Annotated in this window: 111 protein-coding genes and 1 riboswitch (3 of these 112 running past the window's edge); of the genes, 69 read left to right on the top strand and 42 right to left on the bottom strand. The window is 75.0% G+C overall.

What is annotated here, in order from left to right:
- Positions 1–7 carry the 5' end (the start) of a TetR/AcrR family transcriptional regulator gene (locus HOP40_RS32745; protein ID WP_172166891.1) on the bottom strand. Its footprint begins 584 nt before the window's first position, so 7 of the gene's 591 nt are visible here — the first part of the coding sequence; the start codon lies at positions 5–7; its stop codon lies beyond the left edge, outside the window.
- On the bottom strand, positions 1–629 hold the 5' portion of the coding sequence (locus HOP40_RS32740; protein ID WP_172166888.1) for a TetR/AcrR family transcriptional regulator. 10 nt of this gene lie to the left of the window's left edge; only the first 629 of its 639 coding nucleotides appear in the window; its start codon is at positions 627–629; its stop codon lies off the left edge, out of view. The genes HOP40_RS32745 and HOP40_RS32740 overlap by 17 nt, the downstream gene beginning before the upstream one ends.
- A gap of 97 nt (positions 630–726) precedes the next feature.
- On the opposite strand from HOP40_RS32740, the gene HOP40_RS32735 reads away from it, so the two are divergent.
- The 12 genes from HOP40_RS32735 (at position 727) to HOP40_RS32680 (ending at position 13,439) form a co-directional block, all read left to right on the top strand.
- On the top strand, positions 727–1,071 hold the full coding sequence (locus HOP40_RS32735) for a DUF485 domain-containing protein (protein ID WP_172166886.1): 345 nt from the start codon (positions 727–729) through the stop codon (positions 1,069–1,071).
- The gene (locus HOP40_RS32730) at positions 1,068–2,627 is read left to right on the top strand and encodes a solute symporter family protein (protein ID WP_172166884.1); all 1,560 of its coding nucleotides are present in this window, start codon (positions 1,068–1,070) and stop codon (positions 2,625–2,627) included. Before HOP40_RS32735 ends, HOP40_RS32730 begins: the two co-directional genes overlap by 4 nt.
- Before the next feature lie 16 nt (positions 2,628–2,643).
- Positions 2,644–4,191 (top strand): class I adenylate-forming enzyme family protein, encoded by a 1,548-nt coding sequence (locus tag HOP40_RS32725; RefSeq protein ID WP_172166882.1) that lies wholly within the window; start codon positions 2,644–2,646, stop codon positions 4,189–4,191.
- Between the two features lie 28 nt (positions 4,192–4,219).
- Positions 4,220–4,885 (top strand): SRPBCC family protein, encoded by a 666-nt coding sequence (locus tag HOP40_RS32720; protein WP_172166880.1) that lies wholly within the window; start codon positions 4,220–4,222, stop codon positions 4,883–4,885.
- On the top strand, positions 4,882–6,291 hold the full coding sequence (locus tag HOP40_RS32715; protein ID WP_172166878.1) for an aldehyde dehydrogenase family protein: 1,410 nt from the start codon (positions 4,882–4,884) through the stop codon (positions 6,289–6,291). The genes HOP40_RS32720 and HOP40_RS32715 overlap by 4 nt, the downstream gene beginning before the upstream one ends.
- Complete coding sequence (locus HOP40_RS32710) at positions 6,288–7,427, top strand: zinc-binding dehydrogenase (protein WP_240157399.1); 1,140 nt, start codon at positions 6,288–6,290, stop codon at positions 7,425–7,427. Before HOP40_RS32715 ends, HOP40_RS32710 begins: the two co-directional genes overlap by 4 nt.
- Positions 7,424–8,218 carry an MBL fold metallo-hydrolase gene (locus HOP40_RS32705; RefSeq protein WP_172166875.1) on the top strand — a complete coding sequence of 265 codons (795 nt, stop codon included), beginning with the start codon at positions 7,424–7,426 and terminating at the stop codon, positions 8,216–8,218. The genes HOP40_RS32710 and HOP40_RS32705 overlap by 4 nt, the downstream gene beginning before the upstream one ends.
- 11 nt (positions 8,219–8,229) lie before the next feature.
- Positions 8,230–9,009, top strand: a complete 780-nt coding sequence (locus HOP40_RS32700) for an SDR family NAD(P)-dependent oxidoreductase (RefSeq protein ID WP_172166872.1) — start codon at positions 8,230–8,232, stop codon at positions 9,007–9,009.
- Positions 9,010–9,079: 70 nt separating this feature from the next.
- The gene (locus tag HOP40_RS32695; protein WP_172166870.1) at positions 9,080–11,383 is read left to right on the top strand and encodes a xanthine dehydrogenase family protein molybdopterin-binding subunit; all 2,304 of its coding nucleotides are present in this window, start codon (positions 9,080–9,082) and stop codon (positions 11,381–11,383) included.
- Complete coding sequence (locus tag HOP40_RS32690; protein ID WP_172166868.1) at positions 11,380–12,108, top strand: enoyl-CoA hydratase; 729 nt, start codon at positions 11,380–11,382, stop codon at positions 12,106–12,108. Before HOP40_RS32695 ends, HOP40_RS32690 begins: the two co-directional genes overlap by 4 nt.
- A gap of 4 nt (positions 12,109–12,112) precedes the next feature.
- Positions 12,113–12,922, top strand: coding sequence for an FAD binding domain-containing protein (locus HOP40_RS32685; RefSeq protein WP_172166866.1), 810 nt, complete (start codon positions 12,113–12,115; stop codon positions 12,920–12,922).
- Between the two features lie 25 nt (positions 12,923–12,947).
- Complete coding sequence (locus HOP40_RS32680; protein WP_172166864.1) at positions 12,948–13,439, top strand: (2Fe-2S)-binding protein; 492 nt, start codon at positions 12,948–12,950, stop codon at positions 13,437–13,439.
- Positions 13,440–13,452: 13 nt separating this feature from the next.
- Here HOP40_RS32680 and HOP40_RS32675 read toward each other — a convergent pair whose 3' ends face one another.
- From HOP40_RS32675 to HOP40_RS32655, 5 genes are all read right to left on the bottom strand, one after another.
- Positions 13,453–13,767: a hypothetical protein gene (locus HOP40_RS32675; RefSeq protein WP_172166862.1), complete on the bottom strand. Its 315-nt coding sequence runs from the start codon at positions 13,765–13,767 to the stop codon at positions 13,453–13,455.
- A gap of 4 nt (positions 13,768–13,771) precedes the next feature.
- Positions 13,772–15,403, bottom strand: coding sequence for an AMP-binding protein (locus tag HOP40_RS32670; protein ID WP_172166860.1), 1,632 nt, complete (start codon positions 15,401–15,403; stop codon positions 13,772–13,774).
- On the bottom strand, positions 15,400–16,749 hold the full coding sequence (locus HOP40_RS32665) for an enoyl-CoA hydratase/isomerase family protein (protein WP_172166858.1): 1,350 nt from the start codon (positions 16,747–16,749) through the stop codon (positions 15,400–15,402). The genes HOP40_RS32670 and HOP40_RS32665 overlap by 4 nt, the downstream gene beginning before the upstream one ends.
- A 1-nt stretch (position 16,750) precedes the next feature.
- Complete coding sequence (locus HOP40_RS32660) at positions 16,751–20,362, bottom strand: indolepyruvate ferredoxin oxidoreductase family protein (RefSeq protein ID WP_172166856.1); 3,612 nt, start codon at positions 20,360–20,362, stop codon at positions 16,751–16,753.
- Positions 20,363–20,445: 83 nt separating this feature from the next.
- Complete coding sequence (locus tag HOP40_RS32655) at positions 20,446–21,174, bottom strand: Crp/Fnr family transcriptional regulator (protein ID WP_172166853.1); 729 nt, start codon at positions 21,172–21,174, stop codon at positions 20,446–20,448.
- Positions 21,175–21,287: 113 nt separating this feature from the next.
- Here HOP40_RS32655 and HOP40_RS32650 point away from each other — a divergent pair, with 113 nt between their 5' ends.
- Positions 21,288–21,755, top strand: a complete 468-nt coding sequence (locus HOP40_RS32650; RefSeq protein ID WP_172166851.1) for a hypothetical protein — start codon at positions 21,288–21,290, stop codon at positions 21,753–21,755.
- A 13-nt stretch (positions 21,756–21,768) separates the two neighbouring features.
- Here HOP40_RS32650 and HOP40_RS32645 read toward each other — a convergent pair whose 3' ends face one another.
- Positions 21,769–22,755 (bottom strand): aldo/keto reductase, encoded by a 987-nt coding sequence (locus HOP40_RS32645; RefSeq protein WP_172166849.1) that lies wholly within the window; start codon positions 22,753–22,755, stop codon positions 21,769–21,771.
- Between the two features lie 100 nt (positions 22,756–22,855).
- On the opposite strand from HOP40_RS32645, the gene HOP40_RS32640 reads away from it, so the two are divergent.
- The 20 genes from HOP40_RS32640 (at position 22,856) to HOP40_RS32545 (ending at position 41,827) form a co-directional block, all read left to right on the top strand.
- Positions 22,856–23,707, top strand: coding sequence for a helix-turn-helix transcriptional regulator (locus HOP40_RS32640; RefSeq protein WP_172166847.1), 852 nt, complete (start codon positions 22,856–22,858; stop codon positions 23,705–23,707).
- 41 nt (positions 23,708–23,748) lie between these two features.
- On the top strand, positions 23,749–24,444 hold the full coding sequence (locus HOP40_RS32635; RefSeq protein WP_172166844.1) for a GntR family transcriptional regulator: 696 nt from the start codon (positions 23,749–23,751) through the stop codon (positions 24,442–24,444).
- 172 nt (positions 24,445–24,616) lie between these two features.
- Positions 24,617–24,805 carry a ferredoxin gene (locus HOP40_RS32630; RefSeq protein ID WP_172166842.1) on the top strand — a complete coding sequence of 63 codons (189 nt, stop codon included), beginning with the start codon at positions 24,617–24,619 and terminating at the stop codon, positions 24,803–24,805.
- Positions 24,805–25,992: an NAD(P)/FAD-dependent oxidoreductase gene (locus HOP40_RS32625; RefSeq protein WP_172166839.1), complete on the top strand. Its 1,188-nt coding sequence runs from the start codon at positions 24,805–24,807 to the stop codon at positions 25,990–25,992. Before HOP40_RS32630 ends, HOP40_RS32625 begins: the two co-directional genes overlap by 1 nt.
- On the top strand, positions 25,989–27,173 hold the full coding sequence (locus tag HOP40_RS32620) for a cytochrome P450 (protein ID WP_172166837.1): 1,185 nt from the start codon (positions 25,989–25,991) through the stop codon (positions 27,171–27,173). The genes HOP40_RS32625 and HOP40_RS32620 overlap by 4 nt, the downstream gene beginning before the upstream one ends.
- A gap of 31 nt (positions 27,174–27,204) precedes the next feature.
- Positions 27,205–28,053 carry a fumarylacetoacetate hydrolase family protein gene (locus tag HOP40_RS32615; protein WP_172166834.1) on the top strand — a complete coding sequence of 283 codons (849 nt, stop codon included), beginning with the start codon at positions 27,205–27,207 and terminating at the stop codon, positions 28,051–28,053.
- Positions 28,053–28,943, top strand: a complete 891-nt coding sequence (locus tag HOP40_RS32610) for a VOC family protein (RefSeq protein ID WP_172166832.1) — start codon at positions 28,053–28,055, stop codon at positions 28,941–28,943. The genes HOP40_RS32615 and HOP40_RS32610 overlap by 1 nt, the downstream gene beginning before the upstream one ends.
- A gap of 1 nt (position 28,944) precedes the next feature.
- Positions 28,945–29,808 (top strand): SMP-30/gluconolactonase/LRE family protein, encoded by an 864-nt coding sequence (locus HOP40_RS32605; protein WP_172166830.1) that lies wholly within the window; start codon positions 28,945–28,947, stop codon positions 29,806–29,808.
- 5 nt (positions 29,809–29,813) lie between these two features.
- Positions 29,814–31,403, top strand: coding sequence for a bifunctional 3-(3-hydroxy-phenyl)propionate/3-hydroxycinnamic acid hydroxylase (locus tag HOP40_RS32600; protein WP_172166828.1), 1,590 nt, complete (start codon positions 29,814–29,816; stop codon positions 31,401–31,403).
- Positions 31,400–32,389 (top strand): fumarylacetoacetate hydrolase family protein, encoded by a 990-nt coding sequence (locus tag HOP40_RS32595; protein WP_172166826.1) that lies wholly within the window; start codon positions 31,400–31,402, stop codon positions 32,387–32,389. Before HOP40_RS32600 ends, HOP40_RS32595 begins: the two co-directional genes overlap by 4 nt.
- On the top strand, positions 32,386–33,963 hold the full coding sequence (locus tag HOP40_RS32590; RefSeq protein WP_205347003.1) for a class I adenylate-forming enzyme family protein: 1,578 nt from the start codon (positions 32,386–32,388) through the stop codon (positions 33,961–33,963). The genes HOP40_RS32595 and HOP40_RS32590 overlap by 4 nt, the downstream gene beginning before the upstream one ends.
- 226 nt (positions 33,964–34,189) lie before the next feature.
- Positions 34,190–35,758, top strand: coding sequence for an AMP-binding protein (locus HOP40_RS32585; protein ID WP_172166824.1), 1,569 nt, complete (start codon positions 34,190–34,192; stop codon positions 35,756–35,758).
- 53 nt (positions 35,759–35,811) lie between these two features.
- A complete protein-coding gene (locus tag HOP40_RS32580) occupies positions 35,812–36,780 on the top strand; it encodes an NADPH:quinone oxidoreductase family protein (RefSeq protein WP_172166822.1) in 969 nt (322 codons plus the stop codon).
- Between the two features lie 33 nt (positions 36,781–36,813).
- A complete protein-coding gene (locus HOP40_RS32575) occupies positions 36,814–37,842 on the top strand; it encodes an LLM class flavin-dependent oxidoreductase (protein WP_172166819.1) in 1,029 nt (342 codons plus the stop codon).
- Entirely contained in the window at positions 37,839–39,023 is a 1,185-nt protein-coding gene (locus HOP40_RS32570) for a thiolase family protein (RefSeq protein ID WP_172166817.1), read from the top strand. The genes HOP40_RS32575 and HOP40_RS32570 overlap by 4 nt, the downstream gene beginning before the upstream one ends.
- Entirely contained in the window at positions 39,020–39,784 is a 765-nt protein-coding gene (locus HOP40_RS32565; protein WP_172166815.1) for an enoyl-CoA hydratase/isomerase family protein, read from the top strand. Before HOP40_RS32570 ends, HOP40_RS32565 begins: the two co-directional genes overlap by 4 nt.
- 27 nt (positions 39,785–39,811) lie before the next feature.
- On the top strand, positions 39,812–40,177 hold the full coding sequence (locus HOP40_RS32560) for a hypothetical protein (RefSeq protein WP_172166812.1): 366 nt from the start codon (positions 39,812–39,814) through the stop codon (positions 40,175–40,177).
- Between the two features lie 77 nt (positions 40,178–40,254).
- Complete coding sequence (locus tag HOP40_RS32555; RefSeq protein ID WP_172166810.1) at positions 40,255–40,683, top strand: ester cyclase; 429 nt, start codon at positions 40,255–40,257, stop codon at positions 40,681–40,683.
- Positions 40,680–41,366, top strand: coding sequence for a TetR/AcrR family transcriptional regulator (locus HOP40_RS32550; RefSeq protein ID WP_172166808.1), 687 nt, complete (start codon positions 40,680–40,682; stop codon positions 41,364–41,366). The genes HOP40_RS32555 and HOP40_RS32550 overlap by 4 nt, the downstream gene beginning before the upstream one ends.
- Complete coding sequence (locus HOP40_RS32545) at positions 41,363–41,827, top strand: DUF1772 domain-containing protein (RefSeq protein WP_172166806.1); 465 nt, start codon at positions 41,363–41,365, stop codon at positions 41,825–41,827. Before HOP40_RS32550 ends, HOP40_RS32545 begins: the two co-directional genes overlap by 4 nt.
- An 18-nt stretch (positions 41,828–41,845) precedes the next feature.
- Here HOP40_RS32545 and HOP40_RS32540 read toward each other — a convergent pair whose 3' ends face one another.
- Positions 41,846–43,543, bottom strand: a complete 1,698-nt coding sequence (locus tag HOP40_RS32540) for a thiamine pyrophosphate-binding protein (RefSeq protein WP_172166803.1) — start codon at positions 43,541–43,543, stop codon at positions 41,846–41,848.
- Between the two features lie 71 nt (positions 43,544–43,614).
- Positions 43,615–44,376, bottom strand: coding sequence for an IclR family transcriptional regulator (locus HOP40_RS32535; RefSeq protein WP_172166801.1), 762 nt, complete (start codon positions 44,374–44,376; stop codon positions 43,615–43,617).
- Between the two features lie 117 nt (positions 44,377–44,493).
- On the opposite strand from HOP40_RS32535, the gene HOP40_RS32530 reads away from it, so the two are divergent.
- Genes HOP40_RS32530 through HOP40_RS32520 form a run of 3 tightly spaced genes read left to right on the top strand, consistent with a single transcriptional unit; the run spans position 44,494 to position 47,533 of the window.
- On the top strand, positions 44,494–45,483 hold the full coding sequence (locus HOP40_RS32530; protein ID WP_240157398.1) for a PDR/VanB family oxidoreductase: 990 nt from the start codon (positions 44,494–44,496) through the stop codon (positions 45,481–45,483).
- Positions 45,484–45,511: 28 nt separating this feature from the next.
- Complete coding sequence (locus HOP40_RS32525) at positions 45,512–46,714, top strand: cytochrome P450 (RefSeq protein WP_172166796.1); 1,203 nt, start codon at positions 45,512–45,514, stop codon at positions 46,712–46,714.
- Positions 46,715–46,723: 9 nt separating this feature from the next.
- A complete protein-coding gene (locus tag HOP40_RS32520; RefSeq protein ID WP_172166793.1) occupies positions 46,724–47,533 on the top strand; it encodes an IclR family transcriptional regulator in 810 nt (269 codons plus the stop codon).
- Here the strand turns inward: HOP40_RS32520 and HOP40_RS32515 are convergent.
- Positions 47,493–48,377 carry an intradiol ring-cleavage dioxygenase gene (locus tag HOP40_RS32515; RefSeq protein ID WP_205347002.1) on the bottom strand — a complete coding sequence of 295 codons (885 nt, stop codon included), beginning with the start codon at positions 48,375–48,377 and terminating at the stop codon, positions 47,493–47,495. The two genes, HOP40_RS32520 and HOP40_RS32515, sit on opposite strands and share 41 nt — an antisense overlap.
- A gap of 37 nt (positions 48,378–48,414) precedes the next feature.
- Positions 48,415–49,623, bottom strand: coding sequence for an FAD-dependent monooxygenase (locus HOP40_RS32510; protein ID WP_172166789.1), 1,209 nt, complete (start codon positions 49,621–49,623; stop codon positions 48,415–48,417).
- A gap of 131 nt (positions 49,624–49,754) precedes the next feature.
- On the opposite strand from HOP40_RS32510, the gene HOP40_RS32505 reads away from it, so the two are divergent.
- Positions 49,755–51,101 carry an MFS transporter gene (locus HOP40_RS32505; RefSeq protein ID WP_240157397.1) on the top strand — a complete coding sequence of 449 codons (1,347 nt, stop codon included), beginning with the start codon at positions 49,755–49,757 and terminating at the stop codon, positions 51,099–51,101.
- Here the strand turns inward: HOP40_RS32505 and HOP40_RS32500 are convergent.
- On the bottom strand, positions 51,085–52,008 hold the full coding sequence (locus HOP40_RS32500) for a hydroxymethylglutaryl-CoA lyase (RefSeq protein ID WP_172166786.1): 924 nt from the start codon (positions 52,006–52,008) through the stop codon (positions 51,085–51,087). The two genes, HOP40_RS32505 and HOP40_RS32500, sit on opposite strands and share 17 nt — an antisense overlap.
- Before the next feature lie 11 nt (positions 52,009–52,019).
- On the bottom strand, positions 52,020–53,243 hold the full coding sequence (locus HOP40_RS32495) for a CaiB/BaiF CoA transferase family protein (RefSeq protein ID WP_240157396.1): 1,224 nt from the start codon (positions 53,241–53,243) through the stop codon (positions 52,020–52,022).
- 124 nt (positions 53,244–53,367) lie between these two features.
- Here HOP40_RS32495 and HOP40_RS32490 point away from each other — a divergent pair, with 124 nt between their 5' ends.
- Entirely contained in the window at positions 53,368–54,111 is a 744-nt protein-coding gene (locus tag HOP40_RS32490) for an SDR family NAD(P)-dependent oxidoreductase (RefSeq protein WP_172166783.1), read from the top strand.
- 18 nt (positions 54,112–54,129) lie between these two features.
- On the opposite strand, the gene HOP40_RS32485 is transcribed toward HOP40_RS32490, so the two are convergent.
- Both HOP40_RS32485 and HOP40_RS32480 read right to left on the bottom strand, forming a co-directional pair.
- On the bottom strand, positions 54,130–55,308 hold the full coding sequence (locus HOP40_RS32485; protein WP_172166780.1) for a TetR/AcrR family transcriptional regulator: 1,179 nt from the start codon (positions 55,306–55,308) through the stop codon (positions 54,130–54,132).
- 46 nt (positions 55,309–55,354) lie between these two features.
- Positions 55,355–55,627, bottom strand: a complete 273-nt coding sequence (locus HOP40_RS32480; RefSeq protein WP_205347001.1) for a hypothetical protein — start codon at positions 55,625–55,627, stop codon at positions 55,355–55,357.
- A 137-nt stretch (positions 55,628–55,764) separates the two neighbouring features.
- Between HOP40_RS32480 and HOP40_RS32475 the strand changes: the two genes are divergently transcribed.
- The 4 genes from HOP40_RS32475 (at position 55,765) to HOP40_RS32460 (ending at position 60,536) form a co-directional block, all read left to right on the top strand.
- Entirely contained in the window at positions 55,765–57,312 is a 1,548-nt protein-coding gene (locus HOP40_RS32475; RefSeq protein ID WP_172166778.1) for a long-chain-fatty-acid--CoA ligase, read from the top strand.
- 96 nt (positions 57,313–57,408) lie between these two features.
- On the top strand, positions 57,409–57,657 hold the full coding sequence (locus HOP40_RS32470) for a DUF2631 domain-containing protein (protein WP_172166775.1): 249 nt from the start codon (positions 57,409–57,411) through the stop codon (positions 57,655–57,657).
- Positions 57,658–57,711: 54 nt separating this feature from the next.
- Entirely contained in the window at positions 57,712–58,923 is a 1,212-nt protein-coding gene (locus HOP40_RS32465; RefSeq protein WP_172166772.1) for a cytochrome P450, read from the top strand.
- The gene (locus HOP40_RS32460; RefSeq protein WP_205347000.1) at positions 58,920–60,536 is read left to right on the top strand and encodes a phytoene desaturase family protein; all 1,617 of its coding nucleotides are present in this window, start codon (positions 58,920–58,922) and stop codon (positions 60,534–60,536) included. The genes HOP40_RS32465 and HOP40_RS32460 overlap by 4 nt, the downstream gene beginning before the upstream one ends.
- On the opposite strand, the gene HOP40_RS32455 is transcribed toward HOP40_RS32460, so the two are convergent.
- Complete coding sequence (locus HOP40_RS32455) at positions 60,509–60,949, bottom strand: SRPBCC family protein (protein ID WP_172166769.1); 441 nt, start codon at positions 60,947–60,949, stop codon at positions 60,509–60,511. The two genes, HOP40_RS32460 and HOP40_RS32455, sit on opposite strands and share 28 nt — an antisense overlap.
- A gap of 168 nt (positions 60,950–61,117) precedes the next feature.
- Between HOP40_RS32455 and HOP40_RS32450 the strand changes: the two genes are divergently transcribed.
- On the top strand, positions 61,118–61,780 hold the full coding sequence (locus HOP40_RS32450) for a permease (protein WP_172166766.1): 663 nt from the start codon (positions 61,118–61,120) through the stop codon (positions 61,778–61,780).
- 69 nt (positions 61,781–61,849) lie between these two features.
- The gene (locus HOP40_RS32445; RefSeq protein WP_172166763.1) at positions 61,850–62,989 is read left to right on the top strand and encodes a baeRF2 domain-containing protein; all 1,140 of its coding nucleotides are present in this window, start codon (positions 61,850–61,852) and stop codon (positions 62,987–62,989) included.
- Positions 62,990–63,049: 60 nt separating this feature from the next.
- Here HOP40_RS32445 and HOP40_RS32440 read toward each other — a convergent pair whose 3' ends face one another.
- The 10 genes from HOP40_RS32440 to HOP40_RS32395 all read right to left on the bottom strand — a co-directional run bounded on the left by HOP40_RS32440 (position 63,050) and on the right by HOP40_RS32395 (position 74,782).
- Positions 63,050–64,426: an NtaA/DmoA family FMN-dependent monooxygenase gene (locus HOP40_RS32440; RefSeq protein WP_172166760.1), complete on the bottom strand. Its 1,377-nt coding sequence runs from the start codon at positions 64,424–64,426 to the stop codon at positions 63,050–63,052.
- Positions 64,423–65,640, bottom strand: coding sequence for an LLM class flavin-dependent oxidoreductase (locus HOP40_RS32435; protein ID WP_172166748.1), 1,218 nt, complete (start codon positions 65,638–65,640; stop codon positions 64,423–64,425). Before HOP40_RS32435 ends, HOP40_RS32440 begins: the two co-directional genes overlap by 4 nt.
- A gap of 152 nt (positions 65,641–65,792) precedes the next feature.
- Entirely contained in the window at positions 65,793–66,341 is a 549-nt protein-coding gene (locus HOP40_RS32430) for an NAD(P)H-dependent oxidoreductase (RefSeq protein ID WP_172166745.1), read from the bottom strand.
- A 41-nt stretch (positions 66,342–66,382) separates the two neighbouring features.
- Entirely contained in the window at positions 66,383–67,384 is a 1,002-nt protein-coding gene (locus HOP40_RS32425) for an LLM class flavin-dependent oxidoreductase (protein WP_172166743.1), read from the bottom strand.
- On the bottom strand, positions 67,381–68,580 hold the full coding sequence (locus HOP40_RS32420; protein WP_172166741.1) for an LLM class flavin-dependent oxidoreductase: 1,200 nt from the start codon (positions 68,578–68,580) through the stop codon (positions 67,381–67,383). The genes HOP40_RS32425 and HOP40_RS32420 overlap by 4 nt, the downstream gene beginning before the upstream one ends.
- Positions 68,577–69,683 carry an LLM class flavin-dependent oxidoreductase gene (locus HOP40_RS32415; protein WP_172166738.1) on the bottom strand — a complete coding sequence of 369 codons (1,107 nt, stop codon included), beginning with the start codon at positions 69,681–69,683 and terminating at the stop codon, positions 68,577–68,579. The genes HOP40_RS32420 and HOP40_RS32415 overlap by 4 nt, the downstream gene beginning before the upstream one ends.
- Positions 69,680–71,302 carry a dipeptide ABC transporter ATP-binding protein gene (locus HOP40_RS32410; RefSeq protein WP_205346999.1) on the bottom strand — a complete coding sequence of 541 codons (1,623 nt, stop codon included), beginning with the start codon at positions 71,300–71,302 and terminating at the stop codon, positions 69,680–69,682. The genes HOP40_RS32415 and HOP40_RS32410 overlap by 4 nt, the downstream gene beginning before the upstream one ends.
- A complete protein-coding gene (locus tag HOP40_RS32405) occupies positions 71,299–72,198 on the bottom strand; it encodes an ABC transporter permease (protein WP_172166734.1) in 900 nt (299 codons plus the stop codon). Before HOP40_RS32405 ends, HOP40_RS32410 begins: the two co-directional genes overlap by 4 nt.
- Positions 72,195–73,151, bottom strand: coding sequence for an ABC transporter permease (locus HOP40_RS32400; RefSeq protein ID WP_172166732.1), 957 nt, complete (start codon positions 73,149–73,151; stop codon positions 72,195–72,197). Before HOP40_RS32400 ends, HOP40_RS32405 begins: the two co-directional genes overlap by 4 nt.
- Positions 73,151–74,782, bottom strand: a complete 1,632-nt coding sequence (locus HOP40_RS32395) for an ABC transporter substrate-binding protein (RefSeq protein ID WP_172166730.1) — start codon at positions 74,780–74,782, stop codon at positions 73,151–73,153. The genes HOP40_RS32400 and HOP40_RS32395 overlap by 1 nt, the downstream gene beginning before the upstream one ends.
- 446 nt (positions 74,783–75,228) lie before the next feature.
- Positions 75,229–75,314, top strand: a riboswitch (SAM riboswitch).
- A 59-nt stretch (positions 75,315–75,373) separates the two neighbouring features.
- Here HOP40_RS32395 and HOP40_RS32390 point away from each other — a divergent pair.
- Complete coding sequence (locus HOP40_RS32390) at positions 75,374–76,261, top strand: FAD-dependent oxidoreductase (RefSeq protein ID WP_172166728.1); 888 nt, start codon at positions 75,374–75,376, stop codon at positions 76,259–76,261.
- 38 nt (positions 76,262–76,299) lie between these two features.
- Here the strand turns inward: HOP40_RS32390 and HOP40_RS32385 are convergent, their stop codons facing one another.
- The gene (locus HOP40_RS32385; RefSeq protein ID WP_172166726.1) at positions 76,300–77,391 is read right to left on the bottom strand and encodes a VIT1/CCC1 transporter family protein; all 1,092 of its coding nucleotides are present in this window, start codon (positions 77,389–77,391) and stop codon (positions 76,300–76,302) included.
- A 594-nt stretch (positions 77,392–77,985) separates the two neighbouring features.
- On the opposite strand from HOP40_RS32385, the gene HOP40_RS32380 reads away from it, so the two are divergent.
- Positions 77,986–79,365 carry a mycothione reductase gene (locus HOP40_RS32380; protein WP_172166724.1) on the top strand — a complete coding sequence of 460 codons (1,380 nt, stop codon included), beginning with the start codon at positions 77,986–77,988 and terminating at the stop codon, positions 79,363–79,365.
- Between the two features lie 4 nt (positions 79,366–79,369).
- Here HOP40_RS32380 and HOP40_RS32375 read toward each other — a convergent pair whose 3' ends face one another.
- Complete coding sequence (locus tag HOP40_RS32375) at positions 79,370–79,528, bottom strand: hypothetical protein (RefSeq protein WP_172166721.1); 159 nt, start codon at positions 79,526–79,528, stop codon at positions 79,370–79,372.
- Between the two features lie 56 nt (positions 79,529–79,584).
- On the bottom strand, positions 79,585–80,505 hold the full coding sequence (locus tag HOP40_RS32370; RefSeq protein WP_172166719.1) for a LysR family transcriptional regulator: 921 nt from the start codon (positions 80,503–80,505) through the stop codon (positions 79,585–79,587).
- An 86-nt stretch (positions 80,506–80,591) separates the two neighbouring features.
- Between HOP40_RS32370 and HOP40_RS32365 the strand changes: the two genes are divergently transcribed.
- The gene (locus tag HOP40_RS32365; protein ID WP_172166716.1) at positions 80,592–81,752 is read left to right on the top strand and encodes an acyl-CoA dehydrogenase family protein; all 1,161 of its coding nucleotides are present in this window, start codon (positions 80,592–80,594) and stop codon (positions 81,750–81,752) included.
- A 7-nt stretch (positions 81,753–81,759) separates the two neighbouring features.
- On the opposite strand, the gene HOP40_RS32360 is transcribed toward HOP40_RS32365, so the two are convergent.
- Complete coding sequence (locus tag HOP40_RS32360; RefSeq protein WP_172166713.1) at positions 81,760–82,875, bottom strand: Zn-dependent alcohol dehydrogenase; 1,116 nt, start codon at positions 82,873–82,875, stop codon at positions 81,760–81,762.
- Between the two features lie 176 nt (positions 82,876–83,051).
- On the opposite strand from HOP40_RS32360, the gene HOP40_RS32355 reads away from it, so the two are divergent.
- The 4 genes from HOP40_RS32355 (at position 83,052) to HOP40_RS32340 (ending at position 86,886) form a co-directional block, all read left to right on the top strand.
- Complete coding sequence (locus HOP40_RS32355) at positions 83,052–83,831, top strand: GntR family transcriptional regulator (RefSeq protein WP_172166711.1); 780 nt, start codon at positions 83,052–83,054, stop codon at positions 83,829–83,831.
- 78 nt (positions 83,832–83,909) lie between these two features.
- Positions 83,910–85,058 carry a thiolase family protein gene (locus HOP40_RS32350; protein WP_172166709.1) on the top strand — a complete coding sequence of 383 codons (1,149 nt, stop codon included), beginning with the start codon at positions 83,910–83,912 and terminating at the stop codon, positions 85,056–85,058.
- 33 nt (positions 85,059–85,091) lie between these two features.
- Positions 85,092–86,243 carry an acyl-CoA dehydrogenase family protein gene (locus HOP40_RS32345; RefSeq protein ID WP_172166707.1) on the top strand — a complete coding sequence of 384 codons (1,152 nt, stop codon included), beginning with the start codon at positions 85,092–85,094 and terminating at the stop codon, positions 86,241–86,243.
- A 139-nt stretch (positions 86,244–86,382) separates the two neighbouring features.
- Positions 86,383–86,886 carry a TetR family transcriptional regulator gene (locus tag HOP40_RS32340; RefSeq protein ID WP_420821833.1) on the top strand — a complete coding sequence of 168 codons (504 nt, stop codon included), beginning with the start codon at positions 86,383–86,385 and terminating at the stop codon, positions 86,884–86,886.
- Between the two features lie 19 nt (positions 86,887–86,905).
- Here HOP40_RS32340 and HOP40_RS32335 read toward each other — a convergent pair whose 3' ends face one another.
- Complete coding sequence (locus HOP40_RS32335; protein ID WP_172166702.1) at positions 86,906–87,478, bottom strand: TetR/AcrR family transcriptional regulator; 573 nt, start codon at positions 87,476–87,478, stop codon at positions 86,906–86,908.
- A gap of 121 nt (positions 87,479–87,599) precedes the next feature.
- On the opposite strand from HOP40_RS32335, the gene HOP40_RS32330 reads away from it, so the two are divergent.
- Genes HOP40_RS32330 through HOP40_RS32320 form a run of 3 tightly spaced genes read left to right on the top strand, consistent with a single transcriptional unit; the run spans position 87,600 to position 90,579 of the window.
- Positions 87,600–88,793, top strand: a complete 1,194-nt coding sequence (locus tag HOP40_RS32330) for an acyl-CoA dehydrogenase family protein (protein ID WP_172166700.1) — start codon at positions 87,600–87,602, stop codon at positions 88,791–88,793.
- Positions 88,790–89,815 carry a phosphotransferase family protein gene (locus HOP40_RS32325; RefSeq protein WP_172166698.1) on the top strand — a complete coding sequence of 342 codons (1,026 nt, stop codon included), beginning with the start codon at positions 88,790–88,792 and terminating at the stop codon, positions 89,813–89,815. Before HOP40_RS32330 ends, HOP40_RS32325 begins: the two co-directional genes overlap by 4 nt.
- A complete protein-coding gene (locus HOP40_RS32320; RefSeq protein WP_172166696.1) occupies positions 89,812–90,579 on the top strand; it encodes an SDR family NAD(P)-dependent oxidoreductase in 768 nt (255 codons plus the stop codon). Before HOP40_RS32325 ends, HOP40_RS32320 begins: the two co-directional genes overlap by 4 nt.
- A gap of 37 nt (positions 90,580–90,616) precedes the next feature.
- Here HOP40_RS32320 and HOP40_RS32315 read toward each other — a convergent pair whose 3' ends face one another.
- Positions 90,617–91,318: a head GIN domain-containing protein gene (locus tag HOP40_RS32315; protein ID WP_172166694.1), complete on the bottom strand. Its 702-nt coding sequence runs from the start codon at positions 91,316–91,318 to the stop codon at positions 90,617–90,619.
- Between the two features lie 94 nt (positions 91,319–91,412).
- On the opposite strand from HOP40_RS32315, the gene HOP40_RS32310 reads away from it, so the two are divergent.
- Together HOP40_RS32310 and HOP40_RS32305 are read left to right on the top strand one after the other, a co-directional pair.
- On the top strand, positions 91,413–92,006 hold the full coding sequence (locus tag HOP40_RS32310) for a TIGR03086 family metal-binding protein (protein ID WP_172166692.1): 594 nt from the start codon (positions 91,413–91,415) through the stop codon (positions 92,004–92,006).
- The gene (locus HOP40_RS32305) at positions 92,003–92,368 is read left to right on the top strand and encodes a DUF1801 domain-containing protein (RefSeq protein WP_205346998.1); all 366 of its coding nucleotides are present in this window, start codon (positions 92,003–92,005) and stop codon (positions 92,366–92,368) included. The genes HOP40_RS32310 and HOP40_RS32305 overlap by 4 nt, the downstream gene beginning before the upstream one ends.
- Here HOP40_RS32305 and HOP40_RS32300 read toward each other — a convergent pair.
- The gene (locus HOP40_RS32300; protein WP_205346997.1) at positions 92,346–93,245 is read right to left on the bottom strand and encodes a LysR family transcriptional regulator; all 900 of its coding nucleotides are present in this window, start codon (positions 93,243–93,245) and stop codon (positions 92,346–92,348) included. The genes HOP40_RS32305 and HOP40_RS32300 overlap by 23 nt on opposite strands.
- An 83-nt stretch (positions 93,246–93,328) precedes the next feature.
- Here HOP40_RS32300 and HOP40_RS32295 point away from each other — a divergent pair, with 83 nt between their 5' ends.
- The 5 genes from HOP40_RS32295 (at position 93,329) to HOP40_RS32275 (ending at position 97,628) form a co-directional block, all read left to right on the top strand.
- Complete coding sequence (locus HOP40_RS32295) at positions 93,329–94,018, top strand: CoA transferase subunit A (RefSeq protein WP_172166686.1); 690 nt, start codon at positions 93,329–93,331, stop codon at positions 94,016–94,018.
- Positions 94,015–94,662 (top strand): 3-oxoacid CoA-transferase subunit B, encoded by a 648-nt coding sequence (locus HOP40_RS32290; RefSeq protein ID WP_172166683.1) that lies wholly within the window; start codon positions 94,015–94,017, stop codon positions 94,660–94,662. Before HOP40_RS32295 ends, HOP40_RS32290 begins: the two co-directional genes overlap by 4 nt.
- Positions 94,655–95,866: an acetyl-CoA C-acetyltransferase gene (locus HOP40_RS32285; protein ID WP_172166681.1), complete on the top strand. Its 1,212-nt coding sequence runs from the start codon at positions 94,655–94,657 to the stop codon at positions 95,864–95,866. Before HOP40_RS32290 ends, HOP40_RS32285 begins: the two co-directional genes overlap by 8 nt.
- Positions 95,867–96,666: 800 nt before the next feature.
- A complete protein-coding gene (locus HOP40_RS35675) occupies positions 96,667–96,957 on the top strand; it encodes a hypothetical protein (RefSeq protein ID WP_205346996.1) in 291 nt (96 codons plus the stop codon).
- Between the two features lie 344 nt (positions 96,958–97,301).
- Positions 97,302–97,628, top strand: a complete 327-nt coding sequence (locus tag HOP40_RS32275) for a putative quinol monooxygenase (RefSeq protein ID WP_172166679.1) — start codon at positions 97,302–97,304, stop codon at positions 97,626–97,628.
- On the opposite strand, the gene map is transcribed toward HOP40_RS32275, so the two are convergent.
- The 4 genes from map to HOP40_RS32255 form a co-directional block, all read right to left on the bottom strand.
- Entirely contained in the window at positions 97,625–98,395 is a 771-nt protein-coding gene (gene map, locus HOP40_RS32270) for a type I methionyl aminopeptidase (protein WP_172166678.1), read from the bottom strand. The genes HOP40_RS32275 and map overlap by 4 nt on opposite strands.
- A gap of 86 nt (positions 98,396–98,481) precedes the next feature.
- Positions 98,482–99,090: a carboxymuconolactone decarboxylase family protein gene (locus HOP40_RS32265; protein WP_172166677.1), complete on the bottom strand. Its 609-nt coding sequence runs from the start codon at positions 99,088–99,090 to the stop codon at positions 98,482–98,484.
- A 45-nt stretch (positions 99,091–99,135) separates the two neighbouring features.
- Positions 99,136–100,587 carry an aminobutyraldehyde dehydrogenase gene (locus HOP40_RS32260; RefSeq protein WP_172166676.1) on the bottom strand — a complete coding sequence of 484 codons (1,452 nt, stop codon included), beginning with the start codon at positions 100,585–100,587 and terminating at the stop codon, positions 99,136–99,138.
- 48 nt (positions 100,588–100,635) lie between these two features.
- On the bottom strand, positions 100,636–101,211 hold the full coding sequence (locus HOP40_RS32255; RefSeq protein WP_172166675.1) for a CAP domain-containing protein: 576 nt from the start codon (positions 101,209–101,211) through the stop codon (positions 100,636–100,638).
- Positions 101,212–101,367: 156 nt separating this feature from the next.
- Between HOP40_RS32255 and htpG the strand changes: the two genes are divergently transcribed.
- Entirely contained in the window at positions 101,368–103,251 is a 1,884-nt protein-coding gene (gene htpG / locus HOP40_RS32250) for a molecular chaperone HtpG (RefSeq protein WP_172166674.1), read from the top strand.
- Positions 103,252–103,260: 9 nt separating this feature from the next.
- On the opposite strand, the gene HOP40_RS32245 is transcribed toward htpG, so the two are convergent.
- Genes HOP40_RS32245 through HOP40_RS32235 form a run of 3 tightly spaced genes read right to left on the bottom strand, consistent with a single transcriptional unit; the run spans position 103,261 to position 105,466 of the window.
- Entirely contained in the window at positions 103,261–103,524 is a 264-nt protein-coding gene (locus HOP40_RS32245) for a hypothetical protein (RefSeq protein ID WP_172166672.1), read from the bottom strand.
- On the bottom strand, positions 103,521–103,961 hold the full coding sequence (locus HOP40_RS32240) for a universal stress protein (protein WP_172166670.1): 441 nt from the start codon (positions 103,959–103,961) through the stop codon (positions 103,521–103,523). The genes HOP40_RS32245 and HOP40_RS32240 overlap by 4 nt, the downstream gene beginning before the upstream one ends.
- A gap of 5 nt (positions 103,962–103,966) precedes the next feature.
- A complete protein-coding gene (locus tag HOP40_RS32235) occupies positions 103,967–105,466 on the bottom strand; it encodes an APC family permease (protein ID WP_172166668.1) in 1,500 nt (499 codons plus the stop codon).
- 59 nt (positions 105,467–105,525) lie between these two features.
- On the opposite strand from HOP40_RS32235, the gene HOP40_RS32230 reads away from it, so the two are divergent.
- The 4 genes from HOP40_RS32230 (at position 105,526) to HOP40_RS32215 (ending at position 108,951) form a co-directional block, all read left to right on the top strand.
- Positions 105,526–106,734 carry a saccharopine dehydrogenase family protein gene (locus tag HOP40_RS32230; RefSeq protein WP_172166665.1) on the top strand — a complete coding sequence of 403 codons (1,209 nt, stop codon included), beginning with the start codon at positions 105,526–105,528 and terminating at the stop codon, positions 106,732–106,734.
- 151 nt (positions 106,735–106,885) lie between these two features.
- Complete coding sequence (locus tag HOP40_RS32225) at positions 106,886–107,572, top strand: hypothetical protein (RefSeq protein ID WP_172166663.1); 687 nt, start codon at positions 106,886–106,888, stop codon at positions 107,570–107,572.
- 52 nt (positions 107,573–107,624) lie between these two features.
- Complete coding sequence (locus HOP40_RS32220) at positions 107,625–108,278, top strand: DUF4383 domain-containing protein (RefSeq protein WP_172166661.1); 654 nt, start codon at positions 107,625–107,627, stop codon at positions 108,276–108,278.
- A 67-nt stretch (positions 108,279–108,345) separates the two neighbouring features.
- A complete protein-coding gene (locus HOP40_RS32215) occupies positions 108,346–108,951 on the top strand; it encodes a dihydrofolate reductase family protein (RefSeq protein ID WP_172166659.1) in 606 nt (201 codons plus the stop codon).
- 21 nt (positions 108,952–108,972) lie between these two features.
- Here HOP40_RS32215 and HOP40_RS32210 read toward each other — a convergent pair whose 3' ends face one another.
- Positions 108,973–110,826: a primary-amine oxidase gene (locus tag HOP40_RS32210; protein WP_205346995.1), complete on the bottom strand. Its 1,854-nt coding sequence runs from the start codon at positions 110,824–110,826 to the stop codon at positions 108,973–108,975.
- A gap of 82 nt (positions 110,827–110,908) precedes the next feature.
- Here HOP40_RS32210 and HOP40_RS32205 point away from each other — a divergent pair, with 82 nt between their 5' ends.
- The 3 genes in view from HOP40_RS32205 to HOP40_RS32195 are tightly spaced (each overlapping or abutting the next) and all read left to right on the top strand, a layout consistent with a single transcriptional unit that may run on beyond the window.
- Positions 110,909–111,340 carry an SRPBCC domain-containing protein gene (locus HOP40_RS32205; protein ID WP_172166656.1) on the top strand — a complete coding sequence of 144 codons (432 nt, stop codon included), beginning with the start codon at positions 110,909–110,911 and terminating at the stop codon, positions 111,338–111,340.
- A complete protein-coding gene (locus HOP40_RS32200; RefSeq protein ID WP_172166654.1) occupies positions 111,330–111,689 on the top strand; it encodes an ArsR/SmtB family transcription factor in 360 nt (119 codons plus the stop codon). Before HOP40_RS32205 ends, HOP40_RS32200 begins: the two co-directional genes overlap by 11 nt.
- Positions 111,682–111,775, top strand: partial view of a DUF899 domain-containing protein gene (locus tag HOP40_RS32195; protein ID WP_240157395.1) — the 5' end (the start) only. The gene runs 578 nt beyond the window's last position; 94 of the gene's 672 nt are visible here — the first part of the coding sequence; the start codon lies at positions 111,682–111,684; its stop codon lies off the right edge, out of view. Before HOP40_RS32200 ends, HOP40_RS32195 begins: the two co-directional genes overlap by 8 nt.

The following is a 111,775-nucleotide window of genomic DNA, read 5'->3' as shown; positions in this document are numbered from 1 at the left end:
TGGTCATCCGGGGCCCCCTCCACGTGGCCGGCGATCCGCAGCGCGAAGGCGGTGTACTCGTCGGCGACCTGCTCGGCGCTGCGGGCGCCGTCCTCGCGGAACCAGCGCGCGATGCTCACGCACATCTCGAGGATCGCGAAGGACGCGAGGGCGGGGGAGTCGACGCGGAACACGCCGGCCGCGACGCCGTCGGCGATGACGGCCCGCACCGCCCGCTCGTGGTCGCGGCGGCGCTCGCGCATCCGGCCCAGTGCCGGCTCCGGCAGGCTCGCGGTGTCGCGGTTGACGACCAGCGCCTCGCGGCGGTGGGTGGCGTGGCGCAGGGCGTAGACGCGGACCGCCCGGCGCAGGCGCTCCACGGGATCGGTGACGCCGTGCACCGCCTGCTCGAAGTCGGCGAGCACCTCGTCCAGCGTCCGCTCGACGATCCGCTCGAGCAGCTCCTGCTTCGAGCGCATGTGGTTGTAGAGGCTCGGCGTGCGGATCCCCAGGTCGGCGGCGATCTGGCTGAGGGCGGTGCCGTGGTAGCCGCGGGCGGTGAAGACGGTGAGCGCGGCGTCCAGCACGGCGTCGGAGGTGACCGTCGTCCGGACGTCGGGGGCGCCGGTGTCGACGCGCGCCGGGGACATGGGGCCGACTCTACCCTTGCCCTACGAATGAGCGTTAGCTAGTGTCCGCGTACTAACGAGCGTTAACTAGTAGCGCCGACCGCCGGAGGAGCCCTCGATGACGAGACACCAGGACGACCCGACGCCCACCGAGCCGACCGTCGACTGGACGGCGATCCACGGCTCGGCCGAGTTCGGGGAACTGGTGGCCCGCCGGGGACGGTTCGTCCGGACCGCGGCGGTGGCGATCCTGACCTGGTTCGCCGTGTTCCTCCTCGTCGTCGGGGCCGCCCCGCAGCTCGCCGGCACGGTGGTCGCGGCGGGGATGACGGTGGGCTTCCTGCTCGGCCTGAGCCAGTTCGTCCTCGCCTGGTTCCTCACCTGGCGCTACCTGCGCCTGTCGAGCACCGACTTCTCCGGTCTCGAGGACCGGGTCGTCGCGCTCGCGGCGGTGCGGGCGTGAACACGACGCGGCTCCTGGCCTTCGCCCTGATCGTGGGCGTCACGGTGCTCGTCACCGTCTGGGCGTCCCGGCGCACCAGCTCCGCCACCGACTTCTTCGCGGCCGGCCGCGGGATCTCGGGCCCGCAGAACGGCCTGGCCATCGCGGGTGACCTGATGTCGGCCGCCACGTTCCTGGGCTTCACCGGGCTGATGTACCTGTCCGGATTCGACGGGTGGATCATGCCGTCGGTCACGCTGGTGGCGTTCGTGCTGATCCTGCTGCTGTTCGCCGAGCGGATGCGCAACGCCGGCCGGTACACCGTCGCCGACGTCCTGTCCTTCCGGCTGCGCGAGCGGCCGGTGCGGGCCGCGACCGCCGCGTCGACGGTGCTGGTCGCCGTGATCTACCTGGTGGCGCAGCTCGTCGGCGCCGGGGTCCTGATCCGCGCCCTGACCGGGCTGGACTTCGTGCCCGCGGTCGTCCTGACCGGCGTCGCGATGCTCGGCTACGTCGTGTTCGGCGGCATGCTCGCCACGACCTGGGTGCAGATCATCAAGGCCGTCCTCCTGCTGTCCGCGGGCCTCGCCCTGACCGTCGGCGTGCTCGTGCAGACCGGGTTCAGCCTCGAGGTGCTGTTCACGACCGCGGCCGCGAACAGCCCGGCGGGCGACGCCTACCTGGCGCCCGGCGGGTCGGGGCGCTCGTTCCTCGACACCGTCTCGGTGGCGCTCGCGTTCGCGATCGGCACGGCCGCGCTCCCGCACATCCTCATCCGCTTCTTCACCGTGCCCGACGCCCGGCGGGCGCGGTCCTCGGCCGGCTGGGCCACCGCGCTGATCGGCTCGTTCTTCGTGATGACGGCCGTCATCGGCTTCGGCGCCCGCGCCGTGCTGCCCCCGGAGGCGGCCGAGGGGGTCGGCAAGAGCGGGAACCTGGCCGCGCCCCTGCTCGCCGAGCACCTGGGCGGCGGGGCCGGCACCGTCGGCGGTGACCTGTTCACCGCGTTCGTCTCGGCGGTCGCGTTCGCCACGATCCTGGCCGTCGTCGCGGGTCTGGTCCTCTCGGCGTCCGGCGCGGTCGCGCACGACATGTGGACCAACGTGGTCCGCCGCGGCCGCGAGACCGGCGACGAGACCGCCATCGCGCGCTGGGCCGCCGCCGGGATCGGCGGGGTGGCGATCGTCATCACGCTGCTCGCGGGGCCGGACTTCAACGTGGCGTTCCTCGTGGGCCTCGCCCTCTCGGTCGCGGCCGGCGCCAACTTCCCGGCCCTGCTGCTCGCGCTGACCTGGCGCCGCTTCACCACCACCGGGGCCATCGCGGGCATCACCGCGGGCCTGGTCACCTCGATCGCGCTGATCCTGCTCGGGCCGTCGGTCTGGCCCGGCGGCGCCGCCGCGGCGCCCTACCCGATCGAGTACCCGACCCTCGTGGCCATCCCGGTGGGCTTCCTCGCCTGCTGGCTCGGGTCGGTGCTGTCGAGCGAGCGCGGCGCCACGCGCTCCTTCGACGAGCTGCAGGTCCGCTCCCAGACCGGCCTGGGCTCCGAGCAGGCCACGGTCTCCACCCACTGACCGGAGAGGGGTCGCTGTGCTGCACACGGAACTGATCAGGACGGTGCCGGAGACGCTCGACGCGCACGCCCGGCTGCGACCGGACACCCTCGCCTTCGTCGACGACGAGCGGTCGGTCACCTACGCCGAGCTCGCGGTCTCGACGGCCCGGCTCGCCGGCCACCTGCAGGGCCTCGGCGTCGACCGCGGGGACCGCGTCCTGCTCCACCTCGACAACCGGGTGGAGGTGGCCGAGTCCTACCTGGCGATCCCGCGGGCCGGGGCGATCGCGGTGTGCGCCAACCCGGGTGCGGCCACGGCCGAGGTCGCGCACATCCTCGACGACAGCGGCGCCCGCGTCGTGATCACCGACGACGCGCACCTCGACGTGGTGCGGGCGCTCGCCGCCGAGCGCGGCGGCCCGCTCGCCGTGGTCGTCGTCGGCGCCGGTGCGGCCGACGGTGAGGTCCGGTACGCGGACCTGCTCGCCGCACCGGCCGACCAGGGGCCGCGCGACTGCCTGGAGCTCGACGACGTGGCCTGGATGCTCTACACCTCCGGCACCACGGGCCGCCCCAAGGGCGTGCACCTGACCCAGCGCGGCTGCTTCTGGGTGGTGGCGGCGTGCTGGGCCCCGATCGCCGGGCTCGGCCCGGGCGACGTGGTGCTCTCCGCGCTGCCGCTGTTCCACTCCTACGCCCTCGTGCTGTGCGTGCTCGGGGTGGCGGCGGTCGGCGCGAGCGAGCGGATCCTGCCGCGGTTCTCCGTGCAGGAGGTCCAGGAGCGCCTGCACCGCGGCGGACCGGAGGGCGAGGTCACCGTCCTGCCCGGCGTGCCGACGATGTTCCACTACCTGCTCGACCGCGTCGGGCCGGACGGCCTGCGGGCCCCGGCGCTGCGCCTGTGCATCTCGGCGGGCGCGATCCTGCCCGCGGCGGTGAACGAGGCCTTCGAGAAGGCCTTCGCCGTGCCGCTGCTCGACGGCTACGGCATCACCGAGACCTCGACGATGGTCACGATGAACTGGCCGACCGGGTCGCGGGTGATGGGCTCGTGCGGGCTGCCGCTGCCCGGGCTCAGCGTGCGCCTGGTCGACCCGGCGAGCGGACGGGACGTCCTGCCGGGCGAGGAGGGCGAGCTCTGGGTGCAGGGCCCGAACGTCACGCCCGGCTACCACAACCTGGCCGAGGCGACCGCCGCCGTCCTCGTCGACGGCTGGTACCGCACCGGCGACCTCGCCCGCCGCGACGAGAACGGCTACCTCCGCATCAGCGGCCGCACCAAGGAGCTGATCATCCGCGGCGGGGAGAACATCTACCCGGCCGAGGTGGAGGACGCGCTGCTCGCCTCCGACGAGATCCGGGACGCCGCCGTCGTCGGTGCGCCGCACGACCACCTCGGCGAGGTCGCGGTGGCGTTCGTCGTGCCCCGCGGGCCCGGGGCCCTCGACCACGCCGCGGTGCTGGCCCGCGCCCGCGAGCGGCTGTCGTCGTTCAAGGTGCCCGAGAAGCTCATCGAGGTGGACCGGATCCCGCGGACCGGCTCGGGGAAGATCCTCCGCTTCCAGCTGCAGCAGCAGCTGTGACCCCGGTCCGACCAGCAGAGGAGCGCACATGGAGCTGACCCACACGTTCACCGTCTCCCAGCCCGTCGACCGGGCGTGGCAGGTGATCACCGACCTCGAGCGGGTGGCGCCCTGCCTCCCCGGGGCCGCCCTGCTCGGCGTCGACGGCGACGACCACCGCGGTGCCGTGAAGATCAAGGTCGGGCCGGTGACCGCGCAGTACGAGGGCGTCGCCCGGTTCGCCGAGCGCGACGACGCCGCCCACCGCGCGGTGCTGCGCGCCGAGGGCCGCGACGTCCGCGGGCAGGGCAACGCCGCCGCCACCATCGACCTGCGGTTGACCGGGCAGGGCGGTGGCACCCGGGTCACCGTCGACACCGACCTGGAGCTCGCCGGCCGGGTGGCCCAGTTCGGCCGCGGGGTGATCGCCGACGTCAGCGGGAAGCTGATGGGGCAGTTCGCCGCGAGGCTGGAGGAGGAGATGGCCTCCGGTGCGCCGACGGAGCCGGTGCCCGCCGCCGCGCCCGCCACCCGCGGCATCGACGACGTCGAGCCGCTCGACCTCCTGTCCTCCGGGAGCGGCGCCGTGCTGACGCGGGCACTGCCCGTCGCCACCGCGCTGCTGGGTCTGCTGGTCGGCGTGCTGCTCGGCCGCCGCTCCGCAGGGCTCGCCCTCACCCTCGTCCTGCCGACCCCCGAGGAGGGGACCCGATGACCGACGTCCTGCGGGAGACCGCGCTCTACATCGACGGGCGGTGGGTGCCCGGCGGCGGCAGCGACCTCGAGGTGCTGGATCCGGCGACCGAGGAGGTCACCGGCGTCGTCACGCAGGCCTCCACCGACGACGTCGAGGCCGCCGTCGCGGCGGCCCGCGCGGCGTTCCCCGCCTGGGCCGCCACCCCCGTGCCCGAGCGCGCCGCCGTGCTGCGCCGGGTCCGCGACGTCGTCGTGGAGCGCGCCGACGTCTTCGCCGCCACGGTCACCCGCGAGCTCGGCGCGCCGCCGAAGGTGGCCCGTGCCCTGCACGTCGACACCCCCGTCGCCGTCATCGACGCCACGATCGACGCCCTGGAGCGCTTCGCCTTCACCAGCGAGATCGGCAACTCGGTCGTCCGCCGCGAGCCCGTCGGGGTGGTCGCGGCGATCACGCCGTGGAACCTGCCGCTGCACCAGGTGGTCGTGAAGGTGGTGCCCGCGCTGGCCGCCGGGGCGACGGTGGTGCTCAAGCCGGCCGGGCTCACCCCGCTGGCCGCGTTCGAGCTGGCCCGCGCGTTCGACGACGCCGGGCTCCCGCCGGGCGTGTTCAACCTGGTGTCGGGCAGCGGCCGGACCGTCGGTGACCTGCTCACCCGGCACCCGGGCGTCGACCAGGTGTCGTTCACCGGGTCCACGCCCGTCGGGCGGCAGATCGCCGGGGTGGCCGCGGAGACCCTGAAGCGGGTCACCCTGGAGCTGGGCGGCAAGTCGGCGAGCGTGGTGCTGGCCGACGCCGACGACGAGCTGCTGGCCACGGCCGTCAAGATCACCGTGGCCAACTGCTTCCTCAACAGCGGCCAGACCTGCACCGCGCTGTCGCGGCTCGTCGTGCCGGCCGACCGGCTCGAGCGGGTGGAGGAGCTGGCGGCCGCGGCCGCGGCGAAGTACGCGCCCGGCACCCGCCTGGGGCCGCTGGTCTCCGCCGAGCAGCGCAAGGAGGTCGAGTCCTACCTCGACCCGGCGTCCGGCGGCGCGTCCGCGGTCACCGTGTTCGGCGGTGCCGCGCTGCCCGAGCGGGGCTGGTACGTCTCGCCGACGGTGATCTCCCGCGTCGAGCCCGACTCCCGCCTCGCCCAGGAGGAGGTGTTCGGCCCGGTGCTCGCCGTCCTCGCCGCCACCTCCGACGACGAGGCCGTCGCCATCGCCAACAACAGCATCTACGGCCTCGGCGGCGCGGTCTGGGGAGCCGACGGGGAGGCGGCGCTGGCCGTCGCCGCCCGGCTGCAGACCGGGCAGGTCGACGTCAACGGCGCCGCGTTCAACCCCGGCGCCCCGTTCGGCGGGTACAAGCAGTCCGGGACCGGGCGCGAGATCGGCGAGCACGGCATCGCCGACGTCTGCGAGATCAAGGCGGTGCAGCGGTGACGACGACCCAGCCGTCCTCCGTGGACGTCGACGCCTACCCCCACGAGGTGCGCGCCGCCGTCCTGCGGGCCGTCGGCGAGCCGATGACCGTCGAGACGATCCGGCTGAAGGCGGTCGGGCCCGACGACGTCCGGGTCCGGACCGAGCAGACCGGCGTGTGCCACTCCGACCTGTCGCTGGCCCGCGGCGTGCTCGCCCAGCCGCTGCCCGCGGTGCTGGGCCACGAGGCGTGCGGCACGGTCGTCGAGACGGGGGAGCGGGTCACCGACCTCGGGGCCGGGCAGCGGGTGGTCCTGCTGTGGATCACCTCCTGCGGGCGCTGCTTCCACTGCACCCACGACGAGCCGCACCTGTGCGTCACCGGGTCGTCCCGCGCCGGCGAGCCGTACGCGCTCACCCAGGACGGCGAGCCCGTCCACCCCGGACTCACGGTCGGCTCCTTCGCCGAGCAGACCGTGGTGCCGCGCGGCGCCGTCGTCCCGGTGCCCGACGACATCGACACCGTGGACGCCGCCCTGCTGGGCTGCGCGGTGACGACCGGGGTCGGCGCGGTCGTCAGCACCGCGCAGGTCCCCTACGACTCGTCGGTGCTGGTCATCGGCCTCGGCGGGGTGGGGCTGTCGGTCGTCCAGGGCGCCCGGCTCGTCGGGGCGTCGACGATCATCGCGGTGGACCGCACCGTCGAGAAGGCGGAGCTCGCGCTCGCCGCCGGGGCGACGCACTTCCTCCCGGCCGACGACGGCACGAAGAAGGCCGTGCGCGCGCTCACCGACGGACGCGGCGCCGACTCCGCCTTCGACTGCGTCGGGTCCTCGCGCACGATCCGCGACATGTGGTCCATGACCCGCCGCGGCGGGTCGGCCACGGTGGTCGGCATCGGCGGCAAGGACGACGTGGTGTCGTTCAGCGCGCTGGAGCTGTTCCACTTCGCCCGGACGCTGCGCGGCTGCGTGGCCGGCTCGCTCGACGCCGCCGCCGACATGCCGCGCTTCTTCGACTGGGTCCGGGCCGGGGACCTCGACCTGCGACAGCTGGTCACCGGAACCGGCACACTCACCGACGTGGACGCCGCGCTCGACGAGCTCGCCGCGGGCCGCGGCGTCCGCACCGTCCTGCAGCCGGGAGGTGCCCGATGAGGATCGGGTCGATCGAGGTCCTGCCCGTGCTCGACGGCACCGGCCGCGAACCGGCCGCGGAGGTGCTGACCCGCCCGGGTGTGCCCGACGCGTGGTCCTGCCACGCCGAGCACCTCGACGCCGACGGCGTGCTGACCCTCGCCCTCGGCGGCTTCCTCGTCCGCACCGGTGACCGCACGGTGCTCGTCGACGCCGGGGTGGGCACCATCGACAACGGGAAGTACGCGGGCGGGGGCCTGCTCGACTCGCTGCGCGGGCACCGGGTGGGCCCCGAGGACGTCACCGATGTCGTGTTCACCCACCTGCACTTCGACCACGTCGGGTGGGCCACGAAGAAGGGGCGGGTCGTGTTCCCGAACGCGACCTACCGCGTCCACGCCGACGACTGGGCGCACTTCGTGTCCTCGCCCACCGCCGAGCCCGGCGCGGTCCGCAAGCTGTCGCCGCTGGAGCCGCAGCTGGAGGTCTTCGACGGCGAGGTGACCCTCGCCCCGGGCCTGACCGCGCGCCCCGCGCCCGGCCACACCCCCGGCTCCACCGTCTACGTGGTGTCGAGCGGTGACGAGCGCGCGCTGCTGCTCGGCGACGTCGTCCACTCCGTGGTGGAGTTGGGCGAGCGCGACTGGGAGGCGGTCTTCGACGTCGACCCGGTGGCCGCGGGCGCGGTGCGCAACGCGCTCGCCGACGAGGTCGCCGACTCCACCGACCTCGTCGTCGGCGCCCACTTCCCGGGCCTGCGCTTCGGCCGCGTCGTCACCGCCTTCGGCAACCGCACCTTCCGAGCCATCTGAGAGGCAGGAACATGGATCTGCAACTGACGGGCAAGAACGTCCTGGTCACCGGGGCGGGCCAGGGCCTGGGCCGGGCACTGGGCCTCGGTTTCGCCGGCGAGGGCGCGAACGTCGCCTTCCACTACAACTCCTCGGGCGAGGGCGCCGAGAAGGCGGCCGCCGAGGCCTCCGAGCTGGGTGTCCGCGCGATCGCCGTGGGCGGTGACCTGCGCGACGCCGAGGCCGTGGCCCGGATCGTCGGGCGGACGGAGAACGACCTCGGCCCGATCGACGTGCTGGTGAACAACGCCGCCGTCGCGGTCAAGCAGCGCTTCCTCGAGTCGACGCCGCAGGACTGGGCTGCGCAGATCGACGTCACGGTCACCGGAACGCTCCAGGTCACCCACGCCGTGGCGACGCTGATGGCCGGGCGGAAGAGCGGCGCGATCGTCAACATGATGGGCGACTCCGGGCGGGTCGGGGAGTCGGGTCTGCTCGTCACCGCCACCGCCCGCTCGACGACCGTCGGGCTGACCCGCTCGCTGGCCAAGGAGCTCGCCCGGTTCGGCATCCGCGCGAACGCGGTCTCGCTGGCGCTGGTGCGGACCGACAACTTCGACAGCCACGCGGGCACCGGGGCGGCGGGGGACGGGGAAGCCGAGCAGATGAAGAAGATCCTGGCCCAGTACCCCCTGCGCCGGGTGGGGCACCCGGACGACATCACCCCGATGGTGCTGCTGCTGGCGTCGCCGCTGTCGTCGTGGACCACCGGCCAGGTCGTGTCGGTCAACGGCGGGTACGCGATGCCATGAGCGAGCGTGCGAGCGAATCATCGACACGGCGCTTCGCGAAGCGTCGACCGAGCGTCAGCGAGGGCGTGCGATGAGCACCCTCGGCAGCAGTCCCCGGCGCAAGGAGGACCGGCGGCTGGTCACCGGCCACGGTCGCTTCGTGTCCGACCTCGAGCTCCCGCGCATGCGCCACGTCGCCTTCCTGCGCAGCCCCTACGGCCACGCCCGGATCACCGGCGTCGACGCCGGCGCGGCCCGCGCGGCCGGGTACCGGGTGTTCACCGGCGCCGACTTCGCCCACGTGGCGCTGCGCGCGCAGTCGGCGCTGCCGTCCTACGTCGAGACCGACCAGCCGGTGATCGCCCACGAGAAGGTCTGCTTCGCGGGGGAGACGGTCGCCGCGGTGGTGGCGCGCAGCCGCTACCACGCCGAGGACGGGCTCGAGCTCGTCGAGGTCGACTACGACCCGCTCCCGCCCACGGTCTGCGCGTGGGACGAGCCGCGCGAACCCGTGCACCCGGAGGCCCCGGACAACGTCCTGCTCCAGCGCACCTTCGACGCCGGGTCCGTGGAGGACGCCTTCGCGGCCGCCGCCGTCGTCGTCGAGCGGGAGCTCGTCACCAACCGGCACTCGGGCAACCCGATGGAGTGCCGTGCGGGCGTCGCGCTGTGGAACGCCGCGGACGGCAAGCTCACCTTCTGGAACGGCACCCAGGTGCCGCACATCGTCCGCAACATGATCGCCGAGCTGATGGACCTGCCCGAGGGGAACGTCCGCGTGATCGCGCCGGACGTCGGCGGCGGCTTCGGCGTCAAGGCCGTGCTGTACCCCGAGGACGTCGCGCTGTGCCTCATGGCGCGGGCCGTGCCGGGCGTGCCGCTCAAGTGGGTGGAGGACCGCGCCGAGCACCTGCTCGCCGCCACCCACGCCCGCGACCACCGCTACCTGATGAAGGCCGGCTTCGCCGCCGACGGGGAGCTGCTCGCCGTCGAGGCCGATGTGACCTGCAACGTCGGCGCCTACTCGGTGTACCCGTGGACGGCGGGGATCGAGCCGCTGATGGCGGGCGGGCTGCTGTCGGGCCCGTACAAGCTCACGAACTACCGCGCCACGGTGCGCGGGGTCGCGACCAACACCGCGCCGTCCGGGCCGTACCGCGGGGTCGCCCGCCCGTCCAGCGTGTTCGCCATGGAGGCGGTGCTCGACGAGGGCGCCCGCGAGCTCGGCCTGTCGGGCGTGGACATCCGCCGCAGGAACCTGATCCGGCCCGAGGACATCCCGTACCGGATGCCGTCGCGCCTGGTCGACGACTCGGGCCACTACGACGAGTGCCTCACGAAGGCCCTCGACGCCCTGGGCTACGACGGCTTCCGCGCCGAGCAGGAGCGCCGCCGCGGCACCGACGAGCCGCCGATCGGCATCGGGTTCGCCTGCTACAACGAGCTCACCGGACTCGGCCGGGCCGCGAGCGCCGGGCCCCGGATGCCGTTCCGCACCGGGCACGACGCGTGCACCGTGCGGATGAACCCCGACGGGCGGGTCACGGTGTTCTCCGGCGTCACGTCGCAGGGCCAGGGGCTGGAGACGACGATGGCGCAGATCGTCGCCGACGGCGTCGGCGTCTCCTACGACGACGTCGAGGTCCGCATCGGCGACACCGACGAGTCGCTGTGGGGCTTCGGGGCGTTCTCCTCGCGCCAGGCCGTGATCGGCGGTGGTGCCGCCCACCGGACGGCGGAGGCCGTCAAGGAGAAGGTGCTGCTGCTGGCCGCGGGCCTGCTGGAGGCGAACCCGGCCGACCTGCGCGTCGAGGACGGCCAGATCTCGGTCGTCGGGGAGCAGAAGCCGCGGATGTCGGTGCGCGAGGTGGCGCGGGTGGCCTACCTGGAGTCGAACCGGCTGCCCGAGGGCATCGAGCCCGGGCTGGAGGCGACGAGGTTCTACGACCCGATCCGCGGGGCGTTCGCCGCGGGCGCGCAGGTCGCGGCGGTCGAGGTGGACCGGACGACCGGCGAGCTGACGATCCTGCGGTACGTGTGCGTCGAGGACGCCGGGCGCGCGATGCACCCGCAGATCGTCGACGGGCAGATCCTGGGCTCGATCGCCCAGGGCATCGGCGGGGCGCTCTACGAGCACCTGGTCTACGACGACGACGGCAACCTCTCCACGGGCACGCTGCTCGACTACCTGATGCCGACCAGCGCCGAGGTGCCCGACATGGTCATCGGGCACGTCGCGCACCCGGCGGACAACCCGCTCGGCGTCCGCGGTGTGGGGGAGGGCGGCACGCTCGGCCCGAACGCCGTGCTGGCCGGTGCCGTCGCCGACGCCCTCGGCGTGCGGATCGACACCCTCCCGATCACGCCGGCGACCGTCTGGACGGTGCTCCAGTGATCACCACCTCGGCGCACGACCGCACCACCGTCGTCACGCTGGACCGGCCCGGGAGGCGCAACGCGCTGACCACCGCGCTGTGCCACGCCGTCCGCGACGCCGTCGGGAAGGCCGTCGCCGACGGGGCCCGGGCGATCGTCCTCACGGGCGCGGGCACGAGCTTCTGCTCGGGGGCCGACCTCGACGAGGTGTACACCGCCGACTTCCGCGACGCCCTCTACGCGATGCTGCACACCGTCACCGACGCACCGGTCCCGGTCGTGGCGGCGGTGAACGGGCCGGCGATCGGGGCGGGCACCCAGCTCGCGATCGCCGCCGACCTGCGCGTCGCCGCGCCGGGTGCGGTCTTCGGCGTGCCGACGGCGAGGATCGGGCTGGCGGTCGACCCGTGGACGATCCGGCGGCTCGCGCTGCTGGCCGGCAACGGCACGGCGCGGGCGCTCCTGCTCGCGTGCGACCAGCTCGACGCGGCCGCCGCCCGCGCCTGCGAGCTCGTCGAGCGCCTCGGCGAGGTGGAGGACGCGATCGCGTGGGCGCAGGGGATGTCCGCCCTCGCCCCGCTGACCGTCGCCTACTCCAAGCAGGTGCTCAACGAGGTGTTCGAGCCCGTGCTCGACGAGGCGGAGCTGGACGCCGCGTTCGAGGCCTGCTGGTCCAGCGCCGACTTCGCCGAGGGCCGCCTGGCCCGCACCGAGAAGCGCCCGCCCGTGTTCGAGGGGAGATGACCCGATGAAGTGCGCCCCGTTCGACTACGTCCGCGCCGGCAGCGTGGAGGAGGTCGTGAAGGTCCTGGCCGGCTCCGACGGCGACGGCAAGATCCTCGCCGGCGGGCAGAGCCTGGTCCCCGTCCTGGCGCTGCGGATGGCCCGGCCGTCCGTGCTCGTCGACGTCAACCGCATCCCGGGCCTCGGCGCGATCCGCCCGGTGGACGGTGCGGTCGAGGTCGGGGCGCTGGCCCGGCACAGCGCGCTCGTCGCGCAGACGCACCACCCGCTGCTCGCGGAGGCCGCGACGTGGATCGGCCACACCGCGATCCGCTCCCGCGGCACGGCGGGCGGCAGCATCGCCCACGCCGACCCGTCGGCCGAGCTCCCCGTCGTCGCGGTCGGCACCGGGGCGACCGTCAGCGTCGCCGGGCCGGAGGGCGTCCGCACCACCACGGCCGAGGAGCTGTTCGTCAGCGCCCTGGTCACCTCGCTCGGCGAGGACGAGATGATCACGAGCATCCGGTTCCCGCAGCCCGAGCGCTGGGGATTCGCCGAGTTCGCGCGGCGCCACGGCGACTTCGCGCTGGTCATGGCGCTGGTCGCGGAGGTCGACGGCGCCGTCCGCGTCACGATCGGGGGCGTCGGCGCCGTGCCGGCCCGGGCCGCGGAGGCCGAGCAGGTGCTCGCCGCGGGCGGTACCGCACGGGAGGCGGCCGCCGCGGCCGCCGCCGGGATCGAGCCCACCGCCGACCTGCACGGCTCCGTGCCGTTCCGCCGCGCGATGGCCGCGGAGATGGTCCGGCGCGCGTGCGCCCGGGCCGGCATCGACTAGCCCGACACCTTTCAGGGGAGACACCATGGACGTCACCTTCAGCGTCAACGGCGAGCGCGTCAGCCTCGACGTCGAGCCCCGCCGCACCCTCGCCGACGCCCTGCGCGAGGACTGCGGCCTCACCGGCACCCACCTCGGGTGCGAGCACGGCGTCTGCGGCGCCTGCACCGTCCTCGTCGACGGGCAGCCCGCGCGCGCCTGCCTCATGTTCGGCGTGCAGGCCGACGGCTGCTCCGTCACCACCGTCGAGGGGCTCGAGGGCGAGGACGGCGAGCTGCACCCCCTGCAGGAGGCGTTCGTCGAGCACCACGGCCTGCAGTGCGGCTTCTGCACGCCGGGGATGCTCATGAGCGCCCTGCACCTGCTCGACACCGACCCCGGCGCCGGCCGGGAGACCATCCGCGAGGAGATGTCGGGCAACATCTGCCGCTGCACCGGCTACCAGGGCATCGTCGACGCCGTGGAGGCCGCGGGCGCGGCGCTGCGCGGGGACGCGGACGGGCCGTCGTCGTCGTAGTCGGGCGGCCGGGTCAGCCCGCGCTGAGGTGGTGGCGCACGACCGCGACCACCGACGGCGGGGTGCTCTCGGTGCGGACGGTCGTGTCGCACACCGCCCCCTGGCCGGCGCGGCCGCGGAGCACCGACTCCGCCACGAGGACGGTCCCGGCCCCCCGCGGCGGCGCCACGACGTCGACGACGTGGCGGTGCACGGCGGCCCCGGCCAGCAGCGCCTGGGCCGCCGTCTCGGCGAGCACGAGGAGGTAGCCCGACCTCAGCCCGCCGTCGTCGTCGAGCATCACGCTGGTGACCGTCATCCGGGCCGGTGCCCGGTCCGCCTCGATCACGGCGCTACACCGCCGCCGCCTGGAGGGCGGGAGCGTCGAGCCCCAGCTCGGCGACCGCGATCTCCCGCATGCGGAACTTCTGGACCTTGCCGCTCGCCGTCGTCGGGAACCGGTCCGTGAAGCGCCACAGCGAGGGGATCTTCGAGCGGCTGATCCGCCCGGCGCACCACGCGGCGAGGTCGTCGCCCCCGGCCGGCGACCCGTCCGCGAGCCGGACCCAGGCCATCACCTGCTCGCCGAGGCGCTCGTGCGGCACCCCGACGACGTGCGCGTCGGCCACGGCGGGATGGGTGCGGAGCAGCTCCTCGACCTCGCGCGGGTGGATGTTCTCGCCGCCGCGGATGATGACGTCCTTGAGCCGGCCGACGATGGCCACGCTGCCGTCGTCGTGCATGACGGCGAGGTCGCCGGTGCGCATCCAGCCGGCCGGGTCGATGGCGGCCCGGGTCGCGGCCGGGTCGTCCCAGTAGCCCGCCATGACGCTGTAGCCGCGGGTGCACTGCTCGCCGGGCGTCCCGGTGGGCACGACCCGCCCCGTCACCGGGTCGACGATCTTGACCTCGACGTGCGGGGTCGGCCGTCCGACGGTCGTGTCGCGGCGCTCCGCGGGGTCCCCGGGCAGGGTCTGGAGGGAGATCGGCGAGGTCTCGGTCATGCCGCAGACCGTGGACAGCTCGGGCACGTGCAGCTCGGTCCGGATCCGGGCCAGCAGGTCGGGGGCGCAGGGCGCCCCGCCGATCAGGCCGGTGCGCAGGGTGTCGAGCCGGACGTCGCGGCGCCGCGGGTGCTCGAGCATCGCCAGGTACATCGTGGGCACGCCGTAGACCGCGGTGCACCCCTCCTCGTGGATCGCCTCCAGCGTGCGCCCGGCGTCGAACGCGCCGCCGGGCAGGACGAGCGCGGCGCCGTGGGTGCTGGTGCCCAGCGTGCCCAGCACCATCCCGAAGCAGTGGAACAGCGGGACCGGGGCGCACACGCTGTCGGCGGGGCCGAAGCCGATCGCCGCGGCGACCAGCCGGCCGTTGTTGAGCAGGTTGTGGTGGGTGAGCGTGGCGCCCTTGGGGCGGCCGGTCGTGCCCGAGGTGTACTGGATCGCGACGGGGTCGTCGATGTCGACCTCCTGCTCGGCCGCGTCCACGGCGGCGGGGGAGCCGTCGAGGAGCTCGGCCCACCCGTCCTCGAACGGGATGGCCTCGCGCAGCTCCGGGCAGTCGGCCCGCAGCCGTGCGACGGTCGCGCCGCAGTCGGTGTCGCGGAACCGCGCGGCGTGCAGCAGCAGCGACGTCCCGGAGTGGGCCAGCGCGTAGCCGAGCTCGGCCGCCTCGTAGGTCGGGTTCAGTGCCACGAGGATCGCGCCGGCGCGCGCCGCCGCGAACTGCAGCACGACCCACTCGTACCGGTTCGCGGCCCAGACACCGACGCGGTCGCCGCGCCGGACGCCCCGGGCCAGCAGCGCGCCGGCGACCCGGCCGCTCTGCTCCCACAGCTCGTCGTAGGTCGCGCGGAGGCCCTGCGCGCGGTCGACGAGCGCGGTGTGCCGGCCGAACCGCTCCGTGGTGCGGCGCAGGTTCTGGCCGATGGTCTCGCCGAGCAGCGGCCGGTCGACGCTGCCGCAGGCGTAGGACGGTGCGGTCACTTCACGCCGCCGCGGCGCGCGGGGTCCCAGGCCTGCTCCAGGTTGCGGATGATCGCCGGGGAGTACATGCACCGCGCCTGCAGGATGGAGAGGTTCGCCATGTAGTGGCGGAAGGCCTCGAGGGGCTCGACGCCGACGCGCATCTCCGTGCGGTTGGCGCCGACGCCGACGGGCCCGGTGGCCGTCAGCGCCTCCACGGCGTTCGCGATCGCGGCCTGCACGCCCTCCTCGTCGACGACCAGGTCGTCCACGATCATGCGGCCCTCGGGGGAGTCGACGTAGATGTCGCGGTTGAAGAAGATGCCCTGCCGGGCGACGCGCTCGCCGACGAAGCGGGGCAGGCGCATGTTGCCGCAGCCCGGGAGGAAGCCCTCGCGGCGGGCGGGCAGGTTGACGTAGGCGCCGGACCGGGCGACGACGCGGTCCATCACGAGCAGGTACTGGCAGCCACCGCCGATGGCGAAGGTGTCGACGGCGGCGATCCACGGCTTCTCGTGCCGCTCCTCGACCGCGGACACCGCGCCCGAGCCCAGCGAGTGCCCGCGGTACCACTTGGTGATCAGGCCGAGCTCGCGCTCGATGAAGAACTCGATGAGCGACACCTCGCCGTGGTAGAGCCGGGTGAGGTTGACGCCGGTGTCGAAGACGCGGCGGCCGGCGTACTTGGGGTGCTCGGAGACGGCGCCGCGCAGCAGGCCGACCTCGATGCGGTCGTCGAGCAGGACCAGGTCGGTGGCGGTCTCCATGGCGGCCGTGGACTCGTCGTCCTCGGCGTTGAGGTACTTCTGGTACGTGATCGTCAGGTGCCCGACGTTGGCGCGGCGCTCCAGCAGGCAGCTGCCCAGGTCGACGCGGTCGGTCCGGCGGAACTCCTCCAGCAGGTCCAGCGCCTCGCGGCGGGGCTGCGCCATGGCGTGCAGGAGGTGGTAGCCGGTGCGCGGGTGGTCGAGCACCCGCGAGATCAGGATGCCCTGGTCGTACTCCCACCCGTCCTTGTGCTTCTGCGGGTGGCGCCGCTCCTGCGCGATGCGCTCGCGCGTGGGCACGAGACCGGGGACGAGGTCGGCGGCCGCGTAGGCCAGCTCGGCGACCCGCAGCAGGCGGGCGCCGCCGTCGGTGAGCGCGTCGTAGACGGCCTCGACGTGCCGGTCGAGGAAGCGCGCGCGGACGCCCCGGCCGTCGTCGAGGAGCGCGTCGGCCCGCTCCTGCTGCTCGGCGGTGCGCTCGGGCTTGGGGGGCAGGGCCGCGAGCTGCTCGTCGAGGAGGGCGAAGTGCTCCGACGCCAGTGCCGCGTCCTTCTCGAAGTCGCCGGTGAGCTCGGTCGGGAGTGCCGGTGCGTGCGCCATGTCAGTCGTCCGTCTTCGTGAGGAGGGGCAGGGGCGTCGAGGAGTGGGGCGTCGAGGGCAGGGGCGTCAGGGGGAGGGACAGGGTGGTCGCGAGCCGGCCGCGCAGCACCTCGGCGCGGGCGACGGCCTCGGCGGCGGAGCGCATCTTGATGTCCTCGTAGCCGCGGATGTCATCGGGCAGCCGGGCCAGGTCCAGCACCGCGGCCCGGTTCTGCAGCCGCAGCTCGTCCATCGCGCCCAGGACCAGGTCGGTGTACCAGCCGACGAGCCGGCGTTCCTCGACCCGCACGCCGTCGCGCCCGAACGGGTCGAACCGGGTGCCGCGCAGCCTCCGCATGCGGGTCAGTGCGGTGAAGGCGGGGTCCATCCAGCGTGCGCGGACCGAGATCTTGTTCCGCATCCCCAGCGCCCGCAGCACCGGCGGGTGCAGGTTGTACCGGACGACCGGCGAGCCGGCGAACATCCCGGACGCCCGCTGCTCGCGGCTGGAGCGCAGGTGCAGCCGCGCCACCTCGTACTCGTCCTTGTAGGCCATGAGCTTGAACAGGTTGCGGACCACCTCGCGCGTGATCGACAGGGCGGCCGGGTCGCCGAGGCGGGCCCGCTCCCGGGCGGCGACGTCGAGGACGACGTCGAGGTAGCGGCCCGCGTAGTCGGCGTCCTGGTAGGAGATCAGCTCGCCGACCCGCACGGCCAGCAGCCGGCGGTCCTCCTCGGGCAGGTCCGTGACGCGGGCCATGGCCGTGTCGTAGGCGGCGCGCTGCGCGGCCGGCAGGAGCCCGCGGGCGTGCCGGCGCTCGGCCTCGGCGTCGCGGGGCGGCGGGGAGAGCAGCGCCCGGATCCGGGCGGGGTCGGCCACCGCGAGGCGGCCGTGGCGGAACGCCTGGCGGTTCTGCTCCGCGGCCGTCCCGTTGAGCGTGATGGCCTCCTCGATCGCGGCCGACGAGAGCGGCAGCATCCCGGCCTGGTACGCGGCGCCGAGCGCCACGGTGTTGGTGGCCATGTAGTCGCCGAAGACGGTCTCGGCGACGGCGCGGGCGTCCACGCCCACGGCCTCGGCGCTGAACCGGGCGACGGCGTCGACCATGGGGTCGACGGGCGCGGCGAGGCGGCTGTTCCGGATCATCTCGCCGCTGGGCAGCAGGCCTGTGTTGACGAGCGCGCGCGTCCGGTCGGGGGAGCAGCGGTCGAGGTTCGCCGGGTCGGCCGCGGCCATCGCGTCGACCGCCAGGTAGAGGTCGGCCCGGGCCGCGCCGACCTTGTTGGCGTCGACGCGGGTGCCGCGCGGGCTCAGGACCAGGCTGCTCAGGACCGCGCCCCACTTCTGCGCCGCACCGGTCTGGTCGTAGCTCACCGCCTCGGCGCCGTCGATCAGCGCGGCCCAGGCGAGCACCGAGTTGAGCGTCAGCACCCCGGTGCCGCCGACCCCGGGCACGAACACGTGGAACGGCCGGTCCAGGACCGGACGCCGCGGCTCGGGGATCTCCGCGGCGTCGACCGGGACGTACTCGGGCTTCGCGAGGCCCTCCGGGGCGGTGACGGTGAGGAAGGAGGGGCAGTCGCCCTTGAGGCACGAGTGGTCCTGGTTGCAGGAGGACTGGTGCACCGCGGTCTTGGGCCCGAACTCCGTGTCGTCCTTGTGCAGCGACATGCAGTTGGTGACCTCGCCGCAGTCACCGCAGTCCTCGCACACGCCCTGGTCGACCACGACGAACGTCGACGCCTTCGGCGCGGTGCCGCGCTTGCGCTTGCGGCGCCGCTCGTTGGCGCACTCGCCGTCGTAGAGGAAGACCGTGACGCCGGCGGTCCGCTGCAGGTCGCGCAGGACGGTGTCGATCTCGTCCGCCCCGTGCACCGTGGCGATCCCGGGCAGCTCCGCCCGGCGGTAGACGGCGGGGTCGTCGGCGACGATCGCGATCTTCGTGACGCCCTCCAGCGCGAGCAGGCCCGCCAGCGTCGGCACGTCCGCCTGCCCGATCGGCTCCTGCGCGCCGGTGTTCGCGACCGCGCCGTTGTAGAGGATGCGGTAGGTCATCGTCACGCCCGCGGCGACCGAGAACCGGATGCTCAGGTAGCTGGAGTGGAACAGGCTGCCGTCGCCCTGGTTCTGGACGACGTGCTCCAGGTCGGTGAAGGGGCTCAGCCCGATCCAGGCGACGCCCTCGCCGCCCAGCGGGAACGTCGCGTCGATCCGCCGCTCGGGCTGCTCGATGATGGAGGCGAAGATGTGGCAGCCGGGGGCGCCCCAGGCGACCTGGCCGTCGAGAACCGTGGTCGACACGTTGTGCGGGCAGCCCGAGCAGTAGTTCGGCGACCGCTTGAGCATCGCGGTGTAGTCGCGCCCGCGGACCTGGTCCAGCTCGTCGGTGCGGCGGGTGACGGTGATCCGCTCCGGGATCCGGGCGCGCAGGATCGGGGCCAGACCGGCGGCGACCGCGTCGGCGTCGAGGCTGCCGTACTCCGGGAACCGGACGCGGCCCTCGGCGTCGCGCTTGCCGTGCACCCGCGGGTGGGTCGCGAGGTTGCACACCGCGGACCGCACCGCGTCCTCGAGGATCGGGCGCTTCTCCTCGATGACGACCACCTCGTCGAGGTCGCCGGTCGCCTCGCGGACGAAGTCGGCGTCGAGCGGGTAGAGGGCGCCGATCTTGACGAGCCGGATCCCGGCGCGGCGCAGGTCGTCGTCGTCGACACCCAGGTCGCGCAGCGCCTGGACGGTGTCGGCGTAGCTCTTGCCCGCGGTGAGCAGCCCGATGCGGTCGTCGCGTCCGCGGACCCGCACCTCGTTGAGCCCGTTCGCACGGGCGTAGGCGACGGCCGCGGGGTGCCGCTCGGTGAAGACGTGCCGCTCGGTCTCGACGACCTTGCCGGGGAAGAACGCGTGGTCCTGCCACTTGCGGAACGGCCGGCCGTCGATCTCGAACTCGGGGACGACGATCCGGGGCTCGTCCCGGACCAGGTCGAGGGTCTGGCCCCCGTCGCACAGCTGGGCGACGAGCTTCATCGCCACCCAGCACCCCGAGAACCGCGACAGGGCGACCGCGTGCCGGGTGTAGGTGAGGAACTCCGCCACCGACGACGGGTACAGCACGGGGATCCCGGCGTGGGCGAAGGCGTACTCCTGCTCGAACGGCAGCGACGAGCTCTTCGCCTCGTGGTCCTCCCCGCTGAGCACGACGACGGCGCCGTGGGTGGTCGTGCCGCCGAAGTTGCCGTGCCGCAGCGAGTCGCCGGCCCGGTCCAGCCCGGGGCCCTTGCCGTACCAGAACCCGGTCACCCCGTCGTAGCGGCTGTGCGGGTACCGCTCGAGCAGCTGCGTGCCCATCAGCGCCGCCGCGGCGAGCTCCTCGTTCTGCCCCATCTGGTGGACGACGTCGTGCTCGGCGAGCAGGCCGCGGTTCTGCTGCAGGGCCAGGTCGTAGCCGCCGAGCGGGGACCCGGGGTAGCCGGTGATGAACGTGCCGGTGCGCAGCCCGGCCCGCCGGTCCGCGCGCACCTGGTCGAGCGGTGCCCGCAGCAGCGCCTGGACCCCGGTCAGGAAGACCCGGCCGTCCTCCAGCAGGTAGCGGTCCTCGAGCGCCACCCGCGGTCGCTGCTCCACATCGATCGACATGCGTCGCTCCCGGTCCTCGTCGTGCTGAGGACGTCAGCGTGGCGCGCGCCGGCCGTGGTGTCGGTAACACACGATACGGACGGTCAGGGCCGGTAGCCCCCGGCGACCGCGCGCAGCGCGTCCAGGTCCGGCACGACGATCTCCCGCCCGTGCCGCCGCACCACGCCCTCCTCGAGCAGCCGCGCCAGCTCCCGGCTCATCGTCACCCGCGTGACCCCGATCATCAGGGCCAGCTCGTCGAGCGAGTACTGGACGCGCAGCCGGAGGGTGCCGTCCGGCTGCCGGACGCCGTAGGCCTCGACCAGGTGGTCCAGCACCAGGGCGACGCGACCCCGGGCGGGGAGCCCGTCCGCGGCGATGTGCATCGCGAACAGGCGCGCCTTGCGGGAGATGCGGCGCGTCATCTCCACGAGGATCGCCGGTTGCCCCCGTGCCGCCTCCATCACCGCCTGCCTGCTGATCACCGACATCTCGCTGTCGGTCACGGCCACGCAGGAGGCGTACCGGGGGAGCCCGTCGAAGCACGTCGACTCGCCGAGCCCGGCCCCGGGCTCGGCGTAGGACAGCACCCGCTCGGACCCGTCGGCCCGCGTCAGGTAGATCCGCAGGCGGCCGCGGACGACCTGGTAGATGAAGTCCGACACCGACCCCTGGCGGTAGACGAACTCCCCGGCGCGGTAGCGGCGCACCTCGCCCAGCGCGGCGATCCGGTCGGCGATCGTGGGGTCCTCGGTGAGCAGGAACGGCGAGGTGGTGGACACCTCCGGGGCGTGCACCCCGGCGGCCCTGCCCCGATCCCTCGCCGTGGTCACGGAGCCCCCTCGCTCTGTCCGTCGACCGTCATACTAGCGCTCGTTAGTCGGGGGACAAGGGTGGCCACAGGCTCCCACCGGTGAGTCCGGGGCGTCGCGGACGTCGTAGGGACATGACCACCGCGCACCGCAGCCCGGCCCTCGCCGCCCTCGACGTCCTGGTGGGCGAGTGGGAGGTGCGGCCGACGCCCCCGCCGGAGTGGGGCGTGGCCGACCCGGACTCCCTGTCGGGCCGCGTCACCGTCGAGTGGGCGCTGGGCGGTGCCTACCTGATGATCCACTCGCACGCCCCCGACCCGATCCCGGACAGCACGTGCGTCATCGCCCCCGACGGCGAGGAGTACCTGCAGCACTACTTCGACTCCCGCGGCGTCACCCGGCTCCATCGCATGACGCTGACCGGGGGCGTCTGGACCCTGGTGCGCACCGAGGCCGACTTCAGCCCGCTCGACTTCTCCCAGCGGTTCGTCGGCCGGATCAGCGCCGACGCCTCGACCATCGAGGGCCGCTGGGAGAGGTCCGACGACGGCGGGCGGACGTGGGAGCTCGACTTCGCGATCACCTACCGGCGCCGTCCGTGACCGCGACGGAGGGTCAGTTGCCCACGCCGAGCGCGGCCATGAACGCCGACGGGTAGCGGTCGCCGCGGGCGGAGCCGGCGGGGACGGCGTCCTCGATCGCGGCGAGGTCGTCGGGGGTGAGGGTGAGGTCGAGGGCGGGCAGGGCCTCGGCGAGCCGCTCCCGGGTCCGGGCGCCGACGAGCGGCACGATGTCGTCGCCCTGCGCGGCGACCCAGGCGATCACCAGCTGGGCGACCGTGCAGCCCTTCCGCCGCGCGACCTCCCGCAGCGCCTCGGCCAGGGCGAGGTTGTGCCGGAGGTTGTCGCCGGCGAAGCGGGGGCTGTGGGCGCGGAAGTCGCCGGCCCGGCCGGGGACGTAGTTGCCGGAGATCAGGCCGCGGGCCAGGACGCCGTAGGCGGTGAGGCCGATGCCCAGCTCGCGCAGGGTGGGCAGGACGTCGGCCTCGACGGCGCGGGAGATGACGGAGTACTCGATCTGCAGGTCGGCGACGGGGTGCACGGCGTGGGCGCGCCGGACGGTGGCGGCGTCGACCTCGGAGAGCCCGAGGTGCCGGACGTACCCGGCGTCGATCATGTCCTTGATCGCTCCCACGGTGTCCTCGATCGGGACGGCGGGGTCGAGGCGGGCCGGGCGGTAGACGTCGATGTGGTCGACGCCCAGGCGGGTGAGGGAGTAGGCGAGGAAGTTCTTCACCGCGGCGGGGCGGCAGTCCTGCTGCAGCGGCGGGAGGCCCGGGCCGGCGAGGCCGCCGAACTTCACCGACAGCCGGTAGCTCTCCCGGTCGCGGCCGCGGAGGGCCTCGGCCAGCAGCAGTTCGTTGTGGCCCATGGCGTAGAAGTCGCCGGTGTCGATCAGCGTGACGCCGGCGTCCAGTGCGGCGTGGACGGTCGCGATGCTCTCGTGGCGGTCGGCGTGGCCGTAGGCGCCCGACATGCTCATGGCGCCCAGGCCGAGGGCGGAGACGGTGGGGCCGGTGCTGCCGAGGGTGCGTGTCTGCATGGCCCCACAGTGCGGCGGGTCCGCGGTGCCGGGAAGAGAGCGTCGATCGTGGGAGAGCCGCTCCCTGGCTGGGCGGACCGGCGACGGGAAGCATGGGGGCATGCAGCGCGAGCAGCTCGCCGACTTCCTGCGCCGGCGTCGGGAGTCGATCCGGCCCGCCGAGGTCGGCGTCACGGCGGGACCCCGGCGTCGCACCGCCGGCCTGCGCCGGGAGGAGGTCGCCGTGCTCGCCGGGATGTCGACCGACTACGTCGTGCGCCTCGAGCAGGGACGCAGCAGTCGGCCGTCGGTCCAGCTGCTCGGCGCGCTGGCCCGCGCCCTGCGCCTCAGCGACGACGAGCGCGACCACCTCTTCCACCTCGCCGGGCACCACCCGCCGCCCGCCGACGGCGTGGCGCAGCCGGCCCGCGCCGGCCTCGTCCGCGTGCTCGACCTGCTCCACGACGCGTCGGCCATGGTGGTCTCGGAGCTGGGTGAGGTGCTCGCGCAGAACCGGCTGTCGCTGCTGATGGCGGGGGACCTGACAGCGTTCACCGGCGACTGCCGCTACCTGGCGCACCGCTGGTTCACCCACCCCGACGCGCGGGCCGGTCACCCGCGGGAGGAGCGGGAGCGGCACGCCCGGTCCCTCGTGGCCGACCTGCGTGCGGTGGTCGGACGCCGGGCGGGGGACCGCACCGTGCAGGGCGTCGTCGAGCGGCTGGCCGCGGCGAGCCCGGAGTTCCGGACGCTGTGGGCCGAGCACGAGGTGGCGGTCCGTCGCGCCGACCGGAAGACCTTCCGGCACCCGCGGGTCGGTGCGCTGCTGATGGACTGCGAGACGCTCGTGACCCCCGACCTCGGACAGCAGCTGCTCGTCCTCACCCCCGCCGACGACGAGACCCGGGAGCGGCTCGCGCTCCTCGCGGTGCTGGGCACGCAGGAGTTCAGAGCAGAGACCGACGTACTTTAGAAACTTGTGCCCGTCTTGATACCTGGGCTATGGTTTCTCTCGTGGTCAAGCATGGCGGCTCAGCTACCCGGGCGGACGAGCTGTACGTCCGGCTGCGCGCCGACATCTTCATGGGGCGGCTCCGGCCGGGGCAGCGCCTGAAGTTCCCGGAGCTCTGCGAGACCTACGGCACCAGCGTGGGGCCCGTCCGGGAGGCGCTGACCAGGCTCACGGGCGAGCGGCTCGTGGCGATGCAGCCCCACCTCGGCTACGCGGTCACCTCCCTGTCGGCCGACGAGCTGACCGACCTCACGACGGTGCGGGTGGACGTCGAGGGGCTCGCGTTCCGCCGAGCGATGCTCCACGGCGACGACGTCTGGGAGACCGGGGTCGTCGCCGCGCACCACCTCCTGGTGCTGCGCGACCGCGAGATCGCGACGGTCGGGCGCGCGGACGCCTGGTACCTGGCCCACGAGGGCTTCCACGCGGCGCTGCTCGCCGGGTGCGGCAACCGCAGGCTGATCGAGATCGCCACGGGCCTGCGTGCGGAGACCGAGCTGTACCGCCGCTGGGCGGCGCCGCTGCTGGTGGAGAACGACCGCGATCCGGTCGCCGAACACCGGGCCCTCGCCGACGCCGCCGTGAACAGGGACGTCGACGCGGGCGTGGAGCTCCTGCGCGAGCACATCGCCTTCACCACCCAGATGCTGCTCGGCCGGCTCCTGCCCGCCGACGCCTCCGCCATCGACCACGGCTGAACCGGCCGCACCCGACACGTCCGGCCCGCCGCGCGGGCCGACCCCACCGGATCGCACGCCGGGCGTCACCGGCGGGTCCGCGCACGGCTCCTCGGCCCGACGGGCCGCGGTCGAGCGCGCCCGCCGAGCGCCCGCGCCGAGCCGACCCCGAGAGCCATGAGGAGGACCCGCTGTGAAGCTGTCGATCGACAGGGAACGGTGCGAGGGTTACGGGCTGTGCGCCGAGTCGGCGCCCGAGCTGATGCACCTCGACGACGAGGGCGAGCTGGTCCTCGACCACGACGAGGTGCCGCCGTCGGCGGGCCCGGCCGCCGAGTCCGCCGTCCGGGTCTGCCCGGTGGCGGCGCTGAAGGTCGGGTGATGGGGCCGGCGCGGCCGACCGAGCGCATCGTCGTGGTCGGCGCCTCGCTCGCGGGGGTGACCCTCGCCGACGCCGTCCGGCGCCAGGGGTTCACGGGGTCGCTGACGCTGGTCGGGGCGGAGCCGCGGGCCGCCTACAACCGGCCGGCCCTGTCGAAGGGGGTCCTCGACGGGACCGCCACCGACGCCGACATCACGCTGCCGCCGCTGACCTGCGACGTCGACGAGATCGTCGGCACCGCGGCCGCCGGGCTCGACGTGGACCGGCGGGAGGTCGTGCTCGAGGACGGCCGCCGCATCCCCTACGACCGCCTCGCCGTCACGACCGGGGCCCGTGCCCGGCGGCTCGCGGACCTCGGCGCCGCGGACCCGGGCGTCCACGAGACCGTCTTCCGCGACCTCGACGACGCCCGGCACCTGGCGGCCGCCCTGCGGGGCCGCCCGAAGGTGGTGATCGTCGGGGCGGGGATCCTCGGGATGGAGCTCGCGTCGGTCTGCGCGGCGAGCGGCGCCGCGGTGGTCGTGGTGGACCGGCAGCCCCCGCTGCTCGCGCAGCTGGGCCGGTACCTGTCGGACCTGCTCGCGGACGCGGCCTCCGCGCACGGCGTGGAGCTCGTCCACGACCCGGCGGGGGTGCGGCTGCGGGGCACCGGCACGCCCGTCGTCGAGCTCGCGGGCGGCGGGCGCATCGAGGGCGACCTCGTCCTCTCCGCGGTCGGCTGCGCCCCGAACGTCGGATGGCTCGCCCGGACCGGGCTGCTCACCGACGGGGGCCTGCGCGTCGACGCCCGGTGCCGCGCCGCCCCGGGCGTCGTCGCGGCGGGGGACGTGGCGGCGTTCCCGGTCCCGGGCGGCGGCCACCGCCGCACGCCGTCGTGGAACAGCGCGCTCGAGCAGGGCCGCGCCGCCGCCCGCACCCTCGTCGACGGGGACGACGCACCCGCCCTCGTCCCCTCGCCCTACTTCTGGACCGAGCAGTTCGGGCTCACCGTCCGGATCTGCGGCGAGCTGCCCGCCCGCGGGACGCCCGCGCTGCTCCGGGGCGGCCCGCCCTCCGACGGGGCGCTCCTGCGCTGGTCCGACGCCGGTGGCGGCGCGACCGCGGCCGCCGTCAACACCCGCATGCCGATCGCGCGCCTGCGCGCCCTCACCCGACCCGAGCCCGTGCCGTTGGAGGTACAGCGATGACGCTCACCCACGTGCCGCACTCCGCCGTCGACCTGTTCGACGACGAGCTCCTGCAGGACCCGTACCCGACCTACCGCGAGCTGCGCGACCTCGGGCCGGCCGTCCACCTCGACCGGCTCGACGCCTGGGCGCTCCCGCGCTACGACGAGGTCCGCGCGGCGCTCGGCGACTGGCGGACCTACTCGTCCAGCGGGCTCGCGCTCAGCGACCCGGTGAACGAGATGTTCGTCGGGACGATCCTGGCCGCCGACCCGCCCGAGCACGACACGCTGCGCAGCGTCCTCGCCGACCGGCTCGGCCCCCGCGCCGTCCGCGGCCTGCAGGCCGACATCACCGCGCGCGCCGACGCCCTGGTGGAGGAGGTGCTGGACCGGGGCGCGTTCGACGCCGTGACCGACCTCGCGGCGGCGTTCCCCCTGGCCGTGGTGTTCGACCTGATCGGGCTGCCGGACGAGGCCCGGCCGGAGATGCTCCGGTGGGCCGACGCCACCTTCAACGTCTTCGGCCCGATGAACGCCCGCACCGTCGACTCGCTGGCCGTGGTGCAGGAGCTGTTCGGGTGGGTGGCGACGCTGCGGGCGGAGGACCTCACCGAGGGCAGCATGGGCCGGGCGGTGTTCGAGGCGGCCGACCAGGGCCGCATCCGGCACGAGTCGTGCATCCCGCTGATCGTCGCCTACGCCGCCGCGGGGATGGACACCACCATCAACGCGATCGCCAACGCGGTCCACCTGTTCGCCGAGCACCCCGACCAGTGGGACCTCGTCCGCGCGGACCCCGCGCTGCTGCCGGGGGCCTTCAACGAGGTGCTGCGGCACGACGCGCCCGTGCAGGTGTTCGGGCGCCGGACGACCCGCGTCGTCGAGCTGGACGGCACGACCCTGCCGGAGGGCGCGCAGCTGCTGCTCCTCTTCGGCTCCGGCAACCGCGACGAGCGGCACTACCCCGACCCCGACCGCTTCGACGTGACGCGGGCGCCGCTCGACCACCTGGCGTTCGGCTACGGCACGCACGGGTGCGCGGGGCAGGCACTGGCGCGCCTCGAGGGGCACGCCGTGCTGAGCGCGCTGGCCCGGCGCGTGCACCGGTTCCACATCGGGACGCCGCACCGGCACCTCAACAACTCGGTGCGCGGCTTCGACTCCCTCCCGGTCACCGGGGTCGACCGGACCCCGGCATGAGCCGGCACACCCACAGCAACGGAGGACGACCGTGCGACTAGCCACGATCAGGACGGGTTCCGGACCGCGGGCCGCCCGCGTCGACGGGGACGAGCTGGTGCTCCTGACCTTCGCCGACGTCGGCGCGCTGATCGCCTCGGGGGAGGACTGGGCGGAGCGCGCGGCCGCCGGCACGGGACCCCGGGTGCCGCTCGCGGACGCGGACTTCGCGCCGCTCACGCCCGCGCCCGAGAAGGTGTTCTGCGTGGGCCTCAACTACGCGTCCCACGCGGCGGAGGCGGACCTGCCGCTGCCGCAGCACCCGACGCTGTTCGCCAAGTTCGGCCGCAGCCTGATCGGCGCGAACGACGACCTCGCCATCCCGACCGCCTCGGACAAGGTCGACTGGGAGATCGAGCTGGGCGTGGTGATCGGCAGGGCGGCCCGGCACGTGCGCGAGGAGGACGCGCTGGACCACGTGGCCGGCTACACCATCGTCAACGACGTCTCGATGCGCGACTGGCAGCTGCGGACCTCGCAGTTCCTGGCCGGCAAGACCTTCGAGGCGTCCACGCCCGTCGGGCCGTTCCTCGTGACGCCCGACGAGGTCGACCACGCGCGGTCGCTGCGGATGGAGCTCTCGGTCGACGGCCGGGTCAGGCAGTCCTCCGCCACCGACGACCTCGTCTTCTCGGTCCCGCAGATCATCTCCTACATCAGCACGATCATCACCCTCGCGCCGGGCGACCTGATCGCCACCGGCACTCCCGCCGGCGTCGGGCACGTCGCCGACCCGCCCACCTACCTCACCCCGGGGAGCACCATGTCCTGCACCATCGACGGCCTCGGGACGCAGAGCACCCGCTGCGTCGCCGCCCTCGACACCGTCGCGGCCGTCTGATGCGCGCGCCCGTCATCAGCGAGATCGGCCACGTCTCGGTCCGGGTCCGCGATCTCGCGGCCGCCGAGGAGTTCGCCACCGGCATGCTCGGCCTGCACGCGAGCGAGCGCGCCGACGGCCAGACCTGGTTCACCCTCGACGGCGCCCACCACAGCCTCCACTACATCGCGGCGGACGAGGACGCGCTCGACCACCTCGGGCTCGTGACACCGGACGCGGAGTCCCTCGCGGAGGCCCGGGAGCGCGTCGGGTCCGCGGCGGGGCTGCAGGTGCTGGACGACCGGCCGCGGGGCACGGGCATCGAGGACGGCTTCGCCTTCGTCGACGAGTTCGGGTTCGTGTTCGAGGTCTACAGCCGCATGGCGCAGGTGCCGCCGCCCGCGCCGACCGCGGCGGTGCTGCGGCCCGCCCGGCTGGGGCACGTCAACTTCTTCGTGCCCGAGCCGCGCCGGATGGAGCAGGTGCTCGTCGAGCTGTTCGACTTCCGGGTGTCGGACCGCATCGAGGAGGGCGTGTTCCTGCGCTGCAACGTCGACCACCACGGCATCGGCGTGTTCCCCGGCCCGGGGAAGATCCACCACGTCGCCTGGGAGTACCCGACGATCGTCGAGGTCGCGGCGATCGCCGACCTCGTCGACGCGCGCGGCGGGTCGGTGCTCTGGGGTCCGCTGCGCCACGGCATGGGCCGCAACATCGCGACCTACGTGCAGGAGCCCAGCGGGCTCGTGCAGGAGTTCTACTGCGACATGGAGCGGATCTACGACGACGCCGCGCACACCCCCGGCGAGTGGTCCTTCGAGGGCCACAAGTGGGTGAGCCTGTGGGGCCCGCACCTCACCCCGGAGGGCTTCACCGAGCTCGGGCTCCCGCCCGCCGCCTGGAAGTCCTGAGATGGCCACGGGCACGGCGCGCTCGCGGCTGCTCGCCGACGACCTCGTGTGGGCCGAGTCGCCGCTCTGGCGCGACGGCGAGGTGTGGGTGTCGGACACCCAGGGGTCGCGGCTGGTCGTCCTGGGCGCGGACGGGCGCTCCGACCACCCCCTGGACGGCCCGGTGAACGGGACCGGGTTCCTGCCGTCCGGCGAGCTCGTCGGCGCGCGGATGACCGGGGCGCGCCTCGACCGCTTCGACGGCCGGGGCTGGTCGCTGCACGCCGACCTGGCCGACCTCGTCGAGGGCACCCTCGGCGACCTCCTCGTGCTGCCCGACGGCACGGTGCTCGTCGACGAGGTCCGCGGGCGCGACCGGCCCGGGCGGCTCCTGCGGGTCGCGCCGGACGGCCCGGACCCGTCGGTCGCGGTGGCCGCCGAGGACCTCGTGTTCCCCAACGGGATGGTGACCGTGGACGGGGGCGCGACCCTCGTCGTGGCGGAGACCTTCGCCGGGCGGCTCACCGCGTTCGCGATCGGGCCGGCGGGGGAGCTCACGGACCGCCGGACCTGGTTCGACCTGTGCGCCGAGCTGGGGGAGCAGTACCTGCCGGACGGCGTCTGCGCCGGCCGTGACGGCTCGGTGTGGGTGGCGACCACGACCGGCAGCGCCTTCGTCCGGGTGGCCGACGGCGTGCTCGTCGACCGGATCGACGTCGACGGGTTCGCGATCGCCTGCTGCCCCGGCGGCGACGACGAGCTCGTGCTCACCACCGCCACCAGCCTCGACCCGCAGCTGTCGGTGTTCGAGGCCGCGCACCAGCAGCGGACGCGCGCCCGCGTGACCGCCGTGCACCGCCCGACCGACGACCAGGACCAGAGGTGAGGACCATGAGCGACGGCACCGACACGCAGACCGGCACGCGCACCGACACCCACGCGGACACCCGCACCGACACCCGTACCGACACCCGCGTCGACATCGCCGTCATCGGCTGCGGGACCACCGGCCTGGCCCTCGCCCGGCTGCTCGAGCTCGAGGGGCTGACGGTGGCCGTGGTCGACCGGGCGCGGATGCCGATGGCGCGGCCCCGCGCCACCCACCTCGACGACGAGACGATGCGCGCCTTCCAGACCCTGGGGCTGCAGGACCTCGCGGAGTCCTTCTCCCTCGTCGGGACCTACCGCTACTACGACGCCAAGTGGCGCACGATCATGGCGATGGACATGAACCGCGGGCTGACCGAGCAGGGCTGGCAGTCGGACTACATGTTCCACCAGCCGGACTTCGAGGCGGTCCTGCGCGGCCACGCGCAGACCTACGCCGGCGCGACCACCTTCTTCGGCTGGGAGGTCACCGGGATCGAGGACACCGGCGACGAGGTCGTGCTGACCACCCGCGAGCTCGCCACCGACCGGCCGTCGCGGATCACCGCGTCCTTCGTGGTCGGCGCCGACGGGGCGAACTCGTTCGTCCGGGAGCGGATGGGCTGCACGCAGACCGACCACCACGCGACGCACCGGTCGCTGATCGTCGACATCGTCCCGCTGGTGGCGGAGGAGCGGGTGCCGGGGCGGGACTCGTGGATCCAGGGCGCCATCCGCAACCCGCTGACCGTGATCCCGATCGCGGCCCCCCGGGTGCGGTTCGAGCTGATGCTGCGCCCGGACGACGACTCCGCCGAGTTCGAGCGCAGCGAGAAGGCCTACGAGGTGATCGCCCCCTGGTACGCGCCGCACGAGTACCGGGTGCTGCGCTGCGACGTCTACGAGTGGCGCTCGCTGACCGCCGACCGCTGGCGGGCGGGACGGCTCCTGCTCGCCGGGGACTCCGCGCACACGATGCCGCCGCACCTGGGGCAGGGCATGTGCTCGGGCATCCGCGACGCCACGAACCTCGCCTGGAAGCTCGGGCGCGTGGTGCGCGGGGACTCGCCGGCCTCGCTGCTGGACACCTACCAGAGCGAGCGGCGCCCGCACGTCCTGGTCTTCACCACCCTCGCCGCCGAGCTGGCCAACGGGGTCGAGGCGCTGGAGGCCCCCGACGAGGAGCCCGAGGTGTTCCAGGCGCCGGTGCTGCGGCCGGTGCTCGGACCCGGCGTCCGCGACGAGGCGGAGGGGGCCGCCGGCACGCTCAGCGCGCAGCCCCGGACGCCCGCGGGAGAGCTGCTCGACGACGTCGTGGGCTACCGGTTCGCCCTCGTCGCCACGCCGGACGCCCTCGCCGCGACGAGCCCCGCGACGTCACAGCTGCTGGCGGCGCTGGACGTCCGGACGGTCGAGGCCGCGCCGGGCGCGGTCGCCGACTGGCTCACCGGGCTCGGTGCCGCGGCCGCCCTCGTGCGGCCGGACCGCTACCTGTTCGGCGCGGCCGAGGACCCCGCCGACCTCGACGCCCTCGTCGCGCGGCTCGCGGCGGCGCTCGCGCCGGCCCCGGTCGACGCGCCGGCGCCGGTCGGCGTGGCGGGTGCGGGCGGATGAGGCTCGTCACCTACGCGCTGGAGGGGCCGGACGGGACGGTCCTGCGGGCCGGGGTGCTGCGGGGCGGGTCCGTCGTCGACATCGACGGGGCGCTCGCCGCCGCGGGCCTGCCGGCCCGCGGCGGCGGGGAGCCCGGGGGTTCCTCGCAGCTGATCAGGATCATCGCCGGCGGCGAGCAGGCGCTGGACGAGGTGCGGGAGTCCTGCGACGCCGCCGCGTCCGCGGGGCGGGAGGCGCCGGTCGTGCACTCCGCCGACGCGGTCCGGCTCGTCGCGCCGCTGCCGCGCCCCAACAGCCTGCGGGACTACCTCGTCGTCGAGGAGCACGTGCGGGGGTGCGTGGCCGCCGGCGTGCTCGCGGCCGTGCCCGACGAGTGGTACCGCATCCCGGCCCACTACAAGGGCAACGTCGACGAGATCTACGGCCCGGACGACACCGTGCCGTGGCCCGCGTACACCGACCGGCTGGACTACGAGCTGGAGGTCTGCGCCGTCATCGGCGCCCGCGGCCGCCGGATCCGGGCGTCGGAGGCCGACCGGCACGTCGTCGGCTACACGCTCTACAACGACTGGAGCGCCCGCGACATCCAGAGCCGGGAGATGAGCATCGGCATCGGCCCGGGGATCGCCAAGGACTTCGGCAGCTCCATCGGGCCCTGCATCGCCACCCCCGACGAGTTCGACCCGCGGACCTCGCGCCTGCAGGCCCGGGTGGACGGCGAGGTGTGGTCGACGGGCACGCTCGGCACGATGCAGTTCTCCTTCGAGGAGATCGTCGAGTGGACCAGCCAGGAGCAGACGCTGCAGCCCGGCGACCTGCTGGGCAGCGGCACGGTCGGGAAGGGCTGCGGCGTCGAGATCGGCCGCTGGATCGGCCAGGGGAGCGTGGTCGAGCTGGAGGCCGACGGCATCGGGGTGCTGCGCAACCGGGTGGGCCGCAAGGGGGAGGGCCCGACGCGGGTGGTCGACGTGGACCGGACCCGGTGAACGGCGACGTGCTCGTCGGCTGGAGCACGCTGTCGGACCGGTGGGCGTCGGCGGTCGCCGCGGCGGGCGACCGCACCTTCCTCGAGCACGCGCCCACCGGCGGGGAGGTGGCCGCGTGGACCTACCGCGAGTTCGACGCGGTGGTCGACCGGGTCCGCCGGGTCCTGGCGGCGCGCGGGCTGCGGTCCGGCGACCGCGTCCACGTGGTCCTGCCGAACGGGCCTGCCTTCGTGGCGCTCCTGCTGGCCGCGGCCCGCAGCGGGTGGGTCGTCGCGCCGTGCGATCCGCGCAGCACCGCGGGCGAGCTGGCACGGCAGGCCGCGCGGGTGCGCCCGGCGCTCGCCGTGTGCGGACCCGCGCAGGCCGGCGCCTACCGGGAGTCGGGTGCGGCCGGCCCCGTCGTCGTGGTGGATCCCGCCGACCCGGCGCTCGCCGGGGCGGGCGCGCCGGGCGGTCCCGCCGCGCCGTCGACGGTGGAGCCGCTGACCACCCTGTCCCTGATGTTCACCTCGGGCACCACCTCCGAACCGAAGATCGCCGAGGTCACCCAGGCGAACTACGCCTTCGCCGGCGACGTCATGGCGGCCGCGGCGGGGCTGCGGCCCGGGTCGCGCTCCCTCGTCGTCCTCCCGCTGTTCCACGCGAACGCGCAGTACTACTCGATCGCGGCGTCGATCTCCGTCGGCGCGACCGTGGTGCTCGTCGACGGGTTCTCGGCGTCCCGCTTCCTGGAGCAGGCGGAGCGGCTGGGCGCCACGCACGCCTCGCTGTTCGCGGCCCCGGTGCGGATGATCCTCGCGCGGGGCGGGAGCACACCGCTGTCCCGGCCGCTGGAGAACGTGTGGTTCGCGCAGAACCTCACCGACGACGAGTACGAGCGGTTCGCCGCGCTCGTGGGCTGCCGTCCGCGGCAGATCTACGGGATGACCGAGACCGCGCCGGCGGTGCTGGTGAGCAGGCGGCTGAACCGCGTGCCGACCTCGCTCGGCACGACGACCCCCGGCTGCCACGTGCGGCTGCGCGACCCGGGGAGCGGGGGCGCCGTCGCGCCCGGAGCGACCGGCGCGATCCAGGTCGGCGGCCTCCCCGGGCTCTCGCTGTTCGCGGGGTACCGCGATGACCCCGTCGCGACGGCCGCTGCCTTCGCCGAACGGGGCGACGACGGCGTCACCTGGCTGGACACCGGCGACCTCGCGCGGCTCGACGGGGCGGGCGAGGTCGAGTTCGTCGGGCGCGCCGGGGACATGCTCAAGGTCGCCGGGGAGAACGTCTCGGTCCTCGAGGTGGAGGCGGTGCTGGTCGACCACCGCCACGTCGTGGACGCCGCCGTCGTCGGTGCGCCCGACCCGGTGCGCGACGAGGTGCCGATCGCCTTCGTGGTCCCCGCCGCGGGCGCGCCGCCCGCGCTCGTCGCGGATCTCCTGGCCTGGTGCGAGGAGCGGCTGTCGGGGCCACGACGGCCCCGCGAGATCCACCTGGTCGAGCGGCTGCCGCGCACCGCCGTCGGCAAGATCCAGCGGTTCCGCCTGGCCGGGCAGCGGGAGCGGGGGGAGGGCCGGGCGTCGGGACGGTGAGCCCGGGGCGGCGCCCGGCCGGCCGTCCCGGCAATGTTGACTAACCAGTTAATCTGTGTCACGGTGACGGCGCTCCACCAGCAGCCGGGTCGCCGGTGTCCGTCGCTCTCCCGCCGGCCCCGCCCCCGTCCTCACCGCGGAGGTCCGCCATGCGCACCCACTCCCACGTCCGCCGACCGGCCGCACGCCCGGCCGCCCGCTGCGCCGCCCGCCGGGGCGTGCGGCGATGACGGCTCCGGCGGTCGCCGCGGGTCCGACCTACGCGGACCTCATCGTCGAGGCCCTCCAGCGCACCCCGGGGAGCGAGGCGTTCGTCCACGGCGACCGGCGGATGTCCTACGCGGAGGCGGCCGACCTCACCGGCCGGATGGTCCGCGTCCTGGCCGACGCGGGGGTCGGGCGGGGTGGCGCGGTGGCGACCCTGAGCGTCAACGCGCCCGAGGCGTACCTCCTGCAGCTGGCCGCGTACCTGCTCGGGGCGAGCTACAGCGGGCTGCACCCGCTGGGCTCGCCCGAGGACCACGTCCGGCTGTGCGACGAGGCCGGGATCACCGTGCTCCTCGTCCACCCGCGGTTCTCCGAGACCGGCGCGGTGATCGCGCAGCGGGCGACGGGCGTGCGCACGCTGCTGAGCATCGGGCCCTCCGAGCTCGCTCCCGACATCGGCGCCCTGTGCGCGGCGCAGCCGGGCGGACGGCTGCAGCGCGACCCGCGGATCACCCACGAGGACCTGGCGTGGCTGCAGTACACGGGCGGCACGACCGGCCGCCCGAAGGGGGTGATGGTCTCCCAGCGCGCGATGGTGCAGCAGGCCCAGACCGTCATCGCCTCCTTCGGGGTGCACGCGCACGCCCGCTACCTGGCCGCGGCGCCGATCACGCACGCCGCGTCGATGCCGGTGCTCCCGACCCTCCTCCTCGGCGGCACCGTCGTCCTGCACGACTCCTTCGACCCCCGCGCCTTCCTGCGCACGCTGGAGACCGAGCGGATCACCTACACGTTCGGCGTGCCCACGATGATGTACGCGCTGCTCGAGGCCATGCGGACGGAGGCGTTCGACGTCTCCTCGCTGAAGGCGTTCGCCTACGGGGCCGCGCCGATGGCGCCGGCCCGCATCGAGGAGGCGCAGGAGCGCTTCGGTCGCGTCCTGGTGCAGGGCTACGCCCAGACCGAGTGCGCCGGGATCACCACCCTGCGCCCGGACGAGCACGAGCCGGACCTGCTCACCTCCTGCGGCCGCCCCGTGGTCGGGGTCCGCGTGGCGGTCCTCGACGAGGACGGCGCCGAGGTGCCCGACGGCGAGGTCGGCGAGATCTGCGTCCGGTCGCCCCTGGTGATGAGCGGCTACCTGGAGCAGCCCGAGGAGACGGCGCGGGCCCTGCGCGGCGACTGGCTGCACACCGACGACCTCGGCCGCCGTGACGACCGCGGCTTCCTGCACATCGTCGACCGTGCGAAGGACATGATCATCTCCGGCGGCTTCAACGTCTACCCCCGCGAGGTCGAGGACATCCTGACCGCGCACCCGGCGGTGGCCTCCGCGGCCGTGATCGGGGCCCCCGACGACAGGTGGGGCGAGGCCGTCCACGCCTTCGTGGTCGCGCGCGGCGGGGAGGACGCACCGCCGCGGCTGCGCGAGGAGCTGACCGCGGCGGTCCGTGCCCGCAAGGGCGCGCACTACGCGCCCAAGTCGGTCGAGATCGTGTCGGCGCTGCCCACCACGGCGGTCGGGAAGATCGACAAGAAGCTCCTGCGCGCCGGGCTCTGGGCGGGCCGGGACCGGGCGATCGGCTAGCGGTGCCGCGTGACCGGACCGGGTCCGGGGCGGGCGACGACGAGGAGGCGACCGTGCGTGCGGTCCAGGTGGTGAGCTTCGACGGCCCGGCCGCGGTGGTCGTGCGCGAGGTGGCGGCGGCCGAGCCCGGTCCGGGCGAGGTCGTGGTCGAGGTCCGCGCGGCGGGTGTGGCGTACCCGGACCTGCTGCACACCCGCGGCCTCTACCAGGAGAGGTTCGAGCCGCCGTTCACGCTCGGGGGCGAGTGCGCCGGGATCGTGGCGAGCGCACCGGACCGGTCCCGGTTCGCGCCGGGCGACCGGGTGGTGGCGATGGTGCGGCACGGCGCGTTCGCCGGGTGCGTCGCGGTGCCGGAGTTCCTCGTGCAGCCGCTGCCCGACGAGGTGTCCTTCGTCCAGGGTGCCTGCCTGCCGGTCAACTACCTGACCGCGCACCACGCGCTGTGCGGGCGCGGCGCACTGGCCGCGGGCGAGACCGTCCTCGTCCACGGGGCCGCGGGCGGGATCGGGACGGCCACCGTCCAGCTCGCCCGCGCCCTCGGCGCGCGCGTCGTCGCCGTCACCTCCAGCGAGGAGAAGGCGGCACTGGCCCGGCGGGTCGGGGCGCACGACGTCGTCGGCGCCGCCTCCTTCCGCGAGGACGTGCGCGCGCTGACCGGGGGCGAGGGCGTGGACGTCGTCGTCGACCCGGTGGGCGGCGACCGGTTCACCGACTCCCTGCGGTGCCTGCGGTCGCCCGGCGGTCGCGTGCTGGTGGTCGGCTTCGTCGGGGGCTCGATCCCCACGGTGAAGGTCAACCGGCTGCTGCTGACCAACACCGACGTCCGCGGCGTGGGCTGGGGCGGTCCGGCGTTCGGCGTGCCGGGCTTCGTCACCGGGCAGTGGGACGCCCTGCTGCCGCACCTGCGCGCCGGGGCGCTCGATCCGCCGGTCGCCGAGGTGCTCCCCGTGGACCGGGTCGCGGACGCCCTCGCCGCCCTCGACGACCGGCGCGCGCTCGGCAAGCTCGTCCTCCACTTCTGACCCCCTCCGTTCGAGTACTGATTGGGACTGTCGATGCAGCTCGGTGCGTTCGTCGCCTACTGGCCCTGGTTCACCTACGACGAGCAGGTGGCGCTCGCGCGCCAGGCGGACCGGCTCGGCTACGACTCGGTCTGGGTGGCCGAGGGGTACGGCCAGGAGGCCGTCGCCATCCTCGGCGCGCTGTCCGCGGTCACCGAGCGGATCCGGCTGGGCAGCGGGATCCTGCAGATCCCCGCGCGCCAGCCGGCGGCGGCCGCCACGGCGGCCGCGACGCTGGACCGGATCTCCGGCGGGCGCCTGCTGCTGGGTCTCGGGCTGTCCGGGCCGCAGGTGTCGGAGGGCTGGTACGGGGTGCCGTTCACCTCGCCGCTGCGCCGGACGCGGGAGTACATCGAGATCATCCGCGCGGCCTGCAGCGGCGAGCGCCTCTCCTACGCCGGGCAGGAGTGGACGATCCCGACGCAGGACGGCCTCGGGCTGGGCAAGCCCCTGAAGATGCTCGGCGGCGGTCCGGTCCAGGACCGGATCCCGATCTACCTCGGGGTGACCGGGCCGAAGACCGTGGAGCAGTGCGGCGAGATCGCGGACGGCTGGTTCCCGTTCCTGCTCAGCCCCGAGCACGCGGAGATGGTGACCGCACCGCTGTTGCGGGGCCTCGAGCGGGCGGGCAGGGACCGGTCCGCGATGACGATCGCCGCGGCGGTCCCGGTGGCGGTCGACGCCGACGTGCGCGTCGCCCGGGACCTCGTCCGGCCCCTGCTGGCCTTCTACCTCGGCGGCATGGGGTCGAAGGAGCGGAACTTCTACGCCGAGCTGGCCGTCCGCTACGGCCACGGGGCCAGCGCCCGGGAGTGCCAGGACCGCTTCCTCGCCGGTGACCGGCGCGGGGCCGGCGCCGCGCTGACGGACGACCTGATCGACCTCGTCGCGATCGCGGCGACGCCGGCCACGCTGGAGAAGAAGGTGGCCCGCTTCGCCGACGCGGGCGTCGACACCCTCGTCGTGGTCCCGTTCGGCGACCGTCCCGCCGTGCTCGACACCCTGGCGCAGGTGATGGCATGAGGGACGTCGTGGTCGCCGGCGTCGGGATGACCGAGTTCGGCAGGTTCGTCGACCGCACGTTCCCCTCGCTGGTCGGGGAGGCGACCGGGGCGGCGTTCCGGGACGCCGGCGCCGAGGCCGGGGACGTCGAGGTCGTCCTCTACAGCAACAGCGGGGCGGGCCTGGTCCAGGGGCAGGAGTCCGTCCGCGGCCAGCACGCCGTGCGGGGCAGCGGGCTCGAGGGCGTGCCGCTGATCAACGTCGAGAACGCCTGCGCCTCCGGGTCGACGGCGGTGAACCAGGCGTGGCTCGCGGTCGCCTCGGGCCAGGTGGACGTCGCGGTGGCCGTCGGGGCGGAGAAGCTCAACCACACCGACCGGACCCGCGCGTTCGCCGCCATGCTGTCGGCGCTCGACCAGGACCGCCTCGAGGAGATCCGCGCCGAGCTCGGCAGCGCGGGCTCGGGCTCGGTCTTCATGGACATCTACGCCCGGTACGCGCAGTGGTACCGCGACCGCACGGACGCCACGCCGGAGGACTTCGCCCGGATCGCGGTGAAGAACCACGCCCACGGCGCCCTCAACCCGAAGGCGCAGTACGGCGGCGCCCTGACCGTCGACGAGGTCCTGGCCGCCCGCCGGATCAGCGGCGACCTGACCCTGCTGATGTGCGCACCGATGTCCGACGGCGCCGCCGCGGCGGTCCTCACGACGCCGGAGAGGGCGCAGCGGTGGGGCGCGGAGCCGGTCCGCCTGCTGGCCACCGTGATCGGTGCCGGCCGGGCGGGGGTCTACGGGGAGCTCGTGCCGCGCACGGCGGAGCGCGCCTACGCGATGGCGGGTCTCGGCCCCGGGGACGTCGACGTCGTCGAGTGCCACGACGCCGCCTCCCCGGCCGAGCTGATCGTCACCGAGGAGCTCGGCCTGTGCCCGCCGGGCGGTGCGACCGGGCTGCTGCGGGACGGGGCGACGACCCTGGGCGGCCGCATCCCGATCAACCCCAGCGGCGGGCTCGGCAGCAAGGGGCACCCCGTCGGCGCGACCGGGCTCGGGCAGCTCGTGGAGCTGGCCGACCAGCTGAGGGGGCGGTGCGGCGCACGGCAGGTCGACGGGGCCCGGATCGGCCTCGCGGAGAACGCGGGCGGCTACGTCGGCCCCGACGCCGCGGCGGCGACCGTGACGATCCTGGGGACGGCCCGATGAGCGCCGCGGCGACCGTCCGCGTCGAGCACGACGGCGCCGTGGCGCGGATCGTGCTGGACCGGCCGGACCGGCACAACGCCCAGACCCCCGGGATGTGGCGGGAGCTGCGCGAGGCGACCGACGCCCTCGTCGCCGACCCCGCCGTCCGGGTCGCCGTCCTCACCGGGGACGGACCGTCGTTCAGCTCCGGGCTCGACCTGGACGAGCGACGGCCGGGCGGCCTGCTGCACCGGATCGCCACGACCGACCCGGGCGAGGGCCTGGCCGTCACCGAGCAGGCGCAGGCGGACTTCCGGTGGCTCTCGCGCGCCCCCTTCCCGGTCGTGGCGGCGGTGCACGGCGCCGCCCTCGGGGCGGGGCTCCAGCTCGCGCTGTCCTGCGACGTCCGCATCGTGGCCGAGGACGCCGTCCTCGCCGTCGCCGAGCTCGGACTCGGGGCGGTTCCCGACCTCGGCGCCACGACGGACCTGCCGCGGCTGGTCGGGCTCGAACGGGCGCTGGACCTGATCCTCACCGCCCGGCGGTTCAGCGGGACGGAGGCGGTCGAGCTGGGCCTGGCCCTGCGGGCGGTGCCCGCTGCCGACCTGGAGGCCGAGGCGCTCGCCTACGCCGAGCGCCTCGCCGCCGCGCCGCGACTGGCGCTCGCCCGCGCGAAGGAGGCGACGCGCGAGCCCGACCCCGCCCGCAGCCTCCGGCTGGCGGCGACCGCGCAGGTCGAGTGCGTGCGCGCGATGCTCAGCAGCCCGACCACCCGGCCCTGACCTGCACGACGAGTCCCGAGGAGAGACATGATCAACGGAGTGACGGCCGAGCAGGGGGAGCGGGCCACCGGTGTCGTCGCCGCGGTCACCACGGTGGCCGGGGCCGGGCTGCTGCTGGCGCCCGACCGCATCGGCCCGCTGATCGGGGTGTCCGCGACGGGTCCCGCCCGCGCCCTGGGCGTCGTCGACCTCGCGCTGGTGCCCGCCCTGCTCGGCGGACGGCCGCGCTGGGCGTGGCTGGCCGTCCGGGCCGCCACGAACCTGGCGATGGCCGCGTACGTGCTGCGCGGCACCACGCTGCCCGGGCGGGCCCGCGGGTTCGCCGTGGCGATGTGCCTGGCCAGCACGGGGGACACCGTCGCGGTGCTGGCCATGCGCCGGGCCGGGGTGTGACCTGCGCCACCTCTCCTCGCTCTCGTCTGGTTACGGCGTACACACTGGTTACACAGTAACCAACCGAGAGGCGCGCCATGACCAGTCAGAACCTCCCCGCCACCGTCGCCCACGCGTTCGCCGACCTGATGAACGGCCACGACCCGGACGCCGTCGACGGGTTCGTCGCCGAGGACTACGTCAACCACAACGCCTGGACCGACGACGGCCGCGAGGCCAACCGGGCCCTGTGGACCGGCTGGTTCGCGGCGTTCCCCGACACCGAGGTGACCCTCGAGGACGTCCTCGTCGACGGCGACCGGGTCGCGGGCCGCTTCACCTACCGCGCGACCTTCCAGGGCCCGTTCATGGGCCTGCCGCCCACCGGGCGCCCGGTCGTCATGCACTCCATCGACATCTGGCGCGTCGTCGACGGGATGGCCGTCGAGCACTGGGACCAGCTCGACACCGACCGGTTCCTCGCCCAGCTCACCGGCGAGGACGGCGGCCGGGGCCCGGGCGCGTGACCTCCGACGGGCCGGACCGGGCCGCGGCCACGCCGGCGCAGCGGCGCCGGGACCGGGAACGCGCCGCCGCCCGCGACACGATCCTGGCCGCGGCGCACGACGTGGCCCGCCGGGACGGGTGGCAGGCGGTGACCATGCGCAGGCTCGCCGACGAGATCGACTACTCGGCGAACTTCGCCTACCGCTACTTCACCGGCCGCGACGACATCCTCCTCGCCCTCGTCCGCGACGGGTTCCGCCGCCTGCACGACGCCATGGCCGCGGCGGCCGCCGCACCCGGCGACGGGACCGCGCACGGCGACACCGCCGCGGTCCCGGCGATCCGGCGCGCGGCGCACGCCTACCTCGACTTCGCCCTGACCGAGGCCGAGCTCTACCAGCTCATGTACGGCCTCGACGGCGTCCGCGTCCCGGCCGCCGACGCCTGGGACGACGGGCAGGCCGTCGGCGACCTCCTCGGCGCACTGCTCACCGCGGCCGGCGACACCGAGCCCGGGCCGCGGGTGCTGCGGCTGTGGGCGACCGCCCACGGGCTCGTCGCGCTGCGCGCCGTGGGCCGCGTCGTCGCCGACGGCGACGGCCTGCACGCCCTGCTCGACGACGCGCTGACCGACGGCCTCGCCCGCCTCCGGTCCGACGACGCGCCGCCCCCACCCCCCACGCGAGGAACACCACCGCCATGACCACGTTCGCGCTCGTCGCCGCACTCGTCGGCGTCCTCAGCACCGCCGTCATCTACGGCACCGACCTGTTCTGCGCGCTGGTCGTGCGGCCCGCCGCCGCCGGCGCGGCCGACTCCTCGGTGGCCGACCTGCTCGGCCGGATCCACGAGTTCGGCGACCGCCGGCTCCCGGTGCCCGGCGTGCTGTCCATCGTCGCCGCCGCGGCCGCCACCGCCACCGCGGGCACCGGCCCGGCGCGCCTCGCCGGTGCCGCGGCCCTCGTCGCCCTGATCGCCTGGCTCGTGATCTACCTGCGCATCAGCGCGCCGATCAACAAGCGGCTCCGCGCCGCGGCCGCCACCCGCACGGTGCCCGCCGACACCGCCGAGCTCCAGCGGCGCTGGGACGGCGTGATCACGCCCCGCGCCGTCCTCCAGACCGTCGCACTGGCCGGCCTCCTCGCGGTCGTCGTCCTGCTGTGAGGTCGGCCGTCGGCCGGTCTAGTCCTCGTCGCTGAACGAGTGCGCCAGCACCCAGGACGGGAAGCTGCTGATCTTGGCGTCGACGACGAGCGGTGTGGTCCGCGGCCCGTCGAGCCACGACCGGACCGGGCCGAGGTCCTCCTCCGCGCGCACCGTGACCCCGGTGCACCCGAAACCGCGGGCGATCGCGGCGATGTCGGTGTCCGGGAACACCACGGTGTCCAGGGGGAACCCGGGGAAGTGGTGGACCTCGGCGCCGTACGCCGCGTCGTCGTACACGACGACGACGAGCGGGAGGCCGAGGCGGACGGCGGTGTCGAGCTCCGCCAGGCACATCATGAACCCGCCGTCGCCGATCCCGGCCACGGTGAGCCGGTCGGGCGTCGCCACCGCCGCCCCGATCGCCGCGGCCAGGGCCATGCCGATGGACTGGAACGCCAGCGGCAGGCAGTAGCCGCGGTGGTCGGGCACCTCGAGGAACATCGCGGGGTAGCCGTTGAAGTTGCCGCCGTCGGGCACGACGACGCGCTCGGCGGGCAGCATCCGGTCCAGGGCGATGGTCAGGGTGCGCGGGTCGATCCGGCTGCCGTCGGAGGTGTCGTCGAACGGCTCGTCCTGCCACCGCCTGCCCGACGCGAGGCGCTCGGCGACCTCGTCCGTCCGGTACCCCGGACCGACGCGGCCCCGGCTCGTCAGCTCGACGGCCACCGCGGCGGCGGTCGTGGCGCTGTCGCCCTGCACGCCCAGGTCGGCGGGGCGGTGGCGGCCGATGGCGTCGAGGTCGAGGTCGACCTGCGCCACCCGGGCGCCGGGCCCGATCAGCTGCCCGGCCCGCGTCGTCCACGGGTTGAGCGCCGCGCCGAACGCGACCACCACGTCCGCGTCGGCGACGAGCGCGGCCGCGGTCGGGGTGGCGAAGCCGCCCATCACGTCGAGGTCCCACGGGTCGCCGGCGAACAGGCCCCGCGCGACCGCGGAGGTGGTGAGCAGGGCGCCGGCCGCCCCGGCGAGCCCCTCGATCTCCGCGCGGGCGTGCAGCGCGCCGCGGCCGGCGACCAGCACCGGCCGGCGCGCGTCCGCCAGCAGGTCGGCCAGGCGCCGCACGCCCTCCGCGGAGGCGGTCGGCACGAGGCGCTCGGGGACCGCCGGCACGTCCCCGGGCGACCACCCCAGCTCCTGCTGCTGCACGTCGAGGGCGAGGTGCAGCACGACCGTGCGGCGCTCGAGCAGCGCCCGGCAGTACGCCCGCGCGGCGTCGGCCACCGCCGTCGCCGCGCCGTGGACCCGCTCCGAGTGCGCGCCGACCGCGCGCACGGCGGCCTCCTGCTCGATCCAGAAGTTCGACCCGGACTGCGTGGGCGAGGTGTCCCCGGTGACCACCAGCAGCGGGGTGCGGCTCTTGGCCGCCTCGGTGATGCCGGTGAGGGCGTTGGTGAGGCCGCAGCCCTGGTGCAGGCTCGCGACGGTGACCTCGCCGGTGGCCCGCGCGTAGGCGTCCGCCATCACCGCGGCCCCGTGCTCGTGCCGCGCCGCGACGAACTCCGCGCCCGCGGCGACCAGGGCGTTGGTGACGTGGAAGTTGCCGCTGCCCACGACCCCGAAGGCCCGGCGCACACCGAGGTGCGCCAGGGTCCGCCCGACCGCCTCGGCGACCGTCGTGGTGCGGCGGTCGTGGACGGCGGCGGCGTGCGGTGCGGTGGCTGACGGGGTGACCATGGGTCGCATCGTCGGCGGCGGGTCCGGGGCGCGGAACCCGGTCGACCGTTGAGCGGACGACCGCCGCGCTCCTAGCGGGGCGAGCGGGTCGTGGCCAGGGACCGGCCGACCCCGCGGGCGGCGGCGAGGAGCGCGGGCACGTAGGTCGGCGCGCGCCCGTCGTTCGGGACGATCACCGACAGCGCGGCCACCACCGCGTTGAGGGCGTCGCGCACCGGGACGGCGACGCCCGCCGCGTCCTCGTGCACGTGGCCCTCGACCAGGGCGTAGCCCAGGCGCCGGGTGTCGGCGAGCGCCGCGCGCAGCGCCCGCGGGTCGGTGATCGTGGTCGCGGAGTAGCGGGGGAGGGGGCCGTCGAGGATGCGCTCCTGCAGCTCGGGCGGGCCGTGGGCGAGGAGCACGTGCCCCGACGAGGAGATGTGCAGCGGCAGCCGGCCGGCGATCCGGGAGTAGTTGAGCACCGCGTGGCGCGCGGTGAGGCGTTCGACGAACAGCACGTCGTCGCCGTCGAGCACGCCGAGCTGCGCGTGGTGCCCGACGACGGCGTGGACGTCCTCGAGATAGGGCAGGGCGGCCTCGCGCAACGACCGCGTCGGCGAGGCCCGGACGGCGAGCTCCCACAGCCGCACACCGGTGCGGACCTGCCGGTCGGGGCCGCGCTCGAGCAGCCCGTGCGCGGTGAGCTCGGCGATCAGGCGGGAGGCGGTCGCGGTGTGCAGGCCCGCGCTGCGGGCGATCTCCGAGACGGTCAGCGACGGGGTGTCCGGGGTGAACGCGGCGAGGATCCGGATGGCGCGCGCGAGGGACGACTCACCGGTCGCGGTCCGTGGCACGTCGCCATCATGGCCGCCCTGAGCAGCGACGACCAGCGACCTCTCTCATCCATTGAGAAGACGCTTCGCCCTCGGCGCGACCTGCCGGAGCGTTCCCCGGGACGACGAGGAGGTCGGGTGCACACACTCACGAGCACGGACGGGCCGGCGACGGGCGGGGCCGCCGCCGACGCCGCCACGCTGCGCGTCACGGCCAGGACGGTCGTCGCCGACGGGGTGGTCGCGCTGGAACTGGCGTCGCCGTCCGGGCTCCGCCTGCCGGACTGGACGCCCGGTGCCCACATCGACCTGGTCCTGCCCGACGGGACGACCCGCCAGTACTCGCTGTGCGGGGACCGCTGGGACCCGCACGCCTACCGGATCGGGGTGCTGCGCGAGGAGGCCGGCCGGGGCGGGTCCGCGTACGTCCACGACGTGCTGCGGGTCGGCGACCTCGTCGGGGTGGGCGGGCCGCGGAACCGCTTCGCGCTCGTCCCCGCCGACCGGTACCTGTTCGTGGCGGGCGGCATCGGCATCACGCCCCTGCTGCCGATGGTCCGGCAGGCGGACCTGCTCGGCGCGGACTGGCGGCTGCTCTACGGCGGGCGGCGCCGGGCGTCGATGGCGTTCGTCGACGAGCTGTCCCGCTACGGCGACCGGGTCGAGGTCGTTCCCCGGGACGAGGCCGGCCATCCCGACCTGCACCGCTTCCTCGACACCCCGGCGCCCGGGACGGCGGTGTACGCCTGCGGCCCCGCCCCGCTCCTGGACGCGGTGCAGGCCGCCTGCTCCTCCTGGCCCCCGCACGCCCTGCGCACGGAGCGGTTCGTCGCCGCCGAGCCCGCGGCGCCGGTGCGCCGGGCCCCGTTCGACGTCGAGCTCGCGCGGTCCGGCGTCGTCCTGACCGTCCCGCCGCACCGGACCGTGCTCGAGGCGCTCGACGACGTGGGCGTGGAGGTCCTCTCGTCGTGCCGCCAGGGCGTCTGCGGCACGTGCGAGGTCACCGTCCTCGCCGGCGAGCCCGACCACCGCGACGCCCTGCTCGACGACGACGAGCGCCGGGCGGGCGGGTGCATGTTCGTCTGCGTGTCCCGCGCCCGCAGCGACCGGCTCGTCCTCGACCTCTGACCCCGCGCCACCCACCGGAGGCCCACCCGTGATCACCGCACACACCGCACCTCCCGTCGACCCCACCGACCCCTTCGGCCACGACGTGCTCGAGGACCCGCTGCCCCTGCACGCCGCGCTCCGCGACGCCGGGCCGCTCGTCCACCTGACGGAGTACGACGTGTACGCCCTCGCCCGCTACCGGGAGGTGCACGCCGCGCTCGTCGACTGGCAGGCGTTCCAGTCCGGTGCGGGCGTGGGGCTGTCGAACTTCCGCCACGAGGAGCCGTGGCGGCCGGCCAGCCTGCTGCTGGAGAACGACCCGCCGCGCCACGACGCCCCGCGGCGCGTGCTGCGCGCGGTCCTCGGGCCGGGTGCGCTGCGCCGCCTGCGGGACGCCTGGTTCGCCGACGCGCGGGAGCTGGTCGACCGGGTGCTGGCCGACGGCGACGAGTTCGACGCGGTGGCCCGGCTGGCCGAGGCGTTCCCCCTGCGGGTCTTCCCGGACGCCGTCGGGATCCCGCGGGAGGGCCGCGAGCAGCTCCTCCCGCTCGGCGACCACAACTTCAACGCGTTCGGGCCGCCCAACGACCTGGTCCGCAAGGGCGAGCCGCGGCTGCCGGAGCTGTCGGCCTGGGTGGCCTCGCGCTGCCGGCGCGACACCCTGTCCGGCGACGGCATCGGCGCCCGGATCTGGGCCGCCGCGGACCGCGGCGACATCACCGCGGAACAGGCACCGCTGGTCGTCCGCTCCCTGCTCCTGGCCGGCGTGGACACCACCGTGCACGGCCTGTCCGCGACCCTCTACGCCCTCGCGACGCACCCCGACCAGTGGCGGCGGCTGCGCGAGCAACCGCACCTGGCGCGGGCCGCGTTCGACGAGGCGGTGCGCTGGGAGTCGCCGGTGCAGACCTTCTTCCGCACGACGACCACCGACGTCCGGGTCGGCGACCACGTCGTGCCGGACGGGCGGAAGGTCCTGCTGTTCCTCGGCGCGGCCAACCGCGACCCCCGGCGCTGGGAGGACCCCGACTCCTTCGACCTGTCCCGCGACCCCTCCGGCCACGTCGGCTTCGGCATGGGCATCCACCAGTGCGTCGGCCAGCACATCGCCCGCCTGGAGGCGGAGGCCCTGCTCACCGCGCTGGCCGGGCGGGTGCGGAGCATCGAGCTCGCCGCGCCGACCGTCCGGCACCACAACAACACCCTGCGCGCCTGGGGCAGCATCCCCGTCCGCGTCCGGCTCGGGTGAGGGGCGGACGTGCCACCCACCAGTGAGCTGGGCCGCAGCGTCAGCTCGCGGCTCCTCGAGGTGCTCTTCGCCTTCGGGCCGGGGCACACCCGCACCACCCTGGCCGGGCTCGCCCGCCGGACCGGACTGCCCCAGGCGACCGTGCGCCGGCTCGCGCTGGAGCTCGTGGCCGCCGGGGCGCTGGACCGGGGACCCGACGGGGTGCTGACCGTGGGGACCCGGCTGTGGCAGCTGGGCGCCCTCGCGCCGCTGACCGAGCCGCTGCGCACGGTCGCCCTGCCGTTCATGGACGACCTCTACACCGCGCTGCAGCAGCACGTGCAGCTCGCGGTGCTGGAGGGGCACGAGGCGGTGGTCGTCGAGCGGCGGTCCGCCCCGAGCGCCGTCACCCTCGTGTCCCAGGTGGGCGGCGGGCTGCCGCTGCACTGCTCGGCGGTGGGCAAGGTGCTGCTCGCCCACGGCGGCCCGGCGCTGTTCGACGTGCTGGGGGAACGCGGCTTCGAGCGCTTCACCCCGCGGACGATCGTCGACCCGGTCCGGCTGCGCGGCGACCTGTCGGACTGCCGCCGGACCGGGACGGCGGTCGTGCACGGCGAGCTGACGACCGGCGCGGACTCCGTCGCGACCCGGATCATGGACGCCGACGACCGGGTGGTGGCCGCGCTGTCGGGCGTGGTGCGGACCGGATCGGTCCCGCTGGCCGCGGTCGTGCCGTCGCTCGTCGCGAGCGGGCTGGGCATCTCGCGCCGGCTGGGGTGGGTCCCGGCCGGCTCCGGGGTCAGGCCGCGGGCGGCGGTGCGTCGCCGCGCAGCAGTGTGACGTCGAAGCGCACCGCGCGGAACGGGTTCGGGAGTCCGGCCGCCGCGGCCCGCTCCGCGTCGTCGACCAGGGGGAACTCCCGCACCAGGCTCTCCTTCACCCCGAACACCGCATCGGAGTCGAGGTAGGGGCTGTCGTCGACGAACAGGTGCGTGGTCACCGGCCGGTACCCGGGCGCGCTCACGATGACGTGGACGTGGGCCGGGCGGTACGGGTGCCGCCCGGTGGCGGCGAGCAGCTCGCCGACCGGGCCGTCGGCGGGGATCGGGTAGTACCGCGGCACGATCGTGCGGAACCGGAACGCGCCGTCGGAGTCGGCGGTGAACAGGCCGCGCAGGTTGCGCTCGGGCTGGACGCCGGGCTGCTGCACGTCGTAGAAGCCCTCGTCGTCGGCCTGCCACACGTCCACCAGCGCGCCCGCCAGCGGCTCGCCGTCCGGACCGGTGACCCGTCCCGTGACCAGGCAGGGCTCGCCCTTCCCGTCCAGGGCGATGTCGGCCCCCAGCGGGCGCGGCGGGCTCTCGACCATGTGGAACGGCCCGAGGACCGTCGACTCCGTCGACGCGCCGCCGGTGCGGTGGTTGACCGTCTCGACCAGCATCGACACCCCGAGCACGTCGGAGAGCAGCACGAACTCCTGGCGCACGTCGTCGGACATCTGCCCGGTCCGGGTGAGGAAGTCGATCGCCGCGCCCCACTCGTCGTCGGTGAGCCCGACCTCCTTGACGAACGCGTGCAGGTGCCCCACCAGCGCCGACAGGACCTCCCTCAGGCGCGGGTCCGGGGTGCCGGCGAAGCTCGCCGCCACCACCTCCGCCGACCGCTCCTCGCTGAACAGCTCCACACGCGTCTCCTCGTCGTCGGGGTGGGGGTCGTGCTCGTCAGACGGCGGCCGGGTCGGCCTCGGCGTCGTGGGCGTAGATCCAGCCGTTGGCGACGAGCGGGTCGGCCCCGGCCAGCGCCGCGTCCCGCGCCTCCTGCTCGGGCCCGTCGGGCAGGTGGTTCACGTGCGCCCGCGCGTGGCTGACCTCCTGCAGGCGCGTGGTGCGCGCGATGCGCTGCCGCTCGTAGCGCCGCAGCGCCGCGGCCGGGTCGCCCGGGTCGTCGGCGAGGCAGCGGGCCAGGACCGCGGCGTCCTCGATCGACTGGGCGGCGCCCTGGGCGAAGAAGGGGAACATCGGGTGCGCGGCGTCGCCGAGCAGCGTGACCGGGCCGCGCGACCACCGGGTCAGCGGCGCGCGGTCGAGCAGCGCCCACCGGCCGGGCCGGCCGGCGTGGCGGACCAGGTCCTGCAGGCGGGGGTCCCAGCCGGCGAACTCGGCGAGGAACTCCTCGACGTCGGCGGTGGCGCTCCACGACTCGACCGTGTAGTCGCCCGCCGGCGCGAAGGCGACGAGGTTGACGGCCCGCCTGCCGGAGACGGGGTAGTGCACGAGGTGGTGCCCGGGGCCGATCCACAGGGTCTGCGCGGGGCGCCGGGCGAAGTCCGGGGCCCGCTCGGCCGGCACGGTGGCCCGGAAGGCGCAGATCCCCGAGTAGGTCGCGGGGGTCTGCTGCTCCGTGCCGAGCACCGCGGCCCGGACGGCCGAGTGCACCCCGTCCGCGCCGATCACGACGTCGGCCCCGACCACGGAGCCGTCGGCGAACCGGAGCTCCGCGCCGTCGCCCCGCACCGACACCGACGTGCAGCGCCTGCCCAGGCGCAGCGCGCCCGGCGGCACGGCGGCCGCGACCGCCGCGACGAGATCGGCCCGGTGCACCGCGTAGGTGCGCTCGCCGTAGAGCCGCTCGCACGCCTCCGCGAGGTTCTCCGCGGACAGCACCCGGCCGTCGGCCCAGCGGCGGAACTCCCACCCCACGTCCAGCGGGACCGCCCGCCCCCGCAACCGGTCCATCGCGCCGATGCGGCGCAGCAGCCGGACCGCGTTCGGGGCCAGCACGAGGCCGGCGCCCACCTCCGTGATCGCCGGCGCCTGCTCGTGGACCGTGCACGACAGCCCGGCCCGGTCCAGGAAGGCGGCGGTGGCGAGACCGCCGATCCCGCCGCCGACGACGGCGATGCGGGGCGTGCCTGAGGGAGAGGGGGCCATGCCGTCCGATGGTCGTCGTCGGGCCGGGAGTGCGGAAGCCGCCCGTCCGTTCAATGACGATCCGGGTTCCGCTCGCCCGGTGCGGCGCCGACCCTCCCCTCACGTCCCCCTCGAACCCCGTGAGGTCATCGATGTCGCTCGCCTCCAGTGCGTCGGCCCTGCCGCGCCGCAGCCCGACGTTCGTCGTGCTGATCTGCTTCGTCAGCATCGTCTTCGACGGGTACGACCTCGTCGTCTTCGGCACCACGATCCCGTCGATCCTCGCCCACGAGCCGTGGGCGGTCTCGCCGGCGCAGGCGGGCGCGATCGGCAGCTACGCCCTGCTCGGGATGCTCATCGGCACCCTGGCGGTCGGCGCGCTCACCGACATCCTCGGCCGCCGGAGGATCATGCTGGTCTCCATCGCGTGGTTCTCCGTGGCGATGGGGCTCTCGGCGCTGGCCCCGAGCCCGGAGGTGCTGGGGCTGGTCCGGTTCGTCGCCGGGCTGGGCCTGGGCGGCGTGGTGCCGACGGCGATCGCGCTCACGGTGGAGTACTCGCCGAAGGACCGCCGCCAGCTCAACAACGCGCTGATGTACAGCGGCTTCTTCATCGGCGGCATCCTCACCGCCCTGCTCGGGATCCTGCTCCTGCCCCACGTCGACTTCCGCGTGATGTACGCGGTCGGGGCCCTCCCGCTGGTCCTCGTGCTGCCGGTGGCCTGGCGGTACCTGCCCGAGTCGGTGGCGTTCCTGGCGTCGCGAGGGCGGCACGAGGAGGCGCGCGCGCTCGCCGTGCAGTACGGGCTGGAGCTCGACGACATCGTCCCGGCGGGCGACGCCGGCACCGACACCGCCACCGACACCACCGCCGCCGGCACCGCCCCGACCGACCGGCTCGCCGGGATCCGGACGCTGTTCCAGCGCCGGTACCTGGCGGCCACCCTGCTCTTCGCGGGAGCCAGCTTCTGCGGGCTGCTGCTGGTCTACGGCCTGAACACCTGGCTCCCGAACATCATGCGGACGGCCGGGTACGCGCTGGGCAGCTCGCTGCTGTTCCTGCTGGCGCTCAACACCGGCGGGATCGTCGGGACCATCGCGGCGTCCCGGCTCGCGGACCGGATCGGGATCAAGCCGGTCGCCATCGGGGCGTTCCTCGTCGCCGCGCTGAGCGTCCTGCTGCTCAGCGTCGACGTCGGCCTCGCGCTCCTCGTCCTGCTCGTCGCGGTCGCGGGGTTCGGCACCGGGGCGCAGATCCTCGTCAACGGCTTCGTCGCGGTGCACTACCCGGCGACCAGCCGCGCCACGGCGCTCGGGTGGTCGCTGGGGATCGGCCGGATCGGTGCCGTCCTCGGCCCGATCCTCGGCGGCCTGGTCGCCGGGAGCGGCGCGGGCTACCAGTGGAACTTCTACCTCTTCGCGGTCTTCGGGCTGGTCGGTGCGGGGCTGCTGGTCGCCGTCCCCGCCACGCGCAGGGCCGTGGTCACCCCGCGGGCGTGATCGGCCGGGCCGCGCCGCCGGCGCGGTGGAGGTTGCTCGGGAGCCCGTGGCCGACGGCCCGCTCGACGACCGCGGCGGCGGCCAGCACGCGGTCGAGGTCGAGGCCGGTGCGCACGCCGGAGCCCTCGAGCATGTGGACGACCTCCTCGGTGGCGATGTTCCCGCTCGCTCCCGGCGCGAACGGGCAGCCACCCAGGCCGCCGACGGCGGCGTCGATGCTGGTGACGCCCACCTGTACAGCGGCCAGGACGCAGGCGAGCCCGGCACCGCGGCTGTTGTGCAGGTGCACCCCGACGTCGACGCCGGGGCACGCGTCGCGCACGGCGTCGACGAGCTCGACGACCCGGCCCGGCACGGTGGAGCCGATGGTGTCGCCCAGGCACAGCTGGTCCGCGCCGAGGTCGACGGCACGCCTGGCCACGTCGACGGTGCGGGCGACCGGGGTCGGTCCGTCGAAGGGGCAGTCCCAGGCGACGGCGATGATCGCCTCGCACCGGCCGCCGGCGTCGTGGGCGAGGGCGGCGATGTCGCGGGTGGCGGCGACGGCCTCGTCGCTGGTGCGGCGGGCGTTGGCGCGGCTGTGGCCGTCGGAGGCGGAGACGACGTACTCCAGGTGCGGCAGGCCCGCGGCCACGGCGCGCCGGGCCCCGCCGAACCCGGCGACGAGCGCGGAGAACGCCACGCCGGGCCAGCGGCCCAGCTCGGCGACGACCTGCTCGGCGTCGGCGAGCGCGGGGACGGCGGTGGGGGAGACGAACGAGGTGACCTCGACGCGGCGCACCCCGGTGGCGACGACGGCGTCGAGGATCTCCAGCTTGGTCGCGGTCGGCAGCGGGGCCTCGAGCTGCAGGCCGTCGCGCAGCCCGACCTCGCGCAGGTCGACGGCGGGCGGGAGGTGCAGTGGCACGGGTGCTCCTGTCAGGTGACGTTCTCGGCGGCGAGGGCGTCGAGCTGCGCGGCGTCCAGGCCGAGCAGCTCGGTGAGCACCTCGGCGGTGTGGGTGCCGGGTCGGGGCGGGCCGGCCCAGCGCACGGAGCCGGGGGTGCGGGAGAGCTTCGGGACGACGCCGGGCCCGAGGACGTCGCGGCCGATGGCCTCGTCGCGGTGGGGCACGAGCATGTCGCGGGCCCGGAACTGCGGGTCGGTGACGACGTCGGCGACGGTGTTGACCGGCCCGACGACCACGCCGGCCGACTCCAGCAGGGCGGTGAGGGCGTCGGCGTCGTGGCCGGCGGCCCAGTCGGCGACGATCGCGTCGATGTCGTCCTGGTGGCGGCCGCGGGCGGTGTGGGTGGCGAAGCGGGGATCCTCCGCGAGCCCGGGTCGGCCCATGGCGGTGCACAGGCGCCCGAAGACGGTGTCCTGGTTGGCGGCGATGATCAGCCAGCGGTCGTCGGCGCAACGGTAGAGGTTGGACGGGGCGAGGCCGTCGAGGCGGGTGCCGCCGGGTCCGCGCACCAGCCCGGTCGCGGAGTAGTCCGGGATGGTCGACTCCAGCAGGGCCAGGCAGGACTCGGCCAGGGAGACGTCGACGACCTGCCCGCGGCCGTCGGACCCGGGGCGGTCGCGCGACCACAGGGCGGTGAGCACGCCCTGCACGGCGAACATCCCGGCGAGGGAGTCCCCGATCGACAGCGCGGCGCGCGGTGGCGGGCCGCCGGGGAAGCCGTTGAGGTGGCGCATGCCGCTGACGGCCTCCGCGACCGAGGCGTAGCCGGGGCGGCTGCTGTGCGGGCCGGTCTGGCCGTAGCCCGACACGCGGGCGAGGACGAGGCGGGGGTTGCGCTCGGCGAGCACGTCGGGCCCCAGCCCCCACTTCTCCAGGGTGCCCGGCCGGAAGCTCTCGACGACGACGTCGGCGTGCTCGACGAGGTCGAGGAACACCTCGCGGCCGCGGGGCCGGCGCAGGTCGAGGGTGATGCAGCGCTTGCCGCGGGCGTGCACGGTCCAGAAGAAGTGGTGGCCGTCGAGCTCGGCCTGGCCCCAGTCCCGCAGCGGGTCGGGCCGGTCCGGCGCCTCCACCTTCACGACGTCGGCGCCGTGGTCGGCGAGCAGCCGCCCGCAGAACGGGCCGGCGATGAGCGTCCCGAGCTCGAGGACGCGGACGCCGTGCAGGGCCGGGGTGTTCTCGTCGTCGTGCACCCCCCGACCGTAGGAGCCGGTCGGAGGGGCCGATATCCGCTGGAGGCCGTCGAACATCCGCATCGAGCCGCGGCGCGCCGCGTCCGGTTCGACGGGGGTCACCGGCGTCGGCGACGATCGCCGCGTGGACGAACTGAGGGACAGGGTCGTCGTCGTGACCGGCGGCAGCAGGGGCATGGGGCGGGAGATGGTGCTCGCCTTCGCCGAGCGGGGCGCGCGGGTGGTGGTGGCCAGTCGCAAGCTCGACAACTGCGCGGCGGTCGCGGACGAGGTCCGCGGCCGGTTCGGTGTCGAGGCGCTCCCGGTGGCGTTCAACGTCAGCGACTGGGGGGAGTGCGACCGGCTGGTCGAGACGGTCTACGGCGAGTTCGGGCGGGTCGACGTGCTGGTCAACAACGCCGGGCTCTCGCCGTTGTACCCGAGCCTGGAGGAGGTGAGCGAGGCGCTGTTCGACAAGGTCGTGGCGGTCAACCTGCGCGGCCCGTTCCGGCTCACCGCGGCGGTCGGGTCGCGGATGGTGCGGGACGGGGGCGGCTCGATCGTGAACATCGGGTCGATCGAGGCGGTCCGGCCGTCGCCGCAGGCGCTGCCCTACGCGGCGGCGAAGGCGGGGCTGCACGTGTTGAGCGAGGGTTTCGCGCAGGCGTTCGGGCCCACGGTGCGGGTCAACACGGTCCAGGCGGGCCCGTTCCTGACCGACATCGCCGAGCACTGGCCCGAGGGCGTGCGGGAGTCGATGGAGGCGCAGGTGGCGCTGGGCCGGTGCGGAGACCCGCGGGAGATCGTGGGGGCGGTGCTGTACTTCGCGACGTCGGCGTCGTCGTACGCGACGGGGGCGGTGCTGCGGGTGGACGGCGGGTGGCGCTGATCCCGGAGGACGACCGGATCAGGGTCGGTGCGGGTCGACGCCCAGCAGGTGCGCCGCCACCGACCGGATGGCCGCCGGGAAGCCGGGCCGGCGGGCGAGGTGCGGGGTCTGCGCCCCGTCGTTGACGATCATCAGCAGCGCCAGCACCCGCACCCGGGCGGCCACGGCGTCGAGGTCGGGCCGCACGGCGCGCAGGAGCTCGGTCCACTCGGTGACGTAGTCGTGCTGGGCCTGCAGCGCGCGCTGCCGGTCGGCCTCGGGGAGCTGACGGAGGTCACCGAGCACGGTGTCGACCAGGTCGTGGCGCAGCGTCGCCAGCCGCACGAAGCTGTCGAGCAGCCGGCGCAGCGCGTCGGCCTCGTCGTGGGCGGCGGCGAGCGCGATGTCGAGCTCCATCCAGAGCCACTCGTTGCCGCGGTCGAGCGCGGCGAGCAGGAGGTCCTGCTTGCCGGGGAAGTGGTGGTAGACGCTGGGGCCGGCGATGCCGACCGCCTCGCCGATGTCGTCGACGGTGACGGCGGCGAACCCGCGGGCCGAGAACAGCCCGCTCGCCTCGCGCAGCACCCGCTCCCGGCGCGTCCGCGGGACCAGGCCCGCGCCGGTGCCGGGCCCGCCGGTGCCGGCCGCGTCGGCGACGGGCGCGCCGATCACCCGCTCGACGACGTCGGCGAGCACGGCGTCGAACCGGGCGGGCCGCAGCGGGTGGAACGACACGCTGGACAGCGCGGCCAGCGCCGACCAGGACAGCAGGTCGGCCTGCTCGGGGCCCACGTCCGGGCGGTACCGGGCGATCCGCGCGGTCAGCACCCGGGCGACCTCGCGCAGGTCGCCGCGCACCTCGCGGCGCAGGTCGAGCGGCAGCAGCCGCGCCTCCCGCTGCCAGAGCACCCCGGCCTCGCGGTGGTCGAGCGTGACGGCGGCCAGCTCCCGTGCGAGCTCGTCGAGCGACCACGCGTCCGACGCGGCGAGGCACTCGGCCGTGGGCACCAGCGCGGCGCGGGCCGCCGCGACGAACAGGTCGGTCTTGCCGGGGAAGTGCCGGTACAGCGCCGACGGGGCGACGTTGACCGCGGCGGCGATGTCGCTCATCGACACCCCGGCGTACCCGACGCGGTGGAACAGCTCGACGGCCGCCGCGACGATCAGCGCCCGCCGGTTGCGCGGGCGGGTGCCGCGGGCGGGTGCGGGCCGCGACACGCCACCCCGAGGCACGCCCGTCAACCTCTCCACGTCCCTCGGGGGCTCACGCGCCGGACCACGGGGTGTCGGTCGTCATCGCCTGCGCGGCGATCGCGACCGAGCCGTCCGGGCCGACGCGGTAGAGGGCGGCCTGCCCGGATGTCGAGTCGCCGTACACATAGCCGACGTGGGCCTGCTGCACGGCGGAGTACCCGACGCCGGCGTCGGCGAGCGCGGCCCGGACGCCCCGCTCGCCCATCACGTCGGAGGGCTCGCTCCTGCTCGGCGTCGTGAAGGGGATCATCCCCACCCCGACCACCCGGGCGCGCTGGTCCATCTCCGAACACCTCTCCCGAACGGGTCCCGCCGACGGGCCCGGCGGCCCGGTCGACGGTAGAGGCTCGGCGATCCGTTGACTAGTGAAGATTCACATACTAGCTTTCGTCCGCATCACCCCACTGGCGAGGAGATGGCATGCACATCACCCAGGCACTCCACCGAGCGGTGCAGCAGGCCCCGGACCTGCCGGCCACGGTCTTCGGGGAGCGCACGCGCACCTGGGCGGAGTGCGCCGACCGCGTCGCCCGCCTCGCCGCGGCGCTGCGCGCGCTGGGGGTGGCCTCCGGCGACCGGGTCGGGATCCTCGCCCTGAACTCCGACCGCTACCACGAGTACCTGCTCGCCGTGCCGTGGGCCGACGCCGTCCTCAACCCGGCCAACGTGCGGTGGAGCGCCGCGGAGATCGCCTACTCGCTGGCCGACTCCGGCACCCGCGTGCTGCTGGTCGACGACGCCTTCGCCCCGATGCTCCCCGCGCTCCGGGCCGCGCACCCGGAGCTGGCCACCGTGATCCACTGCGGCGACGGCCCGACGCCCGCGGGCGTGCTCGCCTACGAGGACCTCGTGGCCGCGCACGAGCCCGTCGAGGACGCCTTCCGCGGCGGCGCGTCGCTGGCGGGCGTCTTCTACACCGGCGGCACGACCGGCTCGCCCAAGGGCGTCATGCTCAGCCACGACAACATGATCATCTCGGCGCTGGGCACCGCCGCGAACGGCAGCTTCATGACGCCCGGCGGGCGCACGCTGCACGCCGCGCCGATGTTCCACCTCGCCGACCTCGCGGCCTGGACCGCCCGCAGCCTGCTCGGCGGGACCCATGTCATCGTGCCGGCGTTCGACCCGACCGCGGTGGCGGCGGCCGTCGAGACCCACCGCACCGAGGACGCGCTGCTGGTGCCGGTGATGATCCAGGTGCTGGCCGACAGCCCGGTCGTGCAGGCCGCCGACCTGTCGAGCATGCGCCGCGTGCTCTACGGGGCCTCGCCGATCTCCGAGGCCGTGCTCGACCGCGCGGCGAAGGTCATGCCGACCGCGGAGTTCACCCAGGCCTACGGCATGACCGAGCTCTCCCCGGTGGCCACGCTGCTCGACCCGGCCGACCACGCCCACCCGGTCCGGCGCCGGTCGGCGGGCCGGGCGGCGCCGCACGCGCTGGTCCGGATCGTCGACGCCGACGACGTCGAGGTGCCGCGCGGCACGGTCGGCGAGGTCGTCGTCCGCGGTGACCACGTGATGCTCGGCTACTGGAACCGCCCCGAGGAGACGGCCACGGCGCTGCGCGGGGGCTGGATGCACACCGGCGACGGCGCCTACATGGACGAGGACGGCTACGTCTTCGTCGTCGACCGGCTCAAGGACATGATCGTCTCGGGCGGGGAGAACGTGTACTCCGCCGAGGTGGAGAACGCGCTGGCCCGCCACCCCGCCGTGGCGAGCTGCGCCGTGATCGGGGTGCCCGACGACGAGTGGGGCGAGCGGGTGCACGCCGTGGTCGTCCTGCAGCCCGGCGCGGAGACGAGCGCGGAAGAGCTCCGTGAGCACACCAAGACGCTCATCGCCGGCTACAAGTCGCCGCGCAGCGTCGAGTTCGTCGACGCCCTGCCGGTGTCGGGCGCCGGGAAGATCCTCAAGCGCGAGCTGCGGGCCCGGTACTGGGCCGACGCCGACCGGCAGGTGCACTGACCGCCACGAGCGGCGGCGGTTCCGGCGCCGCGGGCCGGGTAGCCGGGTCCGCACGGGAGGGCGTGCAGGCGCCCCGGGAGGTGGACGGAGGCTCCGATGGGGCGTCGGGAGATCGGGACCGGCGGGGTCGACCCGCAGGAGGCGCCGTCGGCGGACTGGGGGTGGCACGGGTCCTTCCCCCGCGGGCTGCGGATCGCCGGGCTGGTCTCGGTGGGCATCCTCGTCGCGCTGATGTGGCCGCGCGACCAGGAGCTCGGGCAGTCGCACCTGATCTGGCTCGGGCTCGTCGCGCTGGTGGTCCTGGTCGGCGTCGCACGGCCGGGCGGGTGGCGGCGCGGGCGCTGACCGCCGCTGCTCGCAGCGGCGTGTGGGCGGGAGCAGGAGGGGTACGCGGCCGGGATGGACCGCGACCGCACGCTCGACCTCGTCCGCACCGGCTACCCGTGGGGGGAGCATGTGCGCGGTGGCGCGTCCGTCGTGCGCACGCGGCTGCTGGGCCGCCCCGCTGTCGTCGTGGCCGGGCCCGAGGGCGTCCGCCGGTTCTACGACCCGCGCCTGCGCCGGCGCGGCGCGTTCCCGCTGCCGATCAAGCTCGTCCTGTTCGGGCCGGGGACGGTGCACGGCCTCGACGACGCCGAGCACCACCTCCGCAAGTCCCTGTTCCTCGGGGTGATCACCCCCGAGACGGTGGCCGCGCTCGGGGCGCGCGCCGAGCAGGTGTGGGAGTCGACGACCCGGGACTGGGCGGGCCGCGAGCGCGTGGTGCTCTTCGACGAGGCCGTGCAGGTCCTCGCCCGCTCGGTGCTGCCGTGGGCCGGCGTGCCGGTGGAGCCCGACGAGCTGCCGCGCCGGGCCCGGCAGCTCGCGACCGTGCTGCAGGGCTTCGCCGCCCCGGGTCCCGACTACGCCCGCGCCGTCGCGGCGCGGCTGCAGGTCGGGCGGTGGGCGAAGGGGCTGGTCCGGCGGACCCGCGCGGGTGAGATCGACCCGCCCGCGGGCACCGCCCTGCGCGCGGCCGCCGAGGCGCGCGACACCCGGGGCAGGCTGCTGCCGCTGCGGGTCGCGGCGACGGCGCTGCTCAACGTGGTGCGCCCGACCGTCGCCGTGGCCTGGTTCGTCGCGTTCGCCGGGGCGGCGCTGCACGAGCACCCGCAGTGGCGCGAGCGCATCGCGGGCGGCGACGAGGCCGCCGTCGAGGCGTTCGCCCACGAGGTGCGGCGGTTCTACCCGTTCGTGCCGGTGCTGGCGGCGCGGGCGCGGCGCACGCAGGACGTGCTGGGGCAGCGGGTGCGCCGCGGCGGCCTGGTCGTCCTCGACGTGCACGGCACCGACCACGACCCGGCGCACTGGACCGACCCGGGGACGTTCGACCCCGGGCGGTTCCTGCAGGGCCCCGTCGACCCGGACACCCTGGTGCCCCAGGGCGGCGGCGACGTCCGGACCGGGCACCGCTGCCCGGGCGAGGGCGTCACGCTGACCATGATCGCCGTGGCGGTGCGGGCACTGGCGCACCACGCGGGGGCCCTGCCCCCGCAGGACCTCGGCTACGACGTCTCGCGGATCCCGACCCACCCCCGCAGCGGCGTCGTCCTCGCCCCCTCAGGGTCGTGAGCGCGCCCGCCCGCACCGCGGACGCGGTGGTCGTCGGCGGCGGCCACCACGGGCTCGTGGCCGCCAATGTCCTCGCCGACGCCGGCTGGGACGTCTGCGTGCTGGAGGCCTCCGACGCCGTCGGGGGAGCGGTCCGCTCCGCCGAGCTGCACCCCGGCTTCACCGCCGACCTGTACAGCGCCTTCCACCCGCTCGCGCACGCGTCGCCGGTGCTGCGGGCGATGGAGCTGGACCGCCACGGGCTGCGCTGGGCGCACGCCCCGGCCGTGCTCGCCCACCTGCTGGGCCCCGACGACGAGCGGGTCGCGGTGCTGCACCGCGACCGCGAGCGCACCGCGGCCGGGCTCGACGAGCACGCCGCCGGGGACGGCGAGGCGTGGCTCGCGCTGTGCCGGCAGTGGGACGTCATCGGGGGACCGGTGCTGCGGAGCCTGTTCGCCGCGTTCCCGCCCGTGCGCGGCCCGGTCGACCTGCTGCGCCGGATCGGCACCGCGGAGGCGCTGCGCCTGGTCCGGTTCCTGCTCCTGCCGACGACGCGGATGGGCGAGGAGCTCTTCCGCGGCGAGGCCGCCCGCCTGCTGCTGGCCGGGAACGCGATGCACGCCGACGTCCCGCCGACCGCGCCCGGCAGCGGCGTGCTCGGCTGGCTGCTGGCGATGCTCGGCCAGCAGTACGGGTTCCCAGCCCCGGTGGGCGGGGCGGGCGCGCTCGCCGCGGCGCTGGCCCGGCGGGCCACCGCGGGCGGCGCCGAGATCCTGACCGGGCAGCGCGTCGCGCGGATCGACGTGGAGGGCGGGCGGGCGACGGCGGTGCACACCGACGCCGGGCTCACCGTGCACGCGCGCCGCGCCGTCGTGGCCGACGTGTCCGCGCCCAGCCTCTACGGCGACCTCCTGCCCGCCGACGCCGTGCCGCCCCGGCTGCGCGCCGACCTGGAGCGCTTCGCGTGGGACACCCCGGTGCTCAAGCTGAACTGGGCGCTGGACCGGCCGATCCCGTGGCGGGCGGGCGCCGCGGCCGGAGCGGGCACCGTGCACCTGGGCGCCGATGCCGCCGGCCTGGTGCGCTGGGACGCGGACCTGGAGACGGGCACCCTGCCGGCCTCGCCGTTCCTGCTGCTCGGGCAGATGACGACGACCGACCCGACGCGGTCCCCGGCCGGTACCGAGAGCGCCTGGGCCTACACCCACCTGCCCCGCGGCGTCCCCGACGCGGCGGCCGCCGACGAGCTCGCCGGCCGCGTCGACGCGGTGCTGGAGGCGCACGCCCCGGGGTTCTCCGCCGCCGTCGTGTCGCGGGTGGTGCAGCGTCCCGGTGACCTGGAGGCCGCCGACGCGAACCTGGTGCACGGCGCGGTCAACGGCGGCACCGCGCAGCTGTTCCAGCAGCTCGTGTTCCGGCCGGTCCCGGGGTTCGCGCGGGCGACGACGCCGGTGCAGGGCCTCTACCTCGGCAGCGCGTCGGCGCACCCCGGCGGCGGGGTGCACGGGATCTGCGGCTGGGTCGCCGCCCGCGCCGCCCTGGCCGACCACGGGGCGCTCGGCCCGGTGCGGCGGCGCGTGCGCGCGGCCGCGACCGGCCTGGTCTACGGGGAGCGCCGCTCGGCGAGGTAGGCGAGCCGGCGCAGCGTCTCCACGTTGCGCGGCGCCATCAGCGCGTGCCGCACGGGCGGCAGCAGCAGCCGTCCCGGGCCCGCGGTGACCTCCTCGCGCATCGTGATCTCGCACCCGCCCTCCGGTGCCGGTTCCAGCAGCAGGTGCACCTCGACCTCGCCCGTCGGCCAGCCGCGACCGCGCAGCCGCAGCTCGCTGCCGGGCCGGCAGTCCAGCACGTGGGTGGTGTCGTCGATCAGGATCGGCCACAGGCCGAGCGAGTGGTGCAGCCGGGCGCCGGGAGCGGGCCAGTCGGGGCTCACCGCCCGCATCCGGGCGGCCCCGACGACCCACAGCGGGTACGTCCAGCCGTCGGCCAGCACCTCCCACACCGCCCCGACCGCCGCCCGCGTCCGCCGCCGCACCTCCACCATGCCTCCCGGGGTGACCGATCCGCGGCGGTCCAACCGCGATCGCGGCACCGGCGACCGGACCCACGTCACGATCCCATCACGGTGGTGTGGCCGGGCCGGCAGCGGTCACCCTCGTCGCGCCCCGCCCGACGGGCGGGGGACGGCCCGCGGCACACGGAGGAGGACGACATGTCCGCAGACCCAGGGAACGGCGCGACCAGGACGGACGTGCACACCGACACCGGCGCCACGCGCATGGGTGGAGAAGGCCGGCACGCCCACGGCGCCCACGACGCGCACGACGGCCACACCGCACCGACGGGCGGGGACGTGCGGCACGACCGCATCCGCTGGGGTGCGGTGTGGACCGGCGTGCTCACGACGGTGTCGCTCTACGTCGTGCTCCAGCTGCTGTTCGTGGCGCTCGGCTGGCTCGACCTCGGCGTCGAGGGGGAGGGCAGCGGCACGACCCGCGCGGTGGTGAGCGGCGTGCTCGGTCTCGTCGCCTTCCTGCTGGGCGGCATGGCGGCCGGGGCCTCGGCCCTGTGGCGCCGCGCCAACGACGGCATGATCAACGGGGTGGTCAGCTGGGCCGCCACGGTGGTCGCGCTGCTCGTGCTGGCGCTCATCGGCGGCGGGGCCCTCGTGGGCTCGCTGGCCGACGTGGCGGTGCAGAACGCCGACACGGCTGCCGCCTCGATCGACCCGGCCGCGGCCGCGCAGGCGGGCCGGGAGAGCGCGGGCTGGGCGGCGCTGGGGCTGGGGCTCTCGGTCGTCGCCGCCGCACTCGGCGGCTCGCTGGGCGCCAAGATGTGGCCCGGGCGCGGCGACCGCGACGCCGACCGCCGCTGACAGCAGGGGCAGGTCCCACCGGTACCCGGTCGTGCGGTTCGGAGCCGCGCGGCCGGGTACCACGGCGTCGTGGACCTGCGATTCCTCCGAGACGTCATCGAACCCACCGACACCGTCGCGACGGTGTACCTGGATGCCTCGCACGACAGCGAGAACGCGGCGACGGAGTCGGCGCTGCGCTGGGACGCCCTGCGCTCCTCGCTCGTCGAGCAGGGCGCGGACGACGCCACGCTGTCCGCCCTGGACGCCGCGGTGCAGGACGCGGACCCGCCGGTGGGGCCGGCGGGCCGGGTCCTCGTGGCGCGCGGCGGCGAGGTCGTGTTCGACCGCTACCTGCGCGAGCCGCCGGCGCAGCCCCGGGCCACCTGGCGCCCGCTGCCCGACCTGCTGCCGGCGCTGCTGGAGCAGCCCGAGCCCGTGCCCGTGGTGGTGGTGCGCGTCGACAAGCAGGGCGGCGAGATCCTGGTGTCGGCCACCGGCGACGGCGAGCCCGAGCAGGTCGCCGAGGTGAGCGGCCGCGACTACCCGCTGCACAAGGTGCGCGGGGGCGGGTGGGCGCACCTGCGCATGCAGCACAAGGTCGAGGAGACCTGGCGGCAGAACGTGCGGGAGACCGCTGCGCGCGTCGACGAGGAGGTGCGGCGGACCGCCGCGCGGGTGCTGGTGATCGCGGGCGAGGAGCAGTCCCGCGCGCAGCTGCGCCGCGAGCTCGCCGAGCGCAGCGCGGAGATCGCGGTCGACCTGGAGTACAGCGGCGGCCGCCAGGGACCCGACGCCGACGAGCTGGAGGCCTCGATCGACCACGAGGTCCTGCGCGTCGTCGCGGCCGACAAGGAGGCCGTCCTCGACCGCTACCAGCAGGCGTCCGGGCGGCCCGACGGGCTCGCGGCCGACGGCATCGAGCCGGTGCTGGCGGCCCTGCGCGCCGAGGCCGTCGACACGCTGCTGCTCGACGGCGGCGTCAGCCGGGACGTCGACGTGTGGATCTCCGAGGTGCCGACGCAGCTGGCCACCGACGAGTCCGTGCTGCGCGACCTGGGCGCCGAGCCGGTCGGGCACGTGCCCGTCGACGCGGCGCTGGTGCGGGCGGCCGCGGGCTCCGGTGCCGCGCTCGTGCTCGTCGGCGGCGGCCGGGCCGGGACGACCGGTGCCTCGATGGGCGACGGGGTCGCCGCCCTGCTGCGCTATCCGCTCCCTCCCGACGCGTGAGCGGGTGACCGGTGGGCGGCCGCCGTCGGCGGCCGCCCACCGGGTCCGGGCGTCTCGCGTTCAGGCCGAGCGCGCGGCGCCGTCGCTGCGGGAGGCGCGGGGCAGCGCGGGCAGGCCGAGGTTGTCGCGCAGCGTCGTGCCCGTGTAGTCGGCGCGCAGCGAGCCGCGCTCCTGCAGCAGCGGCACGACCCGGTCGACGAACTCGTCGAGGCCCCACGGCACCAGGTGCGAGCCGAGGATCAGGCCGTCGGAGCCGTCGCCCTGCACGAAGTCGTCGATCTGCTGCGCCACCTGCGCCGGCGTGCCCACGAACGGGCCGCGCTCGAACTGGTCGAGCACCAGCCCCCGCAGCGTGAGGCCCTTCGCCTCCGCGATCTCCCGCCAGCGGGCGACGGTCGCGACGCGGTCGCCGTGCACGAACGCCCGGCCCTGGATGAACGGCGGTGCGTCCAGGTCCGGCTCGACGTCGGGCAGCGGGCCGTCGGGGTCGTAGCCCGACAGGTCGCGGTTCCAGACCTGCTCGAGCAGGATCTGTGCGGTCTGCCCGGTGACCTGCCCGTCGCGCACCTCCCGGTACCGCTCCTGCGCCTCCGCCTCCGTGTCGCCGAGGACGAAGCTCGCCGACGGGAGGATCTTGACCTCGTCGGGGTGGCGCCCGTGGCGGACGGCACGGGCCTTGACGTCGCGGTAGAACTCCGCGGCCTCGGGCAGCTGCCCGTACGGGGAGAAGATCGCGTCGGAGTTGCGGGCGGCGAAGTCGCGGCCCTCCGGCGACACCCCGGCCTGCAGGACCACCGGCCGCCCCTGCGGGCTGCGCGGCACCGTGAACCGCCCCGTGATGTCGAACTGGCTGCTGCGGACGCGGAAGTCGCCCGCGCCCGCCCGGCCCAGGAAGTCGCCGGCGGCGGCGTCGGCGCGCAGGTCGGCGTCGTCCCAGGAGTCCCAGAGCGCCGTCACCGCGTCGATCATCTGCTCGGCCCGCTCGTAGCGCTGGGAGCGGTCGAGGAACCCGCCGCGGCGGAAGTTGGCGCCGGTGAAGGCGTCGAACGAGGTGACGACGTTCCACGCGGCGCGCCCGCCGGAGAGGTGGTCGAGCGTCGCGAACCGGCGGGCCAGCTCGTAGGGCTCGTTGAAGGTGGCGTTGACCGTGCCCGCCAGGCCGAGGTGCGTGGTGACCGCGGCGAGCGAGGCCAGGACGGACAGCGAGTCGGGGCGCCCCACGATGTCCTGGTCGAACACCTGCCCGGCGCGCTCGCGCAGCGCGAGGCCCTCGGCGAGGAAGAAGAAGTCGAACTTCCCGCGCTCGGCGGTGCGGGCGGTGTGCTCGAAGGTGGAGAAGTCGATCTGGCTGCCGGCGTCGGGGTGCCACCAGGCGGTGTGGTGGTTCACCCCGCCCAGGTAGGCGCCGAGGATGATCTGCTTGCGTCGCTCGCTCATCGGGCTCCTCCGGCCGCGGCGGCGGCGTAGCGGCTGGGGACCTCGGTGGGCAGGCCGAGCAGCCCGCGCAGCGTCGGGGCCTCGTAGGACGTGCGGAACAGGCCGCGGCGTTGCAGCTCGGGCACCAGGTCGTCGACGATGCGGTCGAGGTCGTCGGGCAGGGCGGCCGGGCGCAGCCGGACCCCGGCGTAGCCCAGCTCGTGCCAGGCGGCGACGAGGTCGGCCAGCTCGGCGGCCGGCCCGGTGAAGACGGTGGTGTCGGACGTGAACGGCTCCCCGGTGCGGTCGTCCAGCCGGCGCAGCCGTGCTGCGCCGGTCTCGGTGGGCGAGTCGAGCAGCACCACGACGTCGGCGAGGACGCGCAGGGGTTCGCCCGCGCGCCCCACGTCACCCTCCGCGTCGCGGACGTCGGCGAGCACGTCGGCGGCGCCGCGGGCCGGGGTCGGGGTCACGAACACCAGGTCGGCGCCGCGCGCGGCGAGCTCGTAGGGCTCGCGGCGGTGGGCCAGGGCGCTGACGACGGGCTGCCCCTGCGGCGGGCGCGGCGTGATCGCCGGACCGCGGACGGAGAACGTCGGCGAGGTGACGTCCACGCGGTGGACCTTGTCGCGGTCGATGAACCGGCGGGTGGCGACGTCGCGGATCTCGGCGTCGTCCTCCCAGCTGTCCCAGAGCCTGCGGACGGCCTCGATCACGTCCGCGGCCTCGGCGAACAGCTCGAGCACGCCGGGGGGCAGCCCGTTCGCGAGGTCGGCCGGCCGGAACGGGGCGACCTCGCGGCGGCCGAGCAGCGCGGCGTCCGTCGCGGTCGTCGACACGCGCACCTGCCAGCCCGCGCGCCCCAGCGAGGTGTGGTCGAGGGTCGCGAGCGCGCTCGAGACCGTGAAGGGCTCGGTGTGGGTGGTGGTCACGGTCGGCACGAGGCCGATGCGGCGGGTCAGCGGGGCGACGAAGGAGGCGATCAGCAGCGCGTCGAGGCGCCCGCGTACCTCGTCGGTGCGGCGGTCGGGCACGGCGGCCCGGTGGGACTGGATGCCGATGGCGTCCTCGATCGTGACGAGGTCGAGGAGGCCGCGCTCGGCGGTGCGGACCAGGTCGGCCCAGTAGCGCGGGGTGAACAGCTCGGTCGGGCGGGCGCTCGGCTCGCGCCACGCGGAGGGGTGCCAGCCGGCGCCGTCGAGCGCGACGGCGAGGCGGATCGGGGTGGGGGACATGCTGCGGACCTTCCGGCAGGGAGGGGTCGCCGCCGCACGGGCGGACGGGTCGGGGGTGGGGCCGGAGCGTCAGCGGGGACAGCGGGTGGCGTGGACGCGCATGAGGTCGACGACGCGGCGCGAGGTGAGGAGGGGCGTCATCGGTCCGGTTCTCAGACCAGCGGGGTCAGCGCGCGCAGGGCCGCCGAGCCCCGGACCGCGGTGGTGAGGTCGGCGAGCGCGAGGCCGTGCGCGGCGGTGAGGTCGGCGGCGTCACCGGTGAGCGTGGTGCGGTCGGTGTAGGCGCCGTGGTCGAGGTAGAGGCCGGGCGAGAGGACCTGCACGGCGAAGAAGCCCGCGAGCACGCCGCGCAGGTCGTCGACGGCGAGGAAGTGGTGCGGGCTCGCACCGGTGAGCACGGTGGCCGCGACCTTCCCCTGCAGCGGCGCGGTGGTCTCGCCCCACCTGCCGCGCTCGGTGCGCTCGAGCAGGTCCTTGAGCAGGGCGCTGTAGGTGGCGCGGTAGACCGGGCTGCCGAACACGACGGCGTCGGCGGCGCCGAGCGCGGCGACCACCTCGGTGACGGGCCGGTCGGACAGCTCCAGCAGCGACGTCGCCGCGCCCGCCTTCGCCGCCCCCGCCAGCACCCCGGCGACGGCCGTGGCCGTGCGCCCTCCCGCTTCGGGCCCGCCCACGACCCCGACGACCTGCAACTCGCTCATGCGGCGATCCTCCCCGGGGCCCGTGGCCCCGTCCAGTGCGGTCACGACGCGCTCCCCACAGCGGCGTGACGGTCGGCGGGACGGCCGGGCCCGAACCGGGTGCGCAGCCGCTCGCCGGGACGGCCGGTGCGGAACAGGCCGCGTCCGGCGAGCAGCGGCACGAGTTCGCTTGTGACGGCGCGCAGGTCGCCGGGCAGGGCGAGCGGGACGAACGTGACGCCGTCGGCCGCGCGCAGGTGCAGGACCCGCTCGACGACGTCGGCCAGCGCGCCCGAGGTGCCCACCACCCGCACCGACGACGGCGCGAGCGGCCCCGCGGCGGCGTCGAGGCCGCGCAGGGAGTCCTCGGCGAGGGTGCGGGTCGCGGCCAGGTGCACCTCGACGTCGAGCAGGACGGTCACGTCGTCGGCGCGGCGTCCGGCGTCCTGCACGGCGTCGCGGACGCGCCGGCGGGCGTCGCGGGCGGTGGCCAGGTCCGGCGCGGCGATCCGGACGACGTCGGCGGACCGCGCCGCGACGGCGAGGGCCTCCGGTTCGTCGGCACGCACCACGGTGAGCGGGTCGGAGTCCCCGAGCCGCGCCACGACGTCGACGACCTCGCCCGCCTCGCGCCACAGCAGGTCTGCGGGGGCCGCGGGCTCGCGCCCGGACGGCGCCGCCCCGGTGCCCGACACGACCGGCTCCCAGCCGGCGCGGCCGTCGGAGACGAGGTCGAGCGCCGCGATCGCCGTGGAGAGGTGGACCGGCTCGGCGCGGGTGACGGTCGCCTGCGGCACCAGCCCGATGCCCGGCACCACCGGCGCGATCCGCGCGGCGAGCGCGACGGCGTCGAGCTCCGGCGTGTCCGCGGTGCCCGCGAACGGCCCGGTGAGGACGACCAGGTCCAGGCCGCGCGCGGCGGCGGTGCGCACCAGCCCGACCGACCAGGCCGGGTCGAGCAGGGCTTCCGCGTCGAGCCGGCCGCGGCGGGCGGCACCGGGGTGCCGGCCCGCACCGCCGATCTCCACGCCCAGGTGCAGCCGGGCCTCGGTGAAGGGACTCATCGTGCACCTCCTGCACCCGTGAGTGGATACGAGTGCTCCGGCACTCGTTTCCGCTCACGGGTGGTGTGTTCGGCCCACGCCTGCGCCAGCAGCTCGGTGCTGCGCACGCGGTCGGCGTGGTCGGTGGTGATCGTCGTGACCAGCAGCTCGTCGGCGCCGGTCGCGCGGACCAGCACGGCCAGCGCCTCCGCCGCGGTCCGCGGCGACCCGACGACCTGGGTCGTCACGCGGTCCTCGACGCCCGCGCGCTCGGCGTCGGTCCAGACCCGCTCCCGGGCCTGCGCCGGCGTCACGTACGGGTGCGCCCCGCGCCCGGACCGGATGTCGAGCACCCACTGCGCGTACGGGGCGGCCAGCTCGCGCGCCCGCTCGTCGGTCTCGGCGACGACGACGTCGGCCGACACCATCACGTGCGGCCGATCGAGCCGCTCCGAGGGCCGGAACGCCTCCCGGTAGGCGGCCACCGCGTCGAGCACCGTGTGCGGCACGGTGTGGTAGCTCGCGGCGAAGGGCAGACCCCGGGCCCCGGCGACGCGCGCGCTCTCGCCGGCGCTGGAGCCCAGCACCCACACGTCGAGGTCGGCGCCGAGCGCGGGCAGCACCTGCAGCGGCTGCCCGTCGGGGCGGGTGCTGCGCCCGGCGATGTGGTCGAGGATCGTGCCGACCTGCTCGTCGTAGTCGGGGGACGGGTCGTCGGCGGAGAAGCCGAGCAGCGCCCCCAGCGCGCCGAACAGGGACAGGTCGCCCGCGAACCGCGCGGGCGGGGGGATCAGCAGCCCGTCGACGACCCGCGGCGGCGGGGGCGGCGGTGCGTCGCCCTGTGCGGCGGCCCGGCCCTGCGCGATCAGCGCGAGGACCTTGTGGAGGTCGAACCGGCCGAGGCCGAGGTCGACGCGTCCGGGGTGCACCGCGGCGACCGTGCCGAACTGCTCGGCCACCTGCAGCGGCGGCGTGTTCGGCAGCTGCACCGCACCCGAGCCGACCCGGATCGTCGACGTCGCCGCCGCGAGCAGGGCCACCAGCACCGGTGTCGACGACGACGCGAGGCCCGGGTTCAGGTGGTGCTCGGCCACCCAGTAGCGGTGGTAGCCGGCGCGCTCGGCGACGCGGGCGAGGTCGATCGAGTGGCGCAGGGCGTCCCCCGCGGTGCCGCCGGCGGGCACGGGGGAGAGGTCGAGGATCGACAGGGGCGTCACGACGCGACCGCCACGGGCCGCGCGTCGGCCGGCAGGGTGTCGTCGGCCTCGCGCGGCAGCGGCCCGCCGAGCGGGCGGCTCGGGACGACCGCGCGCAGCGCCGGGGCGACGTCGGACTGGAACTGCTCCAGCGCCTCCCGGTGCCGCCGCGGGGAGAGCCCGTCGCCGTCGGCGTGCAGGTGGGTGACCTCGTGACCGAGCCGGTCGTGGTAGCGCAGCACCTTGTCGACGATCTGCTGCGGGCTCCCGACCAGCGCGGAGCTGCGCTCGACGTAGTCCTCCAGCGTGTGGAACACCGGGTCGACGCCGAGCCGGGCGAACAGGTCGCGGCGGTGGGCGAAGATCGGCTCGTACTCGGCGAGCGCCTGCTGCGAGGTCGGGGCGACGTGGAAGCCGGCGGTGCCCGCACCCACGACGGCGTCGGCCGGGTCGTGGCCGTGGTGCGCCCAGCGCTCGCGGTAGTGGGCGACCAGCTCGGCGTAGGGCTCGATCGGGTTGGTGACGTTCGCCGAGAACAGCGGGTCGCCGTACTGCGCGGCGAGCTCGACGCTCTCACGGCTCGTCGCGCTGCCGTGCCAGACGCGGATCGGCTGCTGCAGCGGGCGGGGCCAGGTCTCGGCGTCGGTCAGGGGCGGGCGGAACCGCCCCTCCCACGTCACCCGGTCCTCCCGCCACAGCCGCCGGAACAGTTCGTAGCCCTCCTTGTTGCGGGCCCACTGGTCCTCCGTCGTCACGGAGAACAGCTCCTTCTGCGCGGCGCCGTTGCCCTTGCCGATGATGAGGTCGAGACGGCCGTCGGCGAGGTGGTCGAGGGTGGCGTAGTCCTCGTAGGCGCGGACCGGGTCGAGCAGCGACAGCGTCGTCACCGCCGTGAACAGCCGGATCGCACTCGTGCGCGCCGCGATGTGGGAGAGCACCACCGGTGGCGACGACGAGAAGAACGGGCGCTCGTGGCGCTCGCCCACGGCGTAGCCGTCGTAGCCCAGCTCCTCGGCGAGCACCGCGTTGTCGACGACGCGCCGGAAGCGGGTGGCCGGGCTCGGCGTGCGACCGGTGACGGGGTCGGGACCGTTCGAGATCAGGGTCATGACGAGGAACTTCACGCGGGCTCCTGGAGTGGGGCGCGCTGTCCGGCGATGGCCGCCAGCAGCTCGCGGGTGTAGTCGTGCGCGGGCGCGTCGAACAGCTGCTCGGTGGGCGCGAGCTCGAGCAGCCGCCCGTCGCGCAGCACGCCGACGCGGTGCGCGACGCGCCGCACGACGGCGAGGTCGTGGGAGATGAAGAGGTAGGCGAGCCCGGCGTCGGCCTGCAGCTCCGCGAGCAGGTCGAGCACCTGCGCCTGCACCGAGACGTCGAGGGCCGAGACCGGCTCGTCGCAGACGACGAGGTCGGGCGAGAGCGCCAGGGCCCGGGCGATGGCGACGCGCTGGCGCTGCCCGCCCGACAGTTCCACCGGGCGTCGCGCGAGCACCGACGCGGGCAGCGCGACCCGCTCCACCAGCTCGGCCGCGCGGGCCCGGCGGGCGGCGGCGTCACCGGTGCGGAAGGCCCGCAGCGGCTCGGCGATGACCTCCTCGACGGTGAACCGGGGGTCCAGCGAGGCGTACGGGTTCTGGTAGACGAGCTGCGCGCGCCGGCGGAGCTCGCGCCAGCGCCGGCCGCGCAGCGCGGTGATGTCGGTGCCGTCGAACCGCACGGTGCCCGATGTCGGGTCGGCCAGGCGCAGCACGAGCCGCGCGGTCGTCGACTTGCCCGAGCCCGACTCGCCCACCAGCGCCAGTGTCTCGCCGCGGGCGATGGAGAAGCTCACGCCGTCGACGGCGCGCAGGGTGGCGCCGCCGGGCAGGGGGAAGTCCTTGACGAGATCGCGGACGTCGACGAGGGGGTCGTGAGTGGCGATCGTCGCTGGGGCCGTGGTTCGCACGCACGGGGGCCGGAGGCCCAGCCCCGGCGCGCTCGCCAGCAGCGTGCGCGTGTACGGGTCCTGCGGGTCGGCCAGCACCTCCCGCGTCGGCCCCTGCTCCACCACCCGCCCGCCGGACATGACCACGAGCCGGTCGGCCCGGTCGGCCGCCACGCCGAGGTCGTGGGTGATGAGCAGGACCGCGGTGCCGGCCGAGCGGGTCAGGTGCTCGAGGTGGTCGAGGATCCGCCGCTGCACGGTGACGTCCAGGGCGCTCGTCGGCTCGTCGGCGATGATCAGCTCGGGCTCGGCGGCGATCGCGATCGCGATCAGCACGCGCTGGCGCATCCCGCCCGACAGCTCGTGCGGGTACTGCCGCGCGCGGACCGCCGGGTCGGGCAGCCCGGCGCGGCCGAGCAGGTCGACGGCGGCCGTGCGGGCGCCCCGCCGGTCGGCCAGGCCGTGCACCCGCAGCGCCTCGGCGACCTGCTCGCCGACCCGGCGCACCGGGTTGAGGGAGATCGCCGGGTCCTGCGGCACGAGGCCGATGCGCCGGCCGCGGATCGCGCGCAGGCGCTTCTCCGGCAGTCCGGTGATGTCCTCCCCGCCCAGCAGGACGCGGCCGCCGGTGATCCGCCCGTTGTCGGGCAGCAGCCCGATCGCGGCGTGCGCGAGCGTCGACTTGCCCGAACCGGACTCCCCGACGACGGCCACGACCTCGCCGGGCGCGACCTCCAGCCCGGCCCCCGTGACGGCCGCCAGCTCGCCGCCCGCGGTGCGGTAGGAGACCCGCAGGTCCTCGATCCTCAGCAGGCTCACGACAGGCTCCACTCGCCGTCCAGGGCCCGGGAGATACGGCCGACCGCGAGCACGGTGGCCGCGATCGTCAGACCGGGCATGGCGCACAGCCACCACGAGTCCAGGTAGTTGCGCCCCTCCGACACCAGCGACCCCCACTCCGGCGCGGGCGGCGGCACGCCGTAGCCGAGGAACGACAGCGACGACACGGCCAGCACCGCGAGCCCGAACTCCAGGACCGACAGCACGAGCACCGGCCGCGCGGCGTTGGGCAGGACGTGGCGCAGCAGCGAGACCCACCAGCGGGTCCCGACCGCGCGGGCGGCCTCGACGTAGGTGGAGCGCCGCACCCGCAGCACCTCCGAGCGCATGATCCGCGCGAACTGCGCCACGCTCGCGATGCCGACCGCCACGGCGATGTTGACGGTGCCGTAGCCCAGCGCCGTGATCAGCGCCAGCGACAGCAGCAGCGGCGGGATCGCCAGCAGCACGTCGACGAAGCGCATCACGGCCTCGTCGACCCACCGTCCGGCGAACCCGGCCAGTAGGCCCAGCAGCCCGCCCAGCACCAGCGCCACCGCGACGGCGACGACCGTGGCCTGCAGCGACAGCGCCGCCCCGTGCACGACCCGGGTGTAGAGGTCGCGCCCCAGGTAGTCGGTGCCGAACACGTGCGCGGCGCTCGGTGGCTGCAGGCGGTCGGCGACGACGCCGAGCAGCGGGTCGCCCGGTGCCAGGACCGACGGCGCGAACGCCGCCACCAGCACCAGCGCGGCGATCACCACGGAGGCGACGAGCCCGGGCCGGCGCAGCGCGAACACCAGCGCGCGGCGGCGCCGGTCCGGAGCGGCGACGGGCGCGGCCTGCGGGCGCTCGTCGACGGTGGCCGGCAGCGCCGACGCCAGCAGGTCGGTCATGACTGCGCTCCCACTGCGATGCGCGGGTCCAGGGCCGGGTAGACGAGGTCGACGAGCAGGTTCACGCCGACGTACACCGCCGCCGCGAACACGACGATCCCCTGCACCAGCGGGATGTCCTGGACGCCGACGGCGCTCACCGTCAGGCGCCCCAGACCGGGCCGGGTGAACACGGTCTCCACGACGACGGTCCCGGCGAGGAGCTGGCCGACGATCAGGCCGACGACGGTCAGCGCGGGGATGGCCGCGTTCTGCAGCGCGTGCCGCAGGTGGATCGCCACCCGCCCGACGCCCTTGGCGCGCGCGGTGACGACGTAGGGGTCGGCGAGCGCTCGGTCCAGGCACGTGGCCAGCACCTGCGCGACCTGCGCCCCGAGCGGGATCGCGAGCGTCACGGCCGGGAGGACGAGCGCCGAGGGCCCGCGGGCGCCGACGGCCGGGAACAGCCCGAGCCCGAACGAGAACACCTGCACCAGCAGCAGCCCCACCCAGAACACCGGCAGCGACACCCCGAGCGAGGGCAGCGCCAGCAGGAGCTGCCGCAGCCAGCGGGCCCGGGTGTACGTCGCGACGAGCGCCGTCGCCGATCCCGCGACGACGGCCAGCAGCAGCGCCGCGGCCGCCAGCGCGAGCGTCGAGGGCAGCGCGTCGGCGATCGCCGCCGTCACGTCCTGCCCGTTCTGGATCGACGTGCCGAGGTCACCGCGCAGTGCGGCCCACAGCCGGATGCCGTACTGCACGAGCAGCGGCTGGTCCAGGCCGTACCGGGCGCGCAGCGCGGCGAGCTCCTCCGGCGGCAGCGGCTCGCCGGTCAGCCCCCCGCCCGCCATGGTCTCGACGGGGTCGCCGGGCAGCAGGAACAGCACGACGAACGAGACGGTGAACGCCGCCCACAGCACGGCGACCGCGAGGCCGACCCGCCGGACCAGGTAGCGGGCGAGGGGCGACCCCACTAGCTCGCCTTCCAGGTGTCGAACAGCGCGATGCGCGAGGAGGCGTCGAACCGGACGCCGTGCACGTCCGGGCCGGTGGCCAGCACGGTCGTCAGCTCGGCGACCGGGACGCTGTAGGCGTTCTCGCTGATGAGCTGCTGCGCGCGGGCCACGAGCTCCCCGCGGGCGGCCGGGTCGGGGGTGGCCGCCTGCTGCGCCAGCACGTCGTCGAGCTCGCTCGGCGGGAGCCGGTAGAAGTTGGTCAGGCGGGTGGAGAACTGGCTGCGCAGGATGTCGGGGTCGGCGCGCGTCAGGTTGCCCCACAGCGCGTCGAACTCGCCGGACTGCGAGACCGCCTGCGAGTCCGCGATCGGCCGCTCGCTCAGCGCGACCTCGATGCCGGCCGCCCGCAGCTGCTGCTGCACGAGCTCCAGGGCGGGCTTGTTCGTGCCGGCGTTGGCGAAGTAGACGACCTCGAGCGCGAGGCGCTGCCCGTCCTTCGCGCGGATGCCGTCCGGTCCCGCGACCCACCCGGCGCCGTCGAGCAGGCTCGCCGCGCGCCCGGCGTCGAACGCCAGCAGGGACTCCTGCGAGGCGTAGTCGGGCGTGGTGCTGGACAGGACGCTGGTGGCCGGCTGCGTCTGCGACGTGAAGACCGCGGCGACGACCTCGGCGCGGTCGATCGCGGCGGCCACGGCGGTGCGCACGGCCGGGTCGGAGACGATCGGTCGCGCGTTGTTGAAGCTGAGCCCGAACACCTGGCCGGGGTTGGGCCGGGCGAGGAGCTGGGCGCCCGCGCCGGTCAGCGGCGACTCGTCCTGCTGGCCGATGCTGCCGATCGCGTCGACCTCACCCGCCGCCAAGCTGCCCGATCGCACCCCGGACTCGGGGACGATCTCGAACTCCAGGCGGTCCAGGTACGCCTCGCCGTCATGGCCCCACAGCGAGGAGCCCCAGGCGTAGCCCGCGCGCTTCGTGAAGGTGATCGACTGGTTCGGCGTGTACGTGTCGAGCACGAACGGGCCCGACCCGACGACGGCGGCGCAGCGCTCGTCGTCGCTCAGCGCCGCGGTCGCGGGGGAGAGGATGCCGAGGCTGTGGGTCGAGGTGCCCTGCAGGAACTGCACGTTCGGGCCCTCGAAGGAGACGGTGAGCTGCAGCGGGCCGTCGACGGTGGTGCCGGTGTAGCCGGTCAGGTAGCCCTTGGGGAGGTTGGCGCGGATGCCGAGCGCCGGGACGCGGTCGAAGTTGGCCTTGACGGCCTCGGCGTCGAGCGGCGTGCCGTCGCTGAAGGTGACGCCGTCGCGCAGGGTGAACGTCCACGCCGAGGCGTCGACGTTGGGCTGCCAGCTCTCGGCGAGCCACGGGACGATCTCGCCGGTCTCGGGGTCCTGGTCGGTGAGGGAGTCGACGACCTGGCGCGCCGAGTAGATCGAGTCGTTGCTGGCCACCTGCTGCGGGTCGACGCAGCCCTGGTCGCTGCCGACGGCGAAGCGGAGCGTGCCGCCGGGGACGGGCGGGCCGGCGTCGGCGGCCGCGGCGGACGGGCCGCCTGCGCCGCCGCCGCACGCGCTGAGCAGCAGCGCGGCGGAGGCCAGGAGGGTGGTGGCGGCGAGCGCGCGGGGGCGCCGCCGGGACGGGCGGGGGTGCATCGGGGGTCCTCGGGGATGACCGCGCGCAGGCGCGGACCACGCACGCCACCTCAGGAGAGTGGCGCCGCGGAAGGGTGTGGAGGGGGCGGCGTCAGCGCTGACAGAGCGCGGCCGCGGTGCGGCACAGGTCGACGTGGTGGCGCCAGGCGTGCCACGTCGTGATCGGTGCGCCTCGTCCGGCCGGAACGGCCCTCCGCTCGTGCACCACGACCTCCATCGGCCCGGCGGTAGCACCCGCACCCGCGTGGGCGGGGGGTTGCTGCGGCGTCGTCGATCCGGGTCTCTCGGCCGCTCTGGATGGTGGCGACCGGTGACGGCCGCGCTCCGACCGTATACAGGCGGAGCCTGAACGTTCAACCCTTCGTGGCGGGTGTGGTCCGGGTCTCCTCCATCCCCCTGCGGCCCGTGCTCTTGACAGCACGGGGTGATCGGTTCCTACAGTGGACCCACCATCCAGAGCGGCCGAGAGACCTGGCTCCGTGACGCCGCAGCAACCCGGATCGTCGGGTGCTCATGCCGGGACCGATGGAGGACTCCGTGCCCGCGACGCCACCCGCCCCTGCCCGCCCCTGTCCGGGCACGCCCACGTGCGTGACCGACGTCGTCGTCGTCGGGGGAGGGGCGCTCGGCGCCGCCACCGCGTGGTGGCTCGCCCGCTCCGGCCGGTCGGTGGTGCTGCTCGAGGAGGGCACCACCCGCCTGCTGCGCCTCGCGGCGCGCGGCACGACCTGGTCGGCCCACCCGAGCTGGACCGGCGACGACGACCGCGCGCTCCTCGCCGACGCCGTCGAGGCGTGGGGGCTGCTGGAGCGCCAGACCGGGGCCGACCTGCTGACCCGCCGGGACGCGGTCGACCACACCGGGGGCTCCTCGCGGTGTCGCCCGGGCGAGGCGCTGCAGGTCCGCGCCGACCACGCCGTCGCCGCGCTGCTGGCCGGCGCCACCGGGCACGGGGCGGTCCTGCGCTACCGCAGCCCCGTCGTCGCGGTCGAGGCGCTCGACGACCGGGTCGAGGTCCGCACCGCCGCCGGCCGGATCCGCGCGCGGCGCGCGATCGTCACGTCCGTGCGGGCGGCGACGGGGCCGGCGGTCGAGCTGCACTTCCGCTCCCGCGTGCCCGTCGGCCCGGCCACCCCGCTGATCGCGCACCACGACCCCGACCTCGGGCCGATGCGCGCGGTCCCCTGCGCGCAGGGCCACATCGCGGTCGGTGCCGGCTCCGGCCCCCGCGGCACGCTCGGCGACCTGCGCGAGCACGTCCGCACCTGGCTCCCCGACCTCGACGTCGACCGTCCCGAGCCGGTCGGCCCGGAGGCGATGTCGACGGGGACGTGCGCGGTGACCGTCGACCGCACCGGGCCCGTGCTGACGGCCGTCTCCACCGCCCTGGGCTCGGTCACCACCATCGCCCGGGGCCGGCAGCTGGCGGAGCAGGCGCTGGTCGGGGAGCGGCCGGTGGCGCGGAGGGCGCGGGCCTGAGCGGGGTTCGGCCTCGTGCGCCGCGCTCCCGGGCGCGCTCAGGACAGGGCGGCGCCGAACACCGCGCCGAGGAGATAGGTGACGGCGGCCGCGCCGGCGCCGATCGCGAGCTGGCGCAGGGCGCGGCGCAGCGGGGGGCCGCCCGAGAGCACGCCGGCGGCCGCGCCCGTGAGCATCAGGGCCAGGCCGACCAGCACCGCGGCGACGACCACGGCCGGCAGCCCCTGCAGCCCGAACAGGAACGGCAGCACCGGGACCGCGGCGCCGCTCGCGAAGAACACGAAGCTCGACGCGGCCGCACGCAGGCCGGTGCCGACCACCTCGTCGGACTCCGACGGCCCCCCGCCCGGCGTCACGAACCCGGCCGGGTCGGCGCTGGCCAGGACGCGCCGCGCCCGCTCGGCCGCCTCGTCGGCGGGGACGCCGCGGGCGCGGTAGACCAGGGCGAGCTCGTTGGCGTCGACGTCGAGGTGGCGCAGGACGGTGTCGGCGTCGCGGACGTCCGGGGCCGAGGCGGCCAGCAGCTCGCGCTGGGAGCGGACCGACACGAACTCGCCCGCGCCCATCGACAGGGCACCCGCCAGCAGCCCGGCGAGGCCGGTGAGCACGACCGCGCTGCTGGACACCCCGCCGCCGATCACGCCCAGGACCAGCGACAGGTTGCTGACCAGGCCGTCGTTCGCACCGAACACCGCCGCCCGGAACGTGCCCGAGACCTGCGCGCGCCCGCGGGCGGCCAGGCCCCGCACGACCTCCTCGTGGACGCGCTCATCGGCGGCCATGGCCGGGGTCGCGTCGGCGTCGGCGGGGTAGGGCGAGCGGGTCTCGGCCCGCTGCACGAGGGCGAGCACGAACACCGACCCGAACCGCCGCGCGAGCGCCGCCAGCAGCCGCAGCTGCTTCGACCCCCGCCCCACGTGCCGGGCGTCGTCCCCGAGCAGCGCGGCCCAGTGGGCGCGGTGGCGCTCCTCGGCGACGGCCAGGGCGAGCAGGATCTCGCGCTCCTCGCCGGTCCGGCGGCCGGCGAGGTCGCGGTAGACCCGCGCCTCCTCCTGCTCGTCGGCCAGCATCCGGTGCCAGCGGCGCCGGTCGGCGTCCGACGGCTCCGCGGCGCCCGGGGTCTGCTCCATGCGCCGATTCTCGTCCGGTCGGTGGGCGGGGTGCTCGGCGGCGGGCCCGGTCGGGGTCGTGGGGTGCGGCTCCGCGTGATCATCGGTTGGGCAGGTCCTCCGTCGCGAACGGTCGCGATACCTGCCGAAACGGTGATCATGGTGTGGGGCGGACGGTGGGCTGCGCCCGCGCACCTCCCCTCGAGCTCCTCATGAACCCGGGCCGCCGGGTGCGGTGACGGCCCGGTCGGCTGCAGAGCGCCGCGGCCGCGTGATCGTCGGGAGTGTGACGCGAGGGTCGTGGGCGGGGCCGTGGTGGTGCGGTCCTGGCGATCACCCGGCCGCCGGTGGCGCATGATCGTCGACTGGGCAGGCTCTGCGTCGCTTTCCGTCGGGGATCCTGCCGAAACGGTGATCGTGAGATGCGTCGGCGGGATCGTGGGGTGGGTAGGGACCGTGGCGGTGCGGTCCCCGTTCACCGCCTCGCACGATCGCCAGGTGGGTGCGTCCGGGGCCGCATGCGGCCGGAAGTGCGCCGAGTCGGTGATCATGAGGATCGGCCGGAGCGGGGGTCGTCGGCGGGCGGGGTCGGCGGGGCGGTCCTACGCTCCTCCGATGCCCCACTACGACCTGGTGGTCATCGGGACCGGTTCCGGCAACAGCGTCATCGACGAGTCGTTCGCCCACCTCGACGTGGCGATCGTCGAGCACGGGGAGTTCGGCGGCACCTGCGTCAACGTGGGGTGCATCCCGACCAAGATGTTCGCCCACACCGCCGACGTGGCGGACGCGGTGCGCCGCGCCGGCCGCTTCGACCTCGACGCCCGGCTCGACGGGGTGAGCTGGGCCGACGTGCAGGCGCGGGTGCTCGGGAAGGTCGACGACCTGGGCTCGAGCGGGCGGCGGTTCCGCGTCGAGGACAGCCCGAACGTCACCGTCCACGCCGGGCACGCCCGCTTCACCGGACCCCGGGAGCTGCGGGTCGAGCGGACCGACGGGTCGGGCCACGACGACCTCACCGCCGACCGGATCGTCGTCGCGGCCGGGGGCCGGCCGATGGTGCCCGAGCCGATCGCGTCCTCGGGCGCGCCCTACGAGACCTCCGACACCGTGCTGCGCCTGCCCGAGGTGCCGCGCCGGCTCGCGGTGCTGGGCGGCAGCTACATCGCCGTGGAGTTCGCGCACGTGTTCGGCGCGCTGGGCGCGGAGGTCACGATCATCGACCAGGCCGAGCGCCTGCTCGGACCGCAGGACGAGACCGTCGCCGAGCGGTTCACCGAGCACGCCCGCACCCGCTACGACGTGCGCACCGGCCGCGAGGTCGCCGAGGCCGCCGCCACCGACGACGGGGGCGTCCGGCTCACCCTGGACGACGGCGCCGTCGTCGAGGCCGACGTGCTGCTCGTCGCCGTCGGCCGGGTGCCCAACACCGACCGGCTCGACGTCGAGAAGGGCGGCATCGACCTGCACGACGACGGCCGCATCGTCGTCGACGCCCAGCAGCGCAGCACCGCCGACGGCGTGTGGGCCCTCGGGGACATCAGCACCGAGATCGCGCTCAAGCACGTGGCCAACCGCGAGGCGCAGACGGTGGCGCACAACCTGCTCCACCCCGACGACCTGCGCGCGACCGACCACATCGCCATCCCGTCGGCGATCTTCACCGACCCGCAGATCGCGAGCGTCGGCGCCACCGGGCAGCAGTGCCGCGACGAGGGCCTCGACCACGTCGTCAGCGTCGTGCCCTACTCCGACACCGCCTACGGCTGGGCGCTGCGCGACGAGCAGGGGTTCTGCAAGGTGATCGCCGAGCGCGGCACCGGGCGCCTGCTGGGCGCGCACATCATGGGCCCGTCGGCGTCGCTGCTGGTGCAGCCGCTCGTGCTGGCCATGGCCCTCGGGATCGACGCGACGACCGTCGCGACCCGCCCGTACTGGATCCACCCGGCGCTGTCGGAGGTCGTCGAGAACGCGCTGCGGGGCCTCGACACCTGACGGATCACGACGGCGACGGCGGCCCGTCCGCGTCGCGCGGCTCGGGGTCGGGGTCGGGGCCCATGTTGTGCGCCACGGCCATGTCGTGCTGCATCCGCTCAGTCCAGGCGGCGTGCTCCTCGTCGCCGTCCGCGGGCCCGTCCGTCCGCTCGCTGCGGTCCATGACCGTCCTCTCGTCGTTGAACGAGGAGGGTTCCCGGCCGGGTCGGCGCGAAACCGTCACGGCCGGGCCGTCGGCCACGCCCCGGCGTCGACGAGCCCCGCGGTGACCTCCACGAGCAGGTCGGCCACCGCCCGCACCGCGTCGGGCACCCGGCCCGCCCGCTGCAGCCCGAGCACCACCGTCCGCTCGACGGGCGGGTCCAGTGGCGCGCCCCCGAGCCGGCCCGCGGCGATGTCGGCGGCGACACCGGCCGCCGGCAGCACCGTCCACCCGTGGCCCGCGACGACGAGCTGCTTCTGCAGGCCCAGCGAGTTGGTCTGCACGGCGACGTCCGGCTCCCGCGGCACCGCCGAGCGGGCGCGGTCGATCAGCACCCGCAGCCCGTGCCCCGCGACGGGCAGCACGAGCGGGTGCGCGAGCACCTCCGCCCAGCCGACGGGGGAGCCGGGATCGAGCCCCGCACCGGGCGGCCCGACCGCCCACAGCTGCTCGCGGAGCAGGTGCGTGACGGCCATCGACGGGGTGTCGCTGAGGTCGTAGAGCAGCGAGAGGTCGACCGTGCCGTCGTCGAGCCACTCCTGCAGGTGCCCGGAGTAGCCGGTGAGCAGGCGCAGCTCGACGCCCGGGAAGCGCCGCGCGACCTGCGCGCTCAGCGGCGGCACGAGCAGGTCGGTGGTGCTCTCCAGCAGGCCGACGCTCACGATCCCCGCGGCCTGCGCCGGGTCGGGCCGCAGCTCCGCGCGGGCGCGGTCGAGCTCGTGCAGGGCGCGGCGGGCGCGCGCGATCAGCACCTCGGCCGCGGCGGTGGGCACCATGCCGCGGTGCGTCCGCTCGAACAGCACGACGCCGAGCTCCTCCTCCAGCGACCGGATCTGGCGCGTCACGGCGGGTTGGACGACGTGCAGCAGCTGCGCCGCCCGCGTGACGCTGCCCACCTCGGCCACCGTGACGAGCGCCGTCAGCTGCCGCAGCTCCACGTCGTCGCCCCTCCATGCCGGACCGGGATCCGGGCATCACCGATCGCTATTTCACAGCGTGCCCCATGCCGCGCGATGATGCACCCATGAGCAGCCTGAACGCCGAGGAGCGGGAGATCGTCGCGGTCGTGCGGGAGTTCGTCGACCGCGAGGTCCGGCCCGTCGTCCGCGACATGGAGCACGCCAACACCTACCCCGAGAAGCTGATCGAGCAGATGAAGGAGCTGGGGATCTACGGGCTGGCGGTGCCCGAGCCCTGGGGTGAGGTGGCGGTGTCGATGCCCTGCTACGCGCTGGTCACCGCGGAGCTCGCGCGCGGGTGGATGAGCCTCGCGGGGGCGATGGGCGGGCACACCGTCGTCGCGAAGCTGCTGGTCGCGTTCGGCACGCCCGAGCAGCAGGAGCGCTACCTGCCGAGGATGGCGACCGGCGAGGTCCGCGCGACGATGGCGCTCACCGAGCCCGGCGGCGGCTCGGACCTGCAGGCCATGACGACCACCGCCCGCCCCGACGGCGACGGCTACCTGGTGAACGGGTCGAAGACCTGGATCAGCAACGCGCGGCGCTCCCAGCTGATCGCGCTGCTGTGCAAGACCGACCCGTCGGCCGAGCCCAAGCACCGCGGGGTGTCGATCCTGCTGGTCGAGCACGGGCCGGGTCTGACGGTGTCGAAGGACCTGCCCAAGCTCGGCTACAAGGGCGTGGAGTCCTGCGAGCTGGTGTTCGACGGCTACCGCGCACCCGCCGACGCGCTGCTGGGCGGCACGGAGGGCCGGGGCTTCGCGCAGATGATGAAGGGCCTGGAGACCGGGCGGATCCAGGTCGCGGCCCGCGCGCTCGGCGTCGCCCAGGCGGCGTTCGACGACGCCCTGCGCTACTCCCAGGAGCGCGAGACGTTCGGCAAGCCGATCTGGCAGCACCAGTCGGTGGGCAACCACCTGGCGAACATGGGCACGAAGATCACCGCCGCGCGCCAGCTGATCCTGCACGCCGCCGAGCGCTTCGACGCCGGCGAGCGCGCCGACATGGAGGCCGGGATGGCCAAGCTGTTCGCCTCGGAGATGGCGATGGAGGTGGCCCTCGACGCGGTGCGCATCCACGGCGGCTACGGCTACTCCACCGAGTACGACGTCGAGCGCTACTTCCGCGACGCCCCGCTGATGATCGTCGGCGAGGGCACCAACGAGATCCAGCGCAACGTCATCGCCGCCCAGCTGGTCAAGCGCGGGGGCCTCGGCGCTCCCTGACCGGTGGTCAGTGCTCGTGCACGATCAGCCCGCGCACGTTGCGGCCGGCGAGCAGGTCGTCGTAGCCCTCGTTGACCTGCTCCAGGCTGTACCGCTTCGTGATCAGCTCGTCGAGCTTGAGGTCGCCGGAGCGGTAGAGCCCGAGCAGGCGCGGGATGTCGGCGGTGGGGTTGCAGTCGCCGAACAGGCTGCCCTTCACCGTCTTCTTCCACAGCGTCGCGACCTGGCCCGGCAGCTGGATCGTCCGGTCGTGGAAGCCGCCGCCCATCGAGGTGAGCACCAGCGTGCCGGCCTTGCCGATCACGGAGAACGCGCGGTCGACGACCTCGGAGTCGGTGCGCCCCACCGTGACGATGGACGTGTCGGCGCCCACGCCCCAGGTGAGCTCCTGCACGAGGCGGTGGGCCTCCTCGGCGTCGGCGGCGGCATGGGTCGCGCCGAGGGTGAGCGCGGTCTCGCGCTTGAACGCCACCGGGTCGACGGCGACGACGTACCGCGCGCCCGCCGACCGCGCCCCCTGCACGGCGTTGATCCCGATGCCGCCGACGCCGTAGACGACGACGGTCTGCCCCGGCCGCACGCCGCCGGCGTTGACCGCGGAGCCCCAGCCGGTCGGGACGCCGCAGCCGACGAGCGCGGCGACGTCGAGCGGCAGGTCGGGCAGGACCTTCACCGCGGAGTACTGGTGGATCACCCCGTACTGGCTGAACGTGCCGAGCATGCACATCGCGCCGTAGCGCCCGGCCGGCCCGGACAGCGGCCAGTGCTCCCCGGGCAGGTGCCCGCGCATGGTGTTGGCGCCCCAGTCGCAGATCGCCTGCTGGCCGGTGGCGCACCAGTGGCACGAGCCGCAGCTGGGGATGAACGAGCAGACGACGTGGTCGCCGGGCGCGACCCGCGTGACGCCGGGGCCCACCTCCTCGACGACGCCCGCACCCTCGTGCCCGAGCACCATCGGCAGCCACCCGGCGATCTCACCCTGCATGACGTGCAGGTCGGAGTGGCACAGCCCGGCGTGGGTGAACCGGACGAGCACCTCGCCCTCGCGCGGGCCGTCGAGGTCGAGCTCCTCGATCTCGAGCGGCCGGCCGGCCTCGTGGACGACGGCGGCGGTGGTCTTCACGGTTCTCCTCGGGAGTGCGGGTTGCGGGGGATCGGACGCGGAGCACGGGGCGCGCGACCGAGCCCGTCGTCGACAGAGCCTCGCTCACTCTATAGATTCTGACAAGAGCGAGCCGACCGAGCTGGGAGAGACGTGCCGAAAAGTCACAGGTTCTACACAGACGGAGGCGGGTCGCGGTGAGCGAGACTCCCGGCGTGCCGCGCCTGGACCCGGGCGAGCGGCTCAGTCCGCAGATCGCCCGGCTGATCCGCGAGCTGATCATGACCGGCGAGGCCACCGGGCACGCCAAGCTGCGCACCGAGCACCTCGCCGCGCGGTTCGGCGTCAGCGCCACCCCGGTGCGCGAGGCGCTGATGTCGCTGCACGGCGAGGGGCTCGTCAGCTTCCAGCCCGGACGCGGGTTCCGCGTCGTGCCGATGACGCGCCAGGACCTGCTCGACCTCTACGACGCCCAGGCCTACTTCGCGGGCGAGCTCACCGTGCGGGCCGCCACCCGGCTGACCGACCAGGACCTCGAGACGCTGCACCGCATGCAGGCCGACCTCATCCGCGCGCTGGAGCAGGGCGACGGGCAGGCGTCGGAGACGATCGAGATCGGGCTGCACCGCGTCATCAACATGGCGTCGGACGCGCCCAAGCTGCGCTGGCTGCTCAAGTCGACCACCCGCTACGCCCCGTTCCGCTCGTGGAGCCGGGTGGCGCACTGGGCCGCCGCGGCGCCCGAGGACCACCTGCTGGTCCTGCGGGCGCTGGAGCGGCGCAGCCCCGCCACCGCGGGCGCGGCGATGACGGCGCACATCCACAACGTCGCCGACCTGCTCGCCGACCACCTGGCCGAGCAGGGCGTGCTCAGCGAGACCGGCACCGAGGCCGACGGCCGGATGCGGCGCCACCTCGCGGGGCTGCCCGGGCGGCCCGGCCCCGACCCGGGCGGGAACGCGTCACACCCCGGTTGACGGCTCCTGGAGCAGGTGTCACAGTCAATCCTGACTGTTACACCCTGCCGCAGTGGTGCGGCGGAACGAGGAGACCTCATGCGGGACGCAGTGATCGTCGAGGCCGTGCGCACGCCGGTGGGCAAGCGCAACGGGGGCCTGTCCGGGGTGCACCCCGCCGACCTGTCCGCGCACGTGCTGCGCAGCCTGGCCGGGCGCACGGGCATCGACCCGTCGGTCGTCGACGACGTCGTCTGGGGCTGCGTGTCCCAGATCGGCGAGCAGACCTTCGACATCGCGCGCACCGCGGTGCTCTCGGCCGGGTGGCCGGAGACCGTCACGGGCGTCACCGTCGACCGGCAGTGCGGGTCGAGCCAGCAGTCGGTGCACTTCGCCGCGGCCGGTCTGGTCGCGGGGCAGTACGACGTCGTCGTCGCCGGTGGCGTCGAGTCGATGAGCCGGGTGCCGATGGGCTCCTCGATCGCCGGCGCCGACCCGTACGGCGCCGACTTCACCGCCCGCTACGGCGACGTGCGCCCCAACCAGGGCGTCGGCGCCGAGATGATCGCCGAGCGCTGGGGCTTCTCCCGCACCCAGCTCGACGAGTACTCCGTGGCCAGCCACGAGAAGGCGGCGGCCGCGCAGGACGAGGGCCGGTTCGACGGCCAGATCGCCCCGGTCACGCTGCCCGACGGCACCGTCGTCAGCCGTGACGAGGGCATCCGCCGCGGCTCGTCGGTGGAGTCGCTCGCCGGGCTCAAGACCGTCTTCAAGCCCGAGGGCGGCGTGATCACCGCCGGCAACGCCTCGCAGATCTCCGACGGCTCCGCCGCGCTGCTGATGATGACCAGCGAGAAGGCCCGCGAGCTGGGGCTCACGCCGATCGTGCGCGTGCACACGGCCGTCCTCGCCGGCGCCGACCCGGTGATCATGCTGACCGCGCCCATCCCGGCCACGCAGAAGGCGCTGGCGAAGTCGGGCCTGCGCCTCGACGAGATCGGCGCGTTCGAGGTCAACGAGGCGTTCGCGCCGGTGCCGCTGGCCTGGCTGGCCGACCTCGGCGCCGACGCCAAGGGCCTCAACCCCAACGGCGGCGCGATCGCCCTCGGGCACCCGCTGGGCGGCTCGGGCGCGCGGCTGATGACCACGCTCGTGCACCACATGCGCGACCAGGGCGTCCGCTACGGCCTGCAGACCATGTGCGAGGGCGGCGGCCAGGCCAACGCCACCATCCTCGAGCTGCTCTGACCACCTGACCGGCGAGGAGGAGGGGGCACCGCGATGAAGCGCACGCTCTACGAGTCGGACCACGAGGACTTCCGGGAGGCGTTCCGGCGCTTCCTGGAGGTCGAGGTCGTGCCCCACCACCTCGACTGGGAGCGCGAGGGCATCGTGCCGCGCTCGCTGTTCACCACGGCGGGCAAGTCCGGGTTCCTCGGCATGGACGTCCCCGAGGAGTACGGCGGCGGCGGGGTGGCCGACTTCCGGTTCAACGCCGTCGTCGCGGAGGAGATCGCGCGCAGCGGGGCGGCCGCGGCCGGCCTCGGCCTCACGCTGCACAACGACATCTCGCTGCCCTACTTCCTGTCCTACTGCTCGCCCGAGCAGCGCGAGCGCTGGCTGCCGGGCATCGTCTCGGGCGAGCTGATCACCGCGATCGCGATGACGGAGCCGGGCATCGGCTCCGACCTCGCGTCGATGACGACCACGGCCGTCCGCCAGGGCGACCACTACGTCGTCAACGGGGCGAAGACGTTCATCACCAACGGCATCAACGCCGACCTGGTGATCACCGCGGTGAAGACCGACCCCACGCAGAAGCACCGCGGCATGTCGCTGCTCGTCCTGGAGCGCGGCATGGAGGGGTTCGAGCGGGGGCGCAACCTCGACAAGCTCGGCCAGCACGCCCAGGACACCGCCGAGCTGTCGTTCACGAACGTCCAGGTGCCGGTCACGAACCTCCTCGGCTCCGAGGAGGGGCAGGGCTTCACCCAGCTCGTCACGAACCTGCCCCAGGAGCGGCTCTCCATCGCCATCTCGGCGGTGGCCGCCGCGCGCACGGCGCTGGAGCAGACGCTGGAGTACGTGAAGGAGCGCAAGGCGTTCGGGCAGCCGATCGGGTCGTTCCAGAACTCGCGGTTCGTGCTGGCCGAGATCGCCACCGAGGTCGACATCGCCGAGCACTACGTCGACGACTGCGTGCGCGCGCTCAACGCGGGCGAGCTCACCGCCGTCGACGCCTCGAAGGCGAAGTGGTGGTGCACCGAGCTGCAGGGCCGGGCGGTCGACCGCTGCCTGCAGCTGCACGGCGGCTACGGGTACATGAACGAGTACCCGATCGCCCGCGCCTACGCCGACGCCCGGATCACCCGCATCTACGGCGGCGCGACCGAGATCATGAAGGAGGTCATCGGGAAGTCGATGGGCCTGTGACCCGACGACCGACCGGAGACCCCCGATGACGACCACCGCCGTGACCCGCCGCGCCCAGCGCACCGTCGACAGCCGCGCCCGGATCCTGGAGGCCGCCGTGGCCTGCCTCGTCGAGGAGGGGTTCAGCGCGGCCACGACGCTGCGGATCCAGGCGCGCGCGGGCGTGTCGCGGGGGCGGCTGCTGCACCACTTCCCGTCGCGGGAGGCGCTGCTCGTCGCCGCCGCGGGCCACATCGCGTCCGAGCGCGTGCGGGAGCACGCCGACGACGTCGAGCGCACGCTGCCCGAGGGGCTGACGTCCGCGGAGCGCGCGGCGTGGGTGGTCGAGCGCATGTGGGAGTCGTTCCGCGAGCCGTACTTCTGGGCGGCCGTGGAGATGTGGACGGCCGCGCGCACCAACGACGGGATCGCCGAGGCGCTGCTGCCGGGGGAGCGGCGCCTGGGCGGGGTGATCCGCGAGGGCGTCGACCGCATGTGGGGGCCCGAGCTCGCCGGCCACCCGCGCTATCCGCAGCTGCGCGAGCTGCTGCTCACGAGCATGCGCGGCGTCGCGATGGCCTACGCCTTCGACCGCCGCGACCCCGCGGGCGACCCGCACCTGGCGCAGTGGGCCGACACCGCGCGCGTGCTGCTCGAGGTCTGACCGCGGTCGACGAGGGCGGCTACCGCGCCCCGACCAGCCGCAGCGCGAACTCCGCGTGCTGCCAGGCCACCTCGTCCTCGGAGGGGCCGGAGTCGGAGCGGAACCACACCGCCACGCCCATGCCCAGGTCGAGCAGGGCGAACGCGGCGAGCTGCGGCGACTCCACCCGGAACACCCCGGCGGCGACGCCCGCGGCCACGACGTCCTCGAAGCGCCGGGCGTAGGCGGCGCGCAGCGCGAGCACCGTCGACCGGTGCGGCTCGACGAGGCTGCGCAGCTCCCGGTTGCCGACGAAGGCCTCGCGCCGGTTGCGGGCGTGGAAGCGGACGTGGGCGTCGACGGCCCGGCGCAGGCGCTCCACCGGGTCCTCCACGCCGGTGACGGCCCGGTCGTGCAGCGCGACCAGGCCCTCCATCGTCTCGACGACCAGCCGCGCGAACAGCTCCTGCTTCGAGCTGACGTGCTTGTAGAGGCTCGGGCCGCGGATGCCCACGGCCGCGCCGATGTCGGCCATCGTCGTGGCCTCGTAGCCGCGGCGCACGAACAGGTCGAGCGCGGCGTCGCGGATGCCCGCGATGCGGTCCTCACCCATCGGTCACCTCCTTCGGCCAACGGAGGGTAGCCCGGATGTGACGTTCCCAGCAGCGGACTTGCCCGATGCCACCATCTCGTGTCCCATGACGGCTAACACTCATTAGCCAGGAGGCGCGACAATGGCCGTCGATCTCGCTCCGGAGCCGGCTGTCGCCGAGCTCGTCACCCGCACCGCGCAGTTCGTCCGGGACGTCGTCGTCCCGGTCGAGGTCGCGAACGACGGCGTGGTGCCGTCGGAGTCCGTCCGCCGCGAGCTGCAGGCCGCGGCGAAGGAGGCGGGCGTGTTCGCCCCGCACGTCTCGCCCGAGTACGGCGGCCACGGCCTGGACATGTGCGCGCGGGCCGCCGTGTTCGAGGAGGCCGGCTACTCGCTGCTCGGGCCGGTCGCGCTGAACATCGCCGCCCCCGACGAGGGCAACATGCACATGCTGGAGGCCATCGCGACCGAGGACCAGAAGGCGCGCTACCTCGCGCCGCTGGCCGCGGGCGACGTCCGCTCCTGCTTCGCCATGACCGAGCCGGCCCCCGGCGCGGGCTCCGACCCCGACGCGCTCACCACCCGCGCGGAGCGGGTGCCCGGCGGCTGGCGGATCGACGGCCGCAAGTGGTTCATCACCGGGGCCGACGGCGCCGCGTTCGCGATCTGCATGGCGCGCACCGCGGGCGAGCCCGGCGACCGCGGCGGCGCCACGATGTTCCTCGTCGACGCCGACAACCCCGGCATGAAGGTCGGGCGCCACGTCCCCACGCTCGACGAGAGCCTGTTCGGCGGGCACCTCGAGGTCGACTTCGACGGCTGCGTCGTGCCCGACGAGGCCGTCATCGGCGAGGTCGACCAGGGCTACCGCTACGCGCAGGTGCGCCTGGGTCCGGCCCGGATGACGCACTGCATGCGCTGGCTGGGCATCGCCCGCCGCGCCCAGGACATCGCCGTCGCGCACGCCGCGCAGCGCGAGCTGTTCGGCGCGCGGCTGGCCGACCTGGGCATGGCGCAGCAGATGATCGCCGACAACGAGATCGACGTGGCGGCCTCGCGCGGGCTGATCCTGCGCGCCTGCTGGGAGCTCGACCAGGGGCGCTCGGCCGGGCTGGAGGTGTCGATGGCGAAGACGTTCACCGCCGAGGCCGTGTGGCGGGTCGTCGACCGCTCGCTGCAGCTGTGCGGCTCGGTCGGCGTGTCCGGCGACCTGCTGCTGGGCCGGTTCCTGCGCGAGGTCCGCCCCTTCCGCATCTACGACGGGCCGTCGGAGACCCACCGCTGGTCGATCGCGCGCCGGGTCGTCGGCCGCCACACCGCGGCGGCGCGGGCGTGAGCGCCCCCGTCGTGGAGGGCCTCGACCTCGACGCCCTCGACCGCTTCCTCGCCGACCGCGTCCCGGACTACGCGGGCGGGCTGCGCGCCGAGCTCGTCTCCGGGGGCCGGTCCAACCTCACCTACAAGCTGACCGACGGCGTCTCGACGTGGATCCTGCGCCGGCCGCCGCTGGGCGTGCTGACGCCCTCGGCGCACGACATGGCCCGCGAGTTCCGCGTGGTCGAGGCGCTGCACGGGCACGGCGTCCCGGTGGCCGCACCCGTCGCGCTGGCCGGCGCCGACGTGCTCGGCGTGCCGTTCGCGGTGGTCGGGTTCGTCGACGGCGTCGTGGTCCGCAGCGAGGAGGACCTCGACGCCCTCTCCGACGCCGACGTCCGCCGCTGCGCCGACGGGCTCGTCGACACCCTCGCCGCGCTGCACGCCGTCGACCCGGCGGCGGTCGGGCTGGCGGACTTCGGGCGTCCCGAGGGCTACCTGGGTCGCCAGGTCCGCCGCTGGTACGGGCAGTGGGAGCGGGTCCGCACCCGCGACCTGCCCGACGTCGAGGCGCTGCACGCCCGGTTGGAGGCGGCCTGCCCGGCCGAGAGCGGCGCCGCGATCGTGCACGGCGACTTCCGGATCGACAACACGATCCTCGACCCCGACGACCCGGGCCGCGTGCGCGCCGTCGTCGACTGGGAGATGGCGACGCTGGGCGACCCGCTCGCCGACCTCGCCCTGCACGTCGTCTACGGGGACCGCGCGTTCGGGGCGGTGCTCGGCGGCTCCGCCGCGTCGACCAGCCCGCGGATGCCCGGCGCCGACGCCCTCGTGGAGCGCTACGCGCGCGCCTCCGGGCGCGAGATCACCGACCTCGGGTTCCATCTCGGGCTCGCGTACTTCAAGATCGCGGTGATCGCCGAGGGGATCCACGAGCGGCACCTGCGCGGCGACACCCGCGGCGACGGGTTCTCGACCGTCGGCGCCGCCACCGCCCCGCTCGCCGCGGCGGGCCTGACCACACTCGGAGGTACCCGGTGAACCCCGTCCTCGACCTGTTCCGCCTCGACGGCCGCGTCGCCGTCGTCACCGGTGCGAGCTCCGGCCTCGGTGCCGGGTTCGCGCTCGCGCTCGCCCACGCGGGCGCCGACGTCGTGCTGGGTGCCCGCCGCGCGGAGAAGCTCGCCGACACCGCGAAGGCCGTGGAGGCCACCGGGCGCCGCGCGCTGGCCGTGGCCACCGACGTCACCGACCCCGACGACTGCACCGCGCTCGCCGCCGCCGCCGTCGAGCAGTTCGGGCGGCTCGACGTCCTGGTCAACAACGCGGGCCTGGGCACGGCGTCGCCCGCGCTGAAGGAGGCGCCCGAGGACTTCCGCCGCGTCGTCGACGTCAACCTGGAGGGGGCGTACTGGATGGCGCAGGCGGCCGCGCGCGTGATGGAGCCGGGGTCGAGCATCGTCAACATCGCGAGCGCGCTGGGCTTCATGGCCTCCTACGCGCCGCAGGCGTCCTACGCCGCCACGAAGGCGGGGCTGATCGGGCTGACGCGCGACCTGTCGAGCCAGTGGGCGGGCCGGCGCGGGATCCGCGTCAACGCTCTGGCGCCGGGCTACTTCGCCAGCGAGATGACCGCGCAGATCCCGCCGGAGAAGCTGGAGGCGTTCGTCAAGGAGCGCAGCCCGCTGGGCCGCCTGGGGCTGCAGCACGAGCTCGACGCCGCCGTGGTGTTCCTGGCCAGCCCGGCGTCGTCGTACATCACCGGGAGCACGCTGGCCGTGGACGGGGGGATGACGGGGCACTGAGCCCCGCCCCCTGAGCCCTGCCCCCTGAGCCCCGCTCCTAGCGCCGCTCGACCTCGCCCGCGCCGCTCACGTCCTGGGTGACCTGCGGGTCGCCGAGGTACTCGACCGACCCGGCGCCGCCGACGGTGACGTCGAGCCGGTCGCTCACGCGGACCACGGCGTTGCCCGCGCCGTCGACGGTGAGCGTCGCGGTGGCGGTCTGCAGGTCCTGGGCGTCGTAGTCGCCGCTGCCCTCGATCGTCACGGTCTGGGAGTCGGCGGTGCCACCCAGCGTCACGTCACCGGCGCCGGTGATGTCGACGGTGAGCGCGCCGGTGCGCAGGTCGGCGGCGGTGGCGTCGCCCGCGCCGGAGACGGTGAGCGCGTCGAGGGCGTCGACCGTCAGGCGGTAGACGATCGGCCGGTCCGTGCGGAAGTCCGCGCCGGGCACGACGCCCAGGCGCAGGACGCCGCCCGACACCTCGCTGGTGAGCAGCGGGAGCACGTCGGGAGCGGCCTCGATCGTCAGCGACTCGGTGCCGGTCTGCTCGATCCGCAGGTCGCCGACCGACGACAGGTCGACCGCGGAGAACCCGCTGACCTGCCGGACCTCGCCGGCGCCTGCGGGCGAGGTGGCGCCCGCGGAGGTGGCGGCCGCCGCCGACGGCGGGGCGTCGGCGGCGACGGGAGGCACGCCGTTCCCGCAGCCCGCGAGGACGACGGCCAGCGCGGCCAGGACGAGGGGGGTGCTTCGGCGCATGGCACACGGTAGGACCGGCGCGGGTGCCGCCACACGGGGGTGAACCCCCGTCCCCCGACCGATGAGTACGGGGGTTCCCCGGCGTCCTACCTCCATGGCCACCTCCTCCGTGCCCGACCTGGCCCCCGCCGCCGACCGCGTCGCCGGGCTGCTCGCCGACGTCCGCGACGACCACCTCGACGACCCGACGCCGTGCGCCGGCATCCCGGTCGGCGCGCTGCTCAGCCACCTGCTGATGCTGTGCGGGGCGTTCCGCACCGGCGCCGAGAAGGGCGCGGACCCCGGCCCGCCGCCGCCGGAGCCGCCGCCGCTCGACCCGCGGTGGCGCACCGCGCTGTCCGCCGAGCTCGACGCGCTGGTCCGGGCCTGGCGCGCGCCGGGGGCCCTGGAGGGGAGGACCTCGGTCGGCGGCGTCGCGATGCCGGCCGCCGACGTCGCCGTCGTCGCGCTGGACGAGCTCGTGCTGCACGGCTGGGACCTCGCCCGCGCCCTCGGTCGCCCCTACGACGTCGAACCGGCGAGCGTGCGGGCGTGCCTGGGGTTCGTGTCGGCCGTGAGCGTGCCGGAGGGGGTGCCGGGGCTGTTCGGGCCGCCGGTCCCGGTGCCCTCCGACGCCCCGGAGCTCGACCGCCTCCTCGCCCTGAGCGGCCGAGACCCGGCGTGGACGCCCGCCGGGGCGCTGCGGTGAGCGACGTCGACGACTACCTCGACGCGCTCGACCACCCGCTGCGCGAGGCCGTCGCGCGGCTGCGCGGGGCGGTCCTCGGCGCGGACCCGGGGATCACCGAGCACATCAAGTGGCGCTCGCCGAGCTTCTGCCACGGCGGCGTCGACCGGGTGACGTTCCGGCTGCGCCCGCGCCACCTCGACCTGGTGCTGCACCGCGGCGCGAAGGTCCGCGCCGACGCGGCGTCGTTCGTGTTCGACGACCCGACTGGGCTGCTGCGCTGGCCCGGCCCGGACCGGGCGGTGCTCACGCTGGAGGGCGCCGAGATCGACGCCCGGACGCCGGTCGTGGTCGACCTGGTCAGGCGGTGGGTGCGGGCGTGACCCCGCCGGGGAGCAGGTCGAGCAGTCGGGCCAGCGCGGCGGACGGGTCGTCCGGGCGCCAGACCGCGGCCACCTCGACGGGGTGCGCCGCCTCCCGGACCGGCCGCACGACGACGCCCCGATGCCCCGGCGCGGCCACCGACGACGGCACGATGGCGAGCCCTACCCCGGCCGCGACCAGGCCCAGGACGGTCTGCACCAGCCACACCCCGCGCTGCGCGACGCGCGGGGCCACGCCGGCGTCGGCGAACAGGGCGGAGACGGCGGAGTGCAGGCCGGGCACGTCGTGCTGCTCGGGGAGCACGAACGGCTCGCCCGCGACGTCGGCCAGCGACACCGTCTCCCGCTCGGCGGCCGGATGGCCGACGGGCAGCGCGAGCACGAGGTCCTCCGAGGAGATGCGGCGCTGGGCGAGGTCCGGCTCGCGCAGCGGGAGGTAGAGCACGGCGACGTCGAGGCGCCCGTCGTGGACCGAGCGCAGCAGCGCGTCGGGCGGGCGCTCGGTGAGCACGAGCTGGACGTCGGGGTGCGCGGCGCCGTAGGCCCGCAGCAGCGGGGCCAGCGCGCCGTGGATCGCCGACGGGACGAACCCGACGGCCAGCCGCCCGACCGCGCCCTCGGCGACGCGGCGCACCATCCGCGCGGTCTCCTCGTAGTCGGCGAGCAGGCGGCGGGCCTCGGGGAGCAGGGCCGCGCCGGCGGCGGTGAGCCGGACCGCGCGCCGCGAGCGGTCGAACAGCACGGCACCGAGGTCCTTCTCCAGCGCGGCGATCTGCTGGGAGAGCGGGGGCTGCGCCATGTGCAGGCGCTGCGCGGCGCGGGTGAAGCTGAGCTCCTCCGCGACCGCGACGAAGTAGCCGAGCCGGCGGTAGCGCACCCGCGCATCCTAGACGTTGAGGCTCTGCGAAGCGACGAACTAGATGTTGGACGTCTGCGTTGGCCGGTGGTCCCCTGGAGGGCATGACCCCCTCCTCCCTGACCGAGCGCGGCGCGCCGGTCCTCGACCCCGCCGCCGCGGCGGCGCGCATCCCGGACGGCGCCACCGTGATGGTCGGCGGGTTCGGCCTCGTCGGCGCGCCCCTGACGCTGATCGACGCCCTGCTCACCGCCACCGCCACCCGCGACCTGACGATCGTCAGCAACAACCTGGGCGAGCCCGGGCGCGGGCTGGGGAAGCTGCTGCTGGAGGGCCGCGTCCGCAAGGCGGTCGGCTCCTACTTCACGAGCAACCCCGACGTCGTCGCCGCGTACCAGGAGGGCCGCCTGGAGATCGACCTCGTGCCGCAGGGCACGCTGGCCGAGGCGATCCGGGCCGGGGGAGCGGGCATCGGCGGCTTCTACACGCGCACCGGCTGGGGCACCGACCTCGGCGAGGGCCGCGAGGAGCGCGTGATCCGCGGCGAGCCGCACCTCTACCAGGAGAGCCTGCGCGCCGACGTCGCGCTGGTCCGGGCCCGCGCCGCCGACGCGCTGGGCAACCTCGTCTACGCCAAGACCGCCCGCAACTTCAACCCCGACATGGCCACGGCCGCCGACCTCGTGATCGCCGAGGTCGACGAGATCGTGCCGGTCGGCGCGCTCGACCCGGAGGAGATCGTGACCCCGCACCTGTTCGTGGACGCCCTGGTGCTGTCGGGAGGTGCGCGATGAGTGTTCAGGACGTCATCGCCGCCCGCGTCGTGCCGCACATCCCGCCCGGCGCGGTGGTGAACCTCGGCATCGGCATCCCCACGCTGGTGGCCGACCACCTGCCGGAGCACGCCGCGCACCTGCAGACCGAGAACGGCCTGCTCGGCGTCGGCCCCACCCCGCTGCCCGGCGAGGCCGACCCCGACCTCGTCCACGCGGGCAAGAAGCCGGTCACCGCGCGGCCCGGCGCCTCCTTCTTCGCGAGCTCGGACTCGTTCGGGATGATCCGCGGCGGGCACGTGGAGGTCGCCGTGCTCGGCGCCCTGCAGATCGACGCCCGCGGCCGCATCGCCAACTGGTCGGTGCCCGGCAAGCCGGTGCTCGGCGTCGGCGGGGCGATGGACCTGCTGGTCGGCGCGCGGACGGTCGTCGTGGCCACCACGCACACCGCGAAGGACGGGAGCCCGAAGATCGTCGAGGAGTGCTCGTACCCGTTGACGGCGCAGCGCGCGGTGGACGTCGTCGTCACGGAGCTGGCGACGTTCCGCGTGCGCGACGGCGGGCTCGTGCTCGTCGACCTGGCCGAGGGCGTCACCGTCGACGAGGTGCGGGCGCGCACCGCCGCCCCGTTCCGCGTCGAGGTCCCGGAGGCCGTCGATGCGTGAGGTCGTGGTCTGCGAACCGCTGCGGACGCCCGTCGGCGGGTTCGGGGGCGCCCTGCGGTCCGTGCCCGCGCACGTCCTCGGCGCCACCGTCGTCCGGGCGCTGCTGGAGCGCACCGGGCTCGACCCCGCCGCGGTCGACGAGCTCGTCCTCGGGCAGAGCTACCCGACGATGGACGCCCCGGCGGTCGGGCGGGTCGTCGCGCTCGACGCGGGGCTGCCCGTCACCGTCACGGGACAGCAGATCGACCGCCGCTGCGGCTCGGGCCTGCAGGCCGTGCTCACCGCGGCGATGCAGGTGCAGACCGGCGTGAGCGACGTGGTGCTGGCGGGCGGCGTGGAGTCGATGTCGCGCGCGCCGCACTACTCGTCGGACATGCGGTGGGGCGCCGGCGCGGGGCCGGGGGTCCTGCTGCACGACGCCCTGGCCCGCGGTCGGGTGACGGCCGGCGGCGAGCACTTCCCGGTGCCCGGCGGGATGCTGGAGACCGCGGAGAACCTGCGCCGCGAGTACGGCATCGGGCGCGCGGAGCAGGACGCGTGGGCCGTGCGCTCGCACCGGCGGGCCGCGGCCGCGCAGGAGGCGGGCGTGTTCGCCGAGGAGATCGTGCCGGTCACGGTGCCGGGGCGGCGCGGCGACACCGTCGTCGAGCGGGACGAGCACATCCGGCCCGACTCGAGCGTCGAGGTCCTGGCGAAGCTGAAGCCGGTGCTGCGCGCCGGCGACCCGGACGCGACGGTCACCGCGGGCAACGCGTCGGGCCAGAACGACGGGGCCGCGATCGCCGTGGTCACCACCCCGGAGCGGGCGGCCGAGCTGGGCCTGCGCCCGCTCGTGCGGCTCGTTTCGTGGGCCGTGGCCGGGGTGCCGCCCGCGACGATGGGCATCGGCCCGGTCCCCGCCACGGCGCTGGCGCTGGAGCGCGCCGGGCTGGCGCTGGCCGACGTCGACCTGATCGAGCTGAACGAGGCCTTCGCGGCGCAGGTCCTGGCCGTGACACGGGAGTGGAAGCTGACCGACGACGACCTGGAGCGCGTGAACGTCCACGGCTCGGGCATCTCGCTGGGCCACCCCGTGGGCGCCACCGGGGCCCGCATCCTGACCACCCTGTCCCGGGAGTTGGTGCGGCGCGGGGCGCGGTACGGGCTGGAGACCATGTGCATCGGTGGGGGCCAGGGGCTGGCGGCGGTGGTGGAGCGGGTCTGACGGGCCGTCCGGAGTTGCAGGAAAGCCACGTTCACGCAACCGGATGGCGTGAACGTGGCTTTCCTGCAAGCGGGGGAGGGGCGGCGGGTCAGTGCGCCCGCGCCGCCGCCGGCTCGTCCCCCCTCGGAATTGCAGGAAGGCCACCTTGATGCCATCCCGTGGCATGGAGGTGGCCTTGCTGCAACGGGGGGCGGGCGGGGGTGAGGGGCGGGCGAGGGTCGCGGGCAGGCGAGGGTATGCGGGCGAGGGTCGCGGCCAGGGGAGGGGCGCGGCCGCAGGGGCCGGCTGGGAGGTCCGGGCCACCACTGCCGGTTCCTCCCTCACCGCCGCCGGTGCCACCGTCCGGGCCTGCGCCGGCACCACCAGCGCCGGGGCCGCACCCAGCAACGACACCGCCAGGAGCACGCCGAAGATCGTGTTCAGCTCCAGCCCGGCGGCGATGACGAGCGAGGCGGCGCCTGGCTGCACCGCAGGCCGCGGCGGCCGGGATGTCTCGGTGATCACCAAAACCGCATCATCACGGTCCTCGCGCCGACCCTCACGTCACCTTCTCGGTGATCACCGGCCTGTGATCACCGGGAGTGTGACGTCAGGGTCGCGGCCACGACCCCAGTGTCACACTCCTGACGATCACCGGAATTCCCGGCCCTGACGCACCGGTTTCGTGCTCGGCACACCAGCTGCAACCGGTGTGAGGGGTGCGGAACCGGTGTACTGCGGTCGACGAGCGGTTGCCAGAACGGCGGTGCGGCGGCGGACGAGCGAGCGGGTTGCCGGATCGGCGGACCAGGTTGGTCGGTGTGGCGCAACTGGGCAGCAGGAGGGCGCACCGATCCGCCGCCGTCGCCGCCCCCGCCGTCGCCGCCCCCGCCGTCGCCCCCGCCGTCGCCGCGCCCGCCGCCCGCCGCCGCGCCCGCCCGCCGCCGCCCCGCCCGCCGTCGCCGCCCCCGCCGCCGTCGCCGCGCCCGCCGCCGCGCCCGCCCGCCGCCGCCCCGCCGCCCGCCGCCCGCCGCCCGCCGCCCGCCGCCCGCCGCCCGCCGCCCGCCGCCCCGCCGCGGCACCCCGCTGCCCGTTCCTCAGCGCTGCCGTGATCACCGGAACCGCGCCCTCACGGACCTCCCACCGCCCACCACCACGCCTTGATCGCCGGAACCGCACCCCCACGGCCCTCCCACCGACCCTGACGTCACCTTCCCGACGATCACCGGGCCGTGATCACCGGAAACGCGACGCCAGGGTCGCCGCCACGACCCCACAGCCACACTCCCGACGATCACCAGCCCCGACACACCAGCTCCGTACTCCGCACATCAGCTGCGAGCGGCACGGAACCGGTGCGCGGCGGACCCGACCACCGAACCGAACGCTCCGCAATGAGACACCACCACCCCACCCGGTGCGGTACTCCTGACCCACACCGACGCAGGGAGACACCGTGATCTTCATCGTGATCAGGATCGACGTCCGTCCGGAGAAGCGGGAGGACTTCCTCGCCGGCATCACCCGCTACTCCGCCCAGGTCCGCGAGGAACCCGGCAACCTCGTCTTCCGCTGCTTCGCGAGCGTCGAGCAGCCGGACGAGTACGCCGTCCTCGCCAACTACGTCGACCAGGCTGCCGGCGAGGCCCACGTCGGCTCCGAGCACGCGCAGTGGTTCTTCGGCTGGCTGCCCTCGGTCGTGGCGTCGGTGCCGAAGATCGTCTACCAGGAGCTGCCGGGCGACCCGTGGATGGAGATGGGTGAGGTGAAGCTCGAGAGCTAGTCGGCCGGGCTCGTCAGCACGCGCGCGGCGCCGTCGGTGATCGCGATCGTGTGCTCCGAGTGGGCGGTGCGGGAGCCGTCGGCGGAGCGGATGGTCCAGCCGTCGGCGTCGTAGGTGATCTTGTCGGTCCCGGCCGCCAGCCAGGGCTCCAGCGCGAGGGTGAGGCCGGGCTGCAGCCGCAGGCCGCGCCCCGCCTTGCCCTGGTTGGGGACGTGCGGGTCCTCGTGCATCGTCCGCCCGAGCCCGTGGCCGCCGAACTCGGTGTTGACCGGGTAGCCGGCGCCGGTGGCCACGGCGCCGATCGCCGCGGAGATGTCGCCGAGGCGGTTGCCCGGCACCGCGGCGGCGATGGCGGCGGCCAATGCCCGCTCGGTGGCCGCGACCAGGTGCTGGTCCTCGGGTCGCGGCGTCCCGACGATGACGCTGCGGGCCGAGTCGGCCACCCAGCCGTCGACGGACACCGCGATGTCCATGCTCAGCAGGTCGCCGTCGTGCAGCACGTAGTCGTGCGGCAGCCCGTGCAGCACGGCGTCGTTGACCGACAGGCACACCACGTTGCGGAACGGCCCCCGCCCGAACGACGGCGCGTAGTCCCAGTAGCAGGACTCCGCGCCGCGGTCCTCGATCATCCGGCGGGCGCGCAGCTCGAGGTCGAGCAGGTTCACCCCCACGTCGGCCCGCCCGGCCAGGTCGGCGAGCAGCTCGGCGACGAACGCCCCCGTCACCCGCATCGCGTCGATCTCCCGGGGCGTCTTGAGCTCCAGCACCGATGTCCTCCACGTCCTCGTCCCGCTGTCGGTATACAAATACCACCTGTGGCGCGAGAACGGTATTTTCATACCCCCGTGACGGCTCAGGCCGCCCGCAGCGCCGCGTTGCGCGCCCGCAGGGCGGCGTCCTTGTTGACGGGGTCGTGCGCCTCGTCGGGCTCGAGGCCGTGGGCCGTGCCGACGCGGTTGAGCTGCCCGATCATGGTGACGAGGTGCGCGACCCGCTCCTCGTCGGCGCCCATCGGTGGGTGGGCGCCGACGGCGAGGTCGAACGCGCCGTCGGTCCACACCACCTCGGCGTGCAGCCCCGCCTGCTCGAGCGCGGCCCGCAGCCGGGCGCGGAGCTCGTCGACGGGTGCGCCGGCCCAGCCCGCGACCGTCCCCGCGTCGACGGGGAACAGCGTCCCGCGCTCGCGCAGGTGCAGCAGCTCCAGCGCGTAGGCCTGGCCGTAGCTGCAGTAGCGGCAGCCGTTGACCAGCGACACCGCCAGGCAGGCCAGGTGCGTGCGCACCGGCCCGAGCACCTGCAGGGTGCGCTGGTAGCGGGGCATGTGCGACGCCATCCACGCGACGGCGGGCCCCGGCCCGAGGTCGGCGACGACGAACTCCATCACCCGCGGCGTGAAGCCCCACAGCGCCCGGACCGCGACCTCGAACGAGCGGACGACGACGCGGTCCAGCGCACCCGACATCCCGCCCGCCTCACGCCGTCCGGCTCACGCAGAGTGAAGGAGAGACTACTCGCCCTCGCCCACCCAGGACATGACGTGCTTGACGCGGGTGTAGTCCTCCAGCGAGTACGCCGACAGGTCCTTGCCGTACCCCGACTGCTTCACGCCGCCGTGCGGCATCTCGGCCACGAGCGGGATGTGGCAGTTGACCCAGACGCAGCCGGAGTCGATCGCCGCCGACACCCGCAGCGCCGTGCCGTGGTCGCGCGTCCACACGCTCGCGGCGAGGCCGTAGTCGGTGTCGTTGGCCATCGCGACGGCCTGCGCCTCGCCCGTGAAGCCCTGCACGGTGATCACCGGACCGAAGATCTCGGTGCGGACGAGCTCGTCGTCGGCGCGCAGGCCGTCGACCAGGGTCGGGGTGTAGAAGTAGCCGCCGCCGCCCGCCTTCTCGCCGCCCGACACCACCCGCGCGTGCGACGGCGCCCGCTCCACCAGCCCGGACACGTGCGCGAGCTGCGTCGGGTTGTTGACCGGGGGGATGTAGAGGTCCTCGCTGCCGCGCACCTCGTCGCGGGAGAGGCGGACGGCCGCGGCCTGCTCGGCGAGCGCCTCGACCAGCGCGCCGCGGATCGACTCGTCGACGATCACGCGCGTGGCGGCCGTGCAGTCCTGGCCGGCGTTGAAGTACCCGGCGACGGCGATGCCCTCGGCGGCCGCGGCGACGTCGGCGTCGGCGAACACCACGCACGGGGCCTTGCCGCCCAGCTCCAGGTGGGTGCGCTTGACGGTGGCGGCCGCGGCCTGCGCGACGGCCTTGCCCGCCCGGGTGCTCCCGGTGATCGACACCATCGCGGGCGTGGGGTGGCCGGCCAGCAGCGCACCGGTGCCGCGGTCGCCGCACACGACGTTGAACACGCCGGGCGGCAGGATGTCGGAGAACAGCTCGGCCATCAGCACGGCGCTGGCCGGGGTGGTGTCGCTGGGCTTGAGGACGATGGTGTTGCCCGCGGCCAGCGCGGGGGCGAACTTCCAGACCGCCATCATCATCGGGTAGTTCCACGGCGCCACCGACCCGACGACGCCCACGGGCTCGCGCCGGATCGTCGACTGGAACCCGCGCATGTACTCCGCGCTCGCCCTGCCCTCCAGCATCCGGGCCGCCCCCGCGAAGAACCGGATCTGGTCGACCATCGGCGGGATCTCCTCCGACGCCGTCAGCCCGAGCGGCTTGCCGGTGTTGCGGGCCTCCGCCTCGATCAGTCGCGACGCCCCCTGCTCGACGGCCTCGGCCATCTTCAGCAGTGCCTCCATCCGCTCCCCGGGCGTGGTGCGCCGCCAGGAGGCGAACGCGTTCTGCGCGGCGGCGAACGCGGCGTCGACGTCGGGCCCGGTCGAGAGCGGCGCGGTGGCGTAGACCTCGCCGGTGGCCGGGTTCACGACGTCGGTCCAGCCCCCCTCGGCGGGGGGCTGGAAGTCGCCGTCGATGTAGTTGAGGAGCTGGCTCTTGTCGGGCACCGGGTCAGTCTCGTGACGACCCGGTGCCGCGACAAGGGCCGGTCGGCGTCAGTGGTTGCCGAAGACGACCGTGTAGTGCGCCCGGGTGATGGTCGGGTAGCCCTGGTAGGCCTGGCCGACCGCGAAGGTGGTGGCGTTCGGGTCGAGCAGGCGGGCGTTGTGACCGGGGGAGTTCTTCCACCAGTTCAGCGCCGCCGTGGGCGACACCCACTGGGACGTCCCCGTGCCCCAGTAGTTGATCTCGCCGAGGTAGCCGGTGTAGCCCGAGCAGAACTCGACGCGCTGGGCGACGCCCATGCCGCGGGTGTCGACGTGGTTGCTGGGGGAGAACCCGCGGTTGTAGCTGTCGAGGCTCGCCCACATCGCGGGGCGGGCCAGGGTGCGGGAGTAGGTCAGCGGGCGCAGGCCGTGCTGGGCGCGGTAGGCGTTGATCGCGTTGGCGAGCACGACCTCGTCGTCGCGGTGGTCGAGGGCGAGGCCGTCGACGTAGCTGCCGTAGCCCATGTAGGCGCAGTCGCGCGGGGCGGCGGATGCGGGGGTGGCGAGACCGGCCATGAGGCCGGCGGCCAGGAACCCGCCGACGGTCAGCTGGGCGATCTTCTTGAGGCTGGTCGAGATCGACATCATGTGCTCCTTGGGTGCGTCTGCCTGGGGTTACTGCCTTCGCCGGCCGTTCGATGCCGTCACAAGGAGGACGCCGGTAGGGCCGGCCGGGTTACACCTGAGATGCACGGGAAGGCAGCCTGATCCCGGCTGCGCCGCGCTGGATATCGTGGAGCGATGACGACCGAGACGATCGAGTTCCAGGCGGAGGCCCGTCAGCTGATGCAGCTGATGATCCACTCGATCTATTCGAACAAGGACGTCTTCCTCCGGGAGCTGGTCTCGAACGCCTCCGACGCGCTCGACAAGCTGCGCCTGGCCTCGTACCAGACCGCGTTCGACGGGTCTGGGGACCTGGAGGTCGACGTCTCCGACCTGCACGTCACCGTGCGGACCGACCCGGAGGCGCGCACCCTCACCGTCGCCGACAACGGCATCGGCATGAGCCGCGACGACGTCGTGGGCCTGATCGGCACGATCGCCCGCTCCGGCAGCGCCGAGGTGCTCGCGCAGCTGCGGAAGGCGAAGGAGGCGGGCGGCCCGTCCGAGGAGGCGTCGGCGGAGCTGATCGGCCAGTTCGGCGTCGGCTTCTACTCCAGCTTCATGGTCGCCGACCGCGTCGAGATGGTCACGCGCCGGGCCGGGCAGTCCGCGGGCGTGCACTGGGAGTCGGCGGGGGAGGGCACGTACACGATCGCCGAGGCCCCGGACGCCGAGCAGGGCACGACGATCACGCTGCACCTCAAGCCCGTCGACGTCGAGGACGGCCTGCACGACTACGCCGACGACGCCGTCGTCCGCCGGCTGATCACCCGCTACTCCGACTTCATCACCTGGCCCATCCGGATGGGCGACGAGGTCGTCAACTCCCGCAAGGCGCTGTGGTCGCGCCCGCAGAGCGACGTGAGCGAGGAGGAGTACACCGAGTTCTACCGGCACGTCAGCCACGACTGGCAGGACCCGCTGGAGACGATCCGGCTCTCCGCGGAGGGCACGTTCGAGTACCAGGCGCTGCTGTTCCTGCCCTCGCACGCGCCGATGGACCTCTTCATGCGCGACGCCCGCCGCGGCGTGCAGCTCTACGTCAAGCGCGTCTTCATCATGGACGACTGCGAGGCGCTCGTCCCCGAGTACCTGCGGTTCGTCAAGGGCGTCGTCGACGCGGCCGACCTCTCGCTCAACGTCTCCCGCGAGATCCTGCAGCAGGACCGCCAGATCCAGCTGATCCGCAAGCGCCTGGTCAAGAAGGTCCTGTCGACGGTGCGCACGATGCTCGACACCGTGCCGGAGAAGTACGCCACCTTCTGGTCCGAGCTCGGCCGCGCCGTCAAGGAGGGCCTGATCTCCGACCACGACAACCGGCAGGCGATCCTCGAGATCTGCTCCTTCCCGACCACGCACGACCCCGAGAAGCCCACGACGCTGCGCGACTACGTCGCCCGGATGCCGGAGGGCCAGGACGCCGTCTACTACATGACCGGCGACTCGCGGGCCGCGCTCGAGGGCTCCCCGCACATGGAGGCGTTCCGCGCCAAGGGCTTCGAGGTGCTGCTGCTGACCGACCCCGTCGACGAGGTCTGGGTCGAGACGGTCCCGGAGTTCGACGGCAGGCCGCTCGCCTCGATCGCGAAGGGCGACGTCGACCTCGGCGGCGACGAGATCGACGAGGAGACGAAGCAGGGGTTCGAGGGGCTGCTGACCTGGCTCGGGGAGGCGCTGGCCGAGGACGTCAAGGAGGTGCGCCTGTCGCACCGGCTCACGACGTCGGCGGCGTGCCTGGTCGGCGACCCCGGCGACCTCACCCCGACGCTGGAGAAGATGTACCGCGCGATGGGACAGGAGCCGCCGAAGGTCAAGCGGATCCTGGAGCTCAACCCGCAGAGCCCGCTGGTCACCGGGCTGGCCCGGTCCTACGACCAGCGCGGCGACGACGAGGAGCTGCGCGGCATCGCCCGCCTGCTGCACGGCACGGCGCTGCTGGCCGAGGGCGGCGAGCTGCCCGAGCCCGCCGCGTTCGCCGCCGCCCTGTCGGCGCAGCTGGAGAAGGCGCTGCAGGCCTAGCGACCCGTTCTAGCGGCCCTGCCGGGTCCCGCCGTCCTGCTCGGGCGGCGGGACCCGGTCGGACCGCGTCATGACCGTCGGCGGGTCGACCTGCGCGCGGGCGCTGTCGATCGGCTCGGTCTGGCGGCGCGGTGCCGGCGGCCGGGGCGGAGGGGGCGGCGGTGCCTGCCGCGCGCGGCGGCGCCGGGCGTCGAGCACCAGCGCGACGGCGGCGACGGCCAGCACCACCAGCACGCCGATCACCAGGACCAGCACCGCGGCCGGGCCGATCACGACGCGTCCGGTGCGGTGGCCGGAACGCAGAGCACCGGGCGGGCCGAGATCTGCAGCAGCTTGTGCGACACCGAGCCCAGCAGCGCGCCGCGCAGCGGGCTCTCGTTCCAGGTGCCGACGACGATGACGAGCGCGTCGTGCTCGTCGGCGGCGGCGATCAGGGCCGGGGCGGGACGGGAGTCGACGACCTCCACCAGCACCCGCACGCCGGCGGCCTCCGCGGCCGCGACGGCCGGCGCGGCGACCTGCTCGTCCATGTCGTCGAGGGCCTCGCGGGCCTGGCCGGCCTCCTCGCCGACCACGTTCGGCGGCGCGATCCCGTGCACCAGCACCAGCAGGACGTCGAAGCTGCCGGCCAGCTCGATCGCGATGTCGAGGGCCCGCCTCGCCCCGGGGGACCGGTCGTAGCCCAGGACGATGCTCTTCCCACTCGCCACGTGCCTCAGCCCTTCTCGAGGTCCGGCGCCACGCCGGGCCGTTCCTGCCAGAACCGTGCGTCGTGCAGGCGCCAGCCGATCATGAAGACGATACCGACCAGGAAGATCCCGACCCCGATCACGAGCGGCGGGCCGAAGCCGAACCAGGACGTGCCCGACGAGCTCGCCTCGGGGTCGTTGAGGTCGGTGACCGACAGGACCAGCAGGTAGAGCAGCAGCGCGGAGCCGACGAGCGGGCCGATGCCGATGAGGACCAGGTTGGACGCGCTGCGCAGCAGCTGCTTGCGGTAGTAGACCGCGCACGCGATGCCGGTGAGCGAGTAGTAGAAGGCGATCAGCAGCGACAGCGCGGTGAGCGAGTCGAACAGCGCGTTCTCGCTGATCAGGTAGATGAGGACGTACCAGCCGATGGCGATGGCCGCGACCGTCCACGTCGACACGTCGGGGGTGCGGAACCGGGGGTGGATGTGCGCGAGCCGCCGGGGCAGCGCCGCCCGCCGCGCCATCGACAGCCCCGTGCGCGAGGCCGGGATGATCGTGGTCTGGGTGGAGGCGAGCGCGGCGGTGGCCACCGAGAGCAGCAGCACCCAGTCCCAGCCGCCCAGCACCTGCTCGCCGAGCAGCGCGAAGATCAGCTCGGCCTGGTCCTGGTTCTCGGCGAGGAACCCGGTGCCCGCGAACGCCACCACGGCGTAGGCGACGGCCAGGTAGGTGGCCAGCAGGACGACTGTGGAGACGATCGCGGCGCGGCCCGGCGTCGACGCCGAGTCGGTGGTCTCCTCGGTGAGGTTCACCGCCGACTCCCAGCCCCAGTAGGCGAACACGCCGAGCAGCAGGCCCGCCGTCAGCGCCGCGCCGCCCTCGGCGAACGGGTTGAGCCAGGAGACGGAGGGCGTCTCGGCGTCGAACGGGGTGTCGCCGGTGGCCGCCCGCACCAGCGCCACCGCGGCGAACACCAGCAGCGAGAGCACCTGCACCAGGATCAGCACGTTCTGGAACCGCGCCGAGATCTCGGTGCCGAGCACGCAGAGCGCCGTCATCGCCAGCACGACGACCACGACGATCGGGATGACGACGGCGTTGTTGCTCGCCAGGTCGTCGAGGTTGAGCGTGAGCAGCGAGAAACGGACGGCCGTGTCGGCGAGCGAGCCCGTGACGAGCACGCCCGTCATCGCGATCGACCAGCCGCCGATCCACCCGAGCCAGGGCCCCATCGCCCGCGTGACCCAGGAGAACGTCGTCCCGCAGTCCTGGTCGACCCTGTTGAGGTAGTAGAACGCCGACGCGATGAGCAGCATCGGCACGAACGACGCCAGCAGCACGCCGGGCGCGTACACCCCGACGAGCGCGACGACCGGCCCGATGATCGCCGCCAGCGAGTACGCCGGTGAGGTCGACGCCAGGCCGATCACCAGCGCGTCGACGAAGGAGATCGCGCCCGGCCTGAGCTGCGCCTCGGCGGCCGTCGACGTGCCGGCCCCGTGTTCCCGCGCCTCGCTGGTCATGCGCAATTATTCGCAGGTCGCAGCGTTCACCCACAAGGGTCAGACGGTTACGTTGTCGTATGCGGATCCTGGTGGTGGGTGCCGGTGGCGTCGGCGGTTCGGTCGCGGCCATCGCGGCGCGCCGGGGGTTCGTCGAGCTGCTGGTCGTGGCCGACTTCGACGCCGGGCGCGCGCGGGCGGTGGTCGACACCGTCGCCGACCCCCGGTTCGTCGCCGCGCGCGTCGACGCCTCCGACGAGGCCGCCGTCGCCGCGCTGATCGCCGAGCACGGGGTGGCGGCGCTGCTCAACGCCACCGACCCCCGGTTCGTCATGCCGCTGTTCCGGGCGTGCCTCGCGGCCGGGGTCACCTACCTGGACATGGCGATGTCGATGTCGCTGCCGCACGCGACCGCGCCCTACACGCAGCCCGGGGTGAAGCTGGGCGACGAGCAGTTCGCGCTCGACGACGCGTTCCGCGGGGCGGGGGTGCTCGCGCTCGTCGGGATGGGCGTGGAGCCCGGCCTGTCCGACGTCTTCGCGCGCTTCGCCGCCGACCACCTGTTCTCCGTGATCGACGAGCTCGGCGTGCGCGACGGCTCGGACCTGCGCGTCGAGGGCCGGGGCTTCGCGCCGCCGTTCTCGATCTGGACGCTGATCGAGGAGTGCCTCAACCCGCCCGTCGTGTGGGAGCGCGAGCGCGGCTGGTTCACCACCGAGCCGTTCAGCGGGGCCGAGGTGTTCGACTTCCCGGAGGGCATCGGGCCGCTGGAGTGCGTCAACGTGGAGCACGAGGAGGTGCTCCTCATGCCGCGCTGGGTCGACGCGAAGCGCGTGACGTTCAAGTACGGCCTGGGGGAGAAGGTCATCGACGTGCTGCGGACGCTGCACGAGCTCGGCCTGTCGTCGACGGTGCCGGTGCGGGTCGGCGACGTGTCGGTGTCGCCGCGCGAGGTCGTGGCCGCGTGCCTGCCCGACCCCGCCGGGCTCGGCCCCACGATGACCGGGCGGACCTGCGCGGGCGTGTGGGTCAGCGGCGTCGGGGTCGACGGGGAGCCGCGGGAGGTCTACCTCTACCACGTGGTCGACAACGCCTGGTCGATGCGCGAGTACGGGTGCCAGGCGGTGGTGTGGCAGACCGCGGTGAACCCCGTCGTCGCGCTGGAGCTGCTGGCCACCGGGGTGTGGTCGGGGCGGGGGGTGCTCGGGCCGGAGGCGTTCGACGCGGTCCCGTTCCTCGACCTGCTCACCGCCTACGGCTCGCCCTGGGGGCTGCGCGAGGGCGGCTGACGCGCTTCCTTCCCGCGAGTCGGGGTGTGGCTGCGCGTGTGTCGGGGTGGTGCTGGCACCACTCCGATCCGCCCGGTGGCGTCCTGGGGGCGGGGCCTCTCGCGCGGAGATCCTGGTGCCCGATCAGGACCCCCTACGGAGGAGACACCCGGTGACCACCCAGACCGCCGACGCCGCCGTCCGCACCGTCCCCGCCCGCCGCACCCCGTGGCCCTACGCCGGGATCGCGTCCGGTCTCGCCGCGGGCGCGTCCACCTTCTTCCTGGCCCAGGCCCCGGAGACGTTCGACGGCCCGCCGGAGCCCACGACGGAGTTCCTGCTCGCGAACCTCGCCGAGCCCGCCACCGTGCAGCTCGGCGGGACGCTCGCCCTCGTCGGGCTGGCGGCGTCGCTGGTGTTCCTGCTCGGCCTCACCCGCTTCCACGCCCGGCACTCCCGGCGCGGCGGGCTCGTCGAGGCGCTGCGCTGGACGTCGATCGCGTTCCTCGCCGCCGGCGCCGTCGGCGTCCTGCTGCGCTACGTCGCGGCGAGCGGGGTCCCCGGCGGCACCGACTCCGCGTTCTACACGCCGGAGGCGGCGGTCACGCTCGGGGTGCTGGCCGACCAGGCCGGGTTCGGGGCGTTCCTGCCGGGGCTGGCCGTGATGGCGGTCGTCGGGCTGCTCGCCGTGCGCGACCGCGTGCTGCCCCTGGGCGTCGGCATCGTCGCGCTGGTGCTCGCCGCCGCCTCGACCGCCGCCACCGTCGTGCTCGGCCTGCCCTACAGCGCCGGCCTGGTGTGGCCGCTGTTCGCCCTGGTCGTCGGGGTCGCCGGGCTGGCGTCGCGCCGGGCGGGGTGAGCCGGGGCGGGGTCGAGTGGCGCTCGGCCCCGTCCGGTCGCACCCTGAGGACATGAACAACCTCTGGCGCGATTCGACCCGACGCCTGGACGCGGTGCACCGCATCGGCGCCGTCGTGTTCGGCCTCGGTCTCTGGGTGTTCGGGGGCCTCGGTCTCGCGGACGGCCTGCCGCTGTTCTCCACCGCCGGGCAGCCGGTGCTGGGGCTCTCGTCGAACGGCCTGCTGTCGTGGGTGTCGCTCGTGGTCGGTGCGGTGCTCGTCGCCGGTGGGATCCGCGGCGGGCGCACGGCGTCGACGATCCTCACCGTCGTCGGCGCCGCGTTCCTGCTCTCCGGCGTCGCCAACGTGCTCGTGCTCGACGGCCCGCTCAACCTGCTGGCGTTCCGGATGTCGAACGTCGTGTTCAGCCTGGTCTCCGGGGGCCTGCTGCTGATCCTCGGCTCGTACGGCCGGTTCACCGGCCGGCTGCCCGAGGACAACCCCTACGCCGACGGCAGCCGGACGACCGACGCCGACGGCGTGCCCGAGCCGGTGCGGATCGAGGACGTCGCCACCTCCCGCGCGGCCGTGGAGATGGCCGAGGCCGAGCGCGCCGACGCCCGGCGCACGGCCACCCCGGCGCAGCGCTCGGCGCTCGACGCGGTGCGCCGCACCCGCCGCCCCGAGGACCGGCTGCGCGGCTGGCGCGAGGAGTACACCGACTGACCGATGAGTCCGCCCGGTGCCCGGCGTCCCCCTGGAAACGACACCGACGACCCACCGGGAGCCGGCAATGGGCCTCATCCACCTCGCGCTGTTCGCCACCCTCGACCTCGTCGGGCAGGCGCCCGGCGGGCCGGAGGAGGACCCCGACGGCTTCCCGTTCGGCGGCTGGCAGGCCCCGCTGATCGACGACGAGGCCGGGGCGCAGATCGCCGCCTCCTACGAGGGCACCGACGCCCTCCTGCTCGGTCGGCGGACCTACGACATCTTCGCGGCGCACTGGCCCCACCAGGACGACGCCTTCGGGGACCTGTTCAACGCCGTCCCGAAGTACGTGGCCTCCCGCGGAACGCCCGACCTGTCGTGGGCCGGCTCGACGCAGCTCGGCCCGGACCTGCCCGCCGCGGTGCGCGAGGTGCGCGACCGCCACGAGCACGTGAAGGTCGTCGGCAGCCTCGACCTGGTGCAGACGCTGCTGCGCGAGGGTCTGGCCGACCGCCTCGACCTGTGGCTGCACCCCGTCCTGCTCGGCGTCGGCAAGAAGGTGTTCGACGGCGGCGTGGTGCCCGCGGGCACCACGCTCCTCGCGCCGCCGGCGACGACCGGGAAGGGCGTCGTGCACCTGCACTACGGGATCACCGGCGGCGTGCCCGCGACCGGGGACATGACCCGCTGAGCAGGGTCGACCGCGCCGGGGTCAGTGCGACGGCGCCACGTCCAGCGCGGGGTTGGCGTCGAAGAAGCCGGTCGGCTTGAGCCAGAAGCTCACGGTGTCGGCGGGCATCACCGGCCAGTCCTCGACGCGCGGCACGTGGTGGATGCCGAAGACGTACCAGAGCACGACGTCGGCCTCGGTCACCGGACGCCCGGCGGCCGTCCAGACCGGCAGCCCCTCGTCGACCTCGGACTGGTTGACGAACTCCCCGCTCGGCCACCGCTCGTCGGGCGCGTACGGGGTGACCCACAGCTGGTGCGCGAGCACCCCGGCGCGGCGCAGCAGCGGGGCGGCCGGGTCGAGCATCGGCGGGATCGCCGCGCCCGGCACCAGCTTGTAGGCCGTCGGGGCGCCGTGGGCGTTGCGCCGCCGCGGGTTCGTGATCTTCCAGGCGCGCTGGCTCGCCCAGTCGACGTCGAGGCCGCCCTCGACGGTGACCGGCGTGGAGCGCTGCACGAGCGCCAGCCCGTCGGGGTTGTCGGGGCCCATCGGCGGCGCCTCGGTCTGCGTCTGCACCACCGTGTTCGTCGGCCCGTCGACGTCCATGTCCAGACGCGCGACGATGAAGTGCTGGTGGATCGGGGCGTAGGTGTCGCGGTCGACGACCACCCCGTACGGCGGCGCCTCGCCGGTGAACGGCGTCGTCACCATGATCCCGGTGGCGCGCACCTCGCACTCGATCGAGCCGTCCTCGTAGAGGCGCCAGTAGACGAGGTACTCGTAGTTGGCGACGGTCACGTGCGTCGAGACGACCATGCGGCGCATCCGCCGGACCTGCGCGCCCGCCTGCCCGTCGACGTGCTTCCAGAGGATCCCGTTGTCCTCCTCGTGCAGGCAGATCGCGTGCGGGATCTCCACCGGCTCGCCCGCGGTGTCGTGCAGGACGGCGTCGAGGTAGCGGATCTCGCCGAGGCAGTCGCAGCCCAGCTCCAGCGACGTCGTCATGAAGCCCAGGCCCCACTCGCCGATGTCGAAGGCGGTGCGGTCGGCGTGCTGCGGGGTGGGGTCGCGGTAGGGGACGACCATCTCGGCGAACGACAGGCGGTGCGCGATCGGCCGGAGCTCGTCGCCGTCCTGCCAGCCGACCTCGTGCAGCACCAGGCCCTCGCGGTGCGTGAACCCGATCCGCAGCCGCCAGCTCTGCCAGCTCAGCGCATGGCCGTCGAGGGTGAACGAGACGCCCTCGGGCTGGGTGATCTCCAGCGGCCTCCGGTCGGTGCGGGCCGCGTAGCCGGGGACGTGCGCGGGGTCGTACTCGCCCTGGACCTCGGGGAACCCGGGCCGCGCGGTGTCCTGGACCTCCAGCAGCTCCATCGTGTTGAGGTCGACGACGAGCTTCAGCCCGGCCACGGGGTGGGCGTACGGGTTCGCGCCCGGCGCCGCGCGCAGCCACACGTCGCACCAGCCGAGGCGCCGGCCGCGGTGCGCGTCGGGGATGCGGTGGCCGCCGTAGGTCCAGACGTCGATGAGCGTCAGCGACGGGTCGGTGATGCCGCGCTCGGCCAGTGCCGCGACGACGTCGGGGTGCGCGCGCATGGCCTCGTCGCACTCGTGCCACTCGTCGACGGTGGCGTTCGGTTGCTGCCCCGGACGGGCCTCCCAGTCCGTGAGGGCGTCGGTGGTGAGGTCGAGCAGGGCGACGTGCGCGGTGCCCCCGGCGGTGTCCCAGACGACGGCGCGGGCCTCGCGGTGGCCCGGCGCGGCCCCCTTCACCGGCTCGCGCAGCTCGATGCCCGCGATGCGCCAGCCCGGGCGCTCGACGCCCTTCTCCCGGCGCAGCAGCGCGGCGACCTGGCGGAACTCGTCGGCGGACAGCGGGTCCAGGGGGTGCGTCACGGTCGGATCCTCGCACGCCTTGACGCAACTCGTCGGTTGCCATAGTGTCGCAATCGTTCAGTTGCTACTCAAGGAGGCAGACATGGGGTTCCCCGACCGGATCGAGCGGACCGTCGAGATCGCCCGCCCGCCCGCCGACGTGTGGGCCGCGCTCACCACCGCCGACGGCCTGGCCGCGTGGTTCGGCGAGACGGCCACGATCGACCTGCGCCCGGGCGGCGCGGCGGAGATGTCCTGGAGCAGCGGCGACGTCGCGCGGATGCGGGTCGAGCGCGTCGAGGAGCCGTCGGTGTTCGCCTTCACCTGGCACATCAACGGCCTGCCCGAGGACGACCCGCGCCGCACCTACGTCGAGTTCACGCTGGAGGAGACCGGGCCGGGCACGCGGCTGACGGTGGTCGAGTCCGGGTTCGGGCAGCTGCCCGACGACGCGCACGCGAAGGCCTTCGGCGGCAACACCGAGGGCTGGGCGAGCGAGCTGGGCGAGCTGGTCGCCCACCTCGGTGCCGCCTGACCCCGCGGCGGGGGACGGGGACGTCGAGGCCGTCGCCGAGCAGGTGTTCGTCGCCCTCGCCGACCCCACCCGCCGCGCCGTGCTGGCGGCGCTCGCCTCCGGCGGCCCGGCCACGGCCACCGACCTGGCCGGCCGCCTGCCCATCACCCGGCAGGCGATCGCCAAGCACCTGGCCCTGCTCGCGGACGCGGGGCTCGTCACCGCCGAGCCGGGGGAGCGGCGCCGCGTGCGCTACCGGCTCCGCTCGGCCCCGATGCAGGTGGCGCAGCAGTTCCTCGCCGCGCTGGCCCGCGACTGGGACGGCCCGCTCGACCGACTCACCCACCACCTCGGAGGACCCCGTGACTGACACCCTGCCCGCCCACCCGGTCGTCGACGCCGCCGAGTGGGACGCCGCGAGGCGCGCGCTGCTCGTGCAGGAGAAGGAGCTCACCC

Source organism: Pseudonocardia broussonetiae, from assembly GCF_013155125.1.
Taxonomy (GTDB): domain Bacteria; phylum Actinomycetota; class Actinomycetes; order Mycobacteriales; family Pseudonocardiaceae; genus Pseudonocardia; species Pseudonocardia broussonetiae.
Note: the sequence above shows the minus strand (reverse complement) of the source record. Positions and strands in the feature narration are given on the sequence as shown.

What these genes read in the sequence shown, in the direction of transcription:
- HOP40_RS32720 (WP_172166880.1), top strand. Translation starts at nt 4,220, where the DNA reads ATGGAGCTGACCCACACGTTCACCGTCTCCCAGCCCGTCGACCGGGCG.
- HOP40_RS32295 (WP_172166686.1), top strand. Translation starts at nt 93,329, where the DNA reads ATGACCCCCTCCTCCCTGACCGAGCGCGGCGCGCCGGTCCTCGACCCC.
- HOP40_RS32565 (WP_172166815.1), top strand. Translation starts at nt 39,020, where the DNA reads ATGAGCGCCGCGGCGACCGTCCGCGTCGAGCACGACGGCGCCGTGGCG.
- HOP40_RS32375 (WP_172166721.1), bottom strand. Translation starts at nt 79,528, where the DNA reads ATGGACCGCAGCGAGCGGACGGACGGGCCCGCGGACGGCGACGAGGAG.
- HOP40_RS32385 (WP_172166726.1), bottom strand. Translation starts at nt 77,391, where the DNA reads ATGGAGCAGACCCCGGGCGCCGCGGAGCCGTCGGACGCCGACCGGCGC.
- HOP40_RS32395 (WP_172166730.1), bottom strand. Translation starts at nt 74,782, where the DNA reads ATGCACCCCCGCCCGTCCCGGCGGCGCCCCCGCGCGCTCGCCGCCACC.
- HOP40_RS32265 (WP_172166677.1), bottom strand. Translation starts at nt 99,090, where the DNA reads ATGTCGGGTGCGCTGGACCGCGTCGTCGTCCGCTCGTTCGAGGTCGCG.
- HOP40_RS32705 (WP_172166875.1), top strand. Translation starts at nt 7,424, where the DNA reads ATGAGGATCGGGTCGATCGAGGTCCTGCCCGTGCTCGACGGCACCGGC.
- HOP40_RS32540 (WP_172166803.1), bottom strand. Translation starts at nt 43,543, where the DNA reads ATGGTCACCCCGTCAGCCACCGCACCGCACGCCGCCGCCGTCCACGAC.
- htpG (WP_172166674.1), top strand. Translation starts at nt 101,368, where the DNA reads ATGACGACCGAGACGATCGAGTTCCAGGCGGAGGCCCGTCAGCTGATG.
- HOP40_RS32430 (WP_172166745.1), bottom strand. Translation starts at nt 66,341, where the DNA reads ATGAGCGAGTTGCAGGTCGTCGGGGTCGTGGGCGGGCCCGAAGCGGGA.
- HOP40_RS32220 (WP_172166661.1), top strand. Translation starts at nt 107,625, where the DNA reads ATGAACAACCTCTGGCGCGATTCGACCCGACGCCTGGACGCGGTGCAC.
- HOP40_RS32595 (WP_172166826.1), top strand. Translation starts at nt 31,400, where the DNA reads ATGAGGCTCGTCACCTACGCGCTGGAGGGGCCGGACGGGACGGTCCTG.
- HOP40_RS32735 (WP_172166886.1), top strand. Translation starts at nt 727, where the DNA reads ATGACGAGACACCAGGACGACCCGACGCCCACCGAGCCGACCGTCGAC.
- HOP40_RS32365 (WP_172166716.1), top strand. Translation starts at nt 80,592, where the DNA reads ATGAGCAGCCTGAACGCCGAGGAGCGGGAGATCGTCGCGGTCGTGCGG.
- HOP40_RS32640 (WP_172166847.1), top strand. Translation starts at nt 22,856, where the DNA reads ATGCAGCGCGAGCAGCTCGCCGACTTCCTGCGCCGGCGTCGGGAGTCG.
- HOP40_RS32650 (WP_172166851.1), top strand. Translation starts at nt 21,288, where the DNA reads ATGACCACCGCGCACCGCAGCCCGGCCCTCGCCGCCCTCGACGTCCTG.
- HOP40_RS32605 (WP_172166830.1), top strand. Translation starts at nt 28,945, where the DNA reads ATGGCCACGGGCACGGCGCGCTCGCGGCTGCTCGCCGACGACCTCGTG.
- HOP40_RS32455 (WP_172166769.1), bottom strand. Translation starts at nt 60,949, where the DNA reads ATGGTGGAGGTGCGGCGGCGGACGCGGGCGGCGGTCGGGGCGGTGTGG.
- HOP40_RS32315 (WP_172166694.1), bottom strand. Translation starts at nt 91,318, where the DNA reads ATGCGCCGAAGCACCCCCCTCGTCCTGGCCGCGCTGGCCGTCGTCCTC.
- HOP40_RS32585 (WP_172166824.1), top strand. Translation starts at nt 34,190, where the DNA reads ATGACGGCTCCGGCGGTCGCCGCGGGTCCGACCTACGCGGACCTCATC.
- HOP40_RS32695 (WP_172166870.1), top strand. Translation starts at nt 9,080, where the DNA reads ATGAGCACCCTCGGCAGCAGTCCCCGGCGCAAGGAGGACCGGCGGCTG.
- HOP40_RS32255 (WP_172166675.1), bottom strand. Translation starts at nt 101,211, where the DNA reads ATGTCGATCTCGACCAGCCTCAAGAAGATCGCCCAGCTGACCGTCGGC.
- HOP40_RS32470 (WP_172166775.1), top strand. Translation starts at nt 57,409, where the DNA reads ATGGGGCGTCGGGAGATCGGGACCGGCGGGGTCGACCCGCAGGAGGCG.
- HOP40_RS32345 (WP_172166707.1), top strand. Translation starts at nt 85,092, where the DNA reads ATGAAGCGCACGCTCTACGAGTCGGACCACGAGGACTTCCGGGAGGCG.
- HOP40_RS32440 (WP_172166760.1), bottom strand. Translation starts at nt 64,426, where the DNA reads ATGAGCGAGCGACGCAAGCAGATCATCCTCGGCGCCTACCTGGGCGGG.
- HOP40_RS32235 (WP_172166668.1), bottom strand. Translation starts at nt 105,466, where the DNA reads ATGACCAGCGAGGCGCGGGAACACGGGGCCGGCACGTCGACGGCCGCC.
- HOP40_RS32475 (WP_172166778.1), top strand. Translation starts at nt 55,765, where the DNA reads ATGCACATCACCCAGGCACTCCACCGAGCGGTGCAGCAGGCCCCGGAC.
- HOP40_RS32560 (WP_172166812.1), top strand. Translation starts at nt 39,812, where the DNA reads ATGATCAACGGAGTGACGGCCGAGCAGGGGGAGCGGGCCACCGGTGTC.
- HOP40_RS32335 (WP_172166702.1), bottom strand. Translation starts at nt 87,478, where the DNA reads ATGGGTGAGGACCGCATCGCGGGCATCCGCGACGCCGCGCTCGACCTG.
- HOP40_RS32620 (WP_172166837.1), top strand. Translation starts at nt 25,989, where the DNA reads ATGACGCTCACCCACGTGCCGCACTCCGCCGTCGACCTGTTCGACGAC.
- HOP40_RS32215 (WP_172166659.1), top strand. Translation starts at nt 108,346, where the DNA reads ATGGGCCTCATCCACCTCGCGCTGTTCGCCACCCTCGACCTCGTCGGG.
- HOP40_RS32665 (WP_172166858.1), bottom strand. Translation starts at nt 16,749, where the DNA reads ATGGCGCACGCACCGGCACTCCCGACCGAGCTCACCGGCGACTTCGAG.
- HOP40_RS32645 (WP_172166849.1), bottom strand. Translation starts at nt 22,755, where the DNA reads ATGCAGACACGCACCCTCGGCAGCACCGGCCCCACCGTCTCCGCCCTC.
- HOP40_RS32350 (WP_172166709.1), top strand. Translation starts at nt 83,910, where the DNA reads ATGCGGGACGCAGTGATCGTCGAGGCCGTGCGCACGCCGGTGGGCAAG.
- HOP40_RS32680 (WP_172166864.1), top strand. Translation starts at nt 12,948, where the DNA reads ATGGACGTCACCTTCAGCGTCAACGGCGAGCGCGTCAGCCTCGACGTC.
- HOP40_RS32685 (WP_172166866.1), top strand. Translation starts at nt 12,113, where the DNA reads ATGAAGTGCGCCCCGTTCGACTACGTCCGCGCCGGCAGCGTGGAGGAG.
- HOP40_RS32715 (WP_172166878.1), top strand. Translation starts at nt 4,882, where the DNA reads ATGACCGACGTCCTGCGGGAGACCGCGCTCTACATCGACGGGCGGTGG.
- HOP40_RS32575 (WP_172166819.1), top strand. Translation starts at nt 36,814, where the DNA reads ATGCAGCTCGGTGCGTTCGTCGCCTACTGGCCCTGGTTCACCTACGAC.
- HOP40_RS32290 (WP_172166683.1), top strand. Translation starts at nt 94,015, where the DNA reads ATGAGTGTTCAGGACGTCATCGCCGCCCGCGTCGTGCCGCACATCCCG.
- HOP40_RS32570 (WP_172166817.1), top strand. Translation starts at nt 37,839, where the DNA reads ATGAGGGACGTCGTGGTCGCCGGCGTCGGGATGACCGAGTTCGGCAGG.
- HOP40_RS32700 (WP_172166872.1), top strand. Translation starts at nt 8,230, where the DNA reads ATGGATCTGCAACTGACGGGCAAGAACGTCCTGGTCACCGGGGCGGGC.
- HOP40_RS32205 (WP_172166656.1), top strand. Translation starts at nt 110,909, where the DNA reads ATGGGGTTCCCCGACCGGATCGAGCGGACCGTCGAGATCGCCCGCCCG.
- HOP40_RS32285 (WP_172166681.1), top strand. Translation starts at nt 94,655, where the DNA reads ATGCGTGAGGTCGTGGTCTGCGAACCGCTGCGGACGCCCGTCGGCGGG.
- HOP40_RS32450 (WP_172166766.1), top strand. Translation starts at nt 61,118, where the DNA reads ATGTCCGCAGACCCAGGGAACGGCGCGACCAGGACGGACGTGCACACC.
- HOP40_RS32660 (WP_172166856.1), bottom strand. Translation starts at nt 20,362, where the DNA reads ATGTCGATCGATGTGGAGCAGCGACCGCGGGTGGCGCTCGAGGACCGC.
- HOP40_RS32625 (WP_172166839.1), top strand. Translation starts at nt 24,805, where the DNA reads ATGGGGCCGGCGCGGCCGACCGAGCGCATCGTCGTGGTCGGCGCCTCG.
- HOP40_RS32330 (WP_172166700.1), top strand. Translation starts at nt 87,600, where the DNA reads ATGGCCGTCGATCTCGCTCCGGAGCCGGCTGTCGCCGAGCTCGTCACC.
- HOP40_RS32405 (WP_172166734.1), bottom strand. Translation starts at nt 72,198, where the DNA reads ATGACCGACCTGCTGGCGTCGGCGCTGCCGGCCACCGTCGACGAGCGC.
- HOP40_RS32510 (WP_172166789.1), bottom strand. Translation starts at nt 49,623, where the DNA reads ATGGCCCCCTCTCCCTCAGGCACGCCCCGCATCGCCGTCGTCGGCGGC.
- HOP40_RS32310 (WP_172166692.1), top strand. Translation starts at nt 91,413, where the DNA reads ATGGCCACCTCCTCCGTGCCCGACCTGGCCCCCGCCGCCGACCGCGTC.
- HOP40_RS32480 (WP_205347001.1), bottom strand. Translation starts at nt 55,627, where the DNA reads ATGGACCAGCGCGCCCGGGTGGTCGGGGTGGGGATGATCCCCTTCACG.
- HOP40_RS32425 (WP_172166743.1), bottom strand. Translation starts at nt 67,384, where the DNA reads ATGAGTCCCTTCACCGAGGCCCGGCTGCACCTGGGCGTGGAGATCGGC.
- HOP40_RS32505 (WP_240157397.1), top strand. Translation starts at nt 49,755, where the DNA reads ATGTCGCTCGCCTCCAGTGCGTCGGCCCTGCCGCGCCGCAGCCCGACG.
- HOP40_RS32465 (WP_172166772.1), top strand. Translation starts at nt 57,712, where the DNA reads ATGGACCGCGACCGCACGCTCGACCTCGTCCGCACCGGCTACCCGTGG.
- HOP40_RS32380 (WP_172166724.1), top strand. Translation starts at nt 77,986, where the DNA reads ATGCCCCACTACGACCTGGTGGTCATCGGGACCGGTTCCGGCAACAGC.
- HOP40_RS32230 (WP_172166665.1), top strand. Translation starts at nt 105,526, where the DNA reads ATGCGGATCCTGGTGGTGGGTGCCGGTGGCGTCGGCGGTTCGGTCGCG.
- HOP40_RS32545 (WP_172166806.1), top strand. Translation starts at nt 41,363, where the DNA reads ATGACCACGTTCGCGCTCGTCGCCGCACTCGTCGGCGTCCTCAGCACC.
- HOP40_RS32600 (WP_172166828.1), top strand. Translation starts at nt 29,814, where the DNA reads ATGAGCGACGGCACCGACACGCAGACCGGCACGCGCACCGACACCCAC.
- HOP40_RS32610 (WP_172166832.1), top strand. Translation starts at nt 28,053, where the DNA reads ATGCGCGCGCCCGTCATCAGCGAGATCGGCCACGTCTCGGTCCGGGTC.
- HOP40_RS32435 (WP_172166748.1), bottom strand. Translation starts at nt 65,640, where the DNA reads ATGTCCCCCACCCCGATCCGCCTCGCCGTCGCGCTCGACGGCGCCGGC.
- HOP40_RS32555 (WP_172166810.1), top strand. Translation starts at nt 40,255, where the DNA reads ATGACCAGTCAGAACCTCCCCGCCACCGTCGCCCACGCGTTCGCCGAC.